96 protein-coding genes, 1 tRNA gene, 1 other RNA gene and 1 pseudogene (2 of these 99 running past the window's edge) are annotated in these 114,594 nt (G+C 62.3%); 47 read left to right on the forward strand and 52 right to left on the reverse strand.

Annotated features, from left to right (window positions below; all coding sequences use genetic code 11):
- Positions 1-1,822, forward strand: partial view of a polyphosphate kinase 1 gene (ppk1, locus tag D6Z43_RS21105; RefSeq protein WP_120654001.1) — the 3' portion only. 419 nt of this gene lie to the left of the window's left edge; the window shows 1,822 of its 2,241 coding nt (coding positions 420-2,241); its start codon lies off the left edge, out of view; it ends in the stop codon at positions 1,820-1,822.
- Positions 1,823-1,879: 57 nt separating this feature from the next.
- On the opposite strand, the gene ppx is transcribed toward ppk1, so the two are convergent.
- Positions 1,880-3,382, reverse strand: coding sequence for an exopolyphosphatase (ppx, locus tag D6Z43_RS21110; protein WP_120654002.1), 1,503 nt, complete (start codon positions 3,380-3,382; stop codon positions 1,880-1,882).
- A 361-nt stretch (positions 3,383-3,743) separates the two neighbouring features.
- On the opposite strand from ppx, the gene trxA reads away from it, so the two are divergent.
- The 4 genes from trxA to D6Z43_RS21130 all read left to right on the forward strand — a co-directional run bounded on the left by trxA (position 3,744) and on the right by D6Z43_RS21130 (position 8,157).
- Positions 3,744-4,070 (forward strand): thioredoxin TrxA, encoded by a 327-nt coding sequence (gene trxA / locus D6Z43_RS21115; RefSeq protein ID WP_003457525.1) that lies wholly within the window; start codon positions 3,744-3,746, stop codon positions 4,068-4,070.
- A gap of 262 nt (positions 4,071-4,332) precedes the next feature.
- Positions 4,333-5,592, forward strand: a complete 1,260-nt coding sequence (gene rho / locus D6Z43_RS21120; RefSeq protein WP_120654003.1) for a transcription termination factor Rho — start codon at positions 4,333-4,335, stop codon at positions 5,590-5,592.
- 130 nt (positions 5,593-5,722) lie between these two features.
- Positions 5,723-7,189: a 4-hydroxy-3-polyprenylbenzoate decarboxylase gene (gene ubiD, locus D6Z43_RS21125; protein ID WP_120654004.1), complete on the forward strand. Its 1,467-nt coding sequence runs from the start codon at positions 5,723-5,725 to the stop codon at positions 7,187-7,189.
- Positions 7,189-8,157 (forward strand): CDP-6-deoxy-delta-3,4-glucoseen reductase, encoded by a 969-nt coding sequence (locus tag D6Z43_RS21130; protein ID WP_120654005.1) that lies wholly within the window; start codon positions 7,189-7,191, stop codon positions 8,155-8,157. Before ubiD ends, D6Z43_RS21130 begins: the two co-directional genes overlap by 1 nt.
- Positions 8,158-8,218: 61 nt before the next feature.
- Here D6Z43_RS21130 and D6Z43_RS21135 read toward each other — a convergent pair whose 3' ends face one another.
- Entirely contained in the window at positions 8,219-9,196 is a 978-nt protein-coding gene (locus tag D6Z43_RS21135) for an NADPH:quinone oxidoreductase family protein (RefSeq protein ID WP_120654006.1), read from the reverse strand.
- Between the two features lie 175 nt (positions 9,197-9,371).
- Between D6Z43_RS21135 and D6Z43_RS21140 the strand changes: the two genes are divergently transcribed.
- Complete coding sequence (locus D6Z43_RS21140) at positions 9,372-9,785, forward strand: flagellar basal body-associated protein FliL (RefSeq protein ID WP_120655324.1); 414 nt, start codon at positions 9,372-9,374, stop codon at positions 9,783-9,785.
- Here D6Z43_RS21140 and D6Z43_RS21145 read toward each other — a convergent pair.
- Together D6Z43_RS21145 and D6Z43_RS21150 are read right to left on the reverse strand one after the other, a co-directional pair.
- Positions 9,776-11,620, reverse strand: coding sequence for a diguanylate cyclase domain-containing protein (locus tag D6Z43_RS21145; RefSeq protein ID WP_120654007.1), 1,845 nt, complete (start codon positions 11,618-11,620; stop codon positions 9,776-9,778). The two genes, D6Z43_RS21140 and D6Z43_RS21145, sit on opposite strands and share 10 nt — an antisense overlap.
- 51 nt (positions 11,621-11,671) lie before the next feature.
- The gene (locus D6Z43_RS21150) at positions 11,672-12,121 is read right to left on the reverse strand and encodes an EVE domain-containing protein (protein ID WP_120654008.1); all 450 of its coding nucleotides are present in this window, start codon (positions 12,119-12,121) and stop codon (positions 11,672-11,674) included.
- Positions 12,122-12,325: 204 nt separating this feature from the next.
- Here D6Z43_RS21150 and D6Z43_RS28425 point away from each other — a divergent pair, with 204 nt between their 5' ends.
- Positions 12,326-12,457 carry a hypothetical protein gene (locus tag D6Z43_RS28425; RefSeq protein ID WP_016495303.1) on the forward strand — a complete coding sequence of 44 codons (132 nt, stop codon included), beginning with the start codon at positions 12,326-12,328 and terminating at the stop codon, positions 12,455-12,457.
- 49 nt (positions 12,458-12,506) lie between these two features.
- Here the strand turns inward: D6Z43_RS28425 and D6Z43_RS21155 are convergent, their stop codons facing one another.
- The 4 genes from D6Z43_RS21155 to D6Z43_RS21170 form a co-directional block, all read right to left on the reverse strand.
- Positions 12,507-13,103, reverse strand: a complete 597-nt coding sequence (locus tag D6Z43_RS21155) for a 5-formyltetrahydrofolate cyclo-ligase (RefSeq protein WP_120654009.1) — start codon at positions 13,101-13,103, stop codon at positions 12,507-12,509.
- A 9-nt stretch (positions 13,104-13,112) separates the two neighbouring features.
- Positions 13,113-13,292: non-coding RNA, 6S RNA (ssrS, locus tag D6Z43_RS21160), on the reverse strand.
- A gap of 103 nt (positions 13,293-13,395) precedes the next feature.
- Positions 13,396-13,710 carry a cell division protein ZapA gene (locus tag D6Z43_RS21165; protein WP_077525606.1) on the reverse strand — a complete coding sequence of 105 codons (315 nt, stop codon included), beginning with the start codon at positions 13,708-13,710 and terminating at the stop codon, positions 13,396-13,398.
- The gene (locus tag D6Z43_RS21170) at positions 13,707-13,916 is read right to left on the reverse strand and encodes a TIGR02449 family protein (RefSeq protein WP_028626819.1); all 210 of its coding nucleotides are present in this window, start codon (positions 13,914-13,916) and stop codon (positions 13,707-13,709) included. The genes D6Z43_RS21165 and D6Z43_RS21170 overlap by 4 nt, the downstream gene beginning before the upstream one ends.
- A gap of 204 nt (positions 13,917-14,120) precedes the next feature.
- Between D6Z43_RS21170 and D6Z43_RS21175 the strand changes: the two genes are divergently transcribed.
- From D6Z43_RS21175 to gcvP, 9 genes are all read left to right on the forward strand, one after another.
- Entirely contained in the window at positions 14,121-14,675 is a 555-nt protein-coding gene (locus D6Z43_RS21175; protein ID WP_120654010.1) for a YecA family protein, read from the forward strand.
- Between the two features lie 39 nt (positions 14,676-14,714).
- On the forward strand, positions 14,715-16,049 hold the full coding sequence (gene pepP, locus D6Z43_RS21180) for a Xaa-Pro aminopeptidase (RefSeq protein ID WP_120654011.1): 1,335 nt from the start codon (positions 14,715-14,717) through the stop codon (positions 16,047-16,049).
- A gap of 1 nt (position 16,050) precedes the next feature.
- Positions 16,051-17,235 carry a 2-octaprenyl-6-methoxyphenyl hydroxylase gene (ubiH, locus tag D6Z43_RS21185; protein ID WP_120654012.1) on the forward strand — a complete coding sequence of 395 codons (1,185 nt, stop codon included), beginning with the start codon at positions 16,051-16,053 and terminating at the stop codon, positions 17,233-17,235.
- 51 nt (positions 17,236-17,286) lie between these two features.
- Positions 17,287-18,501, forward strand: coding sequence for a 2-octaprenyl-3-methyl-6-methoxy-1,4-benzoquinol hydroxylase (locus D6Z43_RS21190; RefSeq protein ID WP_162945909.1), 1,215 nt, complete (start codon positions 17,287-17,289; stop codon positions 18,499-18,501).
- Between the two features lie 153 nt (positions 18,502-18,654).
- Entirely contained in the window at positions 18,655-19,656 is a 1,002-nt protein-coding gene (locus D6Z43_RS21195; RefSeq protein ID WP_120654014.1) for an extracellular solute-binding protein, read from the forward strand.
- A gap of 73 nt (positions 19,657-19,729) precedes the next feature.
- Entirely contained in the window at positions 19,730-21,349 is a 1,620-nt protein-coding gene (locus D6Z43_RS21200) for an iron ABC transporter permease (RefSeq protein WP_120654015.1), read from the forward strand.
- A 219-nt stretch (positions 21,350-21,568) separates the two neighbouring features.
- Positions 21,569-22,651, forward strand: coding sequence for a glycine cleavage system aminomethyltransferase GcvT (gene gcvT / locus D6Z43_RS21205; RefSeq protein WP_120654016.1), 1,083 nt, complete (start codon positions 21,569-21,571; stop codon positions 22,649-22,651).
- A gap of 43 nt (positions 22,652-22,694) precedes the next feature.
- Positions 22,695-23,084 carry a glycine cleavage system protein GcvH gene (gcvH, locus tag D6Z43_RS21210; RefSeq protein ID WP_120654017.1) on the forward strand — a complete coding sequence of 130 codons (390 nt, stop codon included), beginning with the start codon at positions 22,695-22,697 and terminating at the stop codon, positions 23,082-23,084.
- A 77-nt stretch (positions 23,085-23,161) separates the two neighbouring features.
- On the forward strand, positions 23,162-26,038 hold the full coding sequence (gene gcvP / locus D6Z43_RS21215; RefSeq protein ID WP_120654018.1) for an aminomethyl-transferring glycine dehydrogenase: 2,877 nt from the start codon (positions 23,162-23,164) through the stop codon (positions 26,036-26,038).
- A gap of 122 nt (positions 26,039-26,160) precedes the next feature.
- On the opposite strand, the gene D6Z43_RS21220 is transcribed toward gcvP, so the two are convergent.
- The 7 genes from D6Z43_RS21220 to D6Z43_RS21250 all read right to left on the reverse strand — a co-directional run bounded on the left by D6Z43_RS21220 (position 26,161) and on the right by D6Z43_RS21250 (position 33,122).
- On the reverse strand, positions 26,161-26,469 hold the full coding sequence (locus D6Z43_RS21220; RefSeq protein ID WP_120654019.1) for a DUF2388 domain-containing protein: 309 nt from the start codon (positions 26,467-26,469) through the stop codon (positions 26,161-26,163).
- A gap of 103 nt (positions 26,470-26,572) precedes the next feature.
- The gene (locus D6Z43_RS21225; RefSeq protein WP_120654020.1) at positions 26,573-28,882 is read right to left on the reverse strand and encodes a tetratricopeptide repeat protein; all 2,310 of its coding nucleotides are present in this window, start codon (positions 28,880-28,882) and stop codon (positions 26,573-26,575) included.
- Positions 28,883-28,976: 94 nt separating this feature from the next.
- On the reverse strand, positions 28,977-29,378 hold the full coding sequence (locus tag D6Z43_RS21230) for a hypothetical protein (protein ID WP_120654021.1): 402 nt from the start codon (positions 29,376-29,378) through the stop codon (positions 28,977-28,979).
- 77 nt (positions 29,379-29,455) lie between these two features.
- Positions 29,456-29,902, reverse strand: a complete 447-nt coding sequence (locus tag D6Z43_RS21235; protein ID WP_120654022.1) for an NfeD family protein — start codon at positions 29,900-29,902, stop codon at positions 29,456-29,458.
- A 4-nt stretch (positions 29,903-29,906) separates the two neighbouring features.
- Positions 29,907-30,827: an SPFH domain-containing protein gene (locus tag D6Z43_RS21240; RefSeq protein WP_120654023.1), complete on the reverse strand. Its 921-nt coding sequence runs from the start codon at positions 30,825-30,827 to the stop codon at positions 29,907-29,909.
- Between the two features lie 92 nt (positions 30,828-30,919).
- Positions 30,920-32,704: a GspE/PulE family protein gene (locus tag D6Z43_RS21245; protein WP_120654024.1), complete on the reverse strand. Its 1,785-nt coding sequence runs from the start codon at positions 32,702-32,704 to the stop codon at positions 30,920-30,922.
- A gap of 103 nt (positions 32,705-32,807) precedes the next feature.
- Positions 32,808-33,122 carry a hypothetical protein gene (locus D6Z43_RS21250; protein ID WP_120654025.1) on the reverse strand — a complete coding sequence of 105 codons (315 nt, stop codon included), beginning with the start codon at positions 33,120-33,122 and terminating at the stop codon, positions 32,808-32,810.
- A gap of 126 nt (positions 33,123-33,248) precedes the next feature.
- Here D6Z43_RS21250 and D6Z43_RS21255 point away from each other — a divergent pair, with 126 nt between their 5' ends.
- Positions 33,249-33,722 (forward strand): Lrp/AsnC family transcriptional regulator, encoded by a 474-nt coding sequence (locus tag D6Z43_RS21255; RefSeq protein WP_120654026.1) that lies wholly within the window; start codon positions 33,249-33,251, stop codon positions 33,720-33,722.
- 121 nt (positions 33,723-33,843) lie between these two features.
- On the opposite strand, the gene D6Z43_RS21260 is transcribed toward D6Z43_RS21255, so the two are convergent.
- Positions 33,844-34,530 (reverse strand): DUF502 domain-containing protein, encoded by a 687-nt coding sequence (locus D6Z43_RS21260; RefSeq protein WP_120654027.1) that lies wholly within the window; start codon positions 34,528-34,530, stop codon positions 33,844-33,846.
- Between the two features lie 20 nt (positions 34,531-34,550).
- Positions 34,551-35,915 (reverse strand): inorganic triphosphatase, encoded by a 1,365-nt coding sequence (locus D6Z43_RS21265; protein WP_120654028.1) that lies wholly within the window; start codon positions 35,913-35,915, stop codon positions 34,551-34,553.
- Between the two features lie 137 nt (positions 35,916-36,052).
- Between D6Z43_RS21265 and argE the strand changes: the two genes are divergently transcribed.
- Together argE and argA are read left to right on the forward strand one after the other, a co-directional pair.
- Entirely contained in the window at positions 36,053-37,210 is a 1,158-nt protein-coding gene (gene argE, locus D6Z43_RS21270; protein WP_120654029.1) for an acetylornithine deacetylase, read from the forward strand.
- A gap of 110 nt (positions 37,211-37,320) precedes the next feature.
- Positions 37,321-38,619, forward strand: coding sequence for an amino-acid N-acetyltransferase (gene argA / locus D6Z43_RS21275; protein ID WP_120654030.1), 1,299 nt, complete (start codon positions 37,321-37,323; stop codon positions 38,617-38,619).
- Positions 38,620-38,659: 40 nt separating this feature from the next.
- On the opposite strand, the gene D6Z43_RS21280 is transcribed toward argA, so the two are convergent.
- A complete protein-coding gene (locus tag D6Z43_RS21280; RefSeq protein WP_120654031.1) occupies positions 38,660-39,466 on the reverse strand; it encodes a cyclase family protein in 807 nt (268 codons plus the stop codon).
- A gap of 82 nt (positions 39,467-39,548) precedes the next feature.
- Between D6Z43_RS21280 and D6Z43_RS21285 the strand changes: the two genes are divergently transcribed.
- Positions 39,549-39,947 (forward strand): carboxymuconolactone decarboxylase family protein, encoded by a 399-nt coding sequence (locus D6Z43_RS21285; RefSeq protein ID WP_120654032.1) that lies wholly within the window; start codon positions 39,549-39,551, stop codon positions 39,945-39,947.
- 50 nt (positions 39,948-39,997) lie between these two features.
- On the opposite strand, the gene gshA is transcribed toward D6Z43_RS21285, so the two are convergent.
- The 3 genes from gshA to D6Z43_RS21300 form a co-directional block, all read right to left on the reverse strand.
- Positions 39,998-41,584: a glutamate--cysteine ligase gene (gene gshA, locus D6Z43_RS21290; protein ID WP_120654033.1), complete on the reverse strand. Its 1,587-nt coding sequence runs from the start codon at positions 41,582-41,584 to the stop codon at positions 39,998-40,000.
- 150 nt (positions 41,585-41,734) lie between these two features.
- A complete protein-coding gene (locus D6Z43_RS21295; RefSeq protein ID WP_120654034.1) occupies positions 41,735-42,118 on the reverse strand; it encodes a PaaI family thioesterase in 384 nt (127 codons plus the stop codon).
- A gap of 2 nt (positions 42,119-42,120) precedes the next feature.
- A complete protein-coding gene (locus D6Z43_RS21300; protein ID WP_120654035.1) occupies positions 42,121-44,436 on the reverse strand; it encodes a Tex family protein in 2,316 nt (771 codons plus the stop codon).
- A 221-nt stretch (positions 44,437-44,657) separates the two neighbouring features.
- Here D6Z43_RS21300 and ompR point away from each other — a divergent pair, with 221 nt between their 5' ends.
- The 3 genes from ompR (at position 44,658) to D6Z43_RS21315 (ending at position 50,826) form a co-directional block, all read left to right on the forward strand.
- Positions 44,658-45,389 carry a two-component system response regulator OmpR gene (gene ompR, locus D6Z43_RS21305; RefSeq protein WP_120654036.1) on the forward strand — a complete coding sequence of 244 codons (732 nt, stop codon included), beginning with the start codon at positions 44,658-44,660 and terminating at the stop codon, positions 45,387-45,389.
- A gap of 43 nt (positions 45,390-45,432) precedes the next feature.
- Positions 45,433-46,746: an ATP-binding protein gene (locus D6Z43_RS21310; protein WP_120654037.1), complete on the forward strand. Its 1,314-nt coding sequence runs from the start codon at positions 45,433-45,435 to the stop codon at positions 46,744-46,746.
- A 294-nt stretch (positions 46,747-47,040) separates the two neighbouring features.
- Positions 47,041-50,826, forward strand: a complete 3,786-nt coding sequence (locus D6Z43_RS21315; RefSeq protein ID WP_120654038.1) for an EAL domain-containing protein — start codon at positions 47,041-47,043, stop codon at positions 50,824-50,826.
- A 200-nt stretch (positions 50,827-51,026) separates the two neighbouring features.
- On the opposite strand, the gene rimK is transcribed toward D6Z43_RS21315, so the two are convergent.
- Positions 51,027-51,932 (reverse strand): 30S ribosomal protein S6--L-glutamate ligase, encoded by a 906-nt coding sequence (rimK, locus tag D6Z43_RS21320; protein WP_120654039.1) that lies wholly within the window; start codon positions 51,930-51,932, stop codon positions 51,027-51,029.
- Positions 51,929-52,366: an ATP-dependent zinc protease gene (locus D6Z43_RS21325; protein WP_256658068.1), complete on the reverse strand. Its 438-nt coding sequence runs from the start codon at positions 52,364-52,366 to the stop codon at positions 51,929-51,931. Before D6Z43_RS21325 ends, rimK begins: the two co-directional genes overlap by 4 nt.
- 147 nt (positions 52,367-52,513) lie before the next feature.
- Here D6Z43_RS21325 and D6Z43_RS21330 point away from each other — a divergent pair, with 147 nt between their 5' ends.
- The 5 genes from D6Z43_RS21330 (at position 52,514) to D6Z43_RS21350 (ending at position 58,520) form a co-directional block, all read left to right on the forward strand.
- Positions 52,514-52,915, forward strand: coding sequence for an RNA-binding S4 domain-containing protein (locus tag D6Z43_RS21330; RefSeq protein WP_120654040.1), 402 nt, complete (start codon positions 52,514-52,516; stop codon positions 52,913-52,915).
- Between the two features lie 164 nt (positions 52,916-53,079).
- The gene (gene hslO / locus D6Z43_RS21335) at positions 53,080-53,967 is read left to right on the forward strand and encodes an Hsp33 family molecular chaperone HslO (RefSeq protein WP_120654041.1); all 888 of its coding nucleotides are present in this window, start codon (positions 53,080-53,082) and stop codon (positions 53,965-53,967) included.
- A gap of 196 nt (positions 53,968-54,163) precedes the next feature.
- Positions 54,164-55,708, forward strand: coding sequence for a phosphoenolpyruvate carboxykinase (locus D6Z43_RS21340; RefSeq protein ID WP_120654042.1), 1,545 nt, complete (start codon positions 54,164-54,166; stop codon positions 55,706-55,708).
- Between the two features lie 153 nt (positions 55,709-55,861).
- Positions 55,862-57,799 carry an ATP-dependent DNA helicase RecQ gene (locus D6Z43_RS21345; protein WP_120654043.1) on the forward strand — a complete coding sequence of 646 codons (1,938 nt, stop codon included), beginning with the start codon at positions 55,862-55,864 and terminating at the stop codon, positions 57,797-57,799.
- Positions 57,800-57,917: 118 nt separating this feature from the next.
- The gene (locus tag D6Z43_RS21350) at positions 57,918-58,520 is read left to right on the forward strand and encodes a nitroreductase family protein (protein ID WP_120654044.1); all 603 of its coding nucleotides are present in this window, start codon (positions 57,918-57,920) and stop codon (positions 58,518-58,520) included.
- A gap of 174 nt (positions 58,521-58,694) precedes the next feature.
- On the opposite strand, the gene D6Z43_RS21355 is transcribed toward D6Z43_RS21350, so the two are convergent.
- A complete protein-coding gene (locus D6Z43_RS21355; RefSeq protein WP_120655325.1) occupies positions 58,695-59,594 on the reverse strand; it encodes a LysR family transcriptional regulator in 900 nt (299 codons plus the stop codon).
- Positions 59,595-59,699: 105 nt separating this feature from the next.
- Here D6Z43_RS21355 and D6Z43_RS21360 point away from each other — a divergent pair, with 105 nt between their 5' ends.
- The 5 genes from D6Z43_RS21360 to sstT all read left to right on the forward strand — a co-directional run bounded on the left by D6Z43_RS21360 (position 59,700) and on the right by sstT (position 66,097).
- Entirely contained in the window at positions 59,700-60,938 is a 1,239-nt protein-coding gene (locus tag D6Z43_RS21360; RefSeq protein ID WP_120654045.1) for a 3-hydroxyacyl-CoA dehydrogenase, read from the forward strand.
- A gap of 2 nt (positions 60,939-60,940) precedes the next feature.
- Positions 60,941-62,731 carry an acyl-CoA dehydrogenase C-terminal domain-containing protein gene (locus tag D6Z43_RS21365; protein ID WP_120654046.1) on the forward strand — a complete coding sequence of 597 codons (1,791 nt, stop codon included), beginning with the start codon at positions 60,941-60,943 and terminating at the stop codon, positions 62,729-62,731.
- 51 nt (positions 62,732-62,782) lie between these two features.
- Positions 62,783-63,946, forward strand: a complete 1,164-nt coding sequence (locus D6Z43_RS21370) for an iron-containing alcohol dehydrogenase (protein ID WP_120654047.1) — start codon at positions 62,783-62,785, stop codon at positions 63,944-63,946.
- Between the two features lie 93 nt (positions 63,947-64,039).
- Entirely contained in the window at positions 64,040-64,477 is a 438-nt protein-coding gene (locus D6Z43_RS21375) for a thioesterase family protein (protein ID WP_120654048.1), read from the forward strand.
- A gap of 375 nt (positions 64,478-64,852) precedes the next feature.
- Positions 64,853-66,097: a serine/threonine transporter SstT gene (sstT, locus tag D6Z43_RS21380; protein ID WP_120654049.1), complete on the forward strand. Its 1,245-nt coding sequence runs from the start codon at positions 64,853-64,855 to the stop codon at positions 66,095-66,097.
- 57 nt (positions 66,098-66,154) lie between these two features.
- Here sstT and D6Z43_RS21385 read toward each other — a convergent pair whose 3' ends face one another.
- The 5 genes from D6Z43_RS21385 to D6Z43_RS21405 all read right to left on the reverse strand — a co-directional run bounded on the left by D6Z43_RS21385 (position 66,155) and on the right by D6Z43_RS21405 (position 71,774).
- Positions 66,155-66,553 (reverse strand): glycine zipper domain-containing protein, encoded by a 399-nt coding sequence (locus D6Z43_RS21385; RefSeq protein WP_120654050.1) that lies wholly within the window; start codon positions 66,551-66,553, stop codon positions 66,155-66,157.
- A gap of 169 nt (positions 66,554-66,722) precedes the next feature.
- On the reverse strand, positions 66,723-67,214 hold the full coding sequence (locus D6Z43_RS21390; RefSeq protein WP_120654051.1) for a hypothetical protein: 492 nt from the start codon (positions 67,212-67,214) through the stop codon (positions 66,723-66,725).
- Positions 67,215-67,617: 403 nt separating this feature from the next.
- The gene (locus D6Z43_RS21395) at positions 67,618-69,939 is read right to left on the reverse strand and encodes an FdhF/YdeP family oxidoreductase (RefSeq protein ID WP_120654052.1); all 2,322 of its coding nucleotides are present in this window, start codon (positions 69,937-69,939) and stop codon (positions 67,618-67,620) included.
- The gene (gene fdhD / locus D6Z43_RS21400) at positions 69,936-70,781 is read right to left on the reverse strand and encodes a formate dehydrogenase accessory sulfurtransferase FdhD (protein ID WP_120654053.1); all 846 of its coding nucleotides are present in this window, start codon (positions 70,779-70,781) and stop codon (positions 69,936-69,938) included. Before fdhD ends, D6Z43_RS21395 begins: the two co-directional genes overlap by 4 nt.
- A gap of 93 nt (positions 70,782-70,874) precedes the next feature.
- Entirely contained in the window at positions 70,875-71,774 is a 900-nt protein-coding gene (locus D6Z43_RS21405) for a LysR family transcriptional regulator (protein ID WP_120654054.1), read from the reverse strand.
- Positions 71,775-71,901: 127 nt separating this feature from the next.
- Here D6Z43_RS21405 and lysM point away from each other — a divergent pair, with 127 nt between their 5' ends.
- The gene (gene lysM / locus D6Z43_RS21410) at positions 71,902-72,342 is read left to right on the forward strand and encodes a peptidoglycan-binding protein LysM (RefSeq protein ID WP_120654055.1); all 441 of its coding nucleotides are present in this window, start codon (positions 71,902-71,904) and stop codon (positions 72,340-72,342) included.
- A 132-nt stretch (positions 72,343-72,474) separates the two neighbouring features.
- Here lysM and yrfG read toward each other — a convergent pair whose 3' ends face one another.
- Positions 72,475-73,137 (reverse strand): GMP/IMP nucleotidase, encoded by a 663-nt coding sequence (gene yrfG, locus D6Z43_RS21415; RefSeq protein WP_120654056.1) that lies wholly within the window; start codon positions 73,135-73,137, stop codon positions 72,475-72,477.
- 127 nt (positions 73,138-73,264) lie between these two features.
- Between yrfG and nudE the strand changes: the two genes are divergently transcribed.
- Together nudE and cysQ are read left to right on the forward strand one after the other, a co-directional pair.
- Positions 73,265-73,831, forward strand: a complete 567-nt coding sequence (nudE, locus tag D6Z43_RS21420) for an ADP compounds hydrolase NudE (protein ID WP_120654057.1) — start codon at positions 73,265-73,267, stop codon at positions 73,829-73,831.
- Positions 73,828-74,649, forward strand: a complete 822-nt coding sequence (gene cysQ, locus D6Z43_RS21425) for a 3'(2'),5'-bisphosphate nucleotidase CysQ (RefSeq protein WP_120654058.1) — start codon at positions 73,828-73,830, stop codon at positions 74,647-74,649. The genes nudE and cysQ overlap by 4 nt, the downstream gene beginning before the upstream one ends.
- A gap of 259 nt (positions 74,650-74,908) precedes the next feature.
- On the opposite strand, the gene D6Z43_RS21430 is transcribed toward cysQ, so the two are convergent.
- The 5 genes from D6Z43_RS21430 to arcD form a co-directional block, all read right to left on the reverse strand.
- The gene (locus D6Z43_RS21430) at positions 74,909-76,816 is read right to left on the reverse strand and encodes a beta-ketoacyl synthase (RefSeq protein ID WP_120654059.1); all 1,908 of its coding nucleotides are present in this window, start codon (positions 76,814-76,816) and stop codon (positions 74,909-74,911) included.
- A gap of 293 nt (positions 76,817-77,109) precedes the next feature.
- Positions 77,110-78,042: a carbamate kinase gene (gene arcC / locus D6Z43_RS21435; RefSeq protein WP_120654060.1), complete on the reverse strand. Its 933-nt coding sequence runs from the start codon at positions 78,040-78,042 to the stop codon at positions 77,110-77,112.
- 71 nt (positions 78,043-78,113) lie between these two features.
- Positions 78,114-79,124, reverse strand: coding sequence for an ornithine carbamoyltransferase (locus D6Z43_RS21440; protein ID WP_120654061.1), 1,011 nt, complete (start codon positions 79,122-79,124; stop codon positions 78,114-78,116).
- Between the two features lie 103 nt (positions 79,125-79,227).
- A complete protein-coding gene (arcA, locus tag D6Z43_RS21445; RefSeq protein ID WP_120654062.1) occupies positions 79,228-80,478 on the reverse strand; it encodes an arginine deiminase in 1,251 nt (416 codons plus the stop codon).
- 18 nt (positions 80,479-80,496) lie between these two features.
- On the reverse strand, positions 80,497-81,924 hold the full coding sequence (gene arcD / locus D6Z43_RS21450; RefSeq protein WP_120654063.1) for an arginine-ornithine antiporter: 1,428 nt from the start codon (positions 81,922-81,924) through the stop codon (positions 80,497-80,499).
- Positions 81,925-82,265: 341 nt separating this feature from the next.
- Between arcD and D6Z43_RS21455 the strand changes: the two genes are divergently transcribed.
- On the forward strand, positions 82,266-82,712 hold the full coding sequence (locus tag D6Z43_RS21455) for a DUF5064 family protein (protein ID WP_120654064.1): 447 nt from the start codon (positions 82,266-82,268) through the stop codon (positions 82,710-82,712).
- Positions 82,713-82,939: 227 nt separating this feature from the next.
- Here the strand turns inward: D6Z43_RS21455 and D6Z43_RS21460 are convergent, their stop codons facing one another.
- The 6 genes from D6Z43_RS21460 to rfbB form a co-directional block, all read right to left on the reverse strand.
- Positions 82,940-84,313 carry a sigma-54 dependent transcriptional regulator gene (locus tag D6Z43_RS21460; protein ID WP_120654065.1) on the reverse strand — a complete coding sequence of 458 codons (1,374 nt, stop codon included), beginning with the start codon at positions 84,311-84,313 and terminating at the stop codon, positions 82,940-82,942.
- Positions 84,310-86,121, reverse strand: coding sequence for an ATP-binding protein (locus tag D6Z43_RS21465; RefSeq protein ID WP_120654066.1), 1,812 nt, complete (start codon positions 86,119-86,121; stop codon positions 84,310-84,312). The genes D6Z43_RS21460 and D6Z43_RS21465 overlap by 4 nt, the downstream gene beginning before the upstream one ends.
- Positions 86,122-86,248: 127 nt before the next feature.
- Complete coding sequence (gene rfbD / locus D6Z43_RS21470; RefSeq protein ID WP_120654067.1) at positions 86,249-87,115, reverse strand: dTDP-4-dehydrorhamnose reductase; 867 nt, start codon at positions 87,113-87,115, stop codon at positions 86,249-86,251.
- Positions 87,112-87,657, reverse strand: a complete 546-nt coding sequence (gene rfbC / locus D6Z43_RS21475) for a dTDP-4-dehydrorhamnose 3,5-epimerase (protein WP_120654068.1) — start codon at positions 87,655-87,657, stop codon at positions 87,112-87,114. Before rfbC ends, rfbD begins: the two co-directional genes overlap by 4 nt.
- A complete protein-coding gene (rfbA, locus tag D6Z43_RS21480) occupies positions 87,654-88,526 on the reverse strand; it encodes a glucose-1-phosphate thymidylyltransferase RfbA (protein WP_120654069.1) in 873 nt (290 codons plus the stop codon). Before rfbA ends, rfbC begins: the two co-directional genes overlap by 4 nt.
- A complete protein-coding gene (gene rfbB, locus D6Z43_RS21485) occupies positions 88,523-89,587 on the reverse strand; it encodes a dTDP-glucose 4,6-dehydratase (RefSeq protein ID WP_120654070.1) in 1,065 nt (354 codons plus the stop codon). The genes rfbA and rfbB overlap by 4 nt, the downstream gene beginning before the upstream one ends.
- Positions 89,588-90,377: 790 nt before the next feature.
- On the opposite strand from rfbB, the gene D6Z43_RS21490 reads away from it, so the two are divergent.
- The 9 genes from D6Z43_RS21490 (at position 90,378) to cysC (ending at position 104,520) form a co-directional block, all read left to right on the forward strand.
- The gene (locus D6Z43_RS21490) at positions 90,378-91,373 is read left to right on the forward strand and encodes a glycosyltransferase family 2 protein (protein WP_120654071.1); all 996 of its coding nucleotides are present in this window, start codon (positions 90,378-90,380) and stop codon (positions 91,371-91,373) included.
- A gap of 238 nt (positions 91,374-91,611) precedes the next feature.
- A complete protein-coding gene (locus D6Z43_RS21495) occupies positions 91,612-92,355 on the forward strand; it encodes an ABC transporter permease (protein ID WP_120655326.1) in 744 nt (247 codons plus the stop codon).
- Positions 92,352-93,710, forward strand: a complete 1,359-nt coding sequence (locus D6Z43_RS21500) for an ABC transporter ATP-binding protein (RefSeq protein ID WP_162945861.1) — start codon at positions 92,352-92,354, stop codon at positions 93,708-93,710. The genes D6Z43_RS21495 and D6Z43_RS21500 overlap by 4 nt, the downstream gene beginning before the upstream one ends.
- Positions 93,711-93,757: 47 nt before the next feature.
- Positions 93,758-95,956 carry a hypothetical protein gene (locus D6Z43_RS21505; protein ID WP_153918958.1) on the forward strand — a complete coding sequence of 733 codons (2,199 nt, stop codon included), beginning with the start codon at positions 93,758-93,760 and terminating at the stop codon, positions 95,954-95,956.
- Between the two features lie 4 nt (positions 95,957-95,960).
- On the forward strand, positions 95,961-99,650 hold the full coding sequence (locus D6Z43_RS21510) for a glycosyltransferase family 2 protein (RefSeq protein WP_120654074.1): 3,690 nt from the start codon (positions 95,961-95,963) through the stop codon (positions 99,648-99,650).
- A gap of 71 nt (positions 99,651-99,721) precedes the next feature.
- Positions 99,722-101,338 carry an aldolase catalytic domain-containing protein gene (locus D6Z43_RS21515; protein ID WP_256661044.1) on the forward strand — a complete coding sequence of 539 codons (1,617 nt, stop codon included), beginning with the start codon at positions 99,722-99,724 and terminating at the stop codon, positions 101,336-101,338.
- A gap of 71 nt (positions 101,339-101,409) precedes the next feature.
- Positions 101,410-102,426 (forward strand): acyltransferase, encoded by a 1,017-nt coding sequence (locus D6Z43_RS21520; protein WP_120654075.1) that lies wholly within the window; start codon positions 101,410-101,412, stop codon positions 102,424-102,426.
- 108 nt (positions 102,427-102,534) lie between these two features.
- Complete coding sequence (locus D6Z43_RS21525) at positions 102,535-103,863, forward strand: hypothetical protein (protein WP_162945863.1); 1,329 nt, start codon at positions 102,535-102,537, stop codon at positions 103,861-103,863.
- Between the two features lie 69 nt (positions 103,864-103,932).
- On the forward strand, positions 103,933-104,520 hold the full coding sequence (cysC, locus tag D6Z43_RS21530; protein WP_120654077.1) for an adenylyl-sulfate kinase: 588 nt from the start codon (positions 103,933-103,935) through the stop codon (positions 104,518-104,520).
- Between the two features lie 10 nt (positions 104,521-104,530).
- On the opposite strand, the gene D6Z43_RS21535 is transcribed toward cysC, so the two are convergent.
- Complete coding sequence (locus D6Z43_RS21535) at positions 104,531-105,208, reverse strand: HAD family hydrolase (RefSeq protein ID WP_120654078.1); 678 nt, start codon at positions 105,206-105,208, stop codon at positions 104,531-104,533.
- The gene (locus D6Z43_RS21540; RefSeq protein WP_120654079.1) at positions 105,205-105,951 is read right to left on the reverse strand and encodes a 3-deoxy-manno-octulosonate cytidylyltransferase; all 747 of its coding nucleotides are present in this window, start codon (positions 105,949-105,951) and stop codon (positions 105,205-105,207) included. The genes D6Z43_RS21535 and D6Z43_RS21540 overlap by 4 nt, the downstream gene beginning before the upstream one ends.
- A 599-nt stretch (positions 105,952-106,550) precedes the next feature.
- Between D6Z43_RS21540 and D6Z43_RS21545 the strand changes: the two genes are divergently transcribed.
- The gene (locus tag D6Z43_RS21545) at positions 106,551-107,057 is read left to right on the forward strand and encodes a hypothetical protein (protein ID WP_120654080.1); all 507 of its coding nucleotides are present in this window, start codon (positions 106,551-106,553) and stop codon (positions 107,055-107,057) included.
- Positions 107,058-107,249: 192 nt separating this feature from the next.
- On the opposite strand, the pseudogene D6Z43_RS28430 reads toward D6Z43_RS21545, so the two are convergent.
- From D6Z43_RS28430 to D6Z43_RS21590, 9 genes and pseudogenes are all read right to left on the reverse strand, one after another.
- Positions 107,250-107,423 (reverse strand): annotated as a pseudogene (locus tag D6Z43_RS28430) (site-specific integrase); the annotation flags it as partial.
- 106 nt (positions 107,424-107,529) lie between these two features.
- A tRNA-Thr gene (locus D6Z43_RS21555) sits at positions 107,530-107,605 on the reverse strand.
- A gap of 295 nt (positions 107,606-107,900) precedes the next feature.
- On the reverse strand, positions 107,901-109,115 hold the full coding sequence (locus D6Z43_RS21560; RefSeq protein WP_120655328.1) for a methyltransferase: 1,215 nt from the start codon (positions 109,113-109,115) through the stop codon (positions 107,901-107,903).
- Between the two features lie 84 nt (positions 109,116-109,199).
- Positions 109,200-109,889 (reverse strand): ABC transporter permease, encoded by a 690-nt coding sequence (locus tag D6Z43_RS21565; protein WP_120654081.1) that lies wholly within the window; start codon positions 109,887-109,889, stop codon positions 109,200-109,202.
- Positions 109,886-110,581: an ABC transporter permease gene (locus D6Z43_RS21570; protein WP_120654082.1), complete on the reverse strand. Its 696-nt coding sequence runs from the start codon at positions 110,579-110,581 to the stop codon at positions 109,886-109,888. Before D6Z43_RS21570 ends, D6Z43_RS21565 begins: the two co-directional genes overlap by 4 nt.
- Positions 110,582-110,629: 48 nt before the next feature.
- On the reverse strand, positions 110,630-111,382 hold the full coding sequence (locus D6Z43_RS21575) for an ABC transporter substrate-binding protein (RefSeq protein WP_120654083.1): 753 nt from the start codon (positions 111,380-111,382) through the stop codon (positions 110,630-110,632).
- A 20-nt stretch (positions 111,383-111,402) separates the two neighbouring features.
- Positions 111,403-112,176 (reverse strand): ABC transporter ATP-binding protein, encoded by a 774-nt coding sequence (locus D6Z43_RS21580; RefSeq protein WP_120654084.1) that lies wholly within the window; start codon positions 112,174-112,176, stop codon positions 111,403-111,405.
- Positions 112,177-112,420: 244 nt separating this feature from the next.
- Entirely contained in the window at positions 112,421-114,421 is a 2,001-nt protein-coding gene (locus tag D6Z43_RS21585) for a bifunctional diguanylate cyclase/phosphodiesterase (protein WP_120654085.1), read from the reverse strand.
- A gap of 6 nt (positions 114,422-114,427) precedes the next feature.
- A protein-coding gene (locus D6Z43_RS21590) for a heme NO-binding domain-containing protein (RefSeq protein WP_120654086.1) crosses the window boundary here: on the reverse strand, positions 114,428-114,594 show its final stretch. It continues 385 nt past the right edge of the window; the window shows 167 of its 552 coding nt (coding positions 386-552); the start codon falls outside the window, past its right edge; its stop codon occupies positions 114,428-114,430.

Genomic DNA, 114,594 nt, shown 5'->3' on the forward strand with positions numbered 1-114,594 from the left:
GCTGGTGCACGAACAGGTGACCCGCCAGTACAGCATCCTCAACGACATCTTGTTGCCGGAGCTGGCCAAGCACCAGGTCAACTTCATCCGTCGCCGTTACTGGACCGCCAAGTTGAAGGCCTGGGTGCGTCGCTACTTCCGTGACGAGATCGCGCCGATCATCACCCCCATCGGCCTGGACCCGACGCACCCCTTCCCGTTGCTGGTGAACAAGAGCCTGAACTTTATCGTCGAGCTGGAGGGGGTGGATGCCTTCGGCCGCGACTCAGGCCTGGCCATTATCCCTGCTCCGCGCTTGCTGCCGCGGGTCATCCGGGTGCCGGAAGACATCGGTGGGCCGGGGGACAACTTCGTATTCCTGTCTTCGATGATCCACGCCCATGCCGATGACCTCTTCCCCGGCATGAAGGTGAAAGGCTGCTACCAGTTCCGGCTGACCCGTAACGCCGACCTCTCGGTGGACACCGAGGACGTCGACGACCTGGCCCGCGCGCTGCGTGGCGAGCTCTTCTCGCGCCGCTACGGTGACGCGGTGCGCCTGGAAGTGGCGGACACCTGCCCGAAAAACCTCTCGGATTACCTGCTCAAGCAGTTCAACCTGGGCGAGAGCGAGCTGTACCAGGTCAATGGCCCGGTGAACCTGACCCGCCTGTTCAGCATCACCGGTCTGGAAAGCCACCCGGAGCTGCAGCACCCGACCTTTACGCCGGTCATCCCCAAGCTGCTGCAGAAGGCCGAGAACCTGTTCAGCGTGGTGGGTAAACAGGACATCCTGCTGTTGCACCCCTTCGAGTCCTTCACCCCGGTGGTGGACTTCCTGCGCCAGGCCGCCAAGGATCCCAACGTCCTGGCGATCAAGCAGACCCTGTACCGCGCCGGTGCCAACTCCGAGATCGTCGACTCCCTGGTGGAGGCGGCGCGCAACGGCAAGGAGGTCACTGTGGTGATCGAACTGCGGGCGCGCTTCGATGAGGAGTCCAACCTGCAACTGGCCAGCCGACTGCAGCAGGCCGGTGCCGTGGTGATCTACGGCGTGGTGGGTTTCAAGACTCACGCCAAGATGATGCTGATCCTGCGGCGCGAGAACGGCGAGCTGCGCCGCTACGCGCACCTGGGTACCGGTAACTACCACGCCGGCAACGCGCGCCTGTACACCGACTACAGCATGCTGACGGCCGATGACGCGCTCTGCGAGGACCTGCACAAGCTGTTCAACCAATTGATCGGCATGGGCAAGACGCTGCGCATGAAGAAGCTGCTGCACGCGCCCTTCACCTTGAAGAAGACCTTGCTCGACATGATCGCCCGCGAGGCGCTGCACGCCAGCGAGGGCAAGCCGGCGCACATCATGGTCAAGGTCAACGCGCTGACCGATCCCAAGGTCATTCGCGCGCTGTACAAGGCCAGCCAGAGCGGTGTGCGAATCGACCTCGTCGTTCGCGGCATGTGCTGCCTGCGCCCGGGAATCCCAGGTGTGTCGCACAACATCCAGGTTCGTTCGATCATCGGTCGCTTCCTTGAGCACAGCCGGATCTACTACTTCCTCAACGGTGGCGACGAGAAGATGTACCTCTCCAGCGCCGACTGGATGGAGCGCAACCTCGACATGCGCGTCGAGACCTGCTTCCCCGTGGAAGGCAAGAAGCTGCTCACCCGCGTGAAGAAAGAGCTCGAGGCCTACATCAGCGACAACACCCAGAGCTGGGTGCTGCAGCCGGATGGCCGCTACCTGCGCAACAGCCCGAGTGGCAACCAGAACTCGCGCAACGCCCAGGCCACCCTGCTGGACAAGCTGACCAACCCGCCAATCAGCGCACGCTGATCGCGCAAATGAAAACGGGGCCCGCGGGCCCCGTTCTCGTTTCTGCGATTCTCGGCTTCAGCTCACCTTGAGCACGAAGTCGATGCGTTTCAGCCACTCGGCTTCCTGCTCGAAGTCCGCCTGGGTCAATGGATTGGCCTCTAGCCAGTCCTTCGGGAACTGCACTTCGAAGTTGTTGCCGGAGGCCCGGAGCTGGACTCTGGGCATGGCCGAGGTGCCACGAATGTGGTGGAAGAGAATGGCAAAGCGCAGCAGCACGCAAAGGCGCAGCAGCTTCACACCTTCCTCGCCGAATTCGGCGAACCTGTCCTTCGGGATATTGCGGCGGTGGCCGCGCACCAGCAGGGCGAGCATCAACTGGTCCTGACGGGAAAAGCCGGGCAGGTCCGAGTGCTCAATCAGATAGGCGCCATGCTTGTGGTACTGGTAGTGGGCGATGTCCATGCCGATTTCATGAACGCGCGCGCCCCACAGCAGCAGGTCACGATGCCAGTCATCGTCAAGTCCCCAGCTGTCGGCGACCTGCTCCAGGGATGCAAGGGCCTTGGCTTCGACCCGAGCGGCCTGCTCGAGGTCCACATGGCAGCGCTCCATCAGCGCGCTCAAGGTGCGCTCGCGCACGTCCTCGTGGTGGTGGCGGCCGAGCAGGTCGTAGAGCACGCCTTCGCGCAGGGCCCCTTCGGAGTGGTTCATGTGCTTGAGTTCGAGCGCCTCGAAGATGGCCTCGGTGATCGCCAGGCCGGCAGGGAAGATCGGTCTGCGGTCCGGCTTGATGCCGTCGATGTCGAGCTTCTCCACGTCGCCCAGCTTGAACAGCTTGCGCTTGAGCCAGGCCAACCCTTCCGGGTTGATCTCGCCATTACCGAGCCCAGCGGCCTGGATCGCCAGGCCTACTGCGCGGATGGTGCCGGAGGCGCCCACGGCTTCCTGCCAGCCGAGGCGGCGCAGACTGTACTCGATGCCCATCAACTCGAGGCGAGCGGCGGTGTAGGCCTGGGCATAGCGGGCCGGAGTGATCTTGCCGTCGCGGAAATAGCGCTGGGTGTAGCTCACGCAACCCATCTGAAGGCTTTCCCGCAGTTGCGATTCGAAGCGCTGGCCGATGATGAACTCGGTGCTGCCGCCGCCGATGTCAGCCACCAGTCGACGACCGGGGGTGTCCGGCAGGGTGTGGGAGACGCCCAGGTAGATGAGGCGCGCTTCCTCGCGGCCAGAGATGACTTCCACCGGGTGTCCGAGGACTTCTTCGGCGCGGCGGATGAACTCGGCACGGTTGTGCGCTTCGCGTAGGGCGTTGGTGCCGACGATGCGAACCGCGCCTTCCGGCAGCCCGGCGATCATCTGGGCGAAGCGGCGCAGGCAGTCGATGCCGCGCTGCATGGACTCTTCATTTAGGTTGCGGTCTTCGTCCAGGCCTGCCGCCAACTGCACCTTGTCGCCGAGCCGTTCCAGGATTCGGATCTCGCCATGGTCGACCTTCGCCACCACCATGTGGAAGCTGTTCGAGCCGAGGTCGATGGCGGCGATCAGGGACGGGATTTCGGCGGGCTTCTGCGGCATGGTTTCGGGTCTCGAGGCTGAACCGCGCAATCCTGCCACGGTTGTCCGGTCGCGCCAATGCGAATAGCGGTACATTCGTGCCAGTATTACGCGGACCGCGAACAGTGGTTGGGATGCGGCTTTCTCTGGCGAATAGCTGGCTGTGCACACTATAGGTGGGATATGACAGTCGCGCGTCACCGCGGCCGACGGTCCGCCCGAGCGGCGCGTGGGTCGGATGCCGAATTGACGTTGGCGCCCCCATCCATCAGTTTTGCCCAGCATCGCCATAGCAAAGCTCAATCGCCCTTGGCTTTCGGTCCTGGGAAAGCCGGGATATGATGGCTCCACTTTTTTGCTTCCGAACCACGGAGATCATTCCATGAGCGAATTCATCACCAACGTCACCGATGCCAGCTTCGAGCAGGACGTGCTCAAAGCCGACGGCGCGGTGCTGGTCGACTACTGGGCCGAGTGGTGCGGTCCGTGCAAAATGATTGCTCCGGTCCTCGACGAAATCGCCAAGGACTACCAGGGCAAACTGAAAGTCTGCAAGCTGAACATCGACGAGAACCAGGACACTCCGCCGAAGTACGGCGTGCGTGGCATCCCGACCCTGATGCTGTTCAAGAACGGCAACGTCGAAGCGACCAAGGTTGGCGCCCTGTCCAAGTCCCAACTGGCTGCCTTCCTCGACGCCAACATCTGATGTTGCGCGGCCTTCAGCGCCGCCGGAACAGCTTCAGAAGCGTCCCGAAGAAGCCCCGCGAAATGCGGGGCTTTTTCATTGGAGTGCACTAGACTCCCCGTTGCGCTGGTGTTACATTCGGACCGCTGCTTTTTCTTGCAGCCCTCCACGCCGTCGCCGACGCACTCCTATTCGAATAAGCACAGCGATCCTGTCGCCTTCTCTGCGGCGCGGCCTAAAAAGCTCAAAGCTTTCCCTTCTCCATTCTATCTACGTCATTCCTATGAATCTGACCGAACTCAAGCAAAAGCCGATTGGCGAACTTCTGGAAATGTCCGACGCAATGGGCCTGGAGAACATGGCCCGTTCGCGCAAGCAGGACATCATCTTCGCCCTGCTGAAAAAGCACGCGAAGAGCGGCGAGGAGATCTCCGGTGATGGCGTGCTGGAGATTCTCCAGGACGGCTTCGGCTTCCTGCGCTCCGCCGACTCTTCCTACCTGGCCGGCCCTGACGACATCTACGTCTCGCCCAGCCAGATCCGTCGCTTCAACCTGCGCACGGGCGACACTATCGTCGGCAAGATTCGTCCGCCCAAGGAAGGCGAGCGTTACTTCGCGTTGCTCAAGGTCGACTCCATCAACTACGACCGCCCCGAGAACGCCAAGAACAAGATCCTGTTCGAGAACCTCACGCCCCTGTTCCCCAATGAGCGCCTGAAGATGGAGGCCGGCAACGGCTCCACCGAAGACCTCACCGGCCGTGTGATCGATCTCTGCGCACCGATCGGCAAGGGCCAGCGCGGCCTGATCGTGGCACCGCCGAAAGCGGGCAAGACGATCATGCTGCAGAACATCGCGGCCAACATCACCCGCAACAACCCCGAGTGCCACCTGATCGTCCTACTGATCGACGAGCGCCCGGAAGAAGTGACCGAGATGCAGCGCACCGTGCGCGGTGAAGTGGTCGCCTCCACCTTCGACGAGCCGCCGACTCGCCACGTGCAGGTTGCCGAGATGGTGATCGAGAAGGCCAAGCGCCTGGTCGAGCACAAGAAGGACGTGGTCATCCTGCTGGACTCCATTACCCGTCTGGCGCGTGCCTACAACACCGTGATCCCGAGCTCCGGCAAGGTGCTCACCGGTGGTGTCGACGCCCACGCCCTGGAGAAGCCCAAGCGCTTCTTCGGTGCCGCGCGCAACATCGAGGAAGGCGGCTCGCTGACCATCCTCGCCACCGCGCTGGTAGAAACCGGTTCGAAGATGGATGAAGTCATCTACGAAGAGTTCAAGGGCACCGGCAACATGGAACTGCCGCTGGACCGTCGCATTGCCGAGAAGCGCGTGTTCCCGGCCATCAACATCAACAAGTCCGGTACCCGCCGCGAAGAGCTGCTGACTGCTGAAGACGAGCTGCAGCGCATGTGGATCCTGCGCAAGCTGCTGCACCCGATGGATGAGATCGCCGCCATCGAGTTCCTGCTCGACAAGCTGAAAGACACCAAGACCAACGACGAATTCTTCCTCTCGATGAAGCGCAAGTAAGTCTTGGATGTGCCGCAAAAGCCGGGGAAACCCGGCTTTTGCATTTCTGCACTGGCCCTTTGTTCTTCTGAATAACCCAGTTCGGCGCTAAACTTTGCGCCCCGACCTGCACGCCCCAAGAGGCTCAAGCATGCAGTATCGCGATCTGCGCGACTTTATCAGCGGCCTGGAGCAGCGCGGCGAGCTCAAGCGCATCGCCACTCCAGTGTCACCGGTGCTGGAAATGACCGAAATCTGCGACCGCACCCTGCGCAAGCAGGGCCCGGCGCTGTTGTTCGAAAAGCCCACCGGCTTCGACATTCCGGTGCTCGGCAACCTCTTTGGCACTCCCGGCCGAGTGGCCTTGGTGATGGGCGCCGAGGACGTCGGCGAGCTGCGCGAGATCGGCAAGCTGCTGGCCTTCCTCAAGGAGCCCGAGCCGCCCAAGGGTCTCAAGGACGCCTGGTCCAAGCTGCCGATCTTCAAGAAGGTCATCGCCATGGCGCCCAAGGTGCTGAAGGATGGCCCATGCCAGGAAGTGGTGGAGGAGGGCGACGATGTCGACCTCACCAGGCTGCCGGTGCAAACCTGCTGGCCGGGCGACGTCGCCCCGCTGATTACCTGGGGCCTGACCGTCACCCGCGGCCCGAACAAGGAGCGCCAGAACCTCGGCATCTATCGCCAGCAGGTGATCGGCCGCAACAAGGTCATCATGCGCTGGCTAAGCCACCGCGGCGGCGCGCTGGATTATCGCGAGTGGTGCGCCAAACACCCTGGCCAGCCGTTCCCTGTCGCGGTAGCCCTCGGCGCGGATCCGGCGACCATCCTCGGCGCCGTGACGCCCGTGCCGGACTCCCTTTCCGAATATGCCTTCGCCGGCCTGCTGCGGGACAACCGTACCGAACTGGTGAAATGCCTTGGCAGTGACCTGCAGGTGCCGGCCAGCGCGGAGATTGTTCTTGAGGGGGTGATCCACCCTGGAGAGATGGCTGACGAAGGTCCCTATGGTGACCACACCGGCTACTACAACGAAGTGGATCGCTTCCCGGTGTTCACCGTGGAACGCATCACTCGCCGGCAGAAACCTATCTACCACAGCACCTACACCGGCCGGCCGCCGGATGAGCCGGCCATCCTCGGCGTGGCGCTGAACGAAGTCTTCGTGCCGATCCTGCAGAAACAGTTCCCCGAGATCGTCGATTTCTACCTGCCGCCGGAAGGTTGCTCCTACCGCATGGCGGTGGTGACCATGAAGAAGCAGTATCCCGGCCACGCCAAGCGCGTAATGCTGGGTGTCTGGTCGTTCCTGCGACAGTTCATGTACACCAAGTTCGTCATAGTCACCGATGACGACGTCAATGCGCGGGACTGGAACGACGTGATCTGGGCCATCACCACGCGCATGGACCCCAAGCGCGACACGGTGATGATCGACAACACGCCGATCGACTACCTGGACTTCGCCTCGCCCATCTCAGGCCTCGGCTCGAAGATGGGCCTGGACGCCACTCACAAGTGGCCGGGCGAGACCAACCGCGAATGGGGTCGGGTAATCGTCCAGGACGAAGCGGTCAAGCGCCGCGTCGACGAGCTGTGGTCCTCTCTGGGAATCGACTGATGCGTGTCACTCTGCAACCCTCCGGCGCAATCATCCAGACAGCTCCCAGCGAGCGCATCCTGGATGCGGCGCGTCGGCTCGGCTACGAGTGCCCGCAAAGCTGCCGCAACGGGAACTGTCATGTTTGCGCGGCCCTGCTGGTGGAAGGACGAGTACTCCAGAACGGCGCAGAACTGACGCAGGGCGAGCTGTTCACCTGCCTGGCCGAGCCCCTTGAAGACTGCGTCCTGCACTGGGATGGTGTGCTGGCGCCGGGTGAATTACCGGTGCGAAGCCTGAGTTGCCAGCTCACCGAGTGTTCGTCCGTGGGGGGCGATGTCTGGCGTGTGCGCCTGCGTGCCCCGGCAGGCAAGCCGCCGCGCTATCACGCTGGCCAGTACCTGTTGATCGAACGGGACGACGGCGAGTCCTCAGCCTTTTCCATGGCTTCGGCGCCCAGCGCCGGGCGGGATATCGAACTGCACATTCTCGGTCGTGAGAACAGCGCCAAGGCGCTGCTCGCGCAACTGCAGCGCACTCGTATGGCCAAGGTCCGCATGCCCTTCGGCGATACCCACCTGGCGGAGTTGCCGGAAGGTCCGCTGGTGCTGATTGCCGCAGGCACGGGGATGGGGCAGATACACAGTCTGATCGAACACTGCCGGGCCACCGGTTTCAAGCACCCGGTGCACCTCTACTGGGGCGTGCGCCAGCCGGAGGACTTCTACGAGTTGGTCCATTGGAGCGACTGGCAGGGTCTGGAAAACTTGATCCTGCACAAGGTGGTCAGCGACCCCTGTGATTGGCAGGGACGTCGCGGTCTGCTGCACGAAGTCGTGTGCGAGGACTTCCCTGACCTCAAGCAACTGCACGTCTACGCGAGCGGTTCCCCAGCGATGGTCTACGCCACCTTGGACGCCCTGGTTGCCGCAGGGATGGATGCCCATCAGATGCGCGCGGACGTGTTCGCCTACGCCCCGCGTTCCTGATTCCCGGACATCAAAAAAGACCGCCCTCGGGCGGTCTTTTTCATTCTTGTAGGGTGAAGTGTCAGCGTACCTCGACCACCACCTTGCCCACTGCCTGGCGCGTGGCCAGGGCATTGATGGCGTCGCTAGCGCGCTCCAGCGGGAACGTCTGGGACACCAGCGGCTTGAGTTTGCCTTCGGCATACCAGGCGAACAACTGCTGGAAGTTGGCCAGGTTGTCCTGGGGCTGACGCTGGGCGAACGAGCCCCAGAACACGCCAACCACCGAGGCGCCCTTGAGCAGGGCCAGGTTCACTGGAAGCTCGGGGATGCGGCCGCTGGCAAAACCCACCACCAGCAGGCGACCGTTCCAGTTGATCGAGCGCACGGCAGCATCGAACAGGTCGCCGCCGACCGGATCGTAGATCACGTCGGCGCCCTGGCCGCCTGTCAGCTCCTTGACGCGATCCTTGAGACTTTCTTCGCTGTAGTTGATCAGCGCATCGGCCCCGGCGGCCTTGGCCACTGCCAGTTTTTCCGCACTGCTGGCCGCAGCGATCACTCGTGCTCCCATCGCCTTGCCGATCTCCACCGCCGCCAGGCCTACACCGCCGGAGGCACCCAGCACCAGCAGGGTCTCGCCGGGTTGCAGGTTAGCGCGCTGCTTGAGCGCGTGCATCGACGTGCCGTAGGTCATGCCAAAAGCCGCGGCGGAATTGAAGTCGATACCCTTCGGAATCGGCATTACGTTGTAGGACGGCACGGCCACTTGCTCGGCGAAGCTGCCCCAGCCGGTCAGCGCCATCACGCGATCACCAGGCTTGAGGTGGCTGACCTTCTCACCCACCGCCGCGACCACTCCTGCCGCTTCACCACCCGGAGAGAACGGGAAGGGCGGCTTGAACTGGTACTTGCCTTCGATGATCAGCGTGTCGGGGAAGTTGACCGCCGCCGCATGGACGTCGATCAGGATCTCGTTCTTTTTGGGCTCGGGGCTGGCGACTTCCTCCAGCACCAGAGTATCGGCGGGACCGAAGGCTTTGCACAGGACGGCTTTCATCGCGGAGCTCCTTGGCTTGGGGCTCTGGCCCCGGGCATGTGGCCTTGCAGTGTAGGTTGGGGGGCAGGGCGGTCAATCAGCATGGCCGCGCCTGATAGGCCTGCATAAACGGAGGTCTTGGGGCTTGCCGCCGCTGTGGCTATGCTAGGCGGCATTCGTGCTGAGGATGACCCTGGTGAAAAGACTGACTGCATTGCTGCTGGCACTGACCCTTCCCCTGCTGGCAGTGGCCAATGAGAAAGAAGAGCCCAAGGAAGGTGAGGCACCCAAGGTCGCCTATATCGATCTGGTGCCTTCCCTGGTCGGCAACTATGGCCCCGGCCCTCGCCTGAAGTACTACAAGGCCGATGTTTCCCTGCGCGTCTCCGGCCCCGAGGCGCAGGACAAGGTGACTCGTCATGAGCCGCTGATCCGCAATCAGTTGGTGATGCTGTTCTCCCAGCAGACCGACGAGAGCCTGGCCTCCTCCGACTCGAAGGAAAAGCTTCGCCAGGAAGCCCTCAAACAAGTGCAGCAGGTATTGCACAGCGAAGAAGGCGAGCCACTGGTGGACGACCTGCTGTTCAACAATCTGATCATTCAGCCCTGACCTTTCTCCCACAGGCAGGTGCGATTGCGCCCTTCGTGCTTGGCCCGGTAGAGCGCGGCGTCGCTGCGTGATACCAGGCTGTCGGGCTGCTCTTCGCGGGCCGGGTCAGAGACGGCGATGCCGATGCTCAACGTCAGCAGCCCCTCGGGACTGCCGGGGTGCTCGATCTGCAGTTCCGCCACGTGCGCCATTACCCGTTCGGCAACATGTCGTGCGCCGTCTTCGGCGGTGTTGGCGAGGATGATGGCGAACTCCTCCCCGCCGTAACGGCAGGCCACGTCACCTTCACGTTGCAGGCTCTGCTGGAGCGCCTGGGCGACCTGGCGCAGCGCATCATCGCCCGCCTGGTGACCAAGTTGGTCGTTGAACGCCTTGAAGTGATCCACATCCAGCATCAGCAATGCCAGCGGCGCACCGAGGCGGCGCAGGCGGCGCCACTCACCGTTCAACTGTCGGTCGAAATAGCGCCGGTTGTATAGCCCGGTCAGGCCATCCAGCTGAGAAAGTCGCTGCAGGCGCGCCTCCAGTTCCAGTCGCTCGCGATTGTCGCGAGAGACGCCGATCAGGTAGTCGCGACCATTCTGACTCACCAGTTGCGCACTGATTTCCGCTGCCTGGAGGCTGTCATCGGCGCGGCGCATCTCGCGCTGGAAAATACCCGAGTTGCCATCCCGGCGAGCCTGGCGCACCAGCTCCAGCCAGGTGTGGAAGCCGGGCATGAGTTGCTCAGGATCTTCCTTGAGTAGCTGGCGAAAGGTTTCGGCGCTGTAGCCGAGGCTCGCGTAGGTGGCGGGGTTCATGTGCAGGATCTCGCGATTGGCGAGATCGAAGATGAACAGGCCGTCATGGCTGGAATCGGTCAGGTCGAGTACCAGTTGCAGGCGTTCGCGGCTGTCACGCAGATCCTGCTCGGCGTGTTCGCGCTGGCTGACTTCTTCGTTCAGGCGCCGATAGCCGATCTGTAGCGCGCTGGCGCGACGGGCATTCTCCAGCGCCAGGGCGAGGGCGGCGACCAGTAACAGGCTGGTGAGCAGGCCGGCGCCGAGGACGACTTGGGGCAGCGGCGAGCTGAGCTGTTCCACCAGTTTGGCGGTCGGGGAGAGCTGCAGGGCGAAGTTGCTGTTGTTGAGCAGGTGCAGCGGAACGCGCTGGCTGAGGCTGTTCAGGGTTTCCGGTCGCTGCTGGAGGTAGATGGCTTGACCGGACTCCAGCAACTGGACGCTGAAGTCGCGATTGTCGAGGCTGCCGAGCAGCGCATCCATCAGCGATTCGACGCGGAATACGCCCTGGAGGAAGCCATCGAAGGTGCGGCTGCCCTGCTCGTTGCTGATAAACAGCGGGGTGTAGAGGATGACGCCACGTCCGCCCTGAACCAGGGCAAAGCTGTTGGACATCTGCGGTTCACCGCTGGCCTTGGCCTGCATGGCGAGATTGAAGTTGGGATGAATGCGCGTCAGGCGGAAACCAATAGCCGCCTCGTTGCCTTTTTCCGGCATGACCCAGCGCATGCGTAGGTCTTCTCCCATCCACTGGATCGACTGGTAGCCAGGAAAGTGCTCCAGGGCAAAACGGACTTCCAACTCCCATTCGTCTCGCGGAAGCCGGCCCTGGTGGTTCCATAGGATGGCAATGCGCCGCAGACCCTCGACCTCGTCAATCAGGTTGTTTTCCAGTTCGGCGGCCAGGGCGCGCGCCTGATAACCGACGCGCTCACGAATGCGCTCCTGATGGGCATCTTCCAGCTGCTTCCAGAGCAGCAGGCTGGTACCGCACAGCGCCAGGAAGAGCAGGGCGAGTGTCGTTCGGACCAGCCAGGCGGGATGAGAATGCGGCATGGGGGTGCCCCAGTGGATTCCTCTCCGTCATAGCACAGGGCCATGCCCGACTCAACGAAGGGCGAGTACTCCAGCCCATTCTTCTTCTGTCACTGGCATCACCGACAGGCGACTGCCCTTCTGTACCAGGGCCATGCCGGACAGCACCGCCTGCTCGCGCAACAGGCCGAGGGGGATGACTCGAGTGAAGGCCTCGACGAACTCCACGTCCAGGGCGCTCCAAGGATTCTTCTCGGCGTTCGCTTTGGGGTCGTGGTAATGGCTTTGTGGGTCCAGGGCGGTGGGGTCCGGGTAGGTCTCCCCGGCGATTCGCGCGATGCCGGCGACGCCCGGTTCGGGGCAGCTGGAGTGATAGAAGAAGAACAGTTCGCCCGGACGCATCGCGCGCATGAAGTTGCGCGCCTGGTAGTTGCGCACGCCATCCCAGCGCGCCTTGCCCAGGCGCTGCAGGTCATGGATGGAAAGTTCGTCCGGTTCGGATTTCATCAGCCAGAAAGGCATGAACTTTGCTCCTGTACGTTCGTCCTTAATTGGGGCATCCAAGCTTGAAGACCGGCCGACGGCCGGTTGGCGTCATAAATTGCGTGTTCGCTCACGTTGCCGGAGAATGCCGCGCTTTAAGCTGCTGCTACCGTTCGGTCCAATCAAAACAACAACTCGCCATCGGTCATCGCGCGAAGTTTGCCTGCAAGGGGGAGGCAATCGATGAAACGCAAGCCAGACATCCTCTGGGTATTGGTCATTATTTTTGGTCTGGGTGTCGTTACCACTGGTTACACGCAAAGCCTGTGGGAACGTCAGAGCAACGCGCCCGTCAACCTGACCCAACAGCCCTGATTCTACTCGGCCGGCATCGCAAGGATCGCGATGCCGCTGCCAGTGCTCTTCAGTACCAGCCCTTGTCCGTTACGGTCGCCTGCAGGACGACGTCCCAGCTGGCGAGTTCCAGCCTGTCCACCTTCTGGCATTCGTGCGCCAGGCCCAGCAGGGTCGGTTTGCGCCATTGGTGACGGCGCGTCAGATAGGCCAGGCTACGGTCGTAGAAGCCGCCGCCCATCCCCAGGCGTCCACCTGATTCATCGAAGCCCACCAGCGGCATCAGGACCAGATCCAGTGCCCAGACCTTGCGCTGCTGCGCCGGATTGGCGCGAGGTTCGAGGATGCGGAAGCGGTTCTTCTTCAGGCGTTCACCCGGCAGCAGACGCTGGAAAACCATTTTCTCCCTGGGCCAGGCATTGAGTACCGGCAGGTAGGCTTGCTTGCCCCGGCGCTGTACTTCGCGCAGTAGCGGACGCGGATCGATCTCGCCATTGGTTGGCAGATAGAGGGCAATGTGCCGGGCGCGCCGGAACAGGGGGGCCTGTGCGAGTTGTCGGTACAGGGCCTTGGCGGCGTGCTTCTGCTGGAGGGGGGTAAGTGCGCGGCGGGCCTGGCGGAGCAGGCGGCGCAAGCTCTGGCGGGAATGGGAACCGGCGCAGATCATGAAGAAAATAGACTCCCCGGTCGTGCCGCTGTCGGGTTAGCCCTTGAACCCGAAAGTTCAAGGTGGAGGCTGCAGGAGGCGTTAAGGCTTTCCGTCAGGCGGACATGCACACCGGCCTCAACTTGCAACCCCCGTGGTTGCATTTATCGGCTCAGGGACATCACCGACTGGCCAACACACCAGGGAGCTGGCGGCGAGTATACCCCAAGAACCGTTCAGGAAACTGCTATGCGTCGGTCCGACAGCGTCAAAAAACGCCAGAAAGCGTCAGTTTGTCGCGGCCGGACGATGCTCAGGCCTGCTGCGCGTCGGGGTCGGCGGCCAGGGCGTGGTCAACGCGCTCAAGCAGGTCGCGGACCCGCTCACGAGTGGACGTGGCCTCCTGGTCCAGACGCTGCTGCTTGTGCAGCAGATCATGGGTGATGTTCAGCGCGGCCATTACGGCGATGCGGTCGGCACCGATGACTTTCCCGCTTGAACGTATCTCGCGCATCTTGCCGTCGAGATAGCGGGCAGCGCTTTCAAGGTTGGCGCGCTCGTCCGCAGGGCAAGCGATGCAGTATTCCTTATCGAGGATTTGGACGGTGACGGTGTTGGACTGGGTCATGAATCCTGCTCCAGGGCTTTCAGGCGCGAAATCATCGCTTCGACCTTGAGCCGGGCCATTTCGTTCTTTTCGATCAGATGAGCGCGTTCTTCGCGCCAGGCCTTCTCGCTGGCAAGCAGGAGCCGGTTCTGGGCCTTGAGCTGCTCTACACGCTGGATCAGCAGTTCCAGCTTGGCTGTCAGTGCATGCAGTTCGGCGTCTTCCATGGGCGTCTACTTGGTGAGGAGTGACCGGGACTATATAGGACTGACACGGGAAAGGGTCAAACCCGCAGGCGACGGTGCAAATTGTCGCATGCCCGTAGATAGGGCCCGGTGGACGGGCGGCCAATGCTGCCTTCGCCGCGCCAGGCTGCTAGGATACGAGGCCGTCATTCTAGTGATTGCGCCCTCTGGCGCCTAGCCACCCTTATGTCCAGTTCGAATTCTCCCTACAACGCTTTCGCCGCGCTCCTCGCCTCCGCTGGCCAGCCGGTTTCCCCCGCCGAATTGCACGGCATGCTCTTGGGGCGCAGTTGCGCCGGTGCCGGTTTCGAGCCGGAACCCTGGCTGGAGGATGCCGCCGAATTACTCGGTAGCGCCCCACAGGACAATCTGCGCCAGGCCCTGATCGGCCTGCAGGAAATGGTCAAGAGCGAACTGACCGGCACGGAGATGGCCGTGGTCCTGCTGCTGCCCAGCGACGAAGCGCCGCTGGCCGAGCGGGCCGCTGCCCTCGGCCAGTGGTGCCAGGGCTTCCTGGGTGGGTTCGGCCTCACCGCCCGTGAAGGCGCACTGTCCGGCGAGGCCGTCGAAGTGCTTCAGGACCTCGCCTCGATCGCTCAGGTGCAGAGCGCCCTGGAAGAATCCGACGACGGCGAAAGCGACTATATGGAGGTGATGGAGTACCTGCGCGTCGCGCCCCTGCTGCTCTTCGCCGAATGCGCCAGGCCCGCTGCGCCGGCTGCCAAACCCTCGTTGCATTGACCCGAGTGGCGGGCATTCGCCCGCCCTGAAGGAGCGCGCATGACCCGTATCCCCAAGGCCGAATACGCCCGCCGCCGCAAGGCGCTGATGGCGCAGATGGAAGCCAACAGCATCGCCATCCTGCCCGCCGCGCCCGTGCATATCCGCAACCGCGACGTCGAGCACGTCTATCGCCAGGACAGCGACTTCCAGTACCTCAGCGGTTTTCCCGAGCCGGAAGCGGTGCTGGTGTTGATCCCTGGTCGCGAGCACGGCGAGTACGTGCTGTTCTGCCGCGAGCGCGATCCGGAGCGTGAACTCTGGGACGGCCTGCGTGCCGGTCAGGACGGTGCCACCCGCGATTTCGGCGCCGACGACGCGTTCCCCATCGGCGACATCGACGACATCCTTCCCGGTCTGATTGAAGGGCGCAGTCGCGTCTACTACTCCATCGGCACCAACACCGAGTTCGACCAGCACCTGATGGAGTGGGTCAACACCATCCGCTCCAAGGCCCGTCAGGGCGCTCAGCCGCCGAAGGAATTCGTCGCGCTGGATCATCTGCTGCACGACATGCGCCTGTACAAGTCGGCGGCTGAAGTGAAGGTCATGCGCGAGGCCGCCGAGGTTTCCGCCCGCGCCCACGTGCGCGCCATGCAGGCCTCCCGCGCCGGCCTGTACGAATACCACCTGGAAGCCGAGCTGGAATATGAATTCCGCAGGGGCGGCGCGAAGATGCCGGCCTACGGCTCCATCGTCGCCGCCGGCAAGAACGCCTGCATCCTGCACTACCGGGAGAACGACGCCCTGCTGAAGGACGGCGACCTGGTGCTGATCGACGCCGCCTGCGAGCTCGATTGCTATGCCAGCGACATCACCCGCACCTTCCCCGTCAGTGGCCGCTTCAGCCCTGAGCAGAAGGCCATCTACGAGCTGGTGCTGAAATCCCAGGAAGCCGCCTTCCTCGAAATCGCCCCCGGCAAGCATTGGAACGAAGCCCATGAAGCCACCGTACAGGTCATAACCTCCGGTCTGGTGGAGCTGGGCCTGCTCAAGGGCGACGTCGACGAGCTCATCGCCTCCGAAGCCTACAAGGCCTTTTACATGCACCGTGCCGGTCACTGGCTGGGCATGGACGTGCACGACGTCGGCGAATACAAGGTCGGTGGTGAGTGGCGCGTGCTGGAGCCCGGCATGGCGATGACTGTCGAGCCCGGCATCTACATCGGCGCCGACAACCAGGACGTACCGAAGAAGTGGCGCGGCATCGGCGTGCGCATCGAGGACGACGTCGTGGTGACGAAGACCGGCTGCGAGATTCTCACCGGCGGCGTACCCAAGACCGTGGACGAAATCGAGGCGCTGATGGCCGCTGCACGCAGCCAGGCCGCCTGACATGCATCACTGCCAAGTTGCGATCATTGGCGGCGGCCTGGTCGGCGCGAGCCTCGCCCTGGCGCTGCAGGATGGTGCTCGGGCGCGGGGTTGGAAGATCCTCCTGATCGAACCCTTCGCCCCTGGCAACAGCTTCCAGCCCAGCTACGACGCCCGTTCCTCTGCGCTGTCCTTCGGCAGCCGGCAGATCTACGAGCGCCTCGGACTCTGGCAGGCCATTGCGCAGCGCGCCGAGCCCATCCTGCAGATCCACGTTTCCGATCGCGGACGTTTTGGTGCCGCGCGCCTGGCTGCCCTTGAAGAAGGCGTACCGGCCCTGGGTTACGTCGTGGAGAACGCTTGGCTGGGCCAATGCCTCTGGCAGGCGCTGGACGAGGATGTGGTGACCTGGCATTGCCCGGCTGAAGTGGTCGGCATGAAGGCGCTGGAAGGTGGATACCGCCTGACCCTGAATGACGAAACCCAGATCGATTGCGACCTCGCGGTACTGGCCGATGGCGGTCGCTCCGGGCTGCGTGAGCAACTGGGCATCGGCGTGCGTCGCACTCCCTATCGACAGACTGCTCTGATTGCCAACGTCAGCCCGCTGGAAGCCCATCGTGGCCAGGCGTTCGAGCGTTTCACCGACGAGGGCCCCATGGCCCTGCTGCCGCTACCGGAAAATCGCTGCGCGCTGATCTGGAGCCGCCCGGGCGATGACGCCGAGCGCCTCGCCAGGCTGGATGAGCGGCGCTTCCTCGACGAATTGCAGGACGCCTTCGGCTACCGCCTGGGGGCCTTCCAGCAAGTCGGCGCGCGTCACCTCTATCCGCTGGAACTGATCGAAGCCGAGGAGCAGGTGCGCTCCAGCCTGGTGGTGCTGGGCAACGCTGCCCACAGCCTCCACCCCATCGCCGGCCAGGGTTACAACTTGTCCCTGCGAGACGCCCAGGCATTGGCCGAGGCATTGCTGGCCAGCGGCAAGCCCCTTGGCGATCTGGTCACTCTGCAGAACTACCTGCAGCGCCAGCGCCTGGATCAGAACCTCACGGTGGGTTTCTCCGACCAGGTGACCCGTCTCTTCTCCAACGCCGAACCGCTGCTGACTGCCGGACGCAACCTGGGCCTGCTCGGCCTCGACCTGCTGCCGCCGGCCAAACGCTGGTTTGCCCGCCAGGCCATGGGCCTGGGCACTCGCCCGGACTGACCGGGTGTGCCTTACTCGGACACACAGGGAGCCTCAAGGCCTGATATGGAATTGCGCGCGGATCTGATCATCGTGGGTGCCGGCATGGTCGGCAGTGCCCTGGCCCTGGCGCTGAAGGACAGCGGCCTGGACATCCTGCTGATCGATGGCAGCCCACTCAGCGTCAAACCCTTCGACCCGGCTGCCGCCTTCGAACCGCGCGTCAGCGCCCTGTCCGCCGCCAGCCAGCGCATCCTCCTGCGCCTGGGTGCCTGGCCCGGCGTCCTCTCGCGGCGCAGCAGCCCCTATTCCGAGATGCATGTCTGGGATGGTTCCGGTACCGGGCAGGTCCACTTCTCCGCCTCTAGCGTGCATGCCGAGGTGCTGGGCCACATCGTCGAGAACCGTGTGATTCAGGACGCCCTGATGGAGCCCCTGCACGACAGTGGCATTGGCCTGATGCCCGGCGCGCGCCTGGAACGCCTGCGCCGTTCCGGCGACGACTGGTTGCTGACGCTGGTGGATGGCCGCGAACTGCGCACTCCTCTGGTGGTGGCTGCGGATGGTGCCAATTCCGCAGTGCGCCGTCTCGCTGGCTGCGCGACCCGTGAATGGGATTACCTGCACCATGCGATCGTCACCAGCGTGCGCTGCGCCGAACCGCACCAGCGCACTGCCTGGCAGCGATTCACCGACGACGGCCCGCTGGCCTTCCTTCCCCTCGAGCGTGACGGCGAGCACTGGTGCTCCATCGTCTGGTCGGCGACCCCGGCCGAGGCCGAGCGCTTGATGGCCCTGGACGAGGCCGGCTTCTGCAGTGAACTTGGCCGGGCATTCGAATGGCGTCTGGGCGAGGTACTGGGTGCCGATCCGCGTCTTTGCATCCCGCTGCGCCAGCGCCACGCCAAGCGCTATGTGGAGGAAGGTCTGGCCCTGATCGGCGACGCCGCTCACACCATCCACCCGCTGGCGGGGCAGGGGGTCAATCTCGGCTTCCTCGACGCGGCAGTGCTGGCCGAAGTCCTTCAGCATGCTGCCGGCCGGGGCGAGCGCCTGGCCGACGAGCGCGTGCTGGGTCGTTTCGAGCGTCGGCGCATGCCCCACAACCTGGCCATGATGGCGGCGATGGAGGGCTTCGAGCGCCTATTCCAGGCCGATCCGTTGCCCCTGCGCTGGTTGCGCAACAGCGGCCTGAAATGGGTGGATGGCATGCCCGAGGCCAAGGCGCTCTTCGTGCGTCAGGCCCTTGGCCTGTCCGGTGACCTGCCTGACCTGGCGCGCGCCTGAAACCTGTTCTTTTCCAGCTCGCAGAGTCGAGCAGGTTCTGGGGCTTCGTCTTTCGGAGCGCATGAATACATACGCCGACATATAAACCCTTAGAGTTCACAACTGAGGTTGACTATCATTCAGCCTTTGTCGTCATCACAAGAGGCTCCTGCAATGCGGGTAAGTAAGTCCCTTCTCGCGCTTCTCGCGCTGTTCGCCGCCGCTGCTTCGGCCCAGGCCGCCGATGAAGTGGTGGTCTATTCCTCGCGAATCGACGAGCTGATCAAGCCGGTGTTCGATGCCTACACCGCCAAGACCGGTGTGCAGATCAAGTTCATCACCGACAAGGAAGCTCCGCTGATGCAGCGGATCAAGGCCGAGGGTGACAACGGCGTAGCCGACCTGCTGCTCACCGTGGACGCCGGCAACCTCTGGCAGGCCGAGCAGATGGGCATCCTCCAGCCATTCACCTCGCCAACCATAGATGCCAACATTCCGCCCCAGTACCGATCCGGCAGCCATGCCTGGACCGGCCTGTCTCTGCGCGCGCGGACCATCGTCTACTCCACCGAGCGGGTGAAGCCGGAAGAACTATCCACCTACGAGGCGCTGGCCGACAAGAACTGGGAAGGCCGCCTCTGCCTGCGTACCGCGAAGAAGGTCTACAACCAGTCGCTGACCGCCACCCTGATCGAGACCCATGGCGCGGCCAAGACCGAGGAAATCCTCAAGGGTTGGGTGAACAACCTGGCCACCGACGTCTTCGCCGACGATAACGCCGTGATTCAGGCCGTGGATGCCGGCCAGTGCGACGTCGGCATCGTCAACACCTACTACTACGGCCGCCTGCACAAGGCCAACCCGGAACTGCGCGTGAAAATTTTCTGGCCGAACCAGGCTGACCGTGGCGTCCACGTCAACCTTTCCGGCGTCGGCGTGACCAGGCATGCGCCGCATCCGGAGGCCGCCAAGGCCCTGGTGGAATGGATGACCACCGATGAGGCGCAAGCCTTGTTCGCCGGCATCAATCAGGAGTTCCCGGCCAATCCGAAGGTCAAACCGTCCGAGGAAGTCGCCGCCTGGGGCAGCTTCAAGGCTGACACCATCCCGGTGGAAGTCGCCGGCAAGCGGCAGGCCGAGGCCATCAAGATGATGGACCGGGTCGGCTGGAACTGATCCACCGCTCTACCGCTATACTCGACGCCCCGGCCCGCCCGGGGCGTCCTGTTTCGATCCCCGAGAGGTTTGCGTGGCCCATCCCGCCCAGCGTCGCTGGTATCCCATCAGCTTTGCCGTCGCCGTCCTGGTTCTATTGCCCCTGAGCGTCCTGCTGCTGTCCTGGGGAGAGGTGGATGGGGAAATCTGGTCCCACCTGTGGGAAACCCAGATGCCACGTCTGCTGGGTAATACCTTGGTGCTGGTCACCGGCGTGTCGGTGGGCGTGACCGTGATCGGCGTCAGCCTGGCCTGGCTCACCAGCCTTTGCGAATTCCCGGGCCGGCGCTGGTTGGACTGGGCGCTGATGCTGCCCTTCGCCGTTCCGGCCTACGTGCTGGCCTTCGTCTTTATCGGCCTGTTCGACTTCTCCGGCCCGGTACAGACCCTGCTCCGCGAGTGGTTCGGCACTGGCCTGCGGCTACCCCGGGTGCGCTCCACCGGCGGTGTGATCCTGGTACTGGTGCTGGTCTTCTATCCGTACGTCTACCTGCTGGCCCGCGCCGCTTTCCTGGCCCAGGGCAAGGGTTTGATGGAAGCCGCCCGGGTTCTCGGGCAATCACCCTGGCAGGCCTTCTGGCGCGTCGCACTGCCCATGGCGCGACCGGCCATCGGTGCCGGCCTGGCCCTTGCCATCATGGAGACCCTGGCGGACTTCGGCGCCGTGGCCGTCTTCAATTTCGATACTTTCACCACCGCTATCTACAAGACCTGGTACGGCTTCTTCAGCCTTTCCAGTGCCGCCCAGTTGGCCAGCCTGCTGCTACTCGGGGTCTGCCTGGTGCTCTACGGCGAGCGCCGTGCCCGTGGCGCCAGCCGCCCGGCCAGCGAGCGACCGCGAGGCAAGGCGCTGTATCACCTGCACGGGGTAAAGGCCCTGGCGGCGACCTTCTGGTGCTCGCTGGTGTTCGCCTGCGCCTTCGTCATTCCCATGCTGCAGCTCCTGGTGTGGTTCTGGCAGCGTGGCCGCTTCGATCTCGACGAGCGTTATGCCGGGCTGATCCTGCACACCCTCTATCTCGGTGGCATGGCGGCCTTGCTGACCGTGTGCGTGGCGCTGTTGCTGGCTTTTGCCCGACGCCTGGCCCCGACGCGTCCGGTGCGCGCCGCGGTGGGCCTGGCCAACCTCGGCTACGCGCTGCCGGGCTCGGTGCTGGCGGTGTCCATCATGCTGGCCTTCAGTTACCTCGACAGCCACCTGGTGATTCCCCTCTCCGGCTGGCTTGGCGGTGCCGGCAAGCCGTTGCTGATGGGCAGCCTCGGCGCCTTGTTGCTGGCCTACCTGGTGCGCTTCATGGCGGTGGCCTATGGACCGCTGGAAAACGGCCTGGCGCGCATCCGTCCGTCGCTTCCGGAAGCCTCGCGCAGCCTCGGCGTTGGCGGTCCGGCCCTGTTCTTCCGGGTCTATCTGCCGTTGTTACTGCCCGGCACCCTGAGCGCCGCACTGCTGGTGTTCGTCGACGTGCTCAAGGAAATGCCCGCTACCCTGCTGATGCGCCCCTTCGGCTGGGACACCCTGGCCGTGCGCATTTTCGAAATGACCAGCGAAGGCGAATGGTCCCGCGCCGCGCTGCCGGCCTTGACCCTGGTGCTGGTCGGCCTGATGCCGGTGATCGGCCTGATACGCCGTTCGGCACGACGCTTCGGCCACTGACGCCGGATTCGAAGGCGCGCCGAGGCCCGGGCGAGACAGCTCGCGATGCCAATTGGCCTGCTCGCGGGGCCGGTATCTGCTGACGGGCGGCTGGAGTGTCCACTGCCCCACCTTGCGGCTACAATGCGCGCCATTCGTTGCGGCCCACCCCCGCCGCGGCAGCGGATGAACCCGCTCCCAAGGCCGCCGCATCCTCGCCAAGCCCGGAAGGAGAAACCCATGGGACAGCGCACTCCATTGCACGACCAGCACGTCGCGCTGGGAGCCAAGATGGTCGATTTCGGTGGCTGGGACATGCCACTGCACTACGGCTCCCAGGTCGAGGAGCACCATCAGGTGCGCCGCGATTGCGGCGTATTCGACGTCTCCCACATGACGGTGGTGGATGTTGCCGGCAGCCAGTCCAAGGTCTGGCTCCAGTACCTGCTGGCCAACGATGTGGAGCGCCTGCAAGCCCACGGCAAGGCACTTTACAGCGCCATGCTCGACGAGCAGGGCGGGGTGATCGACGACCTGATCGTCTACGTAACCGACTTCGGCTACCGCCTGGTGGTCAATGCCGCTACCCGTGACAAGGACCTGGCCTGGATGCAGGCCCGCAGCCAGGGCTTCGACATCAACCTGACCGAGCGCGCCGACCTGGCCGTGCTCGCCATCCAGGGCCCCAGTGCTCGTGCCAAGGTGGCAGAGCTGCTGAGCACCGAACGCGCTGCGCTGATCCACGAACTCAAACCTTTCCAGGGCCTGCCCGATGGCGACTGGTTCATCGCCCGTACCGGTTACACCGGCGAAGACGGCCTGGAAATCCTCCTGCCCGCCGACCAGGCCGCTGGCTTCTTCAATGAACTGGTGGGTGCCGGCATCGCCCCCATTGGTCTCGGTGCCCGTGACACCCTGCGTTTGGAGGCTGGCATGAACCTTTATGGCCAGGACATGACCGAGGAGACCTCCCCGCTGGTTTCCAATATGGCCTGGACCATCGCCTGGGAACCCGAGTCCCGCAACTTCATCGGCCGTCAGGCCCTGGAAGCCGAACGCGCCGCCGGCGTGGCGAGCAAGCTGGTCGGACTGGTGCTGGAAGAGCGCGGCGTGCTGCGCGCCCATCAAGTGGTGCGTGTGGAAGGTGTCGGCGAGGGTGAAATCACCAGCGGCAGCTTCTCTCCGACCCTGAACAAGTCCATCGCCATGGCGCGCGTGCCGATGGCCACCGGCGACCGCGCCGAGGTGGAAATCCGCGGCAAGTGGTTCCCTGTTCGCGTCGTTCGACCGAACTTCGTGCGCAATGGCAAAGCCTTGATCTAAATTTTCAGGCGGGCCATCCGCCACAGACTCTGAGGAATTCGATATGAGCAACATCCCCGCTGAACTGCGTTACGCCCCCAGCCACGAGTGGGCCCGTCTGGAAGCCGATGGCACCGTTACCGTGGGCATCAGCGACCATGCCCAGGAAGCCCTGGGTGACGTGGTCTTCGTCGAACTGCCGGAAGTTGGCAAGACCCTGGCCGCTGGTCAGGAAGCGGGCGTGGTGGAGTCGGTGAAGGCCGCTTCCGATATCTACGCGCCGATCAGCGGCGAAGTGATCGCCGTGAACGAAGCCGTGAGCGACGCCCCCGAGAGCGTCAACAGCGATCCGTATGGTTCCTGGTTCTTCAAGCTCAAGCCCAACGACGCGGCCGATCTGGACAAGCTGCTCGACGCAGCCGCCTACAAGGCAGCTGCCGACGCCGATAGCTGATTCACCCGCTATCCTTCAAAAAGCCTCGCTAGTCGAGGCTTTTTGTTTTTTCGATGAGGCCAAACGAGGTTCTGCCCATGTCCCAGATGCCCTCGCTGTCGCAGCTCCAACAGCCCGATGCTTTTCTTCGCCGCCACCTGGGGCCGGACGATGCGGAGCAGCAGGCGATGCTGGAGGCCCTCGGCCTCACCAGCCGCGATGAGCTGATTGTGCAGACGGTGCCGCCGGCGATCCGCCTCAATCGGCCCCTGGAGCTGCCGCCGGCGCTGGACGAACAGCAGGCACTGGCCAGGTTGCGCGGCTATGCCGAGCAGAACCAGCTGTGGACCAACCTCATCGGCATGGGCTACTACGGCACTGTCACCCCCACGGTGATCCTGCGCAATGTGCTGGAAAGCCCCGGCTGGTACACGGCCTACACCCCTTATCAGCCGGAAATAGCCCAGGGCCGGCTGGAAGCGTTGCTGAACTTCCAGCAATTGACGATCGACCTCACCGGGCTCGATCTCGCCAGCGCTTCCCTGCTGGACGAGGCCACTGCCGCCGCCGAAGCCATGGCCCTGGCCAAGCGGGTGGCGAAGTCGAAGAGCAACCTGTTCTTCGTCGACGAAGACAGCCATCCGCAAACCATCTCCGTGGTGCAGACCCGCGCCGATGCCTTCGGCTTCGAGGTGGTGGTGGACCATGTGGATAACCTGGCTCGGCACCAGGTATTTGGCGCGCTGCTGCAATACCCGGACACCCATGGCGAAATCCGTGATCTGCGCCCGCTCATCGAGCACTTGCATGGCCAGCAGGCGCTGGCCTGCGTCGGTACCGACCTGCTCAGCCTGCTGCTGCTCACGCCACCCGGTGAACTGGGCGCCGACGTGGTGTTCGGTTCGGCCCAGCGTTTCGGCGTGCCCATGGGGTACGGCGGGCCGCATGCCGCGTTCTTCGCTACCCGCGACGACTTCAAGCGCGCTATGCCGGGCCGGATCATCGGCGTCTCCAAGGATGCGCGGGGCAACGTCGCCCTGCGCATGGCCCTGCAGACCCGCGAACAGCACATCCGCCGTGAGAAGGCCAATTCCAATATCTGCACGGCCCAGGTGCTGCTGGCCAACATCGCCAGCTGCTACGCCGTCTACCACGGTCCGGAAGGGCTGAAACGCATCGCCCAGCGTGTCCACCGGCTCACCGCGATCCTCGCCGAAGGCCTGGCGCGTCGGGGTATCAAACGTGACAACCAGTACTACTTCGACACCCTTACCCTGGATGTCGGCGGCAGCCAGACCGCCGTCATCGAATCCGCCAAGGCGGCGCGCATCAACCTGCGCATCCTCGGCCGCGGCAAGCTGGGGGTCAGCCTCGATGAAACCTGCACGGCGGAAACCGTGGAGCAGCTGTTCTGCATCTTCCTCGGGGCCGACCACGGCCTGTACGTCGCCGAGCTGGACGAAGCTGTGCTGGTCCCTGGAATCCCGGCGGAGCTGTCCCGCAGCAGCGACTACCTCGCCCACCCGGTGTTCAACGCACATCACAGCGAAACCGAGATGCTGCGTTACCTGAAGCAGCTGGAGAACAAGGACCTGGCCCTGAACCAGGCGATGATCCCGCTGGGCTCCTGCACCATGAAGCTCAACGCCACCAGCGAGATGATCCCCATCACCTGGCCGGAATTCGCCAACCTGCACCCCTTCGCACCCCGCGAACAGGCGCTTGGCTACAAGCTGATGATCGATGAGCTGGAGGCCTGGCTCTGCGCCATTACCGGTTTCGATGCCATCTGCATGCAGCCCAACTCGGGCGCCCAGGGCGAGTACGCCGGGCTGCTCGCGATTCGCCGTTACCACGAGAGCCGTGGCGAGGGGCATCGCAACATCTGCCTGATCCCGGCATCCGCCCACGGCACCAACCCCGCGTCGGCGCAGATGGCGAGCATGCGGGTGGTGATCGTCGAGTGCGATCCGGAGGGCAACGTCGATCTGGAAGACCTCAAGCGCAAAGCTGGCGAGGCTGGTGGTCAACTGTCCTGCCTGATGGCCACCTATCCCTCGACTCACGGTGTGTACGAGGAGGGCATTCGCGAGATCTGCGAGGTTATCCACAGCCACGGTGGTCAGGTCTACATGGACGGCGCCAACCTCAACGCCCAGGTCGGTCTGGCACGGCCGGCGGACATCGGTGCCGACGTGTCGCACATGAATCTGCACAAGACTTTCTGCATTCCCCACGGCGGCGGTGGACCGGGCATGGGGCCGATCGGCGTCCGCGCACACCTGGCGCCCTTCGTCGCCAACCACCCGGTGATCGAGCTGAAAGGACCGAATCCCGAGAATGGTGCGGTCAGCGCGGCGCCCTGGGGCAGCGCGAGCATCCTGCCGATCAGCTGGATGTACATCGCCATGATGGGCCCGGAGCTGGCCGATGCCACCGAAGTGGCCATTCTCAGTGCCAACTACCTGGCGCGCCAGCTCGGCGATGCCTATCCGGTGCTCTACAGCGGCCGAAATGGCCGGGTGGCCCACGAGTGCATTCTCGACCTGCGTCCGATCAAGGCGGAAACCGGCATCACCGAAGAAGACGTGGCCAAGCGCCTGATGGACTACGGCTTCCACGCACCGACCATGAGCTTCCCGGTGCCCGGCACCCTGATGGTTGAACCCACCGAGAGCGAGAACAAGCACGAACTGGATCGTTTCATCGAGGCGATGCTGAGCATTCGTGCCGAGATCGCCAAGGTGCAGGCGGGAGACTGGCCGGCCGAGGACAATCCGCTCAAGCGCGCGCCGCACACCCTCGCCGACGTGACTGGCCACTGGGAGCGGCCCTACAGCATCGAAGAGGCCGTCACGCCAACTGCTCACACGCGGGCCCACAAGTACTGGCCAACGGTGAACCGGGTGGACAACGTCTTTGGCGACCGCAATCTGTTCTGCGCTTGCGTGCCGGTCGGAGATTATCGGGAGTAGCGGGGAATCGAGTTTTTTAGGAGCGAGCTCTGCTCGCCAAAGGCTTGGTGCAAGCTTCAGATCGCGAATGAATTCGCTCCCACAGGACAGAACCTTGTGGGAGCGAATTCATTCGCGAAACATTACTCCTCGGTAGCGAGGATCGCGTTGGCCAGTTCGCTGTCGCTGGCCTTGATATCCGGGTGTTCGCTGCGGATGCGCTGCAGCGCAGCTTCAAGGTACGGGCCGCGGATTTCGCCGCCACTGGCGACGAAGCTGCTGGCATCGTCGCGTGCTGCGACTATCAGCTTGTCGTCCTTGAAGGTCAGGTAAGTGGAAGCGGTGGTAGCTCCGGACGAGATGACATCGCGCCAGAAGTCACCGTCGGCCATGGCCGAACCAACTGGTAGGGCGACCAGGGCGAAGGCGGCTGCATACAGACGAGTGCGCATTGCGTGTTACTCCGTTCTGGGGTGGACCTGAAGATTCAGATTCGGCCGTCCACCCCGGAGTTCAAACTGTTCGCCAGTCGGTCATGGCTCCTTGCCAGCCTCGTCACTCCCGCCGCAACGCGGGGTCGTCAGGGTTCTGCTGCTCCAGCTCCGCCAGCAACGCCTGGACCTTCTGGATTTGCCCGGCTTCGCGCCAGTAGTTGATCAGCGCCAGACGCGCTTCGCGGTTGGCCGGGTCGCGCTCCAGCAGTTCCTCCAGGCGATGACACGCCACTTCGAGCTGGCCGCTGTCGTGCAGTGCGACGGCGTACACGTAGTCGTACTGGCTGTTCTTCGGCTCCAGCCGGACCGCTTCGGCAAAGGCCTTCAGGGCCGCCTGAAGATCGCCCTTGCGCACCAGCATCAGGCCATTGGCATAGTGCAGCAGCGCCGACTCGGGGTGTTCCTTCAGGCCTTGTTCGAGCAGGGCGCGACCTTCCTCCCAGCGGAAATTGCCATCCAGCCACTGCACCAGGGCGACCAACGCCGGCAGGAAGCTCGGGTCGCGCTGCAGCGCGGTGCGCAGATGCGGCTCCACGGCGCCGGAGCGGCCATTGGCCTGGTACAGCATGGCCAGATTGAGATTCGCCTCGGCGCGTTCCTGCAGGCGCAGCTGCACGGCTTCGTACTCTTCAATGGCCTTGCTCCAGCTCGACTCGTAGTTGCCCAGCCCCGTGCTGTGCATGCCCAGCAGGGCGTAGGCGGCGGCGATGCGCACGGCGCGCACCGGGTCGCTCAGCAGCGGCGCCAGCACATTGCGGCGCTGCTCCGGCGGAACAAGGGCCGCCACGGCCTTGATTGCTGCCTCACGCACCTGCGGTGCGGGGTGGGTCAGGTCACGGGCTGCGGCCTTGAGGGCGCGCTCGCTGGGATAGGTGGGCAATTCGGCCAGCAGGGTGGCGCGGCGAATGGCCGGTAACCCCTGTGTTTCCAACTGCTGAAACAGCGCTCGCGAAGCCCCTGGCCTACCGTTGCGGATCAGCCACAGGCTCTCGTCGTAGCGCGGCGCGACGACCTTGCTCTCGCCATACCAGAGGCGGAACTGCTCGGCGACCTGGTCGCCCGGTTGCTCGCGGTGGCAGCCCAGGCAGGCATCCGTGGTGCCCAGGCGCAGGGCGCGGGCGGGGTTGGGCAGGGTGAAGCCGTGGTCATGACGATAGTCGTTGACCATGAAGAACTTGCCCGGCATGTGGCAATCCACGCACTGGGAGCCCGTCTGGCCGGGGTTGTGATGGTGGTGTTCGGGAGACTCGTAGTTCTTCGCCTTCAGGCCCTGGCCGTCGATGCCCTCGATGCCGGCCTTGCCGGAGGGGTTGTGGCACTGCAGGCAGACGCCATTGCCCGAGGCCTTGAGCGAGGTGCTGTGGGGGTTGTGGCAATTGCTGCAGCGCACACCCTTGGCGAACATCTTGCTCTGGGTGAAAGCACCGTACTCGAACACCTCCTCCTTGATCTTGCCGTCGATCTCGTAGAGCTCGCGGGTCAGTGCGCTGGGCAGGTAGTCGTCCATCAGCCTGCGTTCGCTGTGGTAACCATCGTCCAGCGGCGCGCGGCGGGCATGGCAGCGGGCGCAGGTCTCCACTTCCCTGATCTTGTCGCTCGTGGCGAGGTCGTAGGCGAAGCCGGCATTGGCGGCACGGTTCTTCTTAGCGACCCACTCCATGTGCTTCGAAGCAGGGCCATGGCAGGCCTGGCAGCCCACTCCGAGGCTGTTCCAGTGGCTGGTGAAGCGATCCGCGGCGGGGTCGAATGCGCGCTTGAAACCGGTGGTGTGGCACTCCACGCACATGAAGTTGGCGTTCTGCTGGGGATTGCTCCAGTGCAGCGGGTCCTTGAAGTCCACGCCCTGGCCCGGGTAGAGGTGGAACCAGGCGCGTTTTTCCACATCCCAGGCCACGCCCAGGGCCTGGAGGCGGCCACCAGGAACCTCGATCAGGTACTGCTGTAGCGGCGCGACGCCGAAGGCATAGGCGACGCGGAAATCGGCTGGCTTGCCATCGGCTCCGGGAACGTTGATCCAGAAGCCGCCGTCCTTGCGGAAGAAGCGGGTGGTTTCCTTTTCGTCCTTGAAGCTGGCGTCGTTGAAATCGCCAAGCACGCTGCTGTCGGTGGCGGCCTGCATCGCCAGTTGGTGATGGCTGCCTTGCCAGTCTCTGGCCTGCTGGGTGTGGCAGCCGGCACACTGGCCCTCGTCCACCAGGCTGGCGGGCTGGGTGCTGGCTGTGGGAGGCGGTTTCATGCCCGGCAGCCCGCCAGCGCCGCCCGCGATGTACAGCCAGGCTCCCAGGCTGATCAATAGCAGCAGACCCGCCAGGACGGGATAGACAGGGCGCCGTACCGGTTCGGGCGGCGCCTTCTTTTGGTGCTTCGTCATGCAGACATCCGCTGTGCTGGCGAGCGTGTTTCACGGTGGCGTGCAGGTTCCGTGAATGTCCCGGAGCCCGTCAAGGCTACATGTCGTTCCCGGCTCAGCGATAGCGAATGACAATGCCCTTCAGCTTGCGACCCTGGATGGTCTCCACATCCCGCGCCCAGAGCGGTCCGCTGACATAGGCCGCCACCGGCTGGATGCGGTCATAGACCACCACCACGGCCTCGCCGCCTATCTCCGCGGCCTCTTCGCGTAGTTTCTGTTCGATCTCCGTGACCGGGGGCGGCGGCTCGGTGCTGGCGTCGACCACGACTTCGCCGAGGCGGTCATGGGGGCGGGCAGGTTCACGGCGCAGTACTTCCACACCGGCTGGGTCGGTAGGTGCGGCATGGGGCGTGCCGACGTATTCGGTGGTCTGCGCATCGATGTTGGCGCAGGCGGCAAGCAACAGCAGGAAGCCCGCGGCGAGCAGCGGGCGCAGGTGCTGGGTAGATGACATGATGGAACTTCCTTCGCGATCGCCAGGAAGCCTAGCTGGTGATAGGCGGCCTGCCCGCACTGGGCAGGCCGGGAGCATCAGACCGGCTCCACCTTCAGCAGCACGCCGTCCTGGCCGACGACGCGGACCTGGCTGCCGGCGGGCAGGTCGGGGCCGGACACCAGCCAGACGGAATCGCCGGCGCGAATCTTGCCGCGACCGCCGCTGATGGCTTCATGCAAGGCAAATTCGCGGCCCACGAACTCGTAGCCGCGACGGTTCAGACCTGGCTGGTCTGAGACCTTGGCGGCGCTGCGCTGACGACGCCACCAGAACACCGCAGTGAGGATGGAGAGGACGCCGAACAGCAGGAACTGGATGGCCCAGTGCAGTTCCGGGGCGATGAAGGTGATCACTCCGACGCAGGCTGCGGCCACGCCTATCCACAGCAAGTAGCCGCCGGCGCCGAAGACTTCGAGTATCAGCAGCAGGGTGCCGAGGGCCAGCCAGTCCCAGTAGGTCAGGTGCTGGAGGTAATTCCACATCGGTTCAGCCCTTCTTGCCGTCGAAGGTGGCGCGGACGATTTCGCCGATGCCGCCCACGGCGCCGATCACCTGGCTAGCTTCCAGGGGCATCAGTACCACCTTGCTGTTGTTGGCGCTGGCCAGTTTGCCCAGTGCCTCGACGTATTTCTGCGCGACGAAGTAGTTCACCGCCTGCACGTTGCCGTGGGCGATTGCGTCCGATACCACGCGGGTCGCCTCCGCTTCGGCCTGGGCGGCGCGCTCGCGCGCCTCGGCTTCAAGGAAGGCGGCCGTACGCTCACCTTCAGCCTTGAGGATCTGGGCTTGCTTCTCGCCCTCGGCCGTGAGGATTTCCGCCTGGCGCCGGCCTTCGGCTTCCAGCACCTGCGCGCGTTTCAGACGCTCGGCCTTCATCTGGCTGGCCATGGCTTCCACCAGATCGGCCGGCGGGCTGATGTCCTTGATCTCGATACGGGTGACCTTGATGCCCCAGGGCGCCGTGGCCTCATCGACCGTGCGCAGCAGGCGCTCGTTGATCGCGTCACGCTGGCTGAGCATGGCGTCAAGTTCCATGGAGCCGAGCACGGTGCGGATGTTGGTCATCACCAGGTTGCGTATGGCGTGTTCCAGGTCGTTGACCTCGTAGGCCGCCTGGGCGGTGTTGATCACCTGGAAGAAGCACACGGCGTCGATGGTGACGATGGCGTTGTCGGCGCTGATGGCTTCTTGTGGGGGAATGTCCAGCACGCTTTCCATGACGTTGATCTTGCGACCGATGCGGTCCATCACCGGCACGATGATGTTCAGGCCGGGTTTGAGCGTGTTGGTGTAGCGGCCGAAGCGCTCCACGGTCCACTCGAAGCCTTGTGGTACGACCTTGAAGCCCATGAACACGATTGCGATCGCAAGGGCAACGAAGAGGATGACGACACTGCCGATTTCCATGGGAATTGCTCCGTTTGCTGGCTATATGTCCTGGCGGCTGAGGCCCCGCTAGCGCGATTGCGCCGGAGGGATTTCAGCAGCCGGATAGCATTTCATTTCTGCTCGCTTTGTGGCGTGACCCGCAGCACTTCTTCGATGGTCGTCAGGCCCGAGGCGACTTTCTGCGCCCCGGACAGGCGCAGGCTGCGCATGCCTTCCTTGAAAGCGGCTCGACGTAGGGCGATCAAGTCGGTGTCGGCGGTGATCAACGGTTTGACCGCATCGGACAGCAGCATGATCTCGTAGACCCCGGCCCGACCGCGGTAGCCGGTGTCGCGGCATTCCAGGCAACCGACGGCACGGTGCGCTCCCGTGGGCAACGGCGCGCTCCAGGGTTTGGTCAGGCTGCTCCAGTCTTCTTCGCGAAGCTCCATCGGTGCCTTGCAGTGCGGACAGAGGGTCCGTACCAGACGTTGGGCCATGACCCCGAGCAGGGTGGCACGCAGCAGGTAGTAGGGCACGCCCAGTTCCAGCAGGCGGGTAATGGCGCTGGGGGCGTCGTTGGTGTGCAGGGTGGAGAGCACGAGGTGGCCGGTCAATGCGGCCTGGATGGCCATTTCGGCGGTCTCCAGATCGCGGATCTCGCCGACCATGATGATGTCGGGGTCCTGCCGCATCAGCGCGCGCACGCCACTGGCGAAGGTCAGGTCGATGTTGTGCTGCACCTGCATCTGGTTGAAGGCGCCCTCGATCATCTCGATGGGGTCTTCGATGGTGCAGACGTTCACCTCGCTGGTGGCCAGCTGCTTTAGGGTGGTGTAGAGCGTGGTGGTCTTGCCCGAACCGGTGGGGCCGGTGACCAGGATGATGCCGTTGGGCTGGTTGGTCATGCTCTGCCAGCGGCGCAGGTCGTCCTGGGAGAAGCCGAGTTGGTCGAAGCTCTTCAGCAGCACCTCGGGGTCGAAGATCCGCATCACCATCTTCTCGCCGAAGGCCGTTGGCAGCGTGGAGAGGCGCAGCTCCACTTCGCCACCATCCGGGGTCTTGGTCTTGACCCTGCCGTCCTGGGGCTTGCGCTTTTCCGCCACGTTCATGCGTCCGAGGCTCTTGAGGCGGCTGACCACCGCCATGGTGACCTGGGGCGGGAACTGGTAGACGGTGTGCAGCACGCCGTCGATGCGGAAGCGCACACTGCCCTGTTCGCGACGTGGCTCGATGTGGATATCGCTGGCGCGTTGCTGATAGGCGTACTGGAACAGCCAGTCGACGATGTTGACGATGTGTGCATCGTTGGCGTCCGGCTCCTGCTCGCTGGAGCCGAGCTTGAGCAACTGCTCGAAGTTGCCGACACCGCTGATCTTCTGGTCCAGCGCGCTGGCGCCGCTGACCGACTTGGCCAGGCGATAAAACTCCAGGGTGAACTTCTGGATGTCGATCGGGTTGGCCACGACCCGTTTGATCGGGCGCTTGAGCACGTGGGTCAGGTTGCTTTCCCAGCTCTGTACGAAGGGCTGGGCGCTGGCGATTGTCACCGCTTCGCTGTCGGCGGCCACGGCGAGAATCTTGTGGCGCTGGGCGAAGGCGTAGGACATCAACGGGGTGATGGCGGCGACATCGATCTTCAGCGGGTCGATACGCAGGTAGGGCTGGCCGGCATGCTCGGCCAGCCAGTGGCTGAGGGTTTCCAGGTCGAGTTTCTTGCCTGGGCGCTTGAGGTCATCCACCTGCTGGCTGGCCAGGAACTCCAGCGGATGCTGCTGGTTGTTCACCGCGCTTCGGCGAATGGCCAGGCAATGCTCTGCCTGGTCCTGGCTCAGGCGGCCCTGGGATACCAGTTCGCGCATCAGGTCGTTGAGATCCAGCCAACGGTCCTGGGCGGGTGAGGCAAAGGCGGACATGCAAGCTCCTCGGTCACGCTGCTCAGTCTGGAAGAGTAGTCAAACGCTCTTCACGCGGGACGGCAAGCATGCCCGAATTGCCATCATTCGGCTAAGAGCCGCATCAAGTAATGGCGAACGGTTCCAACTCCACCGAGAAGACACTGACCAGCGAGCGCATTTTCTGCGCGATGACCTCGGCCCGGTGCGGGGTCAGTCCGGGCTGGCGCAGCTGGACCAGCAGGTTATCGCCGAGTCGGTTGACCTCCAGCCAGTGCGGTACCAGTTGCAGCTGGGCGAAGAAGGCAAGCAGCCGGCCGAGGATGTCCGCTTCCGCCTCGGCGAGGATGGCGAATTGCATTTCGCGGGCCTGGAGCTGGGCGGTGTGCGGGTGCCAGTGGTCTTCACGGGCGACGGGGGCGGACTGGAGGCTGAGCATGCTGGATTCCTCGGTGGGGACGCCGATAGTTTTCCAGCCTGAAGTGGGTTTTTTCTGCCTGAATCGTGCGGGCGGGCGTCATCTTTGGATAAACTTTCCGGGTAATCAGTTTAATCTGGAAATTTTATGTCCATCACCCTGGATGCCTACGACAAACGCATTCTCGACCTGCTGCAGGAAGATGCGAGCCTGTCCACCGCGGAGATTGCCGAACGGGTTGGGCTGTCCCAATCACCTTGCTGGAGACGCATCCAGCGCCTGAAGGATGAAGGCGTGATTCGCCGCCAGGTCACCCTGCTGGATCGGCGCAAGATCGGTCTCAACGCGCAGATCTTCGCCCAGGTGAAACTCAACGCCCACGGTCGCTCCAACCTCACCGAGTTCGCCGAGGCCATGCGTCAGTTTCCCGAGGTGCTGGAATGCCATGTGCTGATGGGCGCAGTGGACTTCATGCTGCGCATCGTCACCCGCGACATCGAGGCCTACGAGCGCTTCTTCTTCGAGAAGCTATCGCTGGTGCCGGGAATACAGGAGGTGAACTCGATCGTCGCGTTGTCGGAGATCAAATCCACCACCAGCTTGCCGGTGGGGCAGGGGTAAGAAAGCCTGTGGGGGCGATTTCAATCGTCAGGGGCAGCAGCGCAGTCGGCCTATCAGGCTCACGACAATTGGCAGACCTTCGGCCCGCTTGGCGAATGAATTCGCCCCTACAAGGGCATTTTCAGGAGGCCTTGTCGCCGTCCGTAGGCACCGCCTGCTCCTTCGCCAGCTTCCCGGCTTGGTGCGGTGGGGTGAGTCCCATGGACAGATAGATGCTGGTCAGGCCTTCCACGCCCATTTCCGCAGGGCGGAGCCATTCCACCGGGACGTAGATCAGCCCGCCACCCACGGGAATGGGCGCGGTCGGGACCAGAATGGCGCAGTAGGAACGGCCATCCAGTTCGAAGGTTTCCGGGTTGGGGCAAAGGGCCAGGACGGCCGCGCCTTCACCGCCGAAGATGCACCAGACCGGACTCATGGCGGCGATGTCGGCGTTCTTGCTGCGATCGAGCAGGCCGACGAAGCGGTCCGCCAGGCCGTACAGGCTTCCGATCAGCGGTGCGCGGCGCAGCGTCATGTCCAGCAGCCAGGCTAGCGGGCGGCGCAGGCCGAGCTGCACCGCCAGGCCCAGCGGATAGAGACTGCCCAGTAGCACCAGTGTGCCCACCAAGTACGCCAGCACCGGGTTGCTGGCGAACGGTTGGCCAAGGGCGCCGAGGAGCTGGCCGATCACAGTGGATGGCCCAACCAGTCGATTCAGCAGGCTGAACAGCCAGGCCAGCAACGCCAGGGTCAGCACCAGCGGCAACAGGGCCAGCAGGCCGGTGAGCCAGGTGGTGACCACGGAGCGGAAGCTTTGCTTGAGCATGGCGGGTTCCCGGGCTCGCCTTACCTGGTCAGCGCTTTCCAGCCGCGCAGGCTGATCAGGGTCTGTGCCTGCTCGCTACGGGCGGCCAATACCTCGCCGTCCAGGGGCAGGGCGGCCAGTTCGGCGAACTTGGACAGTTCACCGTAGGCGCGGTCGGCTTCCGGCACTTCCAACACCTGGCGTGCCAGGCGCAGCCAGACCAGCAGGCGCTCGATGCGCGGCAGCTGCTCGGACAGGTCCTCGGGCTGGCGCTTGTAACGCTCCAGCTTGAGGGCTTCGGCTTCTTCGGCGAGCAGGCGCGGCAGCCAGTTGCCCAGCGACGCCTTGCCCTGGCGGTTGCCGCGCTCGTTGCGCTCGACGGTCCAGGCGCGAGCCAGCAGCCAGCGCGATGCGTTGAGGGAGAACAGGCCCCAGCGGGTGCCGGCGAGTTCTTCGGCGAACTGCTGCGGCGCAGCGTGACGTACGGCTTCATCCAGCTCACCGGCCTGGACGCGCGGGCGCCAGTCCTTGAGCAGGGCGTCCAGGGCTTCGCGCAGGTCGTGGCTGCTGGCGCGTGGGGCGGCCTGGCCGAGGCTGCCGATCAGGGCGCGCAGGTCGACCAGTTGCTGCAACCAGTCCACCAGCAGCTTCCAGTGGCCATTGAAACGGTACTGCTCGGCCAGACGCTGGCTGCTACCCAGCAGGTGCCAGGCCAGCGCGGCAAAGGCGTCGTCCAGCGACAGTTCGGCGCTAAGTTCCGGAATCGGCAGGCTGAGGTGGTAGCTGTTGGCATCGTGCAGACGGTAGCCGCGCTCGGCCTTGCTGATATCGCAAGGCATCAGTGGCAGGTCGGCGGCCAGTTCGGCGGCCAGTTCCAGCAGCGCCTCGGGCTCGCCTTGGCGCAACTCCAGTTCCAGCTCGCAGATTTCTTCTTCCTGCTTGCCGGCGATGACCTTGCCCAGGTCCAGGGCAGCTTCGATCACCACCTTGGCCTTGCCGCGACCCCAGGCAATTTCGGCCCGGTCGCGATTGAAGTCGGTGGTGAAGATCGGCTTGAGCTGCTTTTTGTCCAGTTCGGCCAGGCTGGCGGGCCAGCACTCGTCGGTGAGTTTCTTCGGGTCCAGCTTGGCCTTGTCCAGGTACCAGTCCCACTCGTTGCGCTCGGACAGCCCGGCCACGCTCTGGCCGCGGGTCTTGAGGGTCTGGATGAACTGTTCGCCGTCACGGCGCAGGCGCAGGGCCACGCGGGCCTGGGCCAGGTCCCGTTCCGGGGTGTCGAAGTACTGGTTGAAAAGCTCGCGGCGTTCCCAGCCGGACTTGTTGCGCTTCTTCAGCAGCGGGTGGTCGCGCAGGGCTTCCAGGGTCTCGCGGCTGGCGCGAAGCTTGATTTCGGTCTCTTTGTTCATCGCCGGGGTCTTTCAGACGCAGCCAGGGGGTGGCTACCAAGGCGGTGAAGTTTACAGGACAGGTCAGCACCTTGCCGCAGCGGTTTCACCGCGCGCGGGCTGGGCCTATGATGATCCCTCGTCCGAGGAGGTCCCCGATGTCCGTTCCAGACCTGAAATCGCAGTTCGCTGCGCTGATCGCCACACCTTCGGTGAGCTGCACCCAGCCCAGTTGGGACCAGTCGAACCAGGCGGTGATCGACTTGCTTGCGAGCTGGCTCGGTGACCTTGGCTTCCGCTGCGAGATCCAGCAGGTGGCGCCGGGCAAGGCCAACTTGCTCGCGACCTACGGAACGGGTCCCGGCGGTCTGGTGCTGGCTGGCCATAGCGACACCGTGCCGTTCGATTCCGCCCTGTGGAAAACCGACCCGCTGAAGCTTAGTGAGGTCAACAATCGCTGGTACGGGCTGGGCAGCTGTGACATGAAGGGCTTCTTCCCCTTGGCCATCGAAGCCGTTCGTGGCCTGCTCGACCAGCACTTCCGCCAACCGCTGATCATCCTCGCGACCTGCGACGAGGAGAGCTCCATGGCCGGTGCCCGTGCGCTGGCGCAGGCCGGGCAACCGCTGGGCCGCGCGGCGGTGATCGGCGAGCCGACAGGCCTCAAGCCGATCCGCCTGCACAAGGGGGTAATGATGGAGCGCATCGATATCCTCGGGCAGAGTGGCCATTCCTCTGACCCCAGCCTCGGTCACAGCGCCCTGGAAGCCATGCATGCGGTGATGAGCGACCTGATCGAGCTGCGTGGCGAATGGCAGCAGGAGTTCCGCAATCCGCAATTCACCGTGCCCCAGCCGACCCTCAACCTCGGCTGCATCCATGGTGGCGACAACCCCAACCGCATCTGCGGCCAGTGCAGCCTGGAGTTCGACCTACGGCCGCTTCCGGGAATGAACCCGGAAACCCTGCGCGCGGTCATCCGCCAGCGCCTGCGCCCGGTGGCGGAGCATTACCAGGTGAAGATCGGCTTCAAGCCGCTGTTCCCGGCGGTACCGCCGTTCGAACAGTCTCCGGAAAGTGATCTGGTGCGCCTGGCCGAACGTCTTACCGGCCATACGGCGCAAGCGGTGGCCTTCGGCACCGAAGCGCCGTATCTTCAGCAGCTCGGTTGCGAGACCCTGGTGCTCGGCCCTGGCGACATCGCCTGTGCCCACCAGCCGGACGAGCACCTCGAACTGTCACGGATCGAGCCTACCGTTGCGCTATTGCGCCAGCTCATCCAGCATTACTGCCTTCAATCCGCCACCACATCCTGACCGGGAGGGTTTCCGTTGATGCTCATGCGACGACGATAACGCGCCGACTCACTGCTCGCCGGCCGAGCACCGCCTTCGTCTATTCGCCACCTGTTCAGGCTCACGGAACCATGCCCGATTACGTCAACTGGCTGCGCCACGCTACTCCCTACATCAACGCCCACCGGGACTGCACCTTCGTGGTGATGCTGCCCGGCGAGGGTGTCGCCCACCCGAATTTCGGCAATATCGTCCATGACCTGGTGCTGCTGCACAGCATGGGCGTGCGTCTGGTGCTGGTACACGGTTCACGGCCGCAGATCGAAACGCGCCTGGCCACTCGTGGCCTGACCCCGCACTTCCACCGCGACCTGCGGATTACGGACGGCCCGACGCTGGAGTGCGTAATCGACGCCGTGGGCCAGTTGCGCATCGCCATCGAGGCGCGCCTGTCCATGGATATTGCCGCCTCGCCCATGCAGGGCTCGCGGTTGCGGGTGAGCACCGGCAACTTCGTCACCGCGCGCCCCATCGGCGTCGTCGACGGCATCGACTATCACCACACCGGTGAAGTGCGCCGGATCGACCGCAAGGGCATCGGCCGCCTGCTGGACGAGCGCACGATCGTGCTGCTGTCGCCGCTTGGCTATTCGCCTACCGGGGAAATCTTCAATCTCGCCTGCGAGGACGTGGCCACCCGCGTGGCGATCGACCTGGGTGCGGACAAGCTGATCCTGTTCGGCGCCGAGCGCGGCCTGATCGACGAGTCCGGAAAGCTGGTGCGCGAATTGCGCCCGCAACAGGTACCGCCGCACCTGACCCGTCTGGGCAACAACTACCAGGCCGAGCTACTGGACGCCGCCGCCCAGGCCTGCCGTGCCGGGGTCAAGCGGAGCCACATGGTCAGCTATGCCGAGGACGGCTCGCTACTGACCGAGCTGTTCACCCGTGACGGCGGCGGCACCCTGGTGGACCAGGAGCAGTTCGAGTCCCTCCGTGAAGCCACCATCGACGATGTCGGCGGCCTGATCGACCTGATCACCCCATTGGAGGATCAGGGCATCCTGGTGCGCCGTTCGCGCGAGGTGCTGGAGCGGGAGATCGAGCAGTTCACCATCGTCGAGCGCGATGGCCTGATCATCGCCTGCGCGGCGCTCTACCCCATCGCCGATTCCGATACCGGCGAGCTGGCTTGCCTGGCGGTGAATCCGGAGTACCGCCATGGCGGCCGTGGTGACGAGTTGCTGGAACGCATCGAGGAACGGGCTCGCGCCCTCGGCCTGAAGACCCTCTTCGTCCTCACCACACGCACCGCCCATTGGTTCCGCGAGCGTGGCTTCCAGCCCAGTGGCGTGGAACATCTGCCGGCGGCGCGTGCCTCGCTGTACAACTACCAGCGCAATTCCCAGATATTCGAGAAGACGCTCTGACCCGAGCCCCGGCGATTGTGCCGGGGCGCGGCAAGCCGACTCAGGGCAGGATGGCGAATACCCGTGCCGGGAATCCGCTGCCGCGGGCAATCTTAGGGAAGCTGACCACGACCAGGGCGCCTGCCTCAGGTACCTGGTCGAGGTTGGCCAGCAGCTCGATCTGGTAGTGATCCCTTCCTAGGATGTAGGACTCCAGTGAATAGTCGTCCTTGCTGGTCGCCAGGCCCGGATCGGTGTCGGTGGTTTCATGGCCGGACGCTGTGATTTTGCGGGTTTCGTACAGGTAGACCAGCGCCTCCTTGCTCCATCCCGGATAGTGGGCCACGCCTTGGGCATCGGCGTTCTGGATCTTCTCCTGGCTCGGCCAGCGCCTGGACCAGTCGGTGCGCATGGCCACGAACGATCCTTCCGGTACCGCGCCATGCCTGGCTTCCCAGTCCTTCACATCGGCCAGCGTGAGCACGTAGTCGGGATTCTTCGCCACCTTCTCGTGGACATCCAGAACGACCAGGGGCAGCAGTTGCTCTTTCACATCGATCTGGTCGACGCTGCGCAAGCCCTTGTGGAAATGCACCGGTGGGTCGACGTGGGTACCCCACTGGCCGACATGCGTGTAGAGGTCCACCTGGAAACCGTCCTTGTCGACCGTATAGAGCGTCTTGCGCTGGGCATTCTCGAAGCCCTTCCAATGCGGCACCTGCTCGTCGTAAGCGTGGGTCAGGTCGACCCAGGTCCTGGATTTGAGCGTGGCGTAGGTATCCCAGAGGCCCGGCTGTGCAGCCTGGGCAAGCAGCGGCAGCAACACTGGTAGGGCGAGGGCCAGGCGGCCCGGAAAGCGCTTCGACATTTGACCTTCTCCTTGGTGGCGGCGAGCCGGTATGGGTGGCTGCCTATACTGGTCTGGCCCATAACGTGAGGGGAGTCCAGCGGTGTCGTCCAAGCACTTGATCGAATATGAAAATGCCGGTCCGGAAGTCCGCGCCGTGTTCGAGGACATCATGGCCACCCGCAAGGTGGACCGGGTGAACAACTTCTGGAAGGCATTGGCGCGGCACCCGGAAACCCTGCGCCGCACCTGGGAGAGTCTGAAGGAGGTGATGGCACCCGACGGTGCCCTCGATCCCCTGACCAAGGAGCTGATCTATATCGCCGTGAGCGTGACCAACAATTGCGGCTACTGCATAGGCTCGCACACGGCAGCGGCGCGCAAGGCCGGGATGACGGAGGCGATGCTGGGCGAGCTGATGGCGGTAATCGGCATGGCCAATGAGACCAACCGGCTGGCAGTGGGCTACCGGGTGCCGCTGGACGCTGCGTTCGAGGAGTGAGGCGGAACGCTCCGGCATGGAACCGCGAAGGTCCATGCCGGAGACGCTGATCAGTTGCTGATCAAGCCCAGGATGCTCGCCTGGTAGGCGGCGACGAAGGTGTCGAAGTCCACTTCCGGTTCGGCTTCCAGGCGTGCCTGTTCATCCAGCGATTCACGGGCCAGGGCCTCGAATCGGGCCTGGTCCTCGGCGCTCAGAGGCTGGCTGCGGAAGTAGTCGGCGTGCTGGCGGCTATGACGCAGGGCGAACTGGCTGAAGCTTTCGCCGTTGCTGCGAAGTTCCGCCAGTACCCGGGCCGAAGGGGTGAGCTCGGGATCGGCGACCTTGGCGCGCTGGGTGGCCAGGGCTGTGGAGTGATCCTCGGTGTCCAGCGCGCGGTCCAACAGTTCAGCGGTATGAGCGATGCGGTCGAGCAGATCCCCGGCCCACTCCGTGAGGCCGACGGCATGGCCGTGGCGTTGCAGCGTCAGACCCGGACGGCGCCCTTCCTTGACCACTCGCTGGAAGTTGTCGGTGGCGCTGCGGCATTCCTCTCCGGCCATCGGCGGGCTGTCCTGCAGGGCGCAGAACAGCAGGAAGGCGTCGAGGAAACGGGCTTCGGTGAGGTCGATGCCCAGCGGCAGGAACGGGTTGATGTCGAGGCAACGCACTTCCACGTATTGCACACCACGGGCCATCAGCGCCTGGATCGGGCGCTCGCCGGTGTAGGTGACGCGCTTGGGGCGGATCGACGAGTAGTACTCGTTCTCGATCTGGATCACGTTGGTATTCAGCTGTACCCATTCGCCATCCTGCTTGGTGCCGATTTCGGCATAGGGCGGGTAGGGCGTGGAGACTGCCTGGCGCAGGCTCGACAGGTAGCTGTCGAGGCTGTTGTAGCAAGGCGTGAGGCCGGCCTGGGCATTGTTCTGGTAGCCCAGGTCGCTCATACGCAGGCTGGTGGCGTACGGCAGGAAGAGCGTATCCGCGTCGAGGCTGTCGAGATCGTGCGGGCGGCCGCGCAGGAAGCTTTTGTCCAGGGCCGGCGCGGCGCCGAACAGATACATCAGCAGCCAGCTGTAGCGGCGGAAGTTTCGGATCATCGCGATGTAGCGCGCCGACTGGTAGTCGCGGTCGCTTTGCGGATCACCTTCGGCCTGCTTGAGCAGCGGCCAGAGCGCCTCGGGCAGGGAGTAGTTGTAGTGGATGCCGGCAATGCACTGCATCGTCTTGCCATAACGCACGGCCAGACCTTTGCGGTAGACGTACTTCAGGCGGCCGATGGGCGAGGTGCCGTAGCGGGCGATCGGAATATCTTCTTCCGACGGCAGCCGGCAAGGCATGGACGGGCTCCAGAGCAGTTCATCGCCGAGCTTGCCGGCGGTGAATCGATGGACCTTCTCCAGGTCAGCCAGGGTCTGCGCCGGATCGGCCTCGGCCGGAGTGATGAACTCCAGCAGGGATTCGGAATAGTCCGTGGTGATCTGCGCATGGGTCAGGGCCGAGCCCAGCGCGGGGGAGTGCGGCGTCAGCGCCAGTTGGCCATTGCCATCGACCCGCAGACACTCGCGCTCGATGCCATGCAGGCAGCGGGTGAGCAGGGGCAGGTTGGCGCGCTCGCCGAGCAAGGCCAGGCGGCGGGAAAGAAGATCGCTCAATTTGGAATCCTTCACGCGTCGGTCGCCCCAATATGGGGGTGGACCAAGCTGTCTACAAGAGTCGGACTTCGCCGCCGGCCGAAATACTTTTCCAGCCGGCGGGTCGCGTTGTCGCTTCGTCCAGAATAGAGCTTTGCCACTGCCCCGCTGTTACAGCTGAGCGAAGGTGCCTTGTCCCTTGGCGACCAGCTTGTCGCCCTGCATCACATCGGCCTCCACCACCAGGGTGCGCTTGCCAGCGTGCAGTACCCGTGCCTTGCAAATCACCTCACCCTCCGCCACCGGGCGCAGGTAGTTGATCTTGCATTCGAGCGTGGCGCTGCGCCGGTCGAAGCCGTGGGTGCTGGTGCAGGCCAGCCCCATGGTGATGTCCAGCAGGGAGAAAATCGCCCCGCCGTGCATCACTTGCCCGCGATTTCGCAGGTGCTCGTCCATGGGCAGGCGCGCCTCGGCGACACCATCGCCGAGGCTCAGCGGCTCGATGCCCAGCAACTTGCTGTAGGCGCTGGTGGTTTGCTGGTCGGTGAAGTCCATCGTCACTTCTTCTTGATCTGCTTGGCGTTGGCGAACAGCGAGGCCATGGCGCCGCTAGCCGGCGGAGCGCTGTTACGCGGCGCGCTCTGCTGCTGGCGCGGCTGGCCGCCTTGGCGCCCGCCACCGCGCGGGCCTTCGACTTTCTCGCCAGGGGTGTCGCCCATGCGCATGGACAGGCCCACGCGGTTACGCGGGATGTCCACTTCCATGACCTTCACACGGACGATGTCACCGGCCTTGACCACCTCGTACGGGTCTTTGACGAACTTCTCCGACAGGGCGGAAATGTGTACCAGGCCGTCCTGGTGGACACCGATGTCGACGAAGGCGCCGAAGTTGGTGACGTTGGTCACCACGCCCTCCAGCATCATGCCGGGCTTGAGGTCCTTGAGGCTTTCCACGCCTTCCTGGAACTCGGCGGTCTTGAACTCGGGACGCGGGTCGCGACCGGGCTTGTCCAGTTCCTTGATGATGTCGGTGACGGTGGGCAGGCCGAAGGTCTCGTCGGTGAACTTCGCCGGGTCCAGGCGCTTGAGGAAGCCGGAGTCGCCGAGCAGCGAGCGGATGTCACGGCCGGTGCCTTCCGCGATGCGTTGCACCAGCGGGTAGGTTTCCGGGTGCACGGCGGAAGCGTCCAGCGGGTTGTCGCCATTCATCACGCGGAGGAAGCCGGCGGCCTGCTCGAAGGTCTTCTCGCCAAGACGGCTGACCTTCTTCAGTTCGTCGCGGGTCTTGAACGCGCCGTTGGCGTCACGGTAGCTGACGATGTTCTGCGCCAGGGTGGCGTTGAGGCCGGAGATGCGCGCCAGCAGGGCAGCGGAGGCGGTATTCACATCCACGCCCACGGCGTTCACGCAGTCTTCCACCACGGCGTCCAGGCTGCGCGCCAGCTGCAGCTGGGACACGTCGTGCTGGTACTGGCCGACGCCGATGGATTTCGGGTCGATCTTCACCAGTTCGGCCAGCGGGTCCTGCAGGCGGCGGGCAATGGACACGGCGCCGCGCAGGGAGACGTCAAGGTCGGGGAATTCCTTCGCCGCCAGCTCGGACGCGGAGTACACCGAAGCACCGGCCTCGCTGACCATGATCTTGGTCATCTTCAGGGCCGGGTACTTCTTGATCAGCTCGATGGCCAGCTTGTCGGTTTCGCGGCTGGCGGTGCCGTTGCCGATGGCGATCAGGTCGACGCTGTGCTTGGCGCAGAGCTTGCCGAGGACGGCCAGGGTTTCGTCCCACTTGTTGTGCGGCACGTGCGGATAGACGGTGGCGGTATCCAGCAGTTTGCCGGTGACGTCGACCACCGCCACTTTGCAACCGGTGCGCAGGCCCGGGTCGAGACCCAGGGTGGCGCGCGGGCCGGCCGGAGCGGCCAGCAGCAGGTCGTGCAGGTTGCGGGCGAAGACGTTGATGGCTTCGCTTTCGGCGGCTTCACGCAGCTCGCCCAGCAGGTCGGTTTCCAGGTGGGTGTAGAGCTTGACCTTCCAGGTCCAGCGCACCACTTCGGACAGCCATTTGTCAGCGGCGCGGCCCTGGTTGGCGATGCCGAAGCGCTCGCCGATCATCACCTCGCAAGGGTGCATGGTGCCGGGCAGTTCTTCGCCGACCTTCAGGGCGATGCTCAGCACTCCCTCGTTGCGGCCACGGAAGATCGCCAGGGCGCGGTGCGAGGGAACGCCCTTGAGGTTCTCGTCATGCTCGAAGTAGTCGCTGAACTTGGCGCCTTCCTGTTCCTTGCCGGCGACAAGGCGGGCGCTGAGGGTGGCGCCGTCCTTCAGGAAGCCGCGCAGGTTGGCCAGCAGCGTGGCGTCTTCGGCGAAGCGCTCCATGAGGATGTACTTGGCGCCCTCGAGCACGGCCTTGATGTCGGCGAAGCCCTTCTCCGCGTCGATGAAGCGTTCGGCTTCGACTTCCGGGGCCAGGGTCGGGTCGTTGAACAGCGCATCGGCCAGATCGCCTAGGCCGGCTTCCAGGGCGATCTGGCCCTTGGTGCGGCGTTTCTGCTTATACGGAAGGTACAGGTCTTCCAGGCGGGTCTTGGTGTCTGCGAGCTTGATCTCGCGTTCCAGCTCGGGGGTCAGCTTGCCCTGTTCGGTGATGCTGGCGAGGATCGCGGTGCGGCGGTCTTCCATTTCGCGCAGGTAGCGCAGGCGTTCTTCCAGGTTACGCAACTGGGTGTCGTCGAGGCTGCCGGTGACTTCTTTCCGGTAACGAGCGATGAAAGGCACGGTCGAGCCTTCGTCCAGCAGTTCCACTGCGGCGGCGACCTGTTGCGGGCGCACGCCCAGTTCTTCGGCGATGCGGTTGTTGATGCTGTCCATTGAAAACACCTGCATGGGCGGCAGCCCGGGCCGGGCCACGGAGGCTGCCGCAGAATGACAGACCGGCGAACCAGGGGCTCGCCGGTGATGAAAGGCGCCGCATTATAAACACCGAGTTTCAAAGGGTAGGAAACCGTTCGGGGAAAAATCTGCTAACAATGGGCAAGCCGCCGCGAGCCGCTGGCAAGCGATAATGTGCGGCTTGCCGAACAGGAGAAAACATGAGCAGCAACCCGACCGCTGAAGGCGAAAAGATCCTTATTGTCGATGACGACGCCCGTCTGCGGCGCCTTCTCGAGCGTTTCCTCGACGAGCAGGGCTTTCGCGTGCGCGCCGTGGAGAACGTCGAGCAGATGGATCGCCTGCTGGCTCGCGAACTCTTCAATCTGGTGGTGCTCGACCTGATGCTGCCCGGCGAGGATGGCCTGTCGGCCTGCCGCCGGCTGCGCGCATCGAACAATCAGGTGCCGATCATCATGCTCACCGCCAAGGGCGACGAGACCAGCCGTATCCAGGGCCTGGAACTGGGCGCCGACGACTATCTGGCCAAGCCGTTCAACCCCCGCGAGTTGCTGGCGCGGATCAAGGCCGTGCTGCGTCGCCAGGCACCGCAGGTGCCGGGTGCCCCGGCCAGCGAGGACGAAAGCGTCAGCTTCGGCGAGTACGAGCTGTCCCTGGCTACCCGCGAGTTGAAGAAGGGCGACGACGTGCAGATGCTCACCACCGGTGAGTTCGCCGTACTCAAGGCGCTGGTCCAGCATGCCCGCGAGCCACTGACCCGCGACAAGCTGATGAATCTAGCCCGTGGTCGCGAGTGGGACGCCCTGGAGCGCTCCATCGACGTGCAGATTTCCCGCCTGCGCCGGCTGATCGAGCCAGACCCTTCCAAGCCGCGCTATATCCAGACCGTCTGGGGCGTCGGCTACGTGTTCGTGCCCGATGGCAACAAGTGAACGCGCGGCGGGGGTTCCCGCCGCCGGGCAACCCAGGGGGGTGATGCGCGCCCCCTATTGGTTCCCGCAGAGCTTCTTCTCACGCACCCTCTGGCTGGTGCTCATCGTCGTCCTGTTCTCCAAGGCGCTGACCCTGGTTTACCTGATGATGAACGAGGACGTGCTGGTGGATCGTCAGTACAGCCACGGTGCGGCGCTGACCCTGCGCGCCTACTGGGCGGCGAGTGAAGAAGAGCGTCACGACCTGGCCAAGGCAGCTGGCCTCAAGCGGGTCACCCGCGACGCTGTGCCGGCCAGCGAGCAGCACTGGCCCTACAGCGAAATCTTCCAGCGCCAGATGCAGTCCGAGCTCGGTCCGGGTACCGAAGTGCGCCTGCGTGCGCAAAGCCCGCCAGCGCTCTGGGTCCACGCGCCGGAGCTGGGGCCGGACTGGGTGCGCATCCCGCTTTATCCACACCCCCTGCGTGGCCAGCGTATCTGGAGTGTGCTCGGCTGGTTCCTCGGCATCGGCCTGCTGTCCACCGCTGCCGCGTGGATTTTCGTGCGCCAGCTCAACGCGCCGCTAAAGCGCCTCGTCTTCGCCGCCCGCCAGGTTGGCCAGGGTCGCAGTGTGCGCCTGCCGGTAAGCGACACGCCGAGCGAGATGGCCGAGGTGTATCGCGCCTTCAACCAGATGGCTGAAGACGTCGAGCGCGGTGCCCGCGAGCGCGAGCTGATGCTCGCCGGCGTCTCCCACGACCTGCGCACGCCGCTCACGCGCCTGCGCCTGTCGCTGGAGCTGATGAGCAACGACTCCGAGCTGACCGACGACATGGTCCGCGACATCGAGGACATGGACGCCATCCTCGACCAGTTCCTCGCCTTTATCCGCGACGGCCGTGATGAGCGCGTGGAAGAGCTGGACCTTGGCGAGCTGGTGAGTGAGGTGGTGGCGCCCTACAACCAGCAGGAGGAGCAGGTACGCCTGTGCCTGGAACCACTGCCGCCGTTCCCGTTGCGGCGGGTTTCGATCAAGCGGCTGTTGGTGAATCTGATCGAGAATGCGCTGCGATACGGCGGTAACGGTGTCGAAGTTGCAGCTTTTGTGGCGGGTGACAATGCCGCGCCCTACGTCGTGCTGAGTGTGCTGGATCGCGGTCAGGGCATCGATCCCGCTGAGCTGCAGGACATCTTCAACCCCTTCATCCGGGGTGACCGAGCCCGTGGCGGCAAGGGCACCGGCCTGGGCCTGGCCATCGTCAAGCGCATCGCCGCGCAGCACGGCGGCAGCGTCGAACTGCGCAACCGCTCTGGTGGTGGCCTGGAAGCACGCGTCTGCCTGCCCCTGGGACTAATGCTCCCCCGCGACGCTGTCTAGGTTCTTACGAAAACGGCCTGCGCTTCGGTCATGCGTTGTCAGGAATCGATGAGAAATGCTCATTGGCAGGCGTCAACTGCGCTTTCTCATCGATTCCTTCCTAGTCTGACCGTCGCTCGGCTCCTTTTCGTACGGAGCGACGTTCCGCTGCGTTCCGCGCCCACTATCTCGCTGAAATCCCTTCGGCCCCGGATTCCTGCCTGCCATCGGCGGTGATGCCACGCGGCCATGTTTTAGGCGTACGCTTGCCCGGCGCTGGGCTATCTTCAGCTTGCGCACCGACATGAGGTCAGTATGCAAGCTGCTCCGTTCCGACTTCCCCAATGGACCTGGTGGTTGCCGCTGCCGCTGCTGCATCTGGCTACCTGGGTGTCCCTGCTGACTCAAGCGTCCAGCGGTCTCGCCGTGTGGTATCTGCCCTTCGCGCTTGGCCTGGTGTTCTGCCTCTGGTGGGGCGCGCGGGTGCTGCCCGCCATTTACCTCAACGCACTGCTCAGCGTGCCGTTGTGGGACCTGAACTTCTACTGGGCACCGCTGTACGCCTTGCCGGAAACCCTCAGCGTGGCCGCCGGCTGGTGGGCGCTCAGGCGCTCGGGATGCCACGCGGACCTGCGCGACTTCCCTGAACTGCTGCGCTTCATGCTCTACGGCGTGCTCCTGCCGGTCAGCCTGCTGGTCTACGGCGAGCAACTGGCCCTGATACTGAGCGGCAACCTTGCCCGCGACAGCTGGGGCAACGCCACGCTGTTGGTCTGGCCTGGCGCCTGCCTGACGACCCTGGCCGTGAGCCTGCCGCTGCTGACTTACCTGACGCCGCTGTTCAGCCGCCGCGGCTGGGTGCCCGAGCCGGTGGAAGCACTGCCCGAAACCCTGCACCATCTGCCGCCATGGCCGCTGTTGTTGGCGTTGGCGTTGCTCATCCCGTGGCTGATTACGGTGGTGCCGCTGATCCTCACCTTGCCGCCCATCGGCATGATGATGCTCGGCCTGGCGCTGGTCTGGGGGTTTCCCGGTGCTCTCTGCGGAGCGGGACTCACCGCCCTGACTGTGCTTGCCCTGCCGGCGCTGCGGAAGCTGGATGGCGGGACAGGCCTGGCCGATCCGCAGTGGGGCGTCGAGCTGTACTTCAGCGTGCTGCTGCTGATGATGTCGGCGCTGCTGGTGGGACGCAGCCTCAGCGACCTGCGCCTGGCCCTCGGCCGGCGCGATGCGATGCAGAAGGAGCTGGCCCTGACCAACCTGGCGCTTCAGGCCAGTCCCCTGGGAGTGACCATCGTCGACGCGCGCCAGCCTGACCAGCCGTTGATCTACTGCAACCCCGCCTTCGAACAGATGAGTGGCTATTCGCGGGAAGAGGCGCTGGGAAACCATTGGCGTTTCCTGCTCCACCATGACCGCAACCAGTCCGAGCTGCCACGTCTCCAGGACGCGCTGCAACGTGGCGAGCAGTGCCATCTGGTGCTGCGCAACTACCGCAAGGACGGCAGCCTGTTCTGGAACGAGATCACCGTCGCGCCCATGCGGGATGACCTGGGCATCAGTCATTTCGTCGCCCTGCAGCACGACGTCAGCAGTCGCGAGATGATTTCCGAAGAGCTCGATACCCGCCGCGACGAACTGCTGCGCCAGACCCACCTGCTGAACCAGACCGAAGCCATCGCCGACATCGGCAGCTGGGTGCTGGAAATCGCCACCCTGAAAATGGCGTGGAGCGAGGGCAGTTTCCGGATCTACGAACTGGACCCTGCTGCAGGCGCTCCCAGCCTCGGTCAGATGCTCAGCTTCTTCGACCCGGCCAGCCGGGCACTGTTGGAAGACACCCTGGAACAGTGCCTGCGCAGTGCCGAACCCTTCGACGTCGAGTTGCGCATCCAGGGCGCCCGTGGCACACCGCGCTGGCTGCGGATCAAGGGACTGGCCGAACACGATGGCGACCAGGTGATCCGCATCTACGGAGCCATGCTCGACCTGACCACCCAGAAACGCTCGGAGCGCCTGCAACATGAGCGCGACAAGCACCTGCACCTGTTCTTCGAAGCGCCGCTGATCGGCATGGCACTGTGTACCCCGGACCAGCGCTGGGAAGAAGTCAACTACAAACTCTGCAGCATTCTCGGCCGCTCCCGTGAGCAATTGCGGGGTGTCGACTGGATGAGTATGACGGTGGCCGAGGATCGGGCCGCCGAAGAGGCACTGCTGGAAGACGTGCGCAAAGGTGAGCGCGACGGCTACGAGTTGGACAAGCGCTTCATGAGAGGCTCCGGCGGTACCGTGCACACGCGGGTCAATGTGCGTGGGGTGCGCGATCTCGACGGCCAGCTCTATGCCCTGCTGGCGCTGGTGGAAGACATCAGTGCCCGCCACGAGGCCGAGGCGCGCTACCGGACCTTGGTGGAACACGCGCCGGAAGCCATCCTGGTGTTCGATCCACAGCTGGGCATCGTTGAAGCCAACGAGAACGCAGCGCGCCTGTTCGGCCTGTCCCGCGAGCAGTTGAACGGCCAGATGCCCACCAGTTTCAGTCCGCAGTTGCAGGCCGATGGACGCTCGTCGCGGGAACTGGGCAATGCGTACACCCGTGCCGCGCTCAAGGGTGACACACCGACCTTTGACTGGCTGATGCGCGATGTGAACGGTCGCGTGCGTCCCTGCGAGGTCCGCCTGGTGCGTCTGCCCGGCGAAGGCCGGCCGCTGATTCGCCTGAGCATCACCGATATCTCCGAACGCCAGCGCTATCAACGCGAGATCGAGCGCCTGGCCTACAGCGACGAACTCACCGGTCTGCCCAACCGGCGGCTGCTGCTTGATCGCCTGCAGCACGCCATGGCCCGCGAGCAGCGCGAGGGCCGCTACGGCGCGCTGTTGTTCATCGACCTGGACCACTTCAAGACGGTCAACGACAGCCTCGGCCACCCCGTGGGCGACGCCCTGCTGAGGGAAGTCACTTCACGCCTGGCGGGTTGCCTGCGCAATGAAGACACCCTGGCGCGCCTAGGCGGTGACGAGTTTGTGGTGCTGCTGGAAGCCTTGGCCGACAGCCCGGAGCAGGCCGGCAAGCTGGCCGCCGAAGTGGGCGACAAGCTGCTGCAAAGCCTGCACGGCAGCTACATGATCGGTGAGCACGAACTGGTGGTCAGCGCCAGTATTGGTATCGCCCTGCACCCCTTCCTTGAACAGATCGCCGCAGACGTCCTCAAGCAGGCGGATACCGCCATGTACCGGGCCAAACAGTCCGGGCGCAACGCGCTGCACTTCTTCGCCCCCGAAATGCAGGCCGCCATCGACCAGCGCCTGCAACTGCAAAGCGAGCTGCGCCAGGCCATCGACCGGGGCCAGCTGAGCCTGGAGTTCCAGCCGCAACTGGCGCTCTCCGATGGCCGGGTGCTGGGCGCCGAAGCCTTGATGCGCTGGCACCATCCCACGCGTGGCGAGGTGCCACCGGCGCAGTTCATCCCGCTGGCGGAAGAGACCGGCCTGATCATCGAATTGTCGGACTGGATGCTCGAACGAGCCTGTTCATGCCTGGCCAACTGGCAGGCAGAGATGCCGTGGCTGGTGCTGGCCATCAACGTCAGTCCCCGCGAGTTGCGCAAACCGGGCTTCGTCGAGCGCATCAATAGCGCGCTCAAGCGCCATGGTGTGTCCGGCACTCGGCTGGAGCTGGAAATCACCGAAGGCAGCCTGCTGGAAGAAGTGGAGCAGTGCATTTCCGCCATGCAGGCACTCAAGGTCCTTGGCGTGCGCTTCGCCATCGACGATTTCGGTACGGGCTATTCATCCCTGGCCTACCTCAAGCGTCTGCCCCTCGACCGGCTGAAGATCGACCGCAGCTTTGTCGATGGACTGGCCAATGACGCGAGCGACCTGGCCCTGGTGGAAACCATCCTGGCCATTGGCCGCAACCTCGGGCTGGAATGCATCGCCGAAGGCATCGAAGGGGAAGAGCAGTTGTCCATGCTGCGCCAGCGTGGCTGCGAGCTCGGCCAGGGCTATCACTTCAGTCGGCCGCTGGACGAGGAAGGTTTCCGCAGCTGGATGCGTGATCGGGAAGGGCAGCAGCTGATGGAAAGCAGCTTGTAAGGAGTCGCGGATTCTCTGTGGGGGCGATTTCAATTGCGAATGAATTCGCGCTCACCCTGACGGGACAGATACTCCGGCGTGGCAAGGTTCGATCTAGTAGCAGGCATCCCTGTCGCAACTCCGCTGCCCACGGTCAACCCCGGCCCGGCCATCCGTGGCCGGTCGTTCGCCGGGGCAACGCATGCGTTGCTTTATCCGGCTTACCCCTTGCCTTTTGTTCTCGTCGAGTTGGGGCAGGCGTTCTTCTCGAGGTACTGAATGATGATGCCGGCCACGTCCTGTTCGGTGGTGGTCTCGATTCCTTCCAGCCCGGGCGAGGAATTCACCTCCATCACCAGTGGTCCGTGATTGGAACGCAGGATATCCACCCCCGCCACCGATAGTCCCATGACCTTGGCGGCCCTGATCGCGGTCATGCGCTCTTCCGGGGTGATCTTGATCAGGCTGGCGCTGCCCCCGCGATGCAGGTTGGAGCGGAACTCGCCGGGTTTGGCCTGGCGCTTCATCGAAGCGATCACCTTGTCGCCCACCACGAAGCAGCGGATGTCTGCGCCACCGGCTTCGCGGATGTACTCCTGCACCATGATGTTCTGCTTCAGGCCCATGAACGCCTCGATCACCGATTCGGCGGCCTTCTCCGTTTCGCACAGGACGACGCCTATGCCCTGGGTGCCTTCCAGTACCTTGATCACCAGCGGAGCGCCGTTGACCATGCGGATCAGGTCGGGGATGTCGTCGGGGGAATGGGCAAAGCCGGTCACCGGCAAGCCGATACCCTTGCGTGACAGCAGTTGCAGCGAACGCAGCTTGTCCCGCGAGCGGGTAATGGCGACCGATTCATTGAGGGGGAATACCCCCATCATTTCGAACTGGCGCAATACGGCGCAGCCATAGAAGGTGACCGAGGCGCCGATACGCGGGATCACCGCGTCGAAGCCTTCCAGCGGCTGGCCGCGATAGTGGATCTGCGGCTTGTGGCTGGCGATGTTCATATAGGCGCGCAGGGTGTCTATCACCACCATTTCATGGCCGCGCTGCTGGCCGGCCTCAACAAGGCGGCGAGTCGAATACAGGCGCGGATTGCGCGATAACACGGCGATTTTCATTGGGCACCCGGAAGGGAAAGAGTCGGTTTTTCCTGTACGTAGGTGAGCGCCGGATTGACCACCAATTGCGCCTGCACCAAGGCCTTGGAGCCCAGCAGTACGCGATAACGCATGGTCTTGCGGCAGGCCAGGGTGAACTCGATGGGCCAGACCCGGTCACCCAGGGCGAGCAGGGTGCGGATGACGTAGCGGGTCTGTGCCTGGCCGTTGGAGCTTTTTATGGTCTTTACCGTGACGACCTGCGCCTCGCAGCGGTGACGCCGTTGCACCAGGGTGCCGAGGTGCGCGGTGAACCTGACCCAGCGCTCGCCGCTCTTCTCGAAGGGGACGATGTCGCTGGCATGCAGCGTGGAGGTGCTGGCCCCGGTATCGATCTTCGCGCGAAGGCCAACCATGCCGAGTTCTGGCAGGGCGATCCATTCGCGGAGTCCGATTACGGAGAGATGGTCGAAAGTCTTCAATGCAGGCTTTCCGGTAAAGTTGGCGCATTCTAGTGGGCCGATGTGACAACTGCATCTGGCCCTGGCTGAGCTTAGACCGGGCTGACGAATGGGTCAGCCCGGGCAGGATGGAATCGAGTCATGCGTGAAAAAGACGACAAAGACGACAAGGTGCGCCTCGACAAATGGCTCTGGGCCGCGCGTTTCTTCAAGACCCGCGCCCTGGCCAAGGAAGCCATCGAGGGTGGCAAGGTCCACCATCATGGCGATCGCTGCAAGCCGTCCAAGGAACCCCGCATCGGTGACGAATATGTGATCCGCGCCGGCTTCGATGAGCGCACAGTCGTTGTCCGCGCACTATCCGCGGTGCGTCGTGGCGCCCCAGAGGCCCAGGCCCTTTACGAGGAAACTGCCGAGAGCCTGGCCAAGCGGGAAGAGGCCGCCGCCATGCGCAAGGCGGGTGCCCTTGGCATCCAGACCGATGGCCGGCCGACCAAGAAACAGCGTAGGCAAATCCACTTCCTGCGTGGCGGCAGCGAATAGGGGCGGTGAAAATCGACCTGGCCGCCGGGCTCCCGAGCGGCCGCTGATCATCGATAGAAAACACCCGCGCGGGCGATAGACAACCGGCCCTTGGTCCGCCGACGGATTTGCGCATAAAATCGCCAGCCTTTCGGCCAAATTGGCCCAAATGCAGCGAGTCCGGCATGTCCGATTTCACCCAACGTTTTCTGTTCGACGACACCGATGTGCGCGGCGAACTGGTTTCCCTCGGCGAGAGCTACGCCCACGTCCTGGCCAAGCATCCCTACCCGGAGCCGGTTGCCCAACTGCTCGGTGAAATGCTCGCCGCCGCTTCCCTGCTGGTCGGCACCCTCAAGTTCGATGGTCTGCTGGTGCTGCAGGCGCGTTCCTCCGGCGCGGTTCCGCTGCTGATGGTCGAATGCTCCAGCGACCGGGAAGTGCGTGGCATTGCCCGTTATCACGCCAGCCAGGTAAACCCGGCCGCCAGCCTGTCAGACCTGATGCCCGAAGGTTCGTTGACCCTGACCGTCGACCCGAAGCAGGGCCAGCGCTACCAGGGCATCGTCGCCCTCGAAGGCGCCAGCCTGGCCGAATGTCTTTCCAGCTATTTCGACAATTCGCAGCAGTTGCCTACCCGGTTCTGGCTCTACGCCGACGGCCGCAATGCCCGGGGCATGCTGCTCCAGGCTCTGCCGGCCGATCGCCTGAAGGATCCCGAGGCTCGTGAGGCCAACTGGCAGCACCTGACCACCCTGGCCGACACGCTGACCGCCGAGGAACTGCTCGGTCTGGACAACGAAACCGTGCTGCATCGGCTCTATCATGAAGAAGCGGTGCGCTTGTTCGATCCCCAGGCCATTCACTTCCGCTGCAGCTGTTCGCGCCAGCGTTCGGCCAATGCACTGGTGAGCCTGGGCAAGGACGACGCCGAAGCCCTGCTGCAGGAAAGCGGTGGCACCGTGGTGATCGACTGCCAGTTCTGCAATCAGCGCTACAGCTTCGACGCGGCGGATATCGCCCAGCTGTTTGCCGGTGGCGGCAGCGCCGCGCCGTCGGAAACGCGCCACTGAAAAGATGTAGCGTGCCCGCAAGGTCGCTGCGTGACCGGGGTGCGATTATCGGTCATGAATATGCCCGTCTGACAGGAGGTTTCTACCCAAAGCGGGCTTTTCTGGCATAATCGCGCGCACTTTTTTCGCTGTAGGGGGTCGCATTACCCACTACAAAACGTTTGGAGGACTCGGCTTTTCGCCGACGGGGAACCACATGACGCAAGCCAATAACGCCGTGTACACCGATATCAGCGCCGCGCAACTGGTCGAAGAGGCCATTCGCCGTGGTGAGGGTGAACTGGCCGCCAACGGTTCGTTGGTAGTGAAAACCGGTCACCGCACCGGTCGTTCTCCGGCAGATCGTTTCATCGTTCAAGAGCCGAGCACCGACGCCAAAATCGCCTGGGGCAACATTAACCGTCCCTTCCCGGCGGACAAATTCGATGCGCTGTGGAGCCGTGTTGAAGCTTATGTGACCGAAGGTGAGCGTTTCGTCTCCCACGTGCACGTCGGGGCCGATCCTGAGCACTACCTGGCCGTCAAGATGACCACCGAGACCGCCTGGCACAACCTGTTCGGCCGTTGCCTGTTCATCAACCCGGAACAGTACAACCCGCAGTCCCGCCAGGAGTGGCAGATCCTCAACGCGCCGAACTTCGTTTGCGAGCCTGAGCGTGATGGCACCAACTCCGATGGTTGCGTGATCCTCAACTTCGCCGCCAAGAAAGTGCTGATCGCCGGCATGCGCTACGCCGGTGAAATGAAGAAGGCCATGTTCTCCGTGCAGAACTTCCTGCTGCCGGAAAAAGACGTGCTGCCGATGCACTGCGCCGCCAACGTTGGCGAAGAAGGCGACACCACCCTGTTCTTCGGTCTGTCCGGCACCGGCAAGACCACCCTGTCCGCCGACGAAAGCCGTTACCTGATCGGTGACGACGAGCACGGTTGGGGCGTGGGCACTGTGTTCAACATCGAAGGCGGCTGCTACGCCAAGTGCATCGACCTTTCCGAGAAGAACGAGCCGGTAATCTGGAAAGCCATCCAGTTCGGCGCGGTGCTGGAAAACGTGGTGCTGAACCCGGAAACCCGCCTGCCCGACTACAGCGATGACAGCCTGACCCAGAACACCCGTGCGGCCTACCCGCTGCAGCTGGTCGAGAAGCGCGTCGAGGCCAACCGCGCCGGCGAGCCGAACGCAGTGATCTTCCTGACCTGCGACCTGACCGGCGTGCTGCCGCCCGTTTCGATCCTGAACAACGAGCAGGCTGCCTACCACTTCCTGTCCGGCTACACCGCGCTGGTCGGTTCCACCGAAATGGGTTCCGGCGGTGGCATCAAGTCCACCTTCTCCACCTGCTTCGGCGCGCCTTTCTTCCCGCGTCCGGCTGGCGAGTACGCTGAGCTGCTGATCAAGCGCATCCAGGGCTTCGGCTCCAAGGTGTATCTGGTCAACACCGGCTGGACCGGTGGTGGCTACGGCGTTGGCAAGCGCTTCAACATCCCGACCACCCGTGGCGTGATCGCAGCCATCCAGAGCGGCGCTCTGATCGGAGCCGAGACCGAACACCTGGACACCATCAACCTGGACGTGCCGAAGGCCGTTCCGGGCGTCGAGACCAACCTGCTCAACCCGCGCAACACCTGGGCTGACAAGGCTGCCTATGACGAAGCTGCCAAGGCCCTGGCCAAGCAGTTCGTCGAGAACTTCAAGAAGTTCGACGTCTCCGACGCCATCAAGAACGCCGGCCCGCAGCTCTAAGCTGCACCGCGTCCTTGTCGAAGAAGCCGCCTCCGGGCGGCTTTTTCATTTGTGGCCTTGTGCCGCCCCGTAGGATGGGTTGAGCGGAACGCCGCCCGACCCAGCCTGCAAAGTCCCGGGGGCCACCAGGCTTCCACTTCAAGGAGTGATGCCATGCCCGCCGCGACCCTTGCCCGTGTCTTTGGCTACGATCATTTCCGCCCTGGCCAGGAATCCGCTATCTCTGCCGTGCTGGCGGGGCGATCGGCCGCTGCCATCTTCCCCACCGGTTCCGGCAAGTCGCTGTGCTACCAGTTGCCGGCGTTGCATCTACCGCACCTGACCCTTGTGGTATCGCCATTGCTGGCGCTGATGCAGGATCAACTGGCGTTCCTCGCCCGCCACGGTATCGCCGCTGCCAGCATCGACTCGGCACAGAGCCGTGAGGAGGCTGCCGAGGTCATGGCGCGGGCCCGTTCCGGTGAGCTGAAAATCCTGATGATTTCCGTGGAGCGACTGAAGAACGAGCGCTTCCGTGGCTTCATTCAGCAGGTACCGATTTCCCTGCTGGTGGTGGACGAGGCCCACTGCATTTCCGAGTGGGGCCACAACTTCCGCCCCGACTACCTCAAGCTGCCCGAGTACCAGCGCCAGTTCGGCATCCCCCAGGTGCTACTGCTCACCGCCACGGCGACGCCGACGGTGATCGCCGATATGCAGCGCAAGTTCGCCATCGCCGATGCCGATGTCATCACCACCGGCTTTTACCGCCCCAACCTGAACCTGCTGGTCGAGCCGGTGGCTCGCGAGCGCAAGCTGGAGCGGCTGGTGGAGTGGCTGGGAGAACGCATAGGGCAGCCGGCGATCGTCTACGTGACCTTGCAGAAGACCGCCGAAGAGGTCGCCGCGCGCCTGAGCGAACGTGACGTCGCCGCCAGCGCCTATCACGCGGGCATGCCCCATGAGGAGCGCGAGGCGCTGCAGCGCCGGTTCATGGCCGGGCAGGTCAATGTGATGGTGGCCACCATCGCGTTCGGCATGGGCATCGACAAGAGCGACATCCGCCAGGTGGTGCACTTCGACCTGCCCAAGTCGGTGGAAAACTACAGCCAGGAGATTGGCCGCGCCGGGCGCGACGGCGAGCCATCGGACTGCCTGGTGTTGGCCAACCTCGACAGCCTCAACGTGCTGGAGAACTTCGTCTATGGCGACACGCCGGAGCTTTCCGGCATCCGCCAGGTACTGGCTGAGCTCAAGGCGGCTGGGCAGGGTGGCGATCGCTGGGAGCTGATGCTGGGTGCGCTCTCCGACCAGAGCAACATTCGCCAGTTGCCGCTCAAGACCTTGCTGGTGCAATTGGAGCTGCGCGGCATCATCGCGCCGCTCTACGCCTACTTCGCCGAGTACCGTTTCAAGCACCTTCTGGAACCCGAGGCCCTGCTGGCGCAATTCGAGGGCGAGCGCCGCCAGTTCGTCGACGCCTTGCTGCGCACCTCTACTCGCGCGCGTACCTGGTGCACCGTGGACTTCGATCGCCTCTACCGCGAACACAGTGCTGAACGGAGCCGCGTGGTGAAGGCCCTGGACTACTTCCAGGAGCGCGGCTGGATCGAGTTGGAAAGCAAGCAGATGACCGAGGTCTACGCACTGAGCACACCCGACTTCGAGCCTGAGGCGTTGGCCGTGGAGCTGCACGATTACTTCCACCAGCAGGAACGCAGCGAGATAACCCGCATCCAGTCGATGCTGGCGCTGTTCGCCAGCGAGACCTGCCTCAGTGCGCGGCTGGCCAACTATTTCGGTGACCATGACGTCCCGGAGCGCTGCGGCCACTGCTCGGTCTGCCAGGGACGCGTGGCATACCTCCCGGCACCGCCAGCACTGTCGCCACTGGCGGAGCGCAACTTCAGCGCCCTGTGTGGCGGCTTCATCCAGCGCTTCGAAGAGCTGAAGGGGGAGCGGCCGGGTGTCGAGTGCCTCACGCGCATGCTTTGTGGTATCACCGCGCCGCTATTCACCCGCCTCAAGGCTCGCAACCTGCCAGGCTTTGCCGCGTTGGAAGCCTACCCCTACGCCGAAGTGCGCGATTGGGTGGGCCGGCACGCGGGGTGAGATCTGGCAAGCATTCGGATTATTCGATCGATAGCTTCGTTAATCAGTGTTGGAAGCGGGTGAGGCGGCTGCTTAGGATAGCGCCACTTTCTAATCAGCCCACTCCCTGGAGTACACCATGCATATCGATGAGGCCATCCGCAGCCGCCGCGCCATCAAGGCCTACGACACAGACCACAGCATCAGCCGCGAAGACAAGGACGAGTTGCTGCAACTGGCCCTGCTCGCACCCACCGCCTTCAACCTGCAGCACGTGCGGCTGGTGGAAGTCAGTGACCCAGCCCTGCGCCAGCGCATTCGCGATGTGGCCTGGGATCAGTCCCAGGTCACCGAAGCCTCGATGCTGGTGATCGTCTGCGCCCGCCTCGATGCCTGGGAGAAGGACGCCGCCCGCGTCTGGGCAGAAGCGCCGCAGCCGGTGCAGGAGTTCATGGCCGGCGCCATCGACAACTACTACCGTGACAAGCCCCGGGTGCAACGCGATGAAGTGATGCGCAGCTGCGGCCTGGTTGCCCAGACCCTGATGCTCGCTGCCCGCGGCAAGGGCCTGGATACCTGCCCCATGGACGGCTTCGACTTCGACGCCGTGGCCGATCTGATTCGCCTGCCGGAGAACCATGCCATTGGCCTGATGGTCGCCGTCGGCAAGCAGGCGGTCGCCGCCAGGCCGCGCATCGGCAAACTGGCCTTCGACGAAGCGGTGATCCGCAACCAGTTCTGACTTGCTTTGGAGCGTTGGGCTTCGCTTCGCTCTGCACCAACCTACGAAACGCCGCCTCTGCCTTTGCAGTGGCGGCGTTTTCATTTCCTCGAGATCAATGCGTAGGGTGCGTTGTGCGCACTGCGGTTCCCGAGCCGGTCTTTCGGTGCGCGCAACGCACCCTGCTCAAGCCCCTCATATTCTGCCGATGCTCATCAAACGCTCGATCAGCCATTGCAGGGCCTCATCCTCCTCGCGCTGGGCCACGCTCAACAGGTCGAGGTGGAAAGGGCCAAGGGCGAAGGGCAGGGGATGTACCTGCAGCGGGAGCAGACTGGCGAAGTGCTGGGCCAAGCGCGCTGGCAACACCACGGTGAGATCGGTGCTGGCGACGATATGCGCCGCCTGCAGGTAGTTGGGTGTCGTGTAGACGATGTCCCGTGCCAGCCCTTGCTCCCCCAGCCATTGATCGACCATGCCTTTGGTCTGGCCACCGTGTACCCAGAGGTGGCGTAGCCTGAGAAAGCCGGACAGGTCGGGCGCTTCCTGCATTTGCGGATGGTCGCGGCGGGCCACCAGACGCAGGGATTCGCTCATCCATCGGCGGCTGGCGAAACGCGAGGGAATGCTTTCGAAACGGCCCAGTACCAGGTCCAGTTCGCCCTGGTCCAACGCGGCGGCGGGCAGGCTCGGCGAGAGATGGCGAATGGCGATCTTCACTCCCGGTGCTTCTTCCGCCAGTTGCTGCAGCAGGCGCGGCATGCAGATCAGCTCCACGTAGTCCGTCACTGCGATGGTGAAGCGCTGGCGGCTACGCGCCGGGTCGAAACCTTCGCCGATGACCAGGCTTTGTTCGATCTGCTTGAGCGCGGCACGAATCGGGGATTCCAGGGCCAATGCTCGTGGCGTCGGCTGCATCGCCCGACCCACGCGCACGAGCAAAGGGTCGCCGAGCAGCTCGCGCAGCCGATTGAGCGCATTGCTCACCGCCGGCTGGCTGAGGGAGAGGCGTTCCGCTGCGCGCGAGACGTTGCGTTCGCGCAGCAGGGCGTCCAGTACCCGTAGGAGGTTGAGGTCGAAGTTCGAAATATTCACCAGGGAAATGCCATCTATCACAAGACTAAATTTCAAAAATAGTACCGTCTTCCTTAAGGTGATTGGCGATTTCGTCTCCCCATCAGAACAACAAGAGGGCCAGCGATGACCCAGAACGCATTCAACATCCAGCGGGCCGCCGTGATCGGTGCCGGCACCATGGGCCGAGGTATCGTCATGAGCCTGGCCAGCGCCGGCCTCGAAGTCCTGTGGCTGGACAACAATCCGCAGATGCTGGAGCAGGCTCTTGGCGTGGTGGCGGACACTTACGCCCACAACGTGCGCCAGGGCCGCATCAGTGAGGCCCAGGCCACCGAGCGCATTGCGCACATTCGGGCGGTGGGCAGCTATGACGATCTCGCCGAGGTCGATCTGGTGATCGAAGCGGTATATGAGAACCTCGAACTCAAGCAAACCATCTTCCGCGAGCTGGACGCCCGTCTGAAGCCGGCGGCGATCCTGGCCAGCAACACCTCGGCCCTGGATATCGATGCCATCGCCGCCGTTACCGGGCGCCCGGAGCAGGTCTTGGGTCTGCACTTCTTCAGCCCGGCGCACATCATGAAGTTGCTGGAAATCGTCCGTGGCGCACGCACCGCGCCCGCTGTACTGGACGCTGCACTAGCGTTGGGCCAACGCATGGGTAAGGTCAGCGTGGTGGCAGGCAACTGCAAGGGCTTCATTGGTAACCGCATGCTCCATACCTATGTGCGCGAGGCGCGGATGATGCTGCTGGAAGGCGCCTATCCGCATCAGGTGGACAGTGCGCTACAGGGTTTCGGCTTCGCCATGGGACCGTTCCGCATGTACGACGTGGTGGGCATCGACCTGGAATGGCGCGCCCGCGAGTTGTCCGGAAAGGGTAATGACGACCCCGCGGTACAGGTGGATAACCGCCTCTGCGCGATGGGCCGTTTCGGCCAGAAGGCGCGCATGGGCTACTACCGCTACGCCGAAGGTAGCCGCCAGGCCGAACCCGACCCGGAAGTGGACGCACTGGTGCTGCAAGTATCCGAGCAGCTTGGCTTCGACCGTCGGGAGATCGGCCCCGAGGAAATCCTCGAGCGCAGCCTGCTGGCCCTGGTCAACGAAGGGGCGAAGATCCTCGAAGAAGGTATCGCTAACTCCAGCGCCGATATCGACACCGTTTATCTCAATGGCTACGGCTTCCCGGTGGACAAGGGCGGGCCAATGGCCTGGGCCGACAGCCAGGGCCTGCCGGCCATCCGCAAGCGCCTGCAGGCATTGGCCGAACGCTTTGGCCCCCATTGGCAGCCGACCACGCTGATCCGTCGCCTGGCCGCATCTGACCGTCACTTCGCCGACTACCAACAGGAGGCCTGACCATGGCTTACAAGGCACCCCTGCGCGACATGCGCTTCGTGCTCCACGAACTTTTCGACGTCGCCGGCCACTGCGAGCTGCTGGCCAACGGGTTGGACCGTGAACTGATCGACGGTGTACTGGAGGAAGGTGCGCGTTACGCGAGCGAAGTGGTTTCGCCACTGAACCGCAACAGCGACGAAGAAGGCGTGATCCTGGAACAGGGCGCGGTGACTACGCCCAAGGGCTTCCGCGAGGCCTATCGGCAGTACTGCGACAATGGCTGGGCCAGCATGACCGGTCCGCAGGAGTTCGGCGGCCAGGGTTTCCCGCAGATGGTCGCCTGCAGTTTCCACGAAATGCTGATGGGCGCCAGCCTGTCGTTCCGCGTGTACTCCGGACTCACCGAAGGTGCCGTGCTGGCGCTGTACAAGCACGGCAGCGACACGCTCAAGCAGGCTTACCTGGAAAAGCTGGTGAGCGGTCAATGGGCCGGCACCATGTGCCTCACCGAACCCCAGGCCGGCACCGATCTGGCTCTGCTGCGCACCCGCGCCGAGCCCCAGGCCGATGGCAGCTACAAGGTCAGTGGCAGCAAGATCTTCATCAGCGGTGGCGAGCAGGATCTCTCCGAGAACATCGTCCACCTGGTGCTGGCGCGCCTGCCGGATGCCCCGGTTGGAGTGAAGGGCATCAGCCTGCTGCTGGTTCCCAAGTTCATCGCCAATCCGGATGGTACGCCGGGGGCGAAGAATGCCCTGGGCTGCGGCGCCATCGAACACAAGATGGGCATCAAGGGCGCTGCCACCTGCGTCATGAACTTCGACGGCGCCACTGGCTGGCTGATCGGCGAAGCCAACCAGGGCCTGGCCTGCATGTTCACCATGATGAACGACGCGCGCTTTCAGGTCGGCCTGCAAGGGCTCGGCATCGGTGAGCAGGCCTTCCAGGGTGCCCTTGCCTATGCCCGCGAGCGGCTGCAGTCGCGCGCCTTGAGCGGGCCGGCGGCGCCGGACAAACCGGCGGACCCGATCATCCACCACCCCGATGTCCGGCGCATGCTGCTGACCCAGAAGACCCTGGTGGAAGGTAGTCGCATGCTGGCTGTCTACTGCGCTCGCCAGCTGGACCTGGAGCACGGCCACCCGGATGCCACCCAGCGCAAGGCCGCCGGTCGGCGTGCGGCGCTGCTGATTCCCATCGTCAAGGCCTTCTTCACCGACATGGGCCAGGAAGTGGCCAGCCTCGGGGTACAGGTCTACGGTGGCCACGGCTTCATCCGCGAGTGGGGCATGGAACAGCTGATGCGCGACAGCCGCATCACGCAGCTTTACGAAGGCACCAACGGCATCCAGGCGCTCGACCTGATCCGTCGCAAGCTGATGGGTGATGGCGGGGCCGAGCTGGCCGCCTTGCAGGACGAAATCGCCGCGCTGGCCGATGCCCAGTTGCAGCGTGCCGAGTTGGCCGAACTGGCTGGCGCCGTGCTGGCGCGTCTGCAGGAGTGGCGTGGGCTGAGCGCGACCCTGCTGGATCGGGTGCGGGAGAACCCTGAAGAAATTGGAGCCGCCTCAGTGGACTTCCTGCAGTACTCGGCCTATGTGCTATTGGCGGGCTTCTGGTTGCAGGCCGCAGCGCGGGCCCAGGACATCCTGGATTCCGGCACGTCGGAGGCGGACTTCTACCAGGCCAAGTTGCACAGCGCGCGTTTCTATCTGCGTCGCGTGCTGCCGCGCGCCAGCAGTCATCGTGAAGCCCTGTTGGGCGGAGCAGACTGCCTGATGGCATTGCCCGAGGCTCATTTCGCGTTTTGACGGCGTTTACCGTCGCGGTACGCCTGGACAACAACAAGGGAGGACGCCCGGATGCAGCCCTTCAGCTTTGCCACCACCGCGCAGATTCTTTGCGAATCCGGCTCGGCCGCACGCCTGGCCGAACTCTGCCGCGAGCGCGGTGCCCAGCGCGTTGTGCTGGTGACCGATCCCGGCATCACCCGGCTCGGCCTGCTGGACGATATCCTCCTCGGATTCGCTCTCGAGGGCCTCAGCGTTGCGGTCTACGACCAGGTCCAGGCTGATCCGCCCGAGGCAGTGGTGCTGGAGGCCGTGGAACTGGCGAAGGTCCTTGGCGCCGAGCTGGTGGTGGGCTTTGGCGGTGGTAGCTCGATGGACGTGGCCAAGCTGGTGGCGTTGCTGGCCCACCCTGACTGCCGCCAGGATCTGGCGGACATCTATGGAGTGGGCAACGCGCGCGGTCGGCGCCTGCCGCTGCTGCAGGTACCAACTACCGCTGGCACCGGCTCCGAGGTGACGCCGATCGCCATCGTCACTACTGGCGAGACCACCAAGATGGGTGTTGTCTCACCGCTGCTGCTGCCGGACCTCGCGTTGCTGGATGCAGACCTGACCCTCGGCCTGCCGCCAGCGGTCACCGCGGCAACCGGGATCGACGCCATGGTTCACGCCATCGAGTCTTACACCAGCAAGCTGAAGAAGAACCCGCTGTCCGACCTGCTGGGCCGCGAAGCGTTACGCCTCCTGGCCGGCAACCTCGACGCGGTAGTCCAGGACGGCCGCAACCGCGAAGCACGGCAGGCCATGTTGCTGGGTGCGTGCCTCGCCGGCCAGGCATTCGCCAATGCGCCGGTGGCAGCTGTGCATGCACTGGCCTACCCGCTGGGTGGGCACTTCCATATTCCCCATGGTCTCTCCAACGCCCTGGTGCTGCCCCACGTGCTGAGTTTCAACGCCTCGGCAGCTGCCCCGCTCTACGCAGAGCTGGCGCCGCTGGTGCTTGGCAGCAATCTCAGGCCGGGCAGCGAGGCGCAGCTCACCGAGCAGTTGATCCGCGAACTCGCCGCCTTCAGTGAACGCAGCGGGTTGCCCACGCGCTTGCGTGATGCCGGAGTACCCGAGGCGATGCTGCCGCGCCTGGCGAGCGATGCCATGTTGCAACAACGGCTGTTGGTGAATAATCCGCGCGAGGTCAGCGAAGAGCAGGCCCTGGCTATCTACCAGTCGGCCTTCTGACCCTCCTGTAGGAGCCAGCTTGATGGCGAATGCAGCTGTTCGCGAGCAAGCTCGCTCCTGCATGAGTCGATCCAACCGAACCCAGGGAACCCCATGAGCCAACCCCAACACATGCGCGTTGACTACCGCCACTTCCAGCCCATCACCACGCGCTGGCATGACAACGATATCTACGGCCATGTGAACAACGTGGTCTATTACGGATTCTTCGACAGTGCCGTGAACACCTACCTGATCGAGCAAGGCGGGCTGGATATCCACGAAGGTAACGTGGTGGGTTTCGTGGTGAGCTCCTCCTGCGACTACTTCGCCTCCATCGCTTTCCCCGACCGCATCGAGGTCGGCCTGCGGGTGGGCAAGCTGGGCAACAGCTCGGTGCAGTACGAACTGGCGATCTTCAAGCAGGGCGAGATCGACGCCTGCGCGGCCGGACGTTTCGTCCATGTCTTCGTCGATCGTGAGAACAACCGGCCGGTGCCGATTCCCGAGGCGCTGCGTGCAGCGTTGGCGGAGTTGGTGGTGGAGGGCTGACGCATTTCTTTCGTAGGGGCGAATTCATTCGCGAAGGGCAGCGTAGCTGTCCCCTTGATAGCGTCAGGGGCAGACCGGCGGTCTGCATGGCAAATGAATTCGCCCCTACAGACAACTTTCACCCAGTCGACCCGAAACGGCTGAAATAGCGACATCTGTCAGCCCGACCGTCCATCCGCTCTACCCATCGTTTGCGTGAATCCGCACAATGCGCGCCAAACCCGAATCGTCCTGACCGGCTGCGAGGTGAAACACCACGCGGCAGGGTTCTTTCTTTTCGCTTGATCTGCAGCATGGAGGGCGGGACGCGATCGGGGTCCAATCTCCATTCCGGGGCCGGCTCGTAGTGCGGCCCGATGTTCAGCGGTACCTGCCATGACTCATGCAAACGGCTCCATCCTGCAACGCTTGAAACGCACCAGCCTGGTGACTCGGATCATCGTCGGCCTGATCGCCGGCATCGCCCTCGCCCTGATCACTCCCCAGTACGCCAGCGCCGTCGGCCTGCTCGGCAAACTCTTCGTCATGGCGCTGAAGGCCGTGGCACCCGTGCTGGTGTTCGTCCTGGTGATCGCTGCCATCGCCAATCACAAGCCGGGCGAGCGTACGCATATCCGCCCGATTCTCGTGCTCTACCTGATCGGTACCTTCTCCGCCGCCGTGGTGGCGGTGATGGCTTCCAGTCTCTTTCCCTCGACCCTCACCCTGGCCACTGGCGCTGCCGACCTGGCGCCGCCCAGCAACATTTCCGAGGTGTTGCTGAGCCTGCTGGGCAGTGCCGTGGCCAACCCGGTGACTGCCCTGACGGAGGCCAACTTCATCGGCATCCTGGTCTGGGCCGTGGGCCTGGGTATTGCCATTCGCCAGGGCAGCGAAACCACCCGCAACGTGTTCAGTGACCTGTCCCATGGTGTGTCGCTGATCGTACGCGTGGTGATCAGCTTCGCCCCGCTGGGCATCTTCGGCCTGGTTGCCTCGACCCTCGCCGAGAACGGCATTGGCGTGCTGGCCGACTACGCCCACCTGCTGGCGGTGCTGCTGGGCTGCATGTTGTTCGTGGCCTTCGTCGTGAACCCGCTGATCGTATTCTCGAAGATTCGCCGCAACCCCTATCCGCTGGTGCTGACCTGCCTGCGTGAAAGCGGCATCACCGCGTTCTTCACCCGCAGTTCGGCAGCCAACATTCCGGTCAACCTGCAGCTGGCGGAGAAGCTTGGCCTGCATGAGGACACCTACTCGGTCTCCATTCCGCTGGGCGCCACCATCAACATGGCCGGCGCAGCCATCACCATCACCGTGCTGACCCTGGCGGCAGTGAAGACGCTGGGGATCGTCGTCGACATTCCCACCGCGATCCTGCTCAGCGTCGTAGCCTCGATCTGCGCCTGTGGCGCTTCCGGTGTGGCGGGGGGCTCGCTGCTGCTGATCCCGCTGGCCTGCAGCCTGTTTGGCATCCCCAGTGAAGTGGCGATGCAAGTCGTGGCCGTTGGCTTCATCATCGGCATCCTCCAGGATGCCGCCGAGACCGCGCTGAACTCCTCCACCGACGTGCTCTTCACCGCAGCTGCCTGCATGGCCAGCGGCGATGTGGACGAAGTGCGTGCCGAGCAGCTCGGCTGATTTCGGCCTGAAATGAAAAAGCCCGGCATAGGCCGGGCTTTTTCATGGGGGCAGCAATCAGTGGCGATGCTTGCGGTGCTTGTGATGGCCGTCGTGATCGTCCTTGGTCAGCTCGGTGGCGATGGCGCCGCCCGCTGCACCGCCCAGGCCTGCGCCGATGGCAGAACCGGTGGAGCCGCCCAGTGCGCGGCCGGCTACCGAGCCACCCGCAGCGCCCAGACCGCCGCCGATTGCGGCTTCGGTCTTCTTGCCGCTCCTGGCGGTCATTGCGCCACCCGCAGCGCCACCCAGACCGGCGCCGATGGCAGCGCCAGTGCTGCCGCCCACGGCATTGCCGACGACGTTACCCAGGACGCCGCCGAGGCCGCCACCGATGGCGTTGTTGGTGGTTTCGCCGGCCACGACGGCTTGGGTTGCCAGCAGGCTGAGGGCGAGGGCGGTTACTGCTTTACGCATGTTGCAGAGTCTCCATTTCAAAAAGAGGGTCCATGGCTCCGCGGGCCTGCCGCAGTGCCCATGACACAAGTCAGATTATGAATTCGGGAGGGGGGCGGCTGTCTCTCGACCAGGCCGCAGGTCTAGAAAAAGCCCGCTTCAAGCGGGCTTTTTCGGTTAGCGGGGTTGATCAATCATCCCAGTCGCCGTGGTGACGGTGCTTGTGCTTGCGATGACCCCAGGCGTGGCCTCTGCCAGGGTGATCGCGGTAGGCGCGACGATAGTGGCGATGGTCATCATCGTAGTCGTCATCGTCGTAGCGGTTCCGGTCACCGAACTCGTTGCCGAGGGCGCCACCGGCGCCACCGCCGAGCGCTGCACCGATCAGGCCGCCAGTGGTGCCGCCCATTTGCCGGCCGACAACCTGACCACCCGCTGCGCCCAAGCCGCCGCCGATGGCAGCTTCGGTACGGTTACGTTTCGGGGCTGCTACTGCACCGCCCGCGGCACCACCTACGCCGGCGCCAATGGCTGCGCCAGTGCTGCCGCCAACAGCGTTGCCGACAACGGACCCCAGGACCCCGCCCAGCGCACCGCCAATACCGGCATCGGTATTACCGCCTGCGAAGACGCTGCCGCTGGCGAGGCCAAGAGACAGAAGAAGGATCGAGGTGTACTTCATGGTGAGGATCGCCTCAGTGGTTTTGGTGAGGCGATATTTACTGTGGGAAATTACTTACGCAAGTGCCAGACGACGAAAAGTATCAACTTTTCATATTTTTTTAATTGTCTGATTTTGCAGCAGAACTTTTTCTGATTCGGGCTGTCTGAGACCTATTCCCGCCCGCATTTTCCGCGTCTTTCAGGTCTTTTCAGATGCTGGCGAAGTGCCCATGAACTTAAAGTTCCGTCGAGCCTTTATATAGGCATTGATTCCGTATTTCAAATTGTTTCTTGAAAGTTAAGTTAGAGAAACAAACTTCCCCTACTTAAGTTTCAAATTGGTATTCGCCGCAGTCCGGCATTCGGACTGCGGCGAATTCGTACGCGCGCAGGGGCGCTATTCGGTAGGCGAAGCCGCATCCCTAGAGGATGCGGTTGTTGTCGCGGGAGGCTTCGAGGCGGATAGCCACGAACTTGGAGGTGGGGGTGTAGCTGCCGTCGCCGTAGCTTTCCAACGGTACCAGCGGGTTGGTTTCCGGGTAATAGGCGGCGGCCTGGCCGGCGGGAATGTCGAATGCCAGCAGGCTGAAACCGGAAACGCGACGTTCCACGCCGTCATCCCACAGCGTCACCATGTCGACTTTCTGGCCGGGCTCGAAGCCTAGGCGGCGGATGTCCGCCTCGTTGGCGAAGACCACCTCGCGCTGGCCGCGTACGCCGCGATAGCGGTCGTCCAGGCCGTAGATGGTGGTGTTGTACTGGTCGTGGGAGCGCAGGGTCTGGAGGATCAGATGCGGCGTCTCGCCCGTGCTGCGGACTTTCTCGTGGAGCAGGTCGGCCGGTAGTGGGTCCGACTTGAAGTTGGCGCGGCCGCTGGCAGTGCTCCACTGCCGGTCGTTTGCGGTATTGCCCAGGTAGAACCCGCCCGGGTGCTGCACGCGTTGGTTGAAGTCCTTGAAGCCGGGAATGGTATCGGCGATGAGATCACGTATGCGGTCGTAGTTGGCGAGCAGGGCGTCCCAGTCCACCGGATGGTTGCCCAGGGTGGCCTTGGCGATGCCGGCGATGATGGCCGGCTCCGATCGCATCTCGCGGGACGACGGCTCCAATTGGCCGTAGGACGCGTGAATCATGCTGAAGGAGTCTTCCACCGTCACGGCTTGCGGGCCTTCCAGTTGGCGGTCGATATCGGTACGGCCGAGGCAGGGCAGGATCAGTGCTTCCTGGCCGACGGTCAGGTGGCTGCGGTTGAGCTTGGTGCTGATCTGTACCGTCAGATCGCAGCGCTGCAAGGCGGCATGGGTGCGTTGGCTGTCCGGCGTGGCCTGGGCGAAGTTGCCGCCCAGGCCGATGAAGACCCTGGCGTCGCCATCGAGCATCGCGTTGATCGCTTCCACGGTGTTGTGGCCGCTCTCCCGAGGAACCTTAAAGCCGAAGCGCGTTTCCAGGGCATCGAGCAGCGCCACCGGTGGCCGATCATTGATGCCCATGGTGCGGTCGCCCTGCACGTTGCTGTGGCCACGAACCGGGCAAAGGCCGGCGCCGGGGCGGCCGACGTTGCCGCGCAATAGCTGCAGGTTGACGATTTCATGGATGGTCGGCACCGAATGGCGGTGCTGGGTGATGCCCATTGCCCAGCAGACAATCACGTTGCGGGCATTACGATAGATGCGCGCGGATATCTCGATTTCTTCCAGCGTCAGGCCCGATTGCGCCTCGATGTGCGCCCAGGGCGTGGCATCCACCTCGGCCAGGTAGGCGTCAACGCCGAGGGTGTGCTCCGCGATGAAGGCATGGTCGAACACCGGTGTCTCGCCCTTTGCCTGGGCTTCCCGTTCCCATTGCAGCAGGAACTTTGCGATGCCGCGAATGGCGGCCATGTCGCCGCCCAGCGCCGGGCGGAAGAATGCGGTGTTCAGCGGCCGGGACCCGTTACTGAGCATTTCCAGTGCATGTTGCGGATGCTGGAAGCGCTCAAGGCCGCGTTCCTTGAGCGGATTGAAGCAGACCACCTGGGCGCCCCTTTGCACGGCTTCGCGTAGCGGCTCGAGCATGCGCGGGTGATTGGTGCCGGGGTTCTGGCCGAACACGAAGATGGCGTCGGCGTGTTCGAAGTCGTGGAAGGTCACGCTGCCCTTGCCGACCCCGATGCTCTGGCTCAGCGCGACACCGCTGGCTTCGTGGCACATGTTCGAGCAATCGGGGAAGTTGTTGGTGCCGAAGGCGCGGACGAACAACTGATACAGGTAGGCCGCCTCGTTGCTGGCGCGGCCGGAGGTGTAGAACTCCGCCTGGTTGGGGCTTTCCAGGTTGCGCAGGTGGCGCGCCACCTGGGCGAAGGCGTGTTCCCAGCTGACCGGTACGTAGTGGTCGGTCTGGCTGTCGTAGCGCATGGGCTGGGTCAGGCGGCCCTGGTACTCGAGCCAGTAATCGCTCTGTTCGCGCAACTGGCTGACGCTATAGCGGGCGAAGAAGGCGGCATCGACCCGACGCTTGGTGGCTTCCCAGTTGACCGCCTTGGCGCCGTTCTCGCAGAACTTGATGCGGCCGTCTTCGGGGGAGTCTCCCCAGGCGCAGCCGGGACAATCGAAGCCGCCGTTCTGGTTGGTCTTGAGCAGTGCGCGAAGGTTCTTGAACGGCTGTTTGCTGTCCAGCCAGAAGCGAGTGACGCTTTTCAGCGCACCCCAGCCAGCCGCGGCGCCTTTGTAGGGTTTGTAGCGAGGTTGTACGGGTTGGAGGCTCATTCTTTCGGGGCTTTCGCGTCTGGCGCCGGGCTGTAGACCCGTGGTGCGCTGTGATGGGGCAGATGGATGAGGTTGAGGTGATGCCGGCGTGCCCATTCCACTGTCAGGGTGGTGGGGGCGGAGAGGCTGACCAGCGTGGACAGGCCCGCGCGCACCGCCTTGTGGATAAGCTCCAGGCTGCAGCGGCTGGTGACCACGGCGAAACCGCTGCGAGGGTCGAGTCCCTGGCGCAACAGGGCGCCGATCAGTTTGTCGAGGGCGTTGTGGCGGCCAATGTCTTCGCGGCACAGGCGCAATTGGCCATCGGCATCGACGAATAGCGCAGCGTGCAGTGCACCACTGCGTCGGGCCAGTTCCTGGGCGTCGTTGATGCGTTGGCGAAGGTCGACGAAGTGTTCCGCCGGCGGCAATGGGGCCGGCGTCAGGGAGCGGAGCTCCGGCAGCGCCTGTTCCAGCGCTTCCACACCACAGAGTCCGCAGCCGGTCGTGCCGGCCAGGTTGCGGCGCTGTTCCTTGAGCGACCAGAAGGCGCGATTGCCAATATCCACCTCGGCGTGCAAGGCAATGCCTTCGCCCTCGAGCTGGATGTCATAGATATCGTCGATTGACTGCACCACCGCGCTGCTCAGGCTGAAACCGGCGACGAAGTCTTCCAGGGCACTGGGGGAAACCATCATGACGGCATAGCTGATGCCGTTATACGAAATCGCCAGGGCGCACTCTTCCGCCAGGGCGGCATCTTCCACGCGCGCATCACCGTCCAGTTCGGCATATTGGTAGCCGGCTGGTTCGGGCGGGTTTTCCACAGCAGTGAGATGGCGCTTGGCGTCTGGGTCTGGCATGGAAATGCCCCCTGCGACGGATTGACTCAGCCATCCTAGGCCCGTCTGGCACGAGCGTCTAATCGCTATTCCCGATTCATTGATCGAGTGCGTCTATCGGCCGGTTGAATCCAGCGCCAATAGGGCCTTGGCTTCGGAGAAACAGGCGTCAGCCAGCGCCGAGCGCGGGGCGCCACGCCGCAGGATGAGGCCCAGCGACGCCAGGGTGCGGGCATCCTCAATGGGGGTCAGCGTCAGGTGCTCGGTGAAGTCGTCGAGGCCGCTATCGAGCGGCATGATCGCGCAGCACAGGCCGGCGCTGACGGCCTGTAGGAGCTGATGCACGGCGTCTGTTTCCAGTCTCGGCTGGGGCGACAGGCCTCGACTGCGGAAGCCATGGTCAATGGACTGGCGAAAGTGCATACCACCTGATAGCAATCCCAGTGGCAGGTCCACCAGGCTCTCCCAAGGCAGAGCCGGCGTGTCGAAGCTGAAGTGGCGACGGTCATGCAAAAGGCCCATGTGGGCCTGCGCAAGCTCCAGGCTTTCGAAGTGCTCGCGGTCCAGGCGGTCGAGGTAGGACAGACCGAGGTCCAGCTGGTTGCGCGCCAGGCCTTCGAGAATCTGCTCGGAGCTCATGGAGAACAGCTGGAAGCGCAGGCTCGGGTGCGGCACGGAGAAGGCTTCTACCAGACGCATGGGGTCGAAGCCTGCCAGCGGCACTACACCGAGACGCAAGGTGCCGACGAGCTGGCCGCGACAGGCCGCCGCTTCGGCGTAGAGGCCGTCATGGGCCGCGAGCAGGGTGCGCGCCCAGGCCAGTACGCGCAGGCCCGCGTCGGTGAACCCTTCGAAGCGCTGGCCCCGGACCACCAGCTCCAGGCCGAGCTCTTCTTCCAGGCTGCGCAGGCGCATGGACAGCGTCGGCTGGGTGACATGGCAGCGCGCGGCGGCCTGGCCGAAGTGACGGGTTTCCTCCAGCGCGATGAGGAACTTCAGTTGCTTGATGTCCATGCCGGCTCCTTGGGATGTCTGGCGATTCTAGCCTGTCGTCGCCGCACGGCGGTGTTGCTGGGACGGGCGTCTAGACTTCCACTTCCCAGGCGCCGGGCGCCTTCTTAGCGGAACGAGAGGATCTGTCATGGGCATCTTCGACTTTGTCAAAGAAGCGGGTGTGAAGCTGTGGGAAACCCTGGTGGGCCAGGAGGCCCAGGCTGCCGAGTCGCTGAAGGAGCATGTGGCCAAGGTGGGCTTGGGCAATCCCGCCATCGAGCTGACGGTAGAAGGTGACAAGGTCATTGCCCGTGGTGAAGTGGCGACCCAGGAAGAGAAGGAGAAAATCCTCCTGGCCCTGGGCAATGTCGAGGGCGTAGCCCAGGTCGAGGACCAGATCAGCGTCACCGCACCTCCTGTGGCACCGGCACGTTTCGTCACCGTGAAGAAGGGCGACACCCTCAGCGCCATTGCCAAGGCCGAGTACGGCAACGCCAATGCCTACGTGAAGATCTTCGAGGCTAACAAGCCGATGCTCTCGCACCCGGACAAGATCTATCCGGGGCAGGTGCTGCGCATTCCCGAATGACGATCTGCTGCGCGTCGGAATAACTGCCTTGAGAATGGCTTCGGGCTGCTCATTTACAACTTGTAGACTTCGCTCCCTCAGCCATTCCCGCCTAGTTCTTCTCTAGCTCGCAAGAACGTGGATAGACGATGGTCAGAGACCTTCCACGAGCGTCCGATAGCTCTCCACCGCAGCGAATTCCTCGGTGTCTTTCGGACCCTTGCGACTGTCCGGAGCGCGCACTGCCAGCAGTTGGGCGATGCCGTACTGACGTGCGCTACGCAGGATCGGCAGGCTGTCGTCGATGAACAGGCTGCGCGTTGCATCGAAGCCGAAGTCGTGCTGCAGGGCGTGCCAGAACTGCTGGTCTTCCTTGGGGTAGCCGTAATCATGGGAGCTGATCAGGCGATCGAACCAGGGCGCCAGCTCCACTCGCTCCAGCTTCAGCGACAGCGAATCGCGGTGGGCGTTGGTGATCAACGCTACGCGCTTGCCGGCGCGGCGCAGTGCGGCGAGGAAGAGGTCGGCGTCCGGGCGCAGGGCGATCAAGTGCGCGACTTCTCGTTTGAGGTCGCGGATCGACAGACGCAGCTCGCGACTCCAGAAGTCCGTGCAATACCAATTCAGCTGTCCGGCGTTGTCGCGGAACAGTGGCAGCAACTCGGCGTCGGCCAGCTCACGGCTGATGCCGTGGTGCTCGGCATAGCGCTGCGGCAGGTATTCCATCCAGAAGTGGTTGTCGAAGTGCAGGTCGAGCAGGGTGCCGTCCATGTCGAGCAGGACGGTGTCGATCGCATTCCAGGGCAATTGCGGCATGGGCGGTATCGGTCGTTGGATGTCTGTCGCCCGTGCATCACTGGCCGTCGCGGGCACGCAATCTCCGGCGGGGACAATCGGCAAAGGCGGAGTATGATAACCCGCCGGTCATGCCAAGGAGTCCGTTATGCGTCAGAAGCCCACGGTGCTCGCTCGCGAGATTGTCGCCAGCAGCCGCCTATTCCGTGTCGAGGAGCTGCAGTTGCGCTTCGCCAATGGCGTCGAGCGCACCTACGAACGCCTGGTGGGCAAGGGCTCCGGTTATGGCGCCGTGATGGTGGTGGCCATGGCTGATGCCGAGCACGTGCTGCTGGTGGAGGAATACTGCGCCGGCACCGACGACTATCAGTTGTCCCTGCCCAAAGGATTGATCGAACCGGGCGAGGAGGTACTCGCCGCGGCCAACCGTGAACTCAAGGAAGAAGCCGGGTTCGGCGCGCGCAAGCTGGAACACCTTACCGAATTGTCCCTGTCACCCGGCTACATGAGCCAGAAGATCCAGGTAGTCCTGGCCCGCGACCTCTATGAGGAAAGCCTGCCCGGCGACGAGCCGGAACCGCTGCGGGTCGATCGCATCAGCCTGCGCGAGCTTTCCAGCCTCGCCCAGCACCAGCAATTCAGCGAGGGTCGCGCCCTGGCTGCGCTCTACCTGACCCGAGACATCCTGACCCAACGTGGGGAGTACCAACCTTGAGCCATCCTTTGCTTCCCGCCGTGATCGAACTGGTACGCCAGGCTGGCGACGCCATCCTGCCGTTCTGGCGCGGCGAACTGGCCGTTACCGAGAAGGACGACGCTTCTCCCGTTACCGCCGCCGATCTCGCCGCTCACAAAGTACTGGATGCCGGTCTCGCGGCACTGGATGCGAGTATTCCGGTGCTCTCGGAAGAGGCGGCGAACATCCCTCTGGCCGAGCGCGCCAGCTGGAAGCGCTGGTGGCTGGTGGACCCGCTGGATGGCACCAAGGAGTTCATCGCCGGCAGCGAAGAGTTCACCGTCAACGTGGCGCTGATTGAAGGCGGCCGGGTGGTATTCGGTGTGGTCGGCATGCCGGTCACCGGACGCTGCTATTACGGTGGTGCCGGCCTCGGTGCCTGGAGCCAGGATGAGGAGTTCGAAGCCGACGAAATCGCTGTACGCATCGCACCGGACGAAGCCTTCACTGTAGTCGCCAGCAAGCGTCATTCGAGCCCGGCGCAGGAGCGTCTGCTGGCTTGGCTGTGCGAGCGCTTCGGTGATTTGCAATTGGCCAGTATCGGCAGTTCGCTGAAGTTCTGCCTGCTGGCCGAAGGGTCGGCGGACTGCTATCCGCGTCTGGCGCCCACTTCCCAGTGGGACACTGCAGCCGCGCAGGGTGTGCTCGAAGGCGCGGGCGGTGAGGTGCTGGATCTCGCTGGCGAGCCTCTTACCTATGAGGCTCGCGAGGGTTTCCTCAATCCATCCTTCCTGGCGCTGCCGGTTGCCGCCGAATGGCGGGCGGAGCTGATTCAACTGGCGCGCGCGCTGGACTGAAAACGCCGAGAACGACAAAGGGCCCCGAGGGGCCCTTTTTCATGCTCGGCTTTTTTGGGGGGACCGCTGCGCGGTTATGTCTGCATGACGCGTTGCAAGCACCTGCATCGCCCGTAGGAGCTGGCTTGTCAGCGAATGGCCCCGTTTCGCTGGCAAGCCAGCTCCTACAAGGCTCTTGGCCCGATGGTCAATCTCTAGCAACAGCTAACGCAGACATAGCGAATGAATTCGCCAAGCAGGCCGGGGCCCTGCCTTTGGATCAGTCGAGCATATCGGCGAAGCGCTCGTCCTTCTTGTAGCGCAGGGCCTGGGCGAAGCCGGGCACCTGAATACCTTCGGGGCTCAGCTCGATCTGCTGTTCGTCGATCAGGTCGTTGCCGAAGTTGTAGATGATGTCGAGCTCGCCCAGGCGTGCGCGGCGATCGTATTCCTCAGCGTTGGCGCGGGTCTGCTCGCGCTTGGCGCTGTAGGCGGAGAAGGCGGCTTCGCCGTGGCGCTTCTTCAGCATCTTCTCGGCCAGACGCGGCGAGATGATCACGCCGGTGGCGTTGTTGCCGCCAAAGCCCTTGGAGTTGATGAAGCAGACGTCCAGCTGGCGATCGCCCAGGACCCGATCGCGGGTCTCGATGGACAGGTGTTGGCGGTGCACGTCGTCGGCCACGCGGTCGATGGTCTTGATGCCCGGCAGGATGCCGTACTTGAAGGTGCCCAGGGCGGCGATCACCTGGTCGCCGCTGGCGGTGGCCAGGGAGTGACCGACGTAGGCCTTCACCGCGGCGACCGGCCATTGCTCGATGCCGAAGGCACCGGCGACGCGGTCCAGCAATTCAGACTCAGTCACGCGGTTGGCCGGGGTGCTGGAACCGTGGGCATGGACGAAGCTGCGCTCGCGCACGCCGTCCGGGCCGATCAGCTGGGTAGCGGCGGCAACGGCCTTGGCCAGGGTCAGGTAGTTGCCCGGGCCGGGGGCAGAAATGGATTTCTTGAAGCCATCGGCGTTGATGAACACATCGGTCACCGCGCCATGGATATCGGCACCCAGCTCCAGGGCCAATTCGTCGTCCATCAGCACCACGTACTGGCTGGATTCGGCCAGGGTGAAGCCGCAGTTCTCGCCGAACGGGCGGCTGGCACGGCGGAAATCCACGTCCTCGCGGCCGCCGACCTGGCGCAGGCCCTCTTCGGTCGCCAGGGCACCCATGGCGCCGTAGCCGTCGATGCATTCCTGGTTGATCGGGGCCTCGGCGTTGCCTACCAGCGCCACACGGGCGCGACCGCTGGTGATGAGCTCGATGCCCTTCTGCAGGTTGTAGAGGAACGTGGCGCAGGCACCGGTGACGCTGCCGGTGGTGCCGACGCTGCCCAGTACATAGGCGTTGATGAAGTCGGCGGGCATGGTGTTCAGGCCCAGCGGCAGTTGCTTGGCACTGACGCGGCTGCCCTTGAGGCGAGACTGCATCAGGCCGCCGAAGCCGTTCTCGTCCAGCTGGCTCATGATGCTGCCGGAGAACACCGCGATTTCGTCGGGTTGCACGCGGTCGACGATGCTCTTCCACGGAAGGCCGATGGAGCGGATGGCATCGGTCGCGGCGACCACGGACATCTGCAGGCCGCGCGGATGGAAGCGGGAGTTGTACAGCTCACCTGGTTCAAAACCAGTGGGCAGTTGGCCAGCGGACTTCACCGGCAGCTCGCGGTAGCTGTCCACCTTGAAGTCGCAGGTGCCCTGGAGGGTCACGCGGACTTCACCGCCATCCAGGGTTTCCACTTCCCAGTTGGCCGGCAACGGCTCGGGCAGCTGCTTGCGCGAGGTGATGAAGCTGATCGCCTGGCCATCGCAGGCCGACGCGGTGAGGTTCTTCTGCCAATGGGCGGCGTCCACGTCCAGATGCTGCTTGCCAATGCGGCGCACCAGGGTGGCATCGAGAATTTCGGCGGAGTAACGGCTCTCGATTTCGGCCAGGGTCAGGACCTTGCCGTCGGCATCGTGATACTGGCCATCGGTCACCGCTACCAGCTTCATCATCACGGCAAGGCCGGCCAGGGTTTCCTGGCGGGCCTTGGCCTCCAGGGTTTCGATCACGATGCGGCGGAAACCGTGGTGGAACGAGCTTCGCCCAGCTGCGTTGTAGCCGCCAAAACCCACAATCACTGGAAGTCGGGACATCTCTCGGAAACTCCTCAAAAAGACCATCTCATGCCGGCGGGCGGGCTTGGCCGCGGGGCGCCGCGCGTCGTGGCGGCAATTTGCGGGGTCAAGCGTCACGGGCCAGGTGGCATGAGCCAGGTGGCAGCTCGAATGAACGGGATGTCTACCTGACGCGGGGTGTGACTATCAAGTCACTCCTTTGGTCATTCGGCGGGAGATTCGGAGTGGCGGACGAAAGGGCGGAGATCGATTGCGGGAGCGAATTCATTGGCGAATGAACTCGCTCCCACAAGGAGGGTGACGCTTGCGGATCAGCGGTACTCGATACCGGCCTTGCTGGTGCTGACGCGGGTACCGGATTTGCCCTCGGTGATAGCGACAATGTTTTCCAGGGAGCCGATCACCGCATCCTTGCCGGTAATACGGGCGAATTCCATGGCGGCCTGGACTTTCGGACCCATCGAGCCGGCAGCGAAGCCGAGGCGCTCCAGTTCATCCGGGTGGGCCTGGGCGATGGCCTTCTGGGTGGGTTTGCCCCAGTCGATGTAGGCCGCGTCCACGTCCGTGGCGATGATCAGCACGTCAGCATTGAGCTCCTGGGCCAGCAGCGAGGAGCAGAGGTCCTTGTCGATCACCGCTTCTACACCGGAGAGCTTCTTGCCCGACTCGTCGTACATGGTCGGAATGCCGCCACCACCTGCGCAGATGACGATGGTGCCTTTCTCCAGAAGCCATTTGACCGGACGAATCTCGAAGATGCGCTTCGGACGCGGGCTGGCGACTACGCGGCGGAACTTGTCACCGTCGGGCGCGATGCTCCAGCCTTTCTCCTTGGCCAGGGCTTCCGCCTCTTCCTTGGAGTAGACCGGGCCGATCGGCTTGGTCGGGTTCTGGAAAGCCGGGTCTTTGGCGTCGACTTCGACCTGGGTGAGGATGGTGGCGAACGGCACTTCGAACGGCAGCAGGTTGCCCATTTCCTGTTCGATCATGTAGCCGATCATGCCCTCTGTCTCTGCGCCGAGAACATCCAGCGGGTAGGGCGCGACCTTGTCGTAAGAAGCGCCCTGCAGTGCCAGCAGGCCTACCTGCGGGCCGTTGCCGTGGGCGATCACCAGTTCATTGCCTGGCGCGACCTTGGCGATCTGCTCGGCGGCGATCTTCACGTTGGCGCGCTGGTTGTCGGCAGTCATGGGTTCGCCACGACGCAGCAGGGCGTTACCGCCCAATGCGACGACGATACGCATATTGATTTCCTCCTGGGGATGGAATGCGTCCCGGACCGGCGAACGCGTCGCGGTCCGGGGCGTATCGGGACTTACATGTCGGCGAGGGTCGAAACGAGGATCGCCTTGATGGTGTGCATGCGGTTTTCCGCTTGCTCGAAGGCGATGTTGTACGGCGACTCGAAGACGTCTTCGGTGACTTCAATGCCGTTCTTCAGGTTCGGGTACTTCGCAGCGATTTCCTTGCCGACCTTGGTTTCGCTGTTGTGGAACGCCGGCAGACAGTGCATGAACTTCACGCGCGGATTACCGGCCGCTTTCATCATGTCCATGTTGACCTGGTAGGGCAGCAGTTCCTGGATGCGTTCACCCCAGGCTTCCACCGGCTCGCCCATGGAAACCCACACGTCGGTGTGGATGAAGTCCACGCCCTTGACCGCTGCTTTCGGGTCTTCGGTAATGGTGAGGCGGGCGCCGCTTTCTTCAGCGAATTTCTTGCAGGCGGCGACGTGCTCGTCGGTCGGCCACAGTTCCTTCGGCGCGGCGATGCGCACATCCATGCCGAGCTTGGCGCCGATCAGCAACAGGGAGTTGCCCATGTTGTTGCGGGCGTCGCCCAGGTAGGCGTAGCTGATTTCGTGCAGGGGCTTGTCGCTGTGCTCACGCATGGTCAGTACGTCGGCGAGCATCTGGGTCGGGTGGTATTCGTCCGTCAGGCCGTTGAACACCGGCACGCCGGCGTACTTGGCGAGTTCTTCGACGATTTCCTGCTTGAAGCCCCGGTACTCGATGGCGTCGTACATGCGGCCAAGCACGCGGGCGGTGTCCTTCATGCTTTCCTTGTGGCCGATCTGCGAGGAATTCGGGTCGATGTAGGTGACATTGGCGCCCTGGTCATAGGCGGCAACTTCGAAGGCGCAACGGGTGCGGGTCGAGGTCTTCTCGAAGATCAGCGCGATGTTGTTGCCCTTGAGGTGCTGTTGCTCGGTACCGGTGTACTTGGCGCGTTTCAGGTCGCGGGACAGATCAAGCAGGTAACGCAGCTCGCGGGTGCTGTGGTGCATGAGGCTGAGCAGGTTACGGTTGTGCATGTTGAAAGCCATGATTCTTTCTCCTTGTGGGTAACTTGAAACCAGGCTCCGTCAGAACAGCTTTTGGCTGGCGGGGCGGGCGGCTCCGGATTGGGAGCCGCCGGGGGGCGGGAACTCAGTAGTCGATCGGGTCGCGCAGGATCGGGCAGGTCATGCAGTGGCCGCCGCCACGGCCACGGCCCAGTTCACTGGCACTGATGGTGACCACTTCGACACCGGCTTTGCGCAGCAGGGTGTTGGTGTAGGTGTTGCGGTCGTAGCCGACCACCACGCCGGGCTCCAGGCAGACAACGTTGTTGCCGTCGTCCCACTGCTCGCGCTCGGCTTCGAAGGCGTCGCCGCCGGTTTGCACCACACGCAGTTTCTTCAGGTTGAGGGACTCGGCCACCACGGAGATGAAGTCTTTGTCTTCGCGTCGGATGTCGATGCCGTACGGACGGCTTTCATCCGGACGCAGGACGAAGGGCACGATTTCCTTGACCACTTCGGGGAAGACGGTGACCAGGTCGCGGTCGCAGAAGGTGAACACGGTGTCCAGGTGCATGGCGGCGCGGGATTTGGGCAGGCCGGCAACGACGACTTTCTGCGCCGCGCCCTTGCTGAACAGCGATTGGGCCAGTTGGCCGATGGCTTGGCGGGAAGTGCGCTCGCCCATGCCGATCAGTACAACGCCGTTACCGATGGGCATTACGTCACCGCCCTCGAGGGTGGACATCCCGTGGTCCTTGTCGGGGTCGCCGTACCAGACCTCGAACTCGGCCTCGGTGAAGGTCGGGTGGAACTTGTAGATGGCGGTGGTCAGCAGGGTTTCCTGGCGACGGGCCGGCCAGTACATCGGGTTGAGTGTCACACCGCCGTAGATCCAGCAGGTGGTGTCACGGGTGAACTGGGTGTTGGGCAGCGGTGGCAGGATGAAGCTCGAGTGGCCCAGGTAGTCGCGATACATCTTGATGGCGCTGACGCCTTCGCTTTCCGGCAGGTCAGAGCCGGCGACGCCGCCGATGAGGAATTCGGCGATCTTGCGCGGCTCCAGGCCTTCGATCCAGGAGCGCACTTCATTGACCAGGCCGACGCCGACCTGATCGTTGGTGAGCTTGCGATCGAGAATCCACTTCAGGGCTTCCTTGTTCTGCACGATGTCGGTGAGCAGGTTGTGCATTTCCAGTACATCGATGCCGCGCTCACGCATCTTGGTGACGAAGTCGAAGTGGTCGCGCTTGGCCTGGTTTACCCAGATCACGTCATCGAACAGCAGCTCGTCGCAGTTGTTGGGGGTCAGACGCATGTGCGCGAGCCCCGGCGAGCAGACCATTACCTTATGCAATTTGCCGGCTTCCGAATGAACGCCGAGTTTGACTTTGGACATGGCAGGTCTCCTTACGAGTTACAGGGTCAGGAAGCCGTCGTAGAGCCCGTAGGCCGCTACGAGCGCGCCGATTACCACGGCGGCGAAGATCAGCTTCTCGACATTGGTGAATACCGGTTGGCCAACTTCCCGTTTGGCCTTGGCAAAGAGGATCACGCCCGGTGCATAGAGCAGGGCGGAGAGCAGCAGGTACTTCACGCCACCGGCATACAGCAACCAGACGGCGTAGACCAGGGCGATGGCGCCGATGATCAGGTCCTTGCTCCGGTCCTTGGCATCCTGCTCGTAGGTTTCGCCGCGCAGGGGCAACAGCACCGCATAGGCAGCGGACCAGAGGTAGGGCACCAGGATCATGGAAGTCGCCAGGTAGATCAGCGACAGGTAGGTGCTGGCGCTGAACAGCGTGATGATCAGGAACAGCTGCACCATGGCGTTGGTCAGCCACAGCGCGTTGGCCGGCACCTGGTTGGCGTTCTCCTTGCGGATGAAGGCCGGCATGGTGTGGTCCTTGGCCGCGGCGAAAAGGATCTCGGCGCAGAGCAGCACCCAGGAAAGCAGGGCACCGACCAGGGAGATGACGAGGCCGACGCTGATCAGCACAGCGCCCCAGTGGCCGACCACGTGCTCGAGCACCGCCGCCATGGACGGGTTCTGTAGCTTGGCCAGTTCCGGCTGAGTCATGATGCCGAGCGACAGTACGTTCACCAGTACCAGGAGCAGCAGCACGATGATGAAGCCCAGCACGGTGGCCTTGCCCACGTCGCTGCGCTTCTCGGCGCGTGCGGAGAAAATGCTCGCGCCTTCAATGCCGATGAACACCCAGACGGTGACCAGCATCATGTTGCGAACCTGATTCATCACGCTGCCCAGCTCGATGTTCTTCGAGCCCCAGATGTCAGCGGTGAAAATGTCCAGCTTGAAGGCGAACAGGCAGATGAGGATGAACAGGAACAGCGGCACCACTTTGGCGACGGTAGTCACCATGTTGATGAAGGCTGCTTCCTTGATCCCGCGGAGTACCAGGAAGTGCACGGCCCAAAGGACGATGGAGGCACCGATGATGGCCGCGAGCGTGTTGCCTTCCCCGAAGATCGGGAAGAAGTAGCCCAGGGTGCTGAACAGCAGCACGAAGTAGCCGACGTTGCCCAGCCAGGCGCTGATCCAGTAACCCCAGGCCGAAGAAAAGCCCATGTAGTCGCCGAAGCCCGCCTTGGCGTAGGCATAAACCCCGCCGTCGAGGTTCGGCTTGCGATTGGCCAGGGTCTGGAAGACGAATGCCAGGGTGAGCATGCCCACCGCGGTGATGCCCCAGCCGATGAGAATGGCGCCGACGTCGGCACTGGCTGCCATGTTCTGCGGTAACGAGAAAATACCCCCGCCCACCATTGAACCGACAACCAGGGCCACTAAGGCACCTAGTTTAAGTTTGTCGGACGATTCTGACATTTTGCACCTCCATCCGGAGTAGGAACTGTGCCTATTGAGCGCGTGGTCTGTTGACTGCGTTCTGATCCAGATCAATAGCTAGCTAATGAGTCATGCGGACAATTTCCTTACTGTCGTAGATGGGAGGGAGGTACTGCGAATCGCTGCCCAGAAACGAGCAATCTAGAGGGTTTGGCATGCCATCCTGAGCGATGCCTAATACAAACTAGCCGGTTTTGCCGGGCCTTCAAGTTGCAACTTGCACGAAGTGGATTCCTACAGCTAACCACCATATTTCATGTAGGAAATTACATATTTGTGCATGGTTATTTCGCTATAAGGGGCGATTTTTTAATTAGGAAGTGGTTGAAATTTCGACAGGAGGGAGCACGTTCAAAGTAGGGCCTATTGCCATTAGGCAAGACTCTGTTGGACGAATCCCGGCCTATGAACTAGCGCTGGATTATCAACTCGAAAAACGTGAAAAAGGCCAGTTCGTGAGCTTCGAACTGCATGGGCAAATCGCCGGAAAGCCGGTGCGGGAGCACTTTTCCTTACACGGCGATGTCGCCTACAACTTTCTTCACAGTGCTGGACTGCGCCTGCGCAAATACGGCCTCCGGCCAGGGCTTGCCGCGATGCCCGAACTGCGTGCCGACTTCGAAAAGGCCTATGCCGACCTGCGCGAGCGGCTGGGCGTTGTGCCCGGCCAGTCGGTGGACCTGGAGCGCGTCATGCTCGAGCGCCCATGGGCACCCGGAAATGAAGAAGCCCGGCACATGGCCGGGCTTCGATCACCCTGCGGGTAGCTGGGTGGTGCCCTTGGGCTTGGCCCGTGGGCGTCGAGAGGAGAACCCCTTGGCTGGCTTGTGGCCGGCTTGGGGAGAGGCCAGACCCTGGCGGGCCCATCCTCCTGACCCTGCGCAACGCAGGGATTGCCATTCTTGCGGCAAGCCTTGTGCCACTGTGTGGCGGCCGCTCTATTCCGGGTTCCTTCGTGGCTAAGGCGAGCGATTTGTGAGCGGAATCTTGCCGATCAATCCTGCTCCTCTGCGGGATTCCCGCCACTGAAGCTGAGGCTGTGCTTGCGCAGTTTGTCCGAGAGCGTCTTGCGTGGCAGGCCGAGTGCTTCGGCCACGCTGCGCAGCGAGCCATGGGGGCGGGTCAGTTCCGCAGCGATCAAGGCGCGCTCGAAGGCCTCGACCTGTTCACTGAGGCCACCTTCCACTTTCGGCAGGTCGGCGGGCGTGTTGTCCAGATTCAGGTCCAGACCCAGTGCGAAGCGCTCCGCGGCGTTCTGCAGCTCACGCACGTTGCCCGGCCAGCCGTGGGTCAGCAGCAGGGCGCGCTGGCTGCTGTCGAGGCTGCGCTGGGCCATGCCGTGGCGGTTGCGGGCAGCGTCGGCGAAATGCTGGAACAGTGTCAGGGCGTCCTCACCGCGCTCGCGCAGGGGCGGAATACGCAAGCTGGCAACGTTGAGGCGGTAGTAGAGGTCTGCGCGGAAGCGACCCTGGTCGGCGGCGTGGCGCAGGTCTTCCTTGGTGGCAGCGATCACGCGGATATCCAGAGGGATCAACTGGTTGGCGCCAAGGCGCTCCACCACGCGCTCCTGCAGCAGGCGCAGAAGCTTGACCTGGACGTCCAGGCTCATGCTTTCGATCTCATCGAGGAACACCGTGCCGCCGTTGGCGAATTCGAACTTGCCGATGCGGCGCTTTTGCGCACCGGTGAATGCGCCTTGCTCGTGGCCGAACAGCTCGCTCTCCACCACCGATTCGGCCAAGGCTCCGGCATTGATGGCGACGAAGGGGCCGTCGCGGCGCGCCGACAAATCGTGCAGGGCACGCGCCACCACTTCCTTGCCGGCTCCGGTCTCACCCAGGATGAGCACGTCGGCATTGGTGGCGGCGAGGGCGCCGATCTGCTCGCGCAAACGCTGCATGGCGGGTGATTGCCCCACCAGTCGGCCGCTCAGTTGCTGGCGATCGGACAGGGCCATGCGCAGGCTGCGGTTTTCCAGCACCAGGCGGCGCAGGTCCAGGGCGCGGTGCACGCTGTCCAGCAACTGGTCGCTGGGGAAAGGCTTTTCCAGGAAGTCATAGGCACCTGCTCGCATGGCCTGGACGGCGAGCGGAACATCGCCATGGCCAGTGATCAGCAGTACCGGCAGGTCAGGATCTCGCTCACGCAGTTGCTTCAGCAGCTCGAGGCCGTCGATGCCGGGCATGCGGATATCGGTGACCACCACGCCCGGCCAATCCTTGTCGATCTTCTCTGCCACGCCCTGGGCGTCGCCGAGGGTTTGCACCTTGAGACCGGCCAGGTCGAGGGTCTGGCTGAGGGCCTGGCGCAGGTGCGGGTCGTCGTCGATCAGCAGCACCTGGGTTCGGGCATCAAGGGCGGTGGTCATGCAGAGAGGTCCTCAGGAGGCTGTGGGATGACGCCGGGGGCGGCGTTGCGCATGCGCAGTGTGAGCAGGGCGCCACCGTCCGGGTGGTTGGCGAACAGCAACTCGCCACCGAGGGCGCGCATCAGGCTATCGCAGATGGCCAGCCCCAGGCCAAGGCCCTGAGCGCTGGTCTTGGTGGTGAAGAAGGGCTCGCGGGCATGGCGCAGGGCCTCTTCGGAAAAGCCGGGGCCGTTGTCGCGCAGGTGCAGCTCCACGCCGTCGGCGGTGGTTTCGGCGCTCAGCCAGATGCGGCGAGGCTGGGGCTTTTCCTTGAGCGCATCGAGGGCATTGGCGAGCAAATTGCCGAGCACCTGGCGCAGACGGGTTTCACCGGCCTGGACCCACAGCGGTGCGTCTGGCAGATCGCGGATCAATTCCACATCCATGGCTCGGCGGCGCTGAGCGACTAGGGCCAGGGCATCGTCCAGGGCGGGCTGCAGAGCGACGCTTTCCGGGGCGTGGCGATCGCGGCGGGCGAAGGCGCGCAGGTGCGCGATAATCGAGGCCATGCGGCCGGTCAGCTCGCTGATCTGGCGCAGGTTGCCGCGAGCATCATCGATGCGTTGGTGGTCCAGTAGCACCCCAGCGTTGTCGGCGTAGCTACGGATCGCCGCCAGGGGCTGGTTCAGCTCGTGACTGATGCTCGCCGACATGGTGCCCAGGGCGGACAGCTTGCTCGCCTGCACCAGCTCGTCCTGGGCGCTGACCAGCTCCTGCTGGGCCTGCTCGCGCTCCAGTACCTCGTCCTTCAGGCGGCTGTTCAGCGCCTCGAGGTCCTGGGTGCGTTCCAGCACGCGCATTTCCAGCTCGCGGCGGGCACTGGCGTCGAGGGCTATTCGATCGAGGTAGTGGCGGCGGCGTTGCATCATCAGGCCGAGCAGCAGCAGCAGGGTCAGCAGGGAGGCGCCACCGATGGCGACCGTGGTGGTCACCTGGCGGTCGACGAGCTGGCGTGGGGCCAGGATGCTGGCGGTCAGCCCGGTTTCGCGGAGCTCGCGGCTCTGGGTGAGCCAGGCGTTGTCGTCCAGCTTCAGTGGTGGCGGCGCCTGGGTCGGGTAGGGCTGGTTGGCGACTATGGCTGCACGTTCGGCGTTATCCAGCGGGCGGGTGGCATGGAAGCGCCAGTCGCTGCGCGAGGAGATGATCACCACGCCGTTGGCATCAGTCACCATGAGCTGCTCCGGGGTCTTGCCCCAGAGGGTTTCGGCGTCGTCCAGATCCACCTTCACCACGAGAATGCCGATGATCCGCGAGCCATTGCGCACCGGGCTGGCGAAGAAGTAACCGCGCTTACGCGAGGTGGTACCGAGGCCGAAGAAGCGCCCCTGCTTGCCTGCGAGTGCTTCGCGGAAATAGGGGCGGAAGGTGAAGCTGCGGCCGACGAAACTGTCTGACTGATCCCAGTTTGAGGAGCTCAGTGTGAGGCCGGCGGGGCTCATCAGGTAGATCACATCGGCCCCTGTGTCCTTACGGACCTCCGCCAGCACTCGGTTGGCTTCGGCCTGCAGGGTTGCGCTGTCCGGAGCGGCCAGAAGGTCACGCAGCGGCGGCAGGTCGGCCAGGATGGGCGGCAGCACCTCGTATCGGTGCAGGGTGCCCAACAGGTTGGCGACGTACAAATCGAGGGTCTGGCGATTCTGCTCAGCCAGAGAATCACTGTAGTAGCGCTCGCTGAAATGCTGCAGCGGCCAGAACAGTGGCGCCAGCAGCAGCGCCAACAGCACCAGGCTGCGCCAGCGTGGGCGGTGGGGGATTGGGGTGGCAGTCATGCGGTCACTGTGCGCCGGTCGATGAGGCGCATTATGGCATCGACGCCCGGTGCCGGTGATGTGGCAGATACGAGAGGTGGTAAAGCGAGGGGAGGAGCGAACTCCAGGCTCAGTCCTCCCCAAGGAGTCAGCGTGGCTGGCGCAGGCACTCTGCCAAGGCAGTGCGCCAGTCCGGCAGGCTGACCTGCCAGTCCTGCGCCAGCTTGCGGCCGTCCAGACGCGAGTTCAGGGGGCGCTTGGCGGGCGTCGGGTACTCGCTGGAAGGAATGGGCACCAGGCGCGCGCAGGGTTTGCCGGCAGCTTTCAACTGGTCAGCAATCGCGCTGGCGAAGCCGAACCAGGATGTCTCGCCCTGATTGGTCAGGTGGTAGATGCCCCAATTGCGGTTGCCCGCCTGCCACTTGTCAATCAACTGGCTAGTGGCTTGCGCAATGCTGCCAGCCCAGGTCGGCGCCCCCACCTGATCATCCACGACTCGCAGCTCTTCGCGCTCCTGCAGCAGGCGCTGCATGGTGAGCAGGAAGTTGCGCCCATGCAGTGAATACACCCAGCTGGTACGGAGAATCAGGTATTGCCCGCCGACAGCCTGGATCGCCTGCTCGCCAGCGAGCTTGCTCTGGCCGTAGACGCCCAGCGGATGGGGGGCGTCCGCTTCGGTATAGGCCGCGGTGCCGCTGCCATTGAACACGTAGTCGGTGGAGTAGTGGAACAGCGGGATACCGAGCGCCGCCGCTTCCTCTGCCAGCACGCGCGGCGCGGTGGCATTGAGGGCGAAGGCGGCTTCCGGCTCGCTCTCGGCCAGGTCCACGGCTGTATGGGCGGCGGCATTGATCAGCAGGTCGGGCGCTTCGCCACGCACCCGCTGACGGATCTGCTCTGGATCGGCAAGGTCGAGTTGGTCACGACCGAGGGCAGTGACCTCGGCCTTGCCGGCCAGGACGCGTTTCAGCTCGCGAGCGACCTGGCCGCTGCTGCCATTGACGAGGATCTTCATTCGAAAACGTCCGCGTCCTTGAAGCTGGCACCGGCCTGGTCCTTGGCGGAGAGCTGCGGGGCCTCCGCAAACGGCCAGTCGATGGCGAGGTCCGGATCATCCCAGCGAATGCAGCGCTCGTGCTCGGGCGCGTAGTAGTCGGTGGTCTTGTAGAGGAACTCGGCGTACTCGCTCAGTACCAGGAAGCCGTGGGCGAAACCTTCGGGTACCCAGAGCTGGCGCTTGTTCTCGGCGGAGAGGTGGACACCCACCCAGCGGCCGAAGGTAGGCGAGTTGCGGCGAATGTCCACCGCCACGTCGAATACCTCGCCGTGGACCACCCGCACCAACTTGCCCTGCGCCTGCTGCAGTTGATAGTGCAGGCCACGCAGGACACCGCGCTGGGAGCGCGAGTGGTTGTCCTGGACGAACTCGCGCTCGACACCGGCGGCTTTCGCGAAATTGCGGGCGTTGAAGCTTTCGTAGAAGAACCCGCGCTCGTCTCCGAACACCGTGGGTTCGAGGATCAATACGCCAGGGAGTGCAGTGGCTACCACTTTCATTCGACTTCACCTGCCAGCTTGTACAGATACTGGCCGTAGCCCGTTTTTCCGAATGCCTTGGCCTGGCTTATCAACTGGGTCTTGTCGATCCAGCCATTCTGGAAGGCGATCTCTTCCAGGCACGCGACCTTCAGGCCCTGGCGGTGCTCGATGGTTTGCACGTACTGGGCTGCTTCCAGCAGGCTGTCATGGGTGCCGGTATCGAGCCAGGCGAAGCCACGACCCAGGCGCTCGACGCGCAGGTCGCCACGGTGAAGATAGGCATTGTTGACATCGGTGATCTCGAGTTCGCCGCGAGCGGAAGGCTTCACCGCCTTGGCGATTTCAATCACGTCATTGTCGTAGAAGTACAGGCCAGTGACGGCGTAGCTGGAGCGAGGCTTCAGCGGCTTCTCCTCGATGGAGATCACGCGATTGCTGTTGTCGAACTCAACGACACCAAAGCGCTCGGGGTCATTCACCCAGTAGCCGAAGACCGTTGCACCAGACGAATTGCTGGCGGCGCGCTTGAGCTGGTCGGAGAAATGCTGGCCGTGGAAGATGTTGTCGCCAAGGATCAGGCAAACCGAGTCGTCGCCGATGAATTCTTCGCCAATGAGGAAGGCCTGTGCCAGGCCATCGGGGGACGGCTGGACGGCATAGCTGATGGCGACGCCGAACTGACTCCCGTCTCCCAGCAGATTGCGATACTGCGGCAGGTCGTGGGGTGTGGATATCAGCAGGATCTCGCGAATTCCGGCGAGCATGAGGACCGAAAGCGGATAGTAGACCATCGGTTTGTCGTAGATCGGCAGCAACTGCTTGGACACCCCCAAGGTGATCGGATGCAGTCGGGTACCGGAACCACCGGCGAGAATTATCCCTTTCATGCTGTTGCTCCCAGTCTTTCTCGTTGATAGCTGCCGTCCTGAACGCGTCGGCACCATTGCAGATTGTCCAGATACCACTCAACGGTCTTGTGCAGGCCTGTCTCGAAGGTCTCGGCCGGCACCCAGCCCAGCTCCCGCTCGATCTTGCTGGCGTCGATGGCATAGCGCAGGTCGTGGCCCGGGCGGTCCTTGACGAAGGTGATCAGCTCTTCGAAGCGGGAGATGCCAGACGGCTTCTGCGGCGCGAGTTCGTCCAGGAGGCCGCAGATGGTGCGCACCACATCGAGGTTCTTCTGCTCATTGTGGCCACCGATGTTGTAGGTCTCCCCCACCGTGCCGCGCGTGACCACTTCCACCAATGCGCGGGCATGGTCTTCGACGAACAGCCAGTCACGCACCTGCTGGCCGTCGCCATAGACAGGCAGCGGCTTCCCTTCGAGCGCGTTGAGGATGATCAGCGGGATGAGCTTTTCAGGGAAATGGTAGGGACCATAGTTGTTCGAGCAATTGGTCAGCAGCACGGGCAGGCCATAGGTGCGATTCCAGGCGCGAACCAGGTGGTCGGACGCGGCCTTGCTGGCGGAGTAGGGCGAGCTGGGGGCATAGGGCGTCGTTTCCGTGAACAGATCGTCGACGCCGTGAAGGTCACCGTAGACCTCGTCGGTGGAGATGTGGTGGAAGCGGAAGGCCGCCTTGCGTTGCTCATCCAGTCCCAGCCAGTAGGCCCTTACGCTCTCCAGCAAGCTGTAGGTGCCGACGATGTTGGTCTGAATGAATGCCGCGGGGCCGTCGATGGAGCGGTCCACGTGGGATTCGGCGGCAAGGTGCATCACCGCATCAGGCTGGAAGCTCGCCAAGGCAGCGCCCACGGCCGCACTGTCTGCGATGTCGGCCTGCAGGAAACCATAGCGGGGATTGCTGGCAACCGACTCGATGGATTCCAGATTGCCCGCGTAGGTGAGCTTATCGATGTTGAGCACTTCGTGCTCAGTGCCAGCGATCAGATGGCGGATTAGTGCTGAGCCGATAAATCCGGCTCCTCCAGTAATGATGATTCGCATTTATAACCTGACTCGTACTGATACGGAGACTGGGAAGCCGATGGCGGCAGCCAGTTTCATATTGCTGTTGGGCAGGCGCTGACGCACCGGCAAGAGAAATCGCTCTAATCCTGGGACAGGTCCGGCGGGCGAAGATGGTAGCATAACGGCCGCCTTGAAGGCGTTCTGTCGGGACAGGTTGACAGCAAACCGCCATAAAAGGCTTTCTGGTGGTTATTACGTGGTCGGAAATGTGCCATTCGACAGGGCTTCGCAGCGACGCTGTGCGAGCATTTACAAGTAGCAGTTGGGAAATTAAAAAGTACTGATTCGTCTTTTTTGCCTGCGAATATCTAAAGGAATTTACGCCCTGCGTCAATCGAGAGAATTCATGGCTTATGTGTCGAAACATAAATCCACGCAGTGCAAACTTATTTTGTAATGTGAGTCCAGAGCGCTGCTGAAGGTTTTGGTTTTACACTGATAGTTCCTGATCTTGCAGCAGCTTTTATGTGTTTTATTCAGCGAAATACAAGAGCAGAGAAGCGCTAAGGGAATGTGTGGCGCGTTCTTGTTCGACCGTGGCAATCGTCCCATTGTGTGCACAAGATTCGTTCGAAAGCTCCCGCGGGTGCACGTATTTGGCTCTGATTGAGAGTCTCGAGGCAGATTCAGGTTTGGTTATGATTACGTTTTTTGTCTGGGGGGCTGTGACAACCCATGGGCGGTGGATCGTCCCACTCTTTCCTGACGCGTCCGGCATGGATCGTGCTGGGGTTCACGGCTGTGCACTAATAGGAAGGATCTGCGGATGAGTTTTCAACTGAAGCAGTTGGCATGGAATACGGGAATTGATGAAAAAAATGCTACCGTGGCCTATCCGCTTTTGGAGAGCAGGGTGGCGATCCTGCTGTGCACGTACCAAGGCCAGCGATACCTGTCGGAGCAATTGAGTTCGATTGAGCGGCAGAATCACGCGAACTGGATCGTCTGGGCTTCGGATGATGGCTCGCGTGACGATACCCGGGCAATACTCGAGTGTTTCCAGGAACGATGGGGCAAAAGCCGGGTGTCGATTCAGTCGGGGCCGGCCGGTGGGTTTGCCGCGAACTTCCTGTCGTTGGTATCGAATACCGAAGTCTCTGCCGACTATTATTCGTTTGCCGATCAGGATGATATCTGGGAGCCAGTCAAGGTAGAGCGCGCGGTCGACTGGTTGCGCAGCATTCCAAGCCATATTCCGGCGTTGTATTGCGCGAGAACAACCCTGGTGGATGAAGAGAACCGTGAAATCGGATTCTCTCCCTTCTTTGGCAAGCCTCCTTGTTTTGCCAATGCCTTGGTCCAGAACATAGGTGCGGGCAACACCATGGTGTTCAATGAAGCGGCCCGCAATATCCTTCGTCGTGCCGGCGATATCGATGTGGTTTCTCACGATTGGTGGGTTTATCTGGTCGTCAGCGGGTGTGGCGGTAGGGTTTATTACGACTCCAGTCCTTCGCTCCGCTATAGGCAGCATGGTCGGAATCTGATCGGAAGTAACATGGGTATCTGCGCCCGTGCTGCGCGAGTCCAGATGATGCTTGCGGGTGTCTTCCGTGAATGGAATGACAGAAATGTGCGTGCTCTGGAAAAAGTGCGCGATGAATTGACCCCGGAAAGTAAGAGGGTACTTGATTTGTTTCTAGAGGCAAGGGCCGGAAGTTTCTTGCCGAGAGTCAAAGGGCTCATCAAGTCCGGAGTACACCGTCAGACCTTTATGGGTAACCTGGGTCTGATACTTGCTGCCGTGTTTGGAAAAATATGATTCGGATACCTGAGGCAAGCGCTGTCATCGCTCCTGCAGGTACTGTTGTTTTTGTAGTGGAATTTATTTCATGGGATATGCGTTTGTTATTCCGCCATGCTCCATCGCTTGGCGAATGTGTGGAATGTCACGAGATTCCTGGTGAAAAACAAATGTGCGCGTTGGCGGGCTGGTTAAATTGAAAGTGGCGACTGGTTATATTTCATATCTTGCATCTAATTCCAGATCGATACTTGAAATGGTCTGGAATGAGTTCAATAACAAGTACCTGGCGTCCTACCTTGGATTGTTCTGGGCGTTCGCGCAGCCTGTCTCCCTGATTGTCGTGATATGGCTGGTTTTCGAGTTGGGCCTTCGCCAAACGAATGAGAACGGCCCTCCCTTTCCACTATGGCTCGCCACTGGCTTGCTGCCCTGGCTTTTCCTGGTCGAGTCGATAAACGGCTGTTGCAACTCCATCGTCGGGAAAAGGTTTCTCGTGCGTCGAGTGTCTTTCCGCATAAGTTTATTGCCAATAATCAGCGTGCTCGTGGCGCTTATTGTCCACCTGGTGCTGGTTTCCCTGCTTCTGAGTGTCCTCGCGCTGATGGGGATTGGGCCGAGTATCTATTGGATTCAGATTCCGTACTTCATGCTCTGTGCGCTTGTGCTTGTGCTCGGAGGCGGGTGGTTGATTTCCGCGCTGGTGGTTTTCATTAGCGACATAAAGTACCTCGTTGCCATATGTATCCAGTTTGGCTTCTGGTGCACTCCTATCGTCTGGGGGCTGGACAGGCTACCTGAGAAATATCAGGTCATCGCCTTTGTAAACCCCGCGGCTTATATAGTCGATGGCTACAGAAAGTCGCTGTTCGGACAAGAGTGGTTCTTCTCTTCCGGTTGGACCCATACCCTGGCCTTCTGGGCATGGGCGGTTATTGTCGCGATTGTTGGTGCCACTGTCTTTCGTCGGCTTCGACCACATTTTGCAGATGTAATATGACGAACACTGATGATGTTGTTATATCGATTTGCGGTCTGCGCAAATCGTATAAGGTTTATCGCAAGAACATCGATCGCCTCAAGGAGGCCCTCGATCCGCGCCGTCGTACTTATCACAAGGAGTTTGACGCGCTGAAAGGGGTTGGTCTTTCCATACGGCGAGGAGAGATTGTCGGGATACTTGGAAGCAACGGGAGTGGCAAAAGTACCCTGCTCAAGATCGTGGCCGGCGTGCTTCGACAGTCGGAAGGAAAGGTCAAGGTGAATGGTTCCGTTTCGGCACTGCTGGAGTTGGGCGCGGGCTTCAATCCGGAGCAGAGCGGGCTGGAGAACATCTATCTCGCGGGTGTCTTGCGTGGTGTGCCGCGCAAGGTAATGAGGAAAAAGCTCGATGAGATCGTAGAGTTTGCCGACATTGGCGAGTTCATTCACCAGAAAACCAAATTCTACTCCAGCGGTATGTTCGCCAGGCTCGCCTTTGCCGTATCCATTCATGTGGACCCGGACATCCTGATTATCGATGAGGCACTAAGTGTGGGCGATGCCGCTTTCAAGAGAAAGTGTTTTGCCAAGTTGGAAGATTTTCGCAAGGCAGGAAAAACCATCCTGCTCGTGTCTCACTCCGAGGCAGCGATCACCGAGATGTGCAACAGGGCTGTGCTGATCGATCGCGGGGAAGTGCTGGCGGATGGTCCGGTGAAGGAAACGATCACCAGTTATCTCAAACTGATGAACGCAAAAGGCGAGAAGAGAAAGGAAATCCGCGAGGGGATCGTTGCCGGCCAGCTTCTCTCCCCAGCCGTAGACCAGGCCAAGGGCAGCACCCCCGATGCAGCTCAGCAGCAACGAGCGGCTGACTCGGAGGAGCTCTTTCTGGAGGGGCTCCGCCCTAAGAGCACGGTTGAGTACCCTGCAGAAGGTGCACGATTGCTCAATGTCAGGATTGAAACCCTGGAGGGACGCAGGGTCAATCGACTGGTGCATGGCAAGCGTTACCGATACGTATACGAGATTGAATTCCACTGCTTATCCCAGAATGTGTCGTTTGGGATGATGATCAAAACGACTCAGGGGACTGCCTTGTGCGGAGGGAGTTATCCGCAGAAAGATACCTGGATTCGAGAAGTTGCAGCTGGAGAAGTCAGGGCGGTTACTTGGGAGTTCGACTGCCTGCTAGAGGAAGGAACCTACTTTACGAACTGTGGGGTAATGGCCGATCGGGAAGGGGAGCGGAGCTACCTCCATCGGATACTCGACGCCTATATGTTTCAAGTGGCACCCCGTGCAGATCGGATCACAACGGCTTGGGTGAATCTCGGTCTGACCGCGAGATATGATGAGAAGGTAGTGACATGAGGAAGTGCTTGCTTGTCCTGGGGATGCACCGAAGCGGAACCTCCGCCATGGGCGGGGCGCTGAACTGCGCAGGCGTCTCCATGGGGCGAGAGTTGCTAGGTGCCGCTGCCGATAACAAGAAGGGGTACTTTGAAAGTAAAGCGATTCAGGTATTCCACGACAGGCGTCTTCTGCCTCGAATTGGCCGTGATTGGAAGTCCGTGTCACCACTCCCCGCAGCGGGATGGGAATCCAGCGAAGCTGTGGCCGATCTGGTGGCCGAAGCCAAGGAAATCATCCTGGACGAATTTGGCGACTCGGCTCTTTTCGGCATAAAGGATCCCCGGATTTCTCTGCTCGTTCCCTTCTGGATGAAAGTTTTTAATGAACTTGGGATCAGCGTTTGTGTAGTTATCCAGTATCGTCACCCCATCGAAGTTGCGGGGTCCCTGCTGAGCAGGAACAAAACGACTATCGAACAGGGAGTGGCTCTCTGGCTGGAACATGTCATCAATGCGGAGAGATTTACCCGCAATGTTCCCAGGGTATTTACCCACTATCAGGATCTGCTTGATGATCCTGCTGCCATGCTGCAACGGATCGCCAAGGGTCTCGATATCGAATGGCCGAGTCCGGCTGACGAAACTGCGGAAAAGCTGGACAAGTTTCTCGAAAAAAACCTGCGTCACCAGTTGAACGTGGGTGAGCAGAGCATCAGCGAGTTGCCGGAGATAGTTTCCAGGATCTACTCCGCGCACATGCTGGCGATTTCTCAAGGTTGCAACGAAGACAGTGTTCTAGGCACCTTCGACGAGTTGAACCTCGCCTATGAAGGATCACAGAAGTTCTTCAGTGACGCTGCCTTGTTGGCCGGCCTGCGTGAGGCGGAGCTCTTCTTTGATGAAGGAGAAGGGTTCAGCCAGTCGCGGCGAGATAGCCGATACTTTTCAGTGGACTCAAGCGAGAGGGTGTCGCTCGAGTTCGACCTTCCCCGCGACGGAGTCGTCGACGTCAGGCTCGATCCCTGCTCGGAAAGTGTAATTGCCGAGTTGTGCGATGTTGAGCTGCTGTATGACGAACGCCCTGCGGAAAGTATAAAGAAGTATATAAGAACGAACGCAGTGTATCGTTGGGGGGATGTATATTTCTTTGCTGGAGGGGACCCGCAGATCAGATTCAAGGGGCTGGCACAGGAGCACTTCGATGGTGCTTGCAAGGTTCGCGTGAGTTTTGATGTTCTGCAGAGCGGCGACCGTTCCGAGAGAATAATCTCTCCGGTTCATCACCTGTTTTCGGAAGTCAGAAAGCACCAGAAGGAACTCGAAGAAGTACGGGTTGGGCAAGAGCAGCTGAAGTCTGAACGGGACGTTGCGGTCAGCGACAAAGCCCGCGCGGACGTTGAAATCTCCAGGCTCTCCGGCGAGACGACTGCGCTGAAGGGGCGCATCGAGTTGTTCAAGACCAAGCTCGAGCAGGCGCAAGAGCAGAACGCGAATGAGCGCGCGGCCAGTCAGCGGCTGAATGAGCTCGTGCAGGAAAAGGATCGCTCCCTGCAGCTGGCGGTGGATCTGGCGAAAGAACTCGATCTGGCCGCCACCGAAGCACGCGCTGCTGCTGCGGCGAAGGGCGCGGAGGCCGAGCAGGTGAAGGCGAACAGCCAGCTTGAGTTGGCTGCGGCAAACGATCGCATAGCGCAATCCATGCAGGCATTGCGTGAGAGCACGGAGGCCAACGAGCAGCAGAGGATGGAGAATCTCCGTCTGGGTGGCGAGCTTGAGGCCGCTCATCAGCTGCATCAGCAGGTCACCGAGGCCAACCAGAATCTGATCAACGCCAACACGGTGCAACGTGAAGAGCTGAGTGCTTTGAACGAGGCGCGCGTCCGTTTGAGCACTTCGCTTGAGGAGTTGCAAGGTACGCATCAGCAGGGGCTCGATGCCAATGCACGGCTCAAGCAGGCGCTGGCCGCCGCGCAAGGAGAAGCTAAGGGAACCGAGGCTCTGCTGCAGGACTCGCGTCGCGAATCCGAGGGCCGTGCGCAGCAGCTGATTCAATGCAAGGACGAGCTGACGCTCTTGCAGAAGGAGATTGATACGCGCGAGCGAATGTTGCAGGACGCTTCGCTCGAAATACAGCGTACTCGTGCTTCCTTGCATGAAATGACAGAAGAGGCGGATAAGCTGCGTAGCCGATTGGCACGAGTCGGCTTGAGCAGAAGTTGGAGATATACCCGCATCCTGAGAAAAATATTAGGGAAAAAGGGGTGAAGGAATGAGCTACGGTGTGGGCCAAATGCGCGAATATATACGTAAGAAACGAATAGAGAAAAGCGGTCTGTTTGATCAGCATTTCTATGTATCGACATACACTGATGTCGTTGAAAGTGACCTTGATCCCCTCTCCCATTATTACTACATAGGTTGGAAGGAAGGGCGTAGGCCAAACCACTATTTCGACACGAACTGGTATTTGGCAAAGTATCCGGATGTGGTGCGCACCGGAGTGAACCCGCTTTATCACTATGCAAAGTATGGGATAAAAGAAGGGCGATACCCATCTGGGGAATTCACCGGGCGAAAAGCGCCTAACGCGGAAGAGTTGGCCGCCCATAAACCCGCCGCTCAGCGACGTTTTCATGTGGACAGCGCTGCTGTTGCGGCGCTACCACCCGTCGCCAAGCGAAATGAGCTGTCAGGCGGCGTCCAGGCTCTTCCGGTCGCTGGCAAGAACATGGCCATTTATATCCATGTCGCCAATGCGGATGACCTGGCCTTGGCGATGCCGTTCCTCGTCGATCAGACCGGGCAATACCGCGTCCATCTTTCCGCCGACAGTACCCAGTACGCGGCAGTCGTCGAGGGCGCGAAGAGGATATCCACGGATATCAAGGTGTCCGAGCTGGCGCAAGGGCGGAAGTGGTGGAGCTTGCTGCTGCCGCTGCTGAAGGCGGACCGGATGGAGTTCTTCTGCTGCATGAGTACTCAGCAGCTTCGCACCTGGCAGGATCAGGGCCTCAGTCGCTTGCACCAGGAACGGCTGATCGCCCTCAGCTTCCAGGGGCTGATCGGTTCCGAGGCAGTGCTTTCAAACGTCGTGGACGCCTTCGCGCAAAACCCCGATGTCTGGCTCATTGGCTCTGCGCTGTTCCATCGCCCCGTGGCCGCCGCAAGGGGCTTCGATCCTGCGGCTATTCATCCGATTCTGGATCGATGCTCTTCCAGCCTGGCGGGTGACTGGAGTTATTTTGCGAACCATATGTTCTGGGCGCGAATCGGCTTGCTGGAGGCGCTAGTGGAGCTACTCGAGGGCGTGTCCGAGGCTTCGGATCTGGAAGTCGCTGGCGCGGTAAGCCTGCTGCCATTGCTATCAGGGAAGAAGGTCGCGCTGCTTCACGCGCTCGATCGCTCGGCCCGGGCCCATGGGGTAGAGATACCGCAGTCTGGCGATGTTCCGTATACGAGCAGCTTGAAGAACACCATCATTCAAGAAATGAACCTGGGGCAGGACTACGATAGGCTTTTGTCGAGCGCCATGGTTGACCAGGAGTTCTATCGAACCCAGTGCGACCAGACCCAGTTCGAAAATTATGATGCGGTACTCCACTATCTCCGATTCGGTGCGCATCTGGGGCTGGACCCTAGCGAGAGTTTTTCCACCCGGAAGTACCTCTGGCGCTATCCGGATGTCGCACGAGCCGGCGTGAACCCCCTGGTTCACTACATAAAGTATGGAGCGGGCCGCCAGGCTACTCCCGTCTTGTCCAGCTCCCGGGGTGATGGTCGATATCGAGTCTTCGTGTCGTGCTGGCTGAAGAACAAGGAGTCGATACACGACGGGCTATTGGAGCTCTCCGAAAGGTTACTGGCCGATGGCGTGAGGACGACCTTCGTCACCAATGCTGCGACCTTGCTTTCGGAGCCCGGGGTCGAGGCGCTCTCGACGGACTTCCTAATTTCCAACCTGTACCCCAAGTTGTCTTCCTGCAACGTCAGTTTCCCCGATTGGTTGACAGAAATTGTGGAGATGACGAGGTGTTGGGAAGAGGTAATGATGACGTCGGGAGGCGCGGGAGGAGACGTCGGCATTGAAGCGCGAGTCAGATCCGCTTACGCCTTCTGGAAAGTACTTTTTGAAGAGTTCAAGCCGCGGATGATGCTTATCTGGGGCAGTACTGCGCCGCTGAGCAAGCTCCACTACAGGCTCTGCCAGGATCTTTCCGTTCCTTCGCTGATTATTGAGCGCGGGCATTTCCCTGGAACTATTTCGATTGACCTGCTTGCTCAGTTCGGGCGAGGCGGAATCAATCTCAGGCCTCACTCCGCCCTGCTCGCCAATGTGAACTGTTCGGAGAGTGACATTCGTCACTATGCTGAGTGGGTGCGCAAGAATCAGGAGTCGCCCTATTCGAGCAAGAACTCCAAGGAGAACGTAGAGGAACTACTGTCGACCTTCCGTGCCGAGCACCGGAAAATTGTCCTGTTCATTGGCGTCAACGACCTGGGATCGGGCACGGCTTATGCGGGACGGGTGGGAGTGGAGGAGCACTCGAGTTTGTTCAGTTCCTCCTTGCAGGCGTTCCACGCGGTCAGGGATGCGCTGCGCGCTATCGATCCAAAAGCGGTGCTCATGTTGAAGCCGCATCCGTCCGACAAGACGAACTATTCAGCTCTGCTTTCGGAAAGCGATGTCCTGGTGGACTCCCATAACATCAACTCGCTGATCGTGGCGGCTGATGTTTGCGTTTCCCTGTCCACTACGGCACTGGCCCGGTGCATGCTCGAAGCCAAGGCGACATTGAATGTCGGGATATCCGATATCAGCATGAAAGGTGCTGCCTATGAGTGCTCGAGTCTGACCGATATTCCTGTACAGCTCAGGGCTGCGTTGCATGGGGAAGGGCTCGAAGAGCGTAGCCGTAAGGGCTTTGCGTTTATTAAATATATATTTGAAGAGCAGTTGGTTGGTATCGATGAAACCACTCCTGCGAGACTCGACATAAGAGATCTGAGTGAATTCATCAGTGGCCGGATAGCATCGAACCTGGTCGTGGGTAAAGTTGATGAGCGACTTCAGGGGCGGAACTTGCTTCGCCGACTCTTCAATCCTGCCAATCCCATCTTCTACAAGGAAGACTACAGTACGGCCGGCGTGAAGCCCTCCCGTGGTGTGGATGTGGTCATTCCGGTGTACGGCGACGCCGCCATCACTAAGGCATGCATAGATAGCGTGCTCCTGGCTAGGGGGCAGGATGATTACCGGATCGTCGTGATCTTCGACGCCAGCCCCTATGACGACGTCAAGGCGCTGCTGGAGGGCTATCGTTCGACGGAAGGCGTAGTCGTGCTTTTCAATCCCGTCAATGTGGGATATCCCGCTACAGCCAACAGGGGGATGGCCTACTCGCAGGATAGGGATGTCATTCTGCTCAATAGCGATACGCTCGTTACCCCAGGGTGGGTAAGCAGGCTGCAGCGCCATGCGTATTCGTCGGACGAGGTTGCCACCGTTACGCCGTTCTCGAACAATGCGTCCATTTTCAGCCTTGCAGACTTCCCGCGAGGCGCAGAGCTCCATGGCGGTCTCGAGGAAGTCGCGAGGGTGAATGAGGTACTGGCTTCTGCCGGCGGCGATACGATCGACGTGCCAGTGGGCCACGGCTTCTGCATGTACGTGAAGCGCACCGCGTTACGGGAACTGGGTTTCTTCGACGAAATTCTCTTTGGGCGGGGCTACAGCGAGGAAGTGGACTTTTGTCTGCGCGCCCGCAGTCTCGGCTTCAAGAACGTCTGCGCAACGGATGTGTATGTCGGCCATGTAGGTGGGGTGAGTTTCGCAGACACCGCCAATGCGCGGAAAGTGGCAGCTCGCAAGATAATCTCGGATAAATTCCCGGACTATTTCCCCGAGATCAAGAAATTTGTGAGTGCGGACCCGTTCGCCAGCTACAGAAAGCTAGTTTGAAAGAACTATTTTTGATGTTGAGTATTCTTGGTCGTGTTATTTGATCTCCGGCCACCAAAGGAGGAAACTTGGTGATTCCCGATCGTAAAAAGTTAACGGTGCTGGATTGCACACTCCGCGATGGCGGCTATTACAACAACTGGGATTACCCGACCGGCCTGGTTCGTCGCTATCTGGAGGTCATGAAGCGAGCGGGAATCGACTACGTGGAGCTTGGTCTGAGGACCGAGTCTGCGGATTCATTCGCCGGGCCGTACGCATTCACGGTCGATGAATGGATCAGGCACATTGGCGTTCCTGAAGGAGTGCGCGTCGGTGTGATGTGCAACGCCAAGGACCTCTTGAAAGGTGGCCCGGGTGCAGTAGAGCGATTTTTTGCGAAAGCTGAAGACTCTCCTGTCGAGCTGGTGCGAATCGCTGCTCATTTTTCAGAGATAGATAATTGCGCTGAAATTGTTCTGGCTCTGCATTCGCTGGGGTATCGAGTCGGCTTCAACTTCATGCAGTCGAATGGTCGCTCTGCAGAGGAACTGAGCAGCAAGGCCAGGCTGCTCTCCGAGTGGCCCGTCGATGTGCTTTATTTCGCCGATTCCATGGGGAACATGTCGGCGAAGGACGTTGCATTCATAGTTGCCGCCCTGCGCGATGGGTGGGACAGGGAGCTTGGCTTCCACGCTCACGACAATATGGGGTGTGCGTTGAGCAACTGCATGGCCGCCATCGAGCTGGGGGTGACCTGGATCGATGCGACGGTGCTGGGGATGGGGCGTGGCGCGGGTAACGCCCGGATAGAGAATCTCTTGCTGGCCCTTGCCGAAAATGGAGGTCATGACGTCGACCTCAGCAGCTTGCTCAACCTGGTAGTCGAGGAATTCCAGCCACTGCAGAAGAAGTACGGCTGGGGGCCCAACCTCTACTACCACCTGTCGGCAATGTACGGGGTGCACCCGACCTATGTTCAGGAGATGCTGAGCGACGACAGATACAAGCCCTCGGCAATCATCACCGCATTGCGCCGGCTGGGCGAGTCGGGCGCTACGGGCTTCTCCCAGGATAGATTGCTGGACGCTACGCAAGAGCAAAGGGATTCCGTGCTGGGTACCTGGAGCCCGAAAGGATGGCTTCAAGGGCGGGATGTCCTCATGATCGGCCCGGGCTCGGGGGTAAAACAGCACCTTGAGGGGCTGCTGCATTACATAAGCACCAAGAAGCCGTACGTCATCTGCATCAACAGCAATGATTGGTTCCCTGTCGACAAGGTCGACGCGTGGGTCGCCTGTAACCGGCAGCGCCTGCTGCTGGACCGGGACTTTTACGCGAACAACCAGGGAACCCTGGTCGTGCCGGTCGGCTTGATCGACGAGGAAGAGCTTTCCGTGTGGAAACACTGGAATATCCTCGACTATGGCATGGTCGTTCAGAAGGGCCATTTCGAAGTAGGTGAATTGACTGCCGTTCTTCCTGCGGCCCTGTCGGCCATTTATGGTCTCGGGATATGCAGTGTGGCTGGTGCCAATAGAGTCTTGCTGGCCGGATTCGATGGCTACGAGTTGGGCGATCCCCGTCATAGCCAGATGGAAATGGCGTTGAAGTGCTACCGGGATTATCAGGACTCCATACCGCTGGTAGCTATTACGCCAACTTCTCTTTCGCTGCCAGAGACGTCTCCGTACGCGCCGCGGATCTAGTTAATACACTATGTGGTCGGCTCGGGGGCTACTGCCATCGGGCCTTTTTATCTCAGAGCCTACTTGAAATAATGATAACTTCGAACGGCAGCTCGCCAACCCACAGGAACTGCTTTGATCTAGTCCGGCATTTTGCGGCGTTCATGGTGTTGTTCAGCCATCATTTTGCATTATCGGGAATGACAGAGCCTTCTTTTTTGGGTATGCATTCGCTGGGTGGACTGGCAGTTGTAATTTTCTTTTCGATATCTGGCTATCTGGTCACCAAGAGCTTCGTCCGCTCGGCCAACTTCTATGATTATCTGGAGAAGCGGGCGAGGAGGATATTTCCTGGCTTGATTGCCTGCTCTGCGGTAGTCGTATTCGTTGTCATACCTTTTTATGTGGAGCTGGGCTATTTCGACTATCTCAGCGAAGAAAGGACCTGGAAGACCTTCCTTTCGGCGTCCATGCTGCTGGGCATAAGGTATGCGGGAATTTTTTCTGATTTTATCTATAGCGGTACGATAAATGGCAGTCTCTGGACTTTGCCAATCGAGTTTCTGTGCTACCTGATTGTTGGTGTCGTACTGGTTTTCTCCAGAACTGTAAAGGCACCTCTCGCTCTTCTTGTGGTCAGCTTCGTAGGTATGCTGGTTGTTCGGGAAAACTCCATAAATTATACGTTCTATGCGATTTCCCTCGAGCGACTCATGATGTTCCTCATGGTCTTTTCGCTGGGTGGTGTGCTTGCGCTCACCGAGTCTATTTGGATGGCAAAGACCAGTAGGATATATCTGATAGTCGCCTCTATGGCTGTTCTCTTTGTTTTCAAGGGCCGGCCGGAAATGATGGTGCTTGGCAATATGGCGATCTGCGTCATTGTGATCGCATTTTGTACCTCCTTCTCTGAAAGCCTGATTGCCGGACGGTTCGATGTTTCGTACGGGGTTTATATTTACGCCTTCCCTGTGCAGCAACTGGTTATCAATAATTTCAGTTACGGACTTTATTCCGAAATGGCGCTTTCGGCGTTATTCACTCTTGTCCTCGCGATTGCGTCCTGGTTGCTCGTCGAGAAGCCTATGCTCAAGCGGGGCAAGGGCTGAAGTGCAGGCAAATACTCAACGTGATCCTCAAGGCGCCATATTCGTGTTACAGATTCGAGCTGCATGACTAGCGTTTTAATGAGGGTCCTGCGCAAGGCTTCCTCTTTGATGAGGAGCCTGTCCGGCCGGTTGCGCAGGAGCTTCTTTCAGCGCTGGCGAGCGCGTCAGTGGAAGGACAAGCATTCACGTGTCTTCATATCCTGCTGGTTGAAATCGACTGAGTCTGTCCATGGTGCGCTTGTTCAACTGGAGCGGAGTCTCGCGAATAAAGGAATTCGGCTGACCTTTGTTACAGATGCCCCCGTTCTTGTGAGTTCCTTGCGCCTGGATATCATTCGCTCAGGGTTCTTCGTCAGCTCTCCACGGCGCTATGACTCACCTGTCCCGGACAATGTGGCTCAATGGCTTTCAGGGATACTGAGCTACGAACGGTTCTGGCTCATGTCTTCCGGCAGGCCGTTGCCTGATCTGCAGCGGCATAGCGAGGCGATCAGCGATGGTTATCACTATTGGCTTGAAGTGCTGAGGGAAAACCGTCCGGCGCTAATGTTGGTTTGGGGAAGCACCGCGCCACTGAGCCAGTTGCATTTGAAACTGTGTGGCGAGTTATCCATCCCGGTGCTCGTACTCGAAAGGGGGCACTTCTCCGGAACCCTGATGCTGGATACGGTTGGCCAGTTTGCTTTCGGCGGCTTTGGGCTACAGCCTCAACGGGTATTGTTCGGTAAGTCGCAAGGGCAAGGCGGAGCATATCGCCACTATTTGGAGTGGGTTAAGTCAAACACAGCGCTACCTTACGCATCGTATAACGTTGCTGCGCTGTCAGAATTCCGCGAAATGCTGGAAAGTACGAAGAAAAAAGTGATTCTCTTTATCGGGGTCAATGATCTTGGGACTGGCAGTCTTCTCTCCTCTTTTGGAAGTTGGCAAGAAAGTGACAATCCTTTCTCATCGACACGTGCGGGATTGAAGTCAGTCATAGATGCGATGAACGTGGTCGCCCCCAATGACATTCTGCTTTTCAAGCCTCATCCATCCGATCGTGGAAATTACGCTGACCTTGTCACAGGGAACGTCCATCTTGCCAAAGATGTAAACATCAATTTCCTGATAGAGAATGCGGACGTTTGCGTTTCTCTTTCGACTACCGCCTTGGCCAGGGTATTGGCCAGCGACAAGCCGCTGGTCACGCTGGGCTTCACCGAATTGAGCCAGAGAGGTGTTGCCTATGAGTGTCAAACGATGCAGGAAGTGCCCGCCATGCTGCGGGCTGCGCTTTGTCGTGACAATTTCCCGGAGCGCGTTACCAACGGGCATGCGTACATTGGCTCTCTATTCGAGAATTACCTCATTGCAATCGACCAGGATGTTCCTTGCCGGATTGATATGGAGGATCTGTGCGAGTTCATCGTCGAAAGGGTGAGACACTGTGGGTAAAGTAATCCAAGGCATCGTCCCTGTGGGTTGCTGCCATGTCTCATGCATGGACAAACCTGAGGGGCAGGTATGATTCAGAAAGGTATCGTGTGGCATCAGGGTAATGTGACCCGCCAAGAGCGAGAAGGATTACTGCAGCAGGCCGGCGTCACGATCTGGTTGACCGGCTTGAGCGCATCCGGCAAGTCGACACTGGCATTCGCTCTGGAGCGTCGATTGCTTTCGGCCGGAAGGGCCTGCTTCACCCTGGACGGGGATAATGTCCGCCACGGCCTGAACAGGAATTTGGGGTTCTCCATTCAGGACCGCTCGGAAAATATCAGAAGGGTGGCTGAAGTTGCCCGGTTGATGAACGAGGCGGGACTGATAGTGGTCGTTGCGTTGATCTCGCCATTGCGTGCCGATCGGCTCATGGCAAAAGAGGTCATTGGTGCGGAGTGCTTCAAGGAAGTGTATGTCAGCACTCCACTCGAGGCCTGCGAGGCCAGGGATCCGAAAGGGCTCTATGGAAAAGCAAGGGCGGGAGAGCTCGCCGAGTTCACCGGGATATCTTCGCCCTACGAGTCTCCTCCTATGCCCGATCTGATCATCAATACACTTGAAGCGCATATTGATGATGCAGTCGAGCAGCTTTACGGACTTATCAAGAGTTCCTGATTCGAGGTTTCTATGCCTGGCCGGCAATTTGCGTGTTGAGAAGCGACTCGATACTGTCCTGAATGACAATTTTTTTGTCGCTGAAATATGCCGACCACTCTTTGAATTCGCTCCACGCGCTCAGGAACACGAAGTCCAGCCCAGCCGCCGCGGCGCACTGATGATCGAAGCGGCTGTCGCCAATGAACAACGCTGGCTTCTGAATGTTTTGCCGCTCGATTTCTCTTTCCAGTATGACGTCCTTTGGCGTTGGGCTGCCAAAGATGCCGCCGTCGAAGTATTCCGTCAGACCGCGGGCCATGAATACGTCCCCCAGCTCTGCCTGATCGCCGCCCGAAACAATCAGCCAGCGGCTGTCGGCAGTGATCTCGCGCAGCTTTTCGAGGCCGGGCGCGATGGCGCAGGTCAGGAGTCCATCGCGGACAAAGTTTGCGTAGTTTTCAAGGACTACCTCGAGTTCGCTGTCCCACGATGTCCTGTTCAGGATGTCGCGGAAGAAATGCTCGAATTTTTTATAGCGAGAAATACCACCATTTGCGACGTGGAATTCCACAAGCTTGGTGGCTGGGTCCTTTCCATAGTCCAGCGCCGCTCGGTAGAAGGCATCGGTTTTTATCCGATTGGAGTCCAATATAACCCCGTCGCAGTCGAAGACCAGGCACTCGTACTTGCTCAGAGTGGCATTCATGGGAGCTTGCCTTCCTGAATTGCAGCTTCGGCGCGCAACACGTCCTCGGGATTGTCCACGGCGATTGAACTGGTGGACAGTTCGATCATCCTTACTTCCCAGCCAAGTTCCAGGAAGCGAAGGATTTCGATGTCCTCTATGCTTTCCAGTGGAGTCTTTTTCGTTTGCGAGCTGAAAGCCTCGAGTGCTTTGCGGGGGAAGGCATAAACGCAAACCTGGCGATGGCCAGTAATGAACCTGTCGTCTTTCGTTCCGGGAATTGTCGCGCGGGACATATAGAGCAGTCGCCCATCAGGACGCATTACAACTTTCGGTGTACTGGTACTGCGGAAGTGCTCTTCCTCCAGTATGGGGCAGAAGCCGTTGAGGACATCACCCGGGAAATCACTGATCTTTTCGATAATCGATCTGAGGTCCTGCGGATTGAACAGGGGTTCGTCCCCCTGGACATTGATGAACACTTCAGAGTCAATCAATCTTGCGCATTCGGCGACCCGGTCCGTGCCGGTGAGGCAATCTTTCGAGGTCATCAGGACCTGGATGCCATGTGCTTCGCAGACGGTCTTGATTCTATCGTCGTCAGTTGCGACGAAGATCTTTTCCGGAGGGCAGGCCTTTGCACATTGATCATAGGTTCTTATGATCATCGGAATGCCGCATATCTCTACGAGTGGCTTTCCGGGAAGTCGGCTGGACTCATATCGTGCCGGAATGATAACGCTGAAATTGTGCTCTTTCTTCAAGTTGAAGCTCTCCGTCGCAGCAAGCGGAGCATGTTACACCTCCCCCAGTCCGCGTGGCTACCGCACCCGAGGGGCGGCGCAATGCCCAGTGTATGTTCTGGTCCACCGTTAAAACAGGGGAGATGTCCTGCCGATCCTTTCGTCGGATGGCGAGTTATTTTGGACTGGCGACTTGCTTAGTGCGGGCGCTTTTCGATGTTCCTGTATGTATCTTGTCTACCGCTGCTCATTGATGATGCTTGGTTTATTCGGATAGTGCGATTGTGCTTTAATGGGCGGCCATATTTGAGGCGCATGGCTGCTCGCACTACTACAGCGAGGGGCTTGTTAGCGCCATCAAATGTCGTCGGTATGGACGGGGCCCCGCGGCATCAAAAGGTTCTCTGGGAGTATTCCGTGCACGAAAGTTGAGTGCGGTGTCCTTTTGTTCTTTAAGGGGGAGATCCCCAGCATCCGGAGTCGCGAGCGGGGCTTTCGAGTCCGCTGGCAGTGTTCGGGCTTATATTTGACGAGTGGGGACTTCCCATTTGCGCGTGTTTTTTTCAGATTTCTTGGCAGGACGATCTGCCTGCTATTGGTCCAACTATCAGAGGAAGGGTATGAAAAAAGAACTAATGGCGGTGCTTGTTGCAAGCGCCATGTTGAGTTTGCAAGGGTGTGGCGATGAGTCCAAGTCGGACAAGGTCGGCACTGCCGCGCCTTCTCTGACCGAAGCCGCCGTGGTATCCGCGGTGGGAGCCCCTGTGGTGAAGCGTATCGTCAAGCAGGGAGAGGCTTGCGCCATCAGTCGCTACAAGTTTTCTCGTGACACCGTTGGCATGACGCTGGAGTTCAGCTGCGGTCGCACCAATATTTCCTGGCACAAGGCTGAAGGGGAGTCTGCTAGCCAGGCCCAAGCCGGTCAGGAGCTCGCGCGGCGCGCGCTGGCGGGCATGTCGGGTGCCGATGGCGCCGAAGTGGACGCGGCTCTGAAGGGAGAGGTTTTCCGCCTCAAGAGTCTTGGTCGTGGCTTGAAACTGAGTGGCTCCTGCAAGTCCAATAATTGCCTCATTACCATCTCGGGAGAGGTTGCACGAGATTCTGAGGTTGCAAAGAGCAGCAGCTAATATATTCCGCAATTCGGAGCATGGGGGCTGGGCGGGGGATAATGACGACCGGATCTGCCCCAATGCTTCATAGGTTGATTAAGCCAAAAGAAATGATGCCTGTATGTTTGAGTCTAATTCTCACAGGAGAATGCCGGTTTCGGCTGCGGTCGCCTGGGAGTGGCATCCGTGACTGGTCGCCAACGCTAGAGCTTTTTTCGAGCTGCCTCGTTCGATGTAGGCACCGCGCACCATTTCATCTTCGGTGCGTCGGGCACAATCCTGAGCGTCGCGTTTGGTGCGGAAGGTCTTGGAGGTGGTCGGCCGGCCGGTTTTTCGGATAACCGCTTTCCAGGTGCCTGAGGGGGACTTTACGAAGGTTGCCACATGTTCTCCGAGGGTGGCTCGGCACAGGACTGTACCGATTGCGTACCTCGGGAACATCTGATTACGGGGTCAAAAACGAAGAGTCGTTCCAAACCCTTGATGTATATGGTGCCGGCACCAGGAATCGAACCCGGGACCTACTGATTACAAGTCAGTTGCTCTACCAGCTGAGCTATACCGGCCAGAAGGGGCCGCCATTATAGCGATTGGGCGGGGCGAGTAAACCTCTGCGAAGCAGGTTGGAGAGGTTTTGTGCATCAGCGGCGATCGGCTTATGCACAATGGTGATGCTTTTGGGTACGGTGGTTCTGGAAATTTGTGCGCTGTGTCTCGGAATTCGGCAGGTTGTTGTTTCTATTCGACTTTTGGTTTGCGATTAAAAAGTGATCAGTCCGCGTCGTTCGCGTAGACGGAGGCGTTTCGGCGGGTTGCCCAGATTTCATCAACAAAGTTATCCACAGGTTCTGTGGGTAAGGCTCAGCGTTCGGCCAGAATCAGGATGTTCCGTGGGGTGAGCTGAGTAGGGCAGAAGCTGCCGAGCCTCACCTGGTAGCCCTGCTCCTCGAGATACAAGGCTCGGTCCAGTAGCAGCCAGAGTTCCAGGGGCCGACGGAACAGGCTGCGGGGGAGTTCCAGGTTGCGCACCACGGCTAATCGTTGCCAGCCGGCGATTTCCAGTGCCTTCCAGTCGCATTCTGCTGGCTGAGGGAGTGCCTTTAGCTCGCAGAGGTCCACGCAGTACGCGGAGAATGGCTTGTCCAGCCAGTTGGTGGCGAGAGAGGGAACGGTTAGGTAGCTGTCTTCGCCAGTCAATTTCCGTTGCAGCAGGTCGAACGCCAGCCTTCGTGCCATGGAGTTGTCGCGCTGGCGGCGGTCGCGAGCGCCGGCGGTGACGGTTTCGCTCATCGGCAGGCGCAGGTCGGCTCGGCTGAGATGCAGTGTGGACGCCTTGGCTGCTGCGGAAAGCGGCTCATAGCTCGGCGTCCGGATGCGGTTGTAGCAGCAGGGGGCGACGGCCAGTTGGCGGCAACCGGCCTCGCTGGCCAGTTGCAGCAGGCGCACATGCAGATCGCCACAGGCGTGCAGCGCAACCGCGGTGTGCTCGGCCGCAACGTGGCGTATGGCGTTGTCGGCCAGGGCATCTTGCTCGCGGTGCTGGGCGGCGAGACCAAGACGCTGGCTGAGTTGCTGGCCACCAGCTACCAGCCGCGGGTCGAGTTCGATGCAGGTCAGTGGTGTGCCGTCATGGGCCAGGCGCCGCCCCAGGTGCCCCTTGCCGGCGCACCAGTCCAGCCAATGCTCTGAGGACTGGCGAAAACCCAGTCGGCTGGCGAAGGCATTGATCTGCTGCCATTTGCGTCCGGGCACGTCCACCGTGAAGGCATTGGGTAGCGTTTCTGTCCATACCGCGGGCAGTTCGCCAATGCGGCAAAGTTCGGCGGAGCGAGCTGCAAGCTGTGGATAAGGGGCCGGCGCCTGCAATTCTTCAGGGCGATTGTGGATGGCGTCGGCATCGGCCAGGGAGCGTTCGCGGAGCCATACGGCCAGCTCAGGATGCTCGCTCTCCCAAGGCAGCGTCAGTTCGGTGAAGGGGGCCGGTCGCCAGATCGACTGATGCGCGCAGAGGAATTCATCGAGGGCGGTGAAGCGTTCCCGCAGGTGCGGGCCTTGGAGGGGCGCGGGGCTGGTCATGCTGGCGAAGCGATTGGCGTCAGGGGCGGCGATTATAGCGCCGCCAAGGCCGCTCCTCATCCGGGGACGAGGAGCGGTCGAGGCTCAGCGGCCCTGGAGGGCATCCACCCGCAGTTTGTGCTCGAGCAGGCGGAAGGCCCGAACCAACACGTAGGCGATCAGCAGGTAGAAGAGGCCGGCGGCAAAGAATATCTCCACCGGCAGGTAGGTGCGGGCGATGATCGTCCGCGCCATGCCGGTGAGTTCCAGCAAGGTGACGGTACTGGCCAGGGCGCTGGCCTTGATCATCAGGATCACTTCGTTGCTGTAGGCGGGCAGGCCGATGCGCGCGGCGCGCGGCAGGATGATGTAGACCAGTGCCTGGAAGCGTGACATGCCGAGCGCCCGTGCTGCCTCGATCTCGCCTGGCGGAACGGCCTGGATGGCACCACGCAGGATTTCGGCGATGTAGGCCGCCGTGTGCATGGTCATGGTGATCACGGCGCACCAGAACGGGTCGCGCAGGTAGGGCCAGAGCGGGCCTTTGCGCACCGATTCAAACTGCGCCAGGCCGTAGTAGACCAGGAAGAGTTGCACCAGCAGCGGCGTGCCACGGAAGAAGAAAATGTAGCCGTAGGGCAGGGCGCGAACGTACCAGTGGCGCGATGCGCGGGCGATGCCCATTGGCAGCGCGAGGATCAGGCCGGCGACCACCGCAATGGTCACCAGCTCCAGGGTCAGGACTGCGCCTTGGGCCAGTTGCGGCAGGTATTTGAGGATGACTTCCCAGTTCATGCTGCGCTCCGCTTGAAGCCACGGCCTGCGCGCTTCTCAAGCCAATGCATGCCGATCATCGCAAGGATGGTCAGGCCCAGGTAGATGAAGGCGGCCACCATGTAGAAGGTGAACGGCTGCTTGCTGGCGGTCACGGCGATCTGCGAACGACGCATGATTTCCTCGAGGCCGATCACGGAGACCAGTGCGGTGTCTTTCATCAGGATCATGAACAGGTTGCCCAGACCCGGCAGAGCGATGCGCCACATCTGCGGCAGGATGACCCGCCAGAGGATGCGCGCCTTGGACAGTCCGAGGGCCATGCCGGCTTCTCTGTGTCCTTTCGGTATGGCCAGGATGGCGCCGCGGAAGACTTCGGTGGCGTAGGAGCCGAAGCACAGGCCCAGGGCAATGGTGCCGGCGGCGAAGGCGTTGAGTTCCAGTTCTGGAAGGCCCAGCCATTCGCCAAGGGTGCGCATCAGGTTGACCGTGCCGAAGTAGATCAGCAGCACCCAGAGCAGCTCGGGGACCCCGCGCACGATGGTGGAATAGGTGCCACCCAGCCACTGCAGTGGCTTGATGGAGGAAGTCCTGGCCAATGCACCGAGCAGGCCGAGCACCAGTCCCACCGCCAGCGCGGAAAGCGCCAACTTGATGGTCATGAGGGTGCCCGCGGCCAGGGCTGGGCCGAATCCGTAAAGGTCGAGGGTCATGAGAGCTCAAGCGCCGGTGCCGCGCGAGGGCGGCACCGGACGGGCAGGTCAGTAGATGCTGAAGGGGAAGTACTTGTCGTTGATCTTCTTGTAGGTGCCGTCGGCAACGATTTCCTTCAGCGCGGCGTTCAGCTTCTCGCGCAGCGGGTCACCCTTGCGCACGGCAATGGCGATCTTGTCGTTGTCGAATACCGGGTCGCCCTTGAACTCGAAGTCCTTGCCCGCGTCGCTCTTGAGCCATTCCCAGTTCACGAACTTGTCGGCCAACACGCCGTCGACGCGACCGGAGGACAGGTCGAGGTAGGCGTTTTCCTGGGTGTCGTACAGCTTGATGTCGACAACGTCCTTCATGTTGTCTTCCAGCCAGGTGCCGGCGATGGTCGCGCGCTGGGCGCCGATCACCTTGCCTTTCAGGCTTGCCTTGTCAGTCTTGAAGTCAGTGCCTTTCGGGGCAATGAACTGCAGCTTGTTGGTGTAATAGGGGTCGGTGAAGTCGACGGCCTGCTTGCGCTCTTCGGTGATGGACATGGAGGCGGCGAGGAAGTCGAATTTCTTGGCGTTCAGGGCGGGGATGATGCCGTCCCAGTCGGAGGTGACCACTTCGCACTCGGCCTTCATCTTGGCGCAGAGAGCCTGGGCGATCTCGACGTCGAAGCCGCCGGCCTGGCCGCTGGCATCGATCAGGTTGAAGGGAGGATAGGCGCCTTCGGTGCCGATCTTGAGCTTGTCGGCGGCGACGGCGCTGGTGCCGAAGGCGAGGGTAGCGGCCGCGGCCAGCAGAATCTTCTTGTAGTTCTTCATTACGCTCTTTGCTCCGTGTTTTAGCGATTGCTGGACATGAATTGTTTACAGCGCGCCGATTGCGGGTTGTCAAATACCTTCTCTGGCGGACCCTGCTCTTCTACCAGTCCCTGGTGAAGAAAAACCACTTCGCTGGAGACGTTCCGGGCGAAGTTCATTTCATGGGTGACCAGCAGCATGGTCCGGCCTTCCTCGGCCAGCGCGCGGATCACGTTAAGCACTTCTTGTACCATTTCCGGGTCCAGCGCCGAGGTGGGTTCATCGAACAGGATGACCTTCGGTTGCATGGCCAGGGTGCGGGCGATGGCCGCACGCTGCTGCTGGCCGCCGGAAAGCTGGGTCGGATAGACATGGCGCTTGTCGGCGATACCGACCTTGGCCAGCAGGGCTTCGGCGATTTCGGTGGCCTCGGCCTTGCTCTGGCCAAGCACGCGGCGTGGCGCTTCGATGATGTTGTCGAGCACCGTCATGTGCGGCCAGAGGTTGAAATTCTGGAAGACGAAGCCGATCTCGCTGCGCATGCGATTGATCTGCTTGTTGTCGGCGGCGACCAATTCGCCTGTGCGGCTCTGCTTGAGCTTGAGCTCTTCGCCAGCTACGAGGATCTGGCCCTGGTGAGGGTTTTCCAGGAGGTTGATGCAGCGCAGGAAGGTGGACTTGCCGGAGCCGGAGGAGCCGAGGATGGAGATCACATCACCGTCATTGGCGGTGAGGGATATGCCCTTGAGCACTTCGAGATCGCCGTAGCGTTTGTGCAGGTTGCGGATTTCAAGCGCTGGCGTGGCTTGGGCCATGGGGGGTCCTCTTGTTTTTCGTGGGCACTCTGGCGGTGGGGCGGCCTTCCTGGCGAGGGCAAGCTAGCATAGCGCTTTGCCACGCGAAAGCCGACGAAGGCCCCTTGGATGGCTCTATGGGCGTGTTTGTCGCATCGCTGCAGTTGCTTGTCGCGGTAGCAAAAAAGCCTCGGCTGCAGGCTGAAGTGCCCGGAAGTTGCACCTTGGTGCAAGCTTTCTGCCTTTTTCCTTTTGGATCAATCAGTTATTGGATTGGCGTGACGAAAGCGCCGGGATCGGTCCCTGTTTGCCCAAGGGGCTGCGGTCTGTCCTGAAGCAGCGCGATGAGGGCGGGCTCGGGTAGGGGCTTGGCGAAGTAGTAGCCCTGGCCGAAATCACAGCCCAGGGATTTGAGAATCGTCAGGTGCCGTTGGGTCTCGACTCCTTCTGCTACGACTTCCAGTCCCAGGTTGCGGGCCAGGCTGAGGATGGTTTGCACGATTTGCAGGCCTTCCGGGCACTGGTCTAGCTGGATCATGAACGAGCGGTCGATCTTCAGGACGTCCAGCCGGAAGCGATGCAGGTAGCTCAGGGAGGAGTAGCCCGTGCCGAAGTCGTCGATGCTGATGCGTACGCCGAGGTCGTGTAGTTGCTGGAGCACGATGATGGTCCGCTCGGAGTCGGCCATGGATACGCTCTCGGTGATTTCCAAATGCACGCAATCTGGAAGGATGCCGGCTTCATTGATGATGGCGCCCACTTGCAGTACCAGGTCGTGTTGCGCGAACTGCCGGGCGGAGAGGTTGATGCTGACTGTCAGTGGCGGCTGAGTTGGCAGCTCGCGTTGCCAGCGAGCCACACTGCGGCAGGCTTCGCGCAGCACCCACAATCCGAGGGGCAGAATCAGTCCAGTATCTTCGGCAACCTGGATGAATTCGCCTGGGTAGACCAGGTCTCCTTCTGGAACCTGCCAGCGCACCAGTGCTTCGACACCGACCAGTTCCCCGCTGGCCAGGCAGACGATGGGCTGGTAATGGAGCACGAACTCGCCATTTTGCAGGGCGTTGCGCAGGCGTGTTTCCAGGGTCAGCCGGCCCACCGCCAGCTCGTGCAGGCTGTGGTCGAACATCTCGAAGCGGTGCTTGCCCAGCGTCTTGGCGCGATACATGGCGAGGTCCGCGTGGCGCAGGATTTCCTCGGCCGATTCGTAACCCAGGTCGCTTGGCGCGATACCGATGCTGGCGCTGATATAGAGCTGCTCGCCATTGATCAGGAAAGGTGGCTCCAGGGCGTCGAGAAGGCGCTCGGCGACTCGTACCGGGGCGTCGGGATTGCCGATGCAGTCCAGCAGGATGGTGAATTCATCGCCGCCCATGCGTGCCAGTGTGTCGGTCTGTCGCAGGCAGCCACCCAGGCGCGTGGCGACCTGGATGATCAACAAGTCGCCGGCGAGGTGTCCGAGGCTGTCGTTGACCAATTTGAAGCGGTCGAGGTCGATGAACAGGACGGCGAAGGCTGCTTCCCGGTGCCGGTTGCAGCGAGCTACCGCGCGGGAGAGTCGATCAGAGAAGAGCGCGCGGTTGGGCAGGCCGGTCAGCGGATCATGGAAGGCGTCGACCAGTTGCTCTTCGGCGCGTTTGCGTTCGACCACTCGCCCCATCTGGACGCCGATCTGTGCCATCAGGTGCAGCAGCTTCTCATCGGGCTCCAGCACGCAGTTGGCGAAGAACTCCAGTACGCCGACGACCTCGCTGCCCGCCAACACAGGGAAGGCCGCCGCGGCCCGGAGGCCGGCTTGGCCCGCGGCATCCACGCGGCAAAATTCGGGGGTCTGACTGATATCGGCGATCCACGCCGGGGTGCCGCTGCAGAGCACGCGGCCAGGTAGGCCGAAGCCCGGAGGAAACTCCATGGTTTCGGTTACCTGGCGGAATTCGTGGAAGCGCTGCTCATCGGCGTAGTGCCAGATTGCAGCCGAGCGCAGCCGCGCTTCGCCTTCGACTTGGTCGGTCAGGTAGGCGTGGCCGATCTGCCAGCCGGTGTACTGGCAGACGCTGGCTACAGTGAAACTCAGTCCGTCGGCTACGGTCGCGGCACCGTTGGCGGCATCGGCGATGGATTCGAGCAATTGCAGCTGCAGTTGTTTTTCGTAGAGTTCGCGCAGGCCGTGCTCGGCTATCTGCTCCGCTTCCAGGCGCGCCTGGTGTTCGCGTTGCAGGCGCCGGCGAAGTTTGTCGGCTTCCGGATCGCGCGATGCACCGTCCATGCTCGATCAGCCCTGGCAATTGCCGTAGAAGGTGATTCGGCAGCGGCATTCATTGTCGCCGCGGTGCATGCAGGCAAGGTGGTCGATGCCCAGAGACTCTCCAAAATGCATCGCCGCACCCTCGATGAAGCCGTGGGCCAGTGCACATAGGCGGCGTGGCGAGCGGTAGGTCA

The organism is Pseudomonas sp. DY-1, assembly GCF_003626975.1.
Lineage (GTDB): Bacteria > Pseudomonadota > Gammaproteobacteria > Pseudomonadales > Pseudomonadaceae > Metapseudomonas.

Excerpts from the sequence above, each read along its gene's own strand:
- ppx (WP_120654002.1), bottom strand. The coding sequence starts at position 3,382 with ATGCCGCAGAAGCCCGCCGAAATCCCGTCCCTGATCGCCGCCATCGAC.
- trxA (WP_003457525.1), top strand. The coding sequence starts at position 3,744 with ATGAGCGAATTCATCACCAACGTCACCGATGCCAGCTTCGAGCAGGAC.
- rho (WP_120654003.1), top strand. The coding sequence starts at position 4,333 with ATGAATCTGACCGAACTCAAGCAAAAGCCGATTGGCGAACTTCTGGAA.
- ubiD (WP_120654004.1), top strand. The coding sequence starts at position 5,723 with ATGCAGTATCGCGATCTGCGCGACTTTATCAGCGGCCTGGAGCAGCGC.
- D6Z43_RS21130 (WP_120654005.1), top strand. The coding sequence starts at position 7,189 with ATGCGTGTCACTCTGCAACCCTCCGGCGCAATCATCCAGACAGCTCCC.
- D6Z43_RS21135 (WP_120654006.1), bottom strand. The coding sequence starts at position 9,196 with ATGAAAGCCGTCCTGTGCAAAGCCTTCGGTCCCGCCGATACTCTGGTG.
- D6Z43_RS21145 (WP_120654007.1), bottom strand. The coding sequence starts at position 11,620 with ATGCCGCATTCTCATCCCGCCTGGCTGGTCCGAACGACACTCGCCCTG.
- D6Z43_RS21150 (WP_120654008.1), bottom strand. The coding sequence starts at position 12,121 with ATGCCTTTCTGGCTGATGAAATCCGAACCGGACGAACTTTCCATCCAT.
- D6Z43_RS28425 (WP_016495303.1), top strand. The coding sequence starts at position 12,326 with ATGAAACGCAAGCCAGACATCCTCTGGGTATTGGTCATTATTTTTGGT.
- D6Z43_RS21155 (WP_120654009.1), bottom strand. The coding sequence starts at position 13,103 with ATGATCTGCGCCGGTTCCCATTCCCGCCAGAGCTTGCGCCGCCTGCTC.
- D6Z43_RS21165 (WP_077525606.1), bottom strand. The coding sequence starts at position 13,710 with ATGACCCAGTCCAACACCGTCACCGTCCAAATCCTCGATAAGGAATAC.
- D6Z43_RS21170 (WP_028626819.1), bottom strand. The coding sequence starts at position 13,916 with ATGGAAGACGCCGAACTGCATGCACTGACAGCCAAGCTGGAACTGCTG.
- D6Z43_RS21175 (WP_120654010.1), top strand. The coding sequence starts at position 14,121 with ATGTCCAGTTCGAATTCTCCCTACAACGCTTTCGCCGCGCTCCTCGCC.
- pepP (WP_120654011.1), top strand. The coding sequence starts at position 14,715 with ATGACCCGTATCCCCAAGGCCGAATACGCCCGCCGCCGCAAGGCGCTG.
- ubiH (WP_120654012.1), top strand. The coding sequence starts at position 16,051 with ATGCATCACTGCCAAGTTGCGATCATTGGCGGCGGCCTGGTCGGCGCG.
- D6Z43_RS21195 (WP_120654014.1), top strand. The coding sequence starts at position 18,655 with ATGCGGGTAAGTAAGTCCCTTCTCGCGCTTCTCGCGCTGTTCGCCGCC.
- gcvT (WP_120654016.1), top strand. The coding sequence starts at position 21,569 with ATGGGACAGCGCACTCCATTGCACGACCAGCACGTCGCGCTGGGAGCC.
- gcvH (WP_120654017.1), top strand. The coding sequence starts at position 22,695 with ATGAGCAACATCCCCGCTGAACTGCGTTACGCCCCCAGCCACGAGTGG.
- gcvP (WP_120654018.1), top strand. The coding sequence starts at position 23,162 with ATGTCCCAGATGCCCTCGCTGTCGCAGCTCCAACAGCCCGATGCTTTT.
- D6Z43_RS21220 (WP_120654019.1), bottom strand. The coding sequence starts at position 26,469 with ATGCGCACTCGTCTGTATGCAGCCGCCTTCGCCCTGGTCGCCCTACCA.
- D6Z43_RS21225 (WP_120654020.1), bottom strand. The coding sequence starts at position 28,882 with ATGACGAAGCACCAAAAGAAGGCGCCGCCCGAACCGGTACGGCGCCCT.
- D6Z43_RS21230 (WP_120654021.1), bottom strand. The coding sequence starts at position 29,378 with ATGTCATCTACCCAGCACCTGCGCCCGCTGCTCGCCGCGGGCTTCCTG.
- D6Z43_RS21235 (WP_120654022.1), bottom strand. The coding sequence starts at position 29,902 with ATGTGGAATTACCTCCAGCACCTGACCTACTGGGACTGGCTGGCCCTC.
- D6Z43_RS21240 (WP_120654023.1), bottom strand. The coding sequence starts at position 30,827 with ATGGAAATCGGCAGTGTCGTCATCCTCTTCGTTGCCCTTGCGATCGCA.
- D6Z43_RS21245 (WP_120654024.1), bottom strand. The coding sequence starts at position 32,704 with ATGTCCGCCTTTGCCTCACCCGCCCAGGACCGTTGGCTGGATCTCAAC.
- D6Z43_RS21250 (WP_120654025.1), bottom strand. The coding sequence starts at position 33,122 with ATGCTCAGCCTCCAGTCCGCCCCCGTCGCCCGTGAAGACCACTGGCAC.
- D6Z43_RS21255 (WP_120654026.1), top strand. The coding sequence starts at position 33,249 with ATGTCCATCACCCTGGATGCCTACGACAAACGCATTCTCGACCTGCTG.
- D6Z43_RS21260 (WP_120654027.1), bottom strand. The coding sequence starts at position 34,530 with ATGCTCAAGCAAAGCTTCCGCTCCGTGGTCACCACCTGGCTCACCGGC.
- D6Z43_RS21265 (WP_120654028.1), bottom strand. The coding sequence starts at position 35,915 with ATGAACAAAGAGACCGAAATCAAGCTTCGCGCCAGCCGCGAGACCCTG.
- argE (WP_120654029.1), top strand. The coding sequence starts at position 36,053 with ATGTCCGTTCCAGACCTGAAATCGCAGTTCGCTGCGCTGATCGCCACA.
- argA (WP_120654030.1), top strand. The coding sequence starts at position 37,321 with ATGCCCGATTACGTCAACTGGCTGCGCCACGCTACTCCCTACATCAAC.
- D6Z43_RS21280 (WP_120654031.1), bottom strand. The coding sequence starts at position 39,466 with ATGTCGAAGCGCTTTCCGGGCCGCCTGGCCCTCGCCCTACCAGTGTTG.
- D6Z43_RS21295 (WP_120654034.1), bottom strand. The coding sequence starts at position 42,118 with ATGGACTTCACCGACCAGCAAACCACCAGCGCCTACAGCAAGTTGCTG.
- D6Z43_RS21300 (WP_120654035.1), bottom strand. The coding sequence starts at position 44,436 with ATGGACAGCATCAACAACCGCATCGCCGAAGAACTGGGCGTGCGCCCG.
- ompR (WP_120654036.1), top strand. The coding sequence starts at position 44,658 with ATGAGCAGCAACCCGACCGCTGAAGGCGAAAAGATCCTTATTGTCGAT.
- D6Z43_RS21310 (WP_120654037.1), top strand. The coding sequence starts at position 45,433 with ATGCGCGCCCCCTATTGGTTCCCGCAGAGCTTCTTCTCACGCACCCTC.
- D6Z43_RS21315 (WP_120654038.1), top strand. The coding sequence starts at position 47,041 with ATGCAAGCTGCTCCGTTCCGACTTCCCCAATGGACCTGGTGGTTGCCG.
- rimK (WP_120654039.1), bottom strand. The coding sequence starts at position 51,932 with ATGAAAATCGCCGTGTTATCGCGCAATCCGCGCCTGTATTCGACTCGC.
- D6Z43_RS21330 (WP_120654040.1), top strand. The coding sequence starts at position 52,514 with ATGCGTGAAAAAGACGACAAAGACGACAAGGTGCGCCTCGACAAATGG.
- hslO (WP_120654041.1), top strand. The coding sequence starts at position 53,080 with ATGTCCGATTTCACCCAACGTTTTCTGTTCGACGACACCGATGTGCGC.
- D6Z43_RS21340 (WP_120654042.1), top strand. The coding sequence starts at position 54,164 with ATGACGCAAGCCAATAACGCCGTGTACACCGATATCAGCGCCGCGCAA.
- D6Z43_RS21345 (WP_120654043.1), top strand. The coding sequence starts at position 55,862 with ATGCCCGCCGCGACCCTTGCCCGTGTCTTTGGCTACGATCATTTCCGC.
- D6Z43_RS21350 (WP_120654044.1), top strand. The coding sequence starts at position 57,918 with ATGCATATCGATGAGGCCATCCGCAGCCGCCGCGCCATCAAGGCCTAC.
- D6Z43_RS21360 (WP_120654045.1), top strand. The coding sequence starts at position 59,700 with ATGACCCAGAACGCATTCAACATCCAGCGGGCCGCCGTGATCGGTGCC.
- D6Z43_RS21365 (WP_120654046.1), top strand. The coding sequence starts at position 60,941 with ATGGCTTACAAGGCACCCCTGCGCGACATGCGCTTCGTGCTCCACGAA.
- D6Z43_RS21370 (WP_120654047.1), top strand. The coding sequence starts at position 62,783 with ATGCAGCCCTTCAGCTTTGCCACCACCGCGCAGATTCTTTGCGAATCC.
- D6Z43_RS21375 (WP_120654048.1), top strand. The coding sequence starts at position 64,040 with ATGAGCCAACCCCAACACATGCGCGTTGACTACCGCCACTTCCAGCCC.
- sstT (WP_120654049.1), top strand. The coding sequence starts at position 64,853 with ATGACTCATGCAAACGGCTCCATCCTGCAACGCTTGAAACGCACCAGC.
- D6Z43_RS21385 (WP_120654050.1), bottom strand. The coding sequence starts at position 66,553 with ATGCGTAAAGCAGTAACCGCCCTCGCCCTCAGCCTGCTGGCAACCCAA.
- D6Z43_RS21390 (WP_120654051.1), bottom strand. The coding sequence starts at position 67,214 with ATGAAGTACACCTCGATCCTTCTTCTGTCTCTTGGCCTCGCCAGCGGC.
- D6Z43_RS21395 (WP_120654052.1), bottom strand. The coding sequence starts at position 69,939 with ATGAGCCTCCAACCCGTACAACCTCGCTACAAACCCTACAAAGGCGCC.
- fdhD (WP_120654053.1), bottom strand. The coding sequence starts at position 70,781 with ATGCCAGACCCAGACGCCAAGCGCCATCTCACTGCTGTGGAAAACCCG.
- D6Z43_RS21405 (WP_120654054.1), bottom strand. The coding sequence starts at position 71,774 with ATGGACATCAAGCAACTGAAGTTCCTCATCGCGCTGGAGGAAACCCGT.
- lysM (WP_120654055.1), top strand. The coding sequence starts at position 71,902 with ATGGGCATCTTCGACTTTGTCAAAGAAGCGGGTGTGAAGCTGTGGGAA.
- yrfG (WP_120654056.1), bottom strand. The coding sequence starts at position 73,137 with ATGCCGCAATTGCCCTGGAATGCGATCGACACCGTCCTGCTCGACATG.
- nudE (WP_120654057.1), top strand. The coding sequence starts at position 73,265 with ATGCGTCAGAAGCCCACGGTGCTCGCTCGCGAGATTGTCGCCAGCAGC.
- D6Z43_RS21430 (WP_120654059.1), bottom strand. The coding sequence starts at position 76,816 with ATGTCCCGACTTCCAGTGATTGTGGGTTTTGGCGGCTACAACGCAGCT.
- arcC (WP_120654060.1), bottom strand. The coding sequence starts at position 78,042 with ATGCGTATCGTCGTCGCATTGGGCGGTAACGCCCTGCTGCGTCGTGGC.
- D6Z43_RS21440 (WP_120654061.1), bottom strand. The coding sequence starts at position 79,124 with ATGGCTTTCAACATGCACAACCGTAACCTGCTCAGCCTCATGCACCAC.
- arcA (WP_120654062.1), bottom strand. The coding sequence starts at position 80,478 with ATGTCCAAAGTCAAACTCGGCGTTCATTCGGAAGCCGGCAAATTGCAT.
- arcD (WP_120654063.1), bottom strand. The coding sequence starts at position 81,924 with ATGTCAGAATCGTCCGACAAACTTAAACTAGGTGCCTTAGTGGCCCTG.
- D6Z43_RS21460 (WP_120654065.1), bottom strand. The coding sequence starts at position 84,313 with ATGACCACCGCCCTTGATGCCCGAACCCAGGTGCTGCTGATCGACGAC.
- D6Z43_RS21465 (WP_120654066.1), bottom strand. The coding sequence starts at position 86,121 with ATGACTGCCACCCCAATCCCCCACCGCCCACGCTGGCGCAGCCTGGTG.
- rfbD (WP_120654067.1), bottom strand. The coding sequence starts at position 87,115 with ATGAAGATCCTCGTCAATGGCAGCAGCGGCCAGGTCGCTCGCGAGCTG.
- rfbC (WP_120654068.1), bottom strand. The coding sequence starts at position 87,657 with ATGAAAGTGGTAGCCACTGCACTCCCTGGCGTATTGATCCTCGAACCC.
- rfbA (WP_120654069.1), bottom strand. The coding sequence starts at position 88,526 with ATGAAAGGGATAATTCTCGCCGGTGGTTCCGGTACCCGACTGCATCCG.
- rfbB (WP_120654070.1), bottom strand. The coding sequence starts at position 89,587 with ATGCGAATCATCATTACTGGAGGAGCCGGATTTATCGGCTCAGCACTA.
- D6Z43_RS21490 (WP_120654071.1), top strand. The coding sequence starts at position 90,378 with ATGAGTTTTCAACTGAAGCAGTTGGCATGGAATACGGGAATTGATGAA.
- D6Z43_RS21495 (WP_120655326.1), top strand. The coding sequence starts at position 91,612 with ATGGTCTGGAATGAGTTCAATAACAAGTACCTGGCGTCCTACCTTGGA.
- D6Z43_RS21500 (WP_162945861.1), top strand. The coding sequence starts at position 92,352 with ATGACGAACACTGATGATGTTGTTATATCGATTTGCGGTCTGCGCAAA.
- D6Z43_RS21505 (WP_153918958.1), top strand. The coding sequence starts at position 93,758 with ATGGGCGGGGCGCTGAACTGCGCAGGCGTCTCCATGGGGCGAGAGTTG.
- D6Z43_RS21510 (WP_120654074.1), top strand. The coding sequence starts at position 95,961 with ATGAGCTACGGTGTGGGCCAAATGCGCGAATATATACGTAAGAAACGA.
- D6Z43_RS21520 (WP_120654075.1), top strand. The coding sequence starts at position 101,410 with ATGATAACTTCGAACGGCAGCTCGCCAACCCACAGGAACTGCTTTGAT.
- D6Z43_RS21525 (WP_162945863.1), top strand. The coding sequence starts at position 102,535 with ATGAGGAGCCTGTCCGGCCGGTTGCGCAGGAGCTTCTTTCAGCGCTGG.
- cysC (WP_120654077.1), top strand. The coding sequence starts at position 103,933 with ATGATTCAGAAAGGTATCGTGTGGCATCAGGGTAATGTGACCCGCCAA.
- D6Z43_RS21535 (WP_120654078.1), bottom strand. The coding sequence starts at position 105,208 with ATGAATGCCACTCTGAGCAAGTACGAGTGCCTGGTCTTCGACTGCGAC.
- D6Z43_RS21545 (WP_120654080.1), top strand. The coding sequence starts at position 106,551 with ATGAAAAAAGAACTAATGGCGGTGCTTGTTGCAAGCGCCATGTTGAGT.
- D6Z43_RS21560 (WP_120655328.1), bottom strand. The coding sequence starts at position 109,115 with ATGACCAGCCCCGCGCCCCTCCAAGGCCCGCACCTGCGGGAACGCTTC.
- D6Z43_RS21565 (WP_120654081.1), bottom strand. The coding sequence starts at position 109,889 with ATGAACTGGGAAGTCATCCTCAAATACCTGCCGCAACTGGCCCAAGGC.
- D6Z43_RS21570 (WP_120654082.1), bottom strand. The coding sequence starts at position 110,581 with ATGACCCTCGACCTTTACGGATTCGGCCCAGCCCTGGCCGCGGGCACC.
- D6Z43_RS21575 (WP_120654083.1), bottom strand. The coding sequence starts at position 111,382 with ATGAAGAACTACAAGAAGATTCTGCTGGCCGCGGCCGCTACCCTCGCC.
- D6Z43_RS21580 (WP_120654084.1), bottom strand. The coding sequence starts at position 112,176 with ATGGCCCAAGCCACGCCAGCGCTTGAAATCCGCAACCTGCACAAACGC.
- D6Z43_RS21585 (WP_120654085.1), bottom strand. The coding sequence starts at position 114,421 with ATGGACGGTGCATCGCGCGATCCGGAAGCCGACAAACTTCGCCGGCGC.